This window comes from Bifidobacterium longum subsp. infantis ATCC 15697 = JCM 1222 = DSM 20088, assembly GCF_000269965.1.
Classification (GTDB): Bacteria; Actinomycetota; Actinomycetes; order Actinomycetales; family Bifidobacteriaceae; genus Bifidobacterium; species Bifidobacterium infantis.
The window spans coordinates 2,457,223-2,572,565 of sequence record NC_017219.1; the positions used below are offsets into that span (position 1 = coordinate 2,457,223).

Genomic DNA, 115,343 nt, shown 5'->3' on the forward strand with positions numbered 1-115,343 from the left:
CCGTTCTTGCCGTTGGTGCCGTAGCCGATCTCCCACAGCTGCGGCAGGAAGCCGGAGCAGATGGACATGAAGATCAGGATGGACATGCCCTGGCCGATGCCCTTGTCGGTCACGAGCTCGGCCATCCACATGATCAGACCGGTGCCGCCGGTCATGATGAGGACCATGACCACGAGGTTCCACACGGAGCCGTCCGGGATGACCTGGTCGCAGCGGTAGTTGAACAGGGCGCCGGAGCGGGCGGTCACCAGGATGGTGGTGGACTGGAGCACGGCCAGGCCGATGGTCAGGTAACGGGTGTACTGGGTGAGCTTGGCCTCGCCGGACTGGCCCTCCTTGTGCAGGGCCTCGAAGCGGGGGATGACCACGCGCAGCAGCTGCACCACGATGGACGCGGTGATGTACGGCATGACGCCCAGCGCGAAGATGGACAGCTGGAGCATGGCACCGCCGGAGAAGAGGTTCACCAGGCCGATGAAGTTCTCCTGGGAGGCGCTGCCGATGGTGGCCATGCACTTGTTCACCACGTTGTAGTCCACGCCCGGGGTCGGGATGAACGATCCGATGCGGTAGACGATGATGATGAACAGGACGAAGAGAATCTTCTTCCTCAACTCTTTGGTCTTCAGGGCCTGGATTAGTGTCCTCACCTGGATTTCCTCCCTATAGCGCGCCAATCACGCGAAATACACAAACTAACGAACGAGCATAGTCTACAGTGCCTACTTCGGCCACTTCATATCTCGCGGATGTTACCTGAATTATGCTCCGTCGTACTGAACGGGGGGAAGCATACTCAAAACGATCATTGTGTTGAGACTGCTTCTCTGCGCTCAGAACAACAATTCTTTAGAAAAGGGAACCCCCGTCCACCTATTGGCGGACGGGGGTTGTACAGCCTATTGCGCTCCCCGTAGGACTAATCAGTCCTCGGAAACGGAACCGCCGGCGGCCTCGATCTTGGACTTGGCGGAAGCCGAAGCCTTAACACCCTTGAGGGTAAAAGCCACGGTGGTCTCGCCGTCGCCCAGAACCTTCACCGGAGCGTTGTCACGAACAGCGCCCTTGGCGATCAGGTCGGCCACAGCAACCTCGCCACCCTCGGGGAAGAGCTCCACGAGACGAGCGATGTTGATGACCTGGAACTCGACCTTGAACGGGTTCTTGAAGCCACGAAGCTTCGGCAGGCGCATGTACAGCGGCAGCTGGCCGCCTTCAAAGCCCGGACGCACGTGGTTACGCTTCGTCTGGCCCTTGGCGCCACGACCGGAGGTCTTGCCCTTGGAGCCTTCACCGCGGCCCACACGGGTGCGGTCCTTCTTGGCACCCGGGGCGGGCTTCAGGTCGTGCATCTGCAGGATTTCGTTATCTGCCATAATCAGTCAACCTCCTCAACGGTGACCAGGTGACGCACGGCGTTCACCAGACCACGGTTGGCCGGGGTGTCCTCGCGGACAACGGTCTTACCGATCTTGTTGAGGCCGAGGGTCTTGACGGTGGCGCGCTGAGCCGGGGTACGGTTCACGATGCCGTGGTGCAGGGTAATCTTCAGGTTCTTAGCCATGAGTATCACTCACCATCCTTCTCTTCGGCGGCCTTAGCGGCAGCAGCCTCTTCGCGAGCCTTGCGAGCCTCGGCAATGCCGGCGGCACGGGCGCGCAGCAGAGCATCGGGAGCGACCTCGTCGAGCGCCAGGCCACGACGGGCGGCGATCTCCTCGGGCTCTTCGAGCTGCTTGAGGGCGTCGACGGTAGCGCGCACCACGTTGACAGCGGTGGCGGAGCCCATCGACTTGGTCAGGACGTCGGTGATGCCCGCGCATTCCATGACGGCGCGCACGGAGCCACCGGCGATTACACCGGTACCCGGGGCGGCCGGACGCAGCAGGACGGTGCCGGCAGCGTCGTGACCCTGAACCGGGTGGGTGATGGTGCCGCGGACGCGAGGCACAGAGAACATGTGCTTCTTGGCGTCCAGCTGGCCCTTGGCGATGGCGGCCGGGACTTCACGGGACTTGCCGTAACCGACACCCACGGTGCCGTTGCCGTCGCCGACCACAACCAGTGCGGCGAAGCTGAAGGTACGGCCACCCTTGTGGGTCTTGGACACACGGTTGATGGTCACCACGCGATCGAGCAGCTCGTCGCCGTGGTTTTCCTCACGACGGTTACGACGCTCGCCACGACGGCCTTCACCGCGCTGGCCACGACGACCCTTGCGGTCCTCGTTGTTGGATTCGGTCGCCACAGTGTTCTGAGTTTCTTCAGCCACTTGGGTTTCCTTCGTTTCGTTGTCGCTCACAGTGCAAGACCTCCCTCGCGGGCGCCATCAGCAACGGCTGCGACGCGACCGGTGTACTTGTTGCCACCGCGGTCGAACACGACTGCGGTGATGCCGGCAGCCTTGGCCTTCTCGGCGATCAGCTCGCCGACCTTCTTGGCGGCCTCAGTCTTGGTGCCTTCGAAGCCGGCGAAGTCGGCCTGAAGGGTGGAGGCGGACACCAGGGTAATGCCCTTGGTATCGTCGACCACCTGAGCAACCATGTGACGGTTGGAGCGGGTGACCACCAGGCGCGGACGCTCGGGGGTACCGGAGATGCGCTTGCGGATACGCGCGTGACGGCGCTTGAGAGCTACCTTCTTGCCTTTTCCGAGAATAGCAACGCTCATATCACTTACCAGCCTTTCCAGCCTTGCGCAGGATGCGTTCATCGGCATACTTGATGCCCTTGCCCTTGTAGGGTTCCGGAGCGCGCAGCTTGCGGATGTTGGCGGCAACCTGGCCCACGACCTGCTTGTCGGTGCCTTCGACAACCACGTGGTTGGCGTCGGTCACCTTCAGGGTGATGCCTTCGGGCGGGTTGACGGTGATGGTGTGGGAGTAGCCGAGGAAGAACTCGATGCCCTTGCCCTTGGCGACGGCGCGGTAACCGGTGCCGACGATCTCAAGAGTCTTGGAGTAGCCATCGTGAACACCCTTGACCATGCCGGCCATGATGGAGCGGGCCAGACCGTGCTTGGCACGGGTCGGACGCAGGTCATCAGCGGCGGTCAGGACGATCTCGTTGCCTTCAACGGCAGCGGTGATGCCTTCCGGAACCACGTAGGAGTCAGAACCCTTGGCGCCCTTGGCGGAGAAGTTCTGGCCTTCAATCTTGACTTCAACGCCAGCAGGGATGGCGATGGGGAGCTTACCAATATGCGATGCCATGTTTCAGCTCTCCTTTCTCACCACACGAAGGCGACAATTTCGCCGCCAATGCCTCGGTCGAGGCATTCCTTCTGAGTCAGCAGTCCCGAAGAAGTCGAGATGATGGCGATACCCAGGCCACCGAGCGGCATCGGCAGGGAGTCGGACTTCGCGTAACGACGAAGGCCCGGCTTGGAGATGCGCTTGATGCCCTGAATGGAACGCTCACCGTTCGGACCGTACTTGAGGGTGACCTCAAGAGTCTGGCCGACCTTGGCTTCCTTAGCGGTGAAGTCCTTGATGTAGCCTTCGCGCTTCAGGATCTCGGCGATGTTCGCCTTGAACTTGGAGTACGGCATATCCACGGTTTCGTGCTTGGCCGCGCTCGCATTACGCAGACGCGTAAGCATGTCTGCGATCGGATCTGTCATTGTCATTTGGGCTTGTTGCCCTTTCTCGCTATGGTTTCCGCCGCCCTCACGCTTCTTCTAGAAGCGTTCGGGCCGCGGACCTTCAGCGTCGATGTTTACCAACTGGACTTCGTAACGCCGGGCAGTTCACCGCGGTGAGCCTTCTCACGAAGGCAGATGCGGCACAGGCCGAACTTGCGGTAGACGGAGTGGGGACGACCGCAGACCTGGCAGCGCGTGTAAGCGCGGACCTTGAACTTCGGCTTGCCGGCCGCCTTGTTCTTAAGAGCGGTTTTTGCCATATCAGTTCTCCTTGAAGGGGAAGCCGAGGTGCTTCAGCAGCGCGTAAGCTTCCTTGTCGTCCTTGGTGGAGGTCACCACAGTGATGTCCATACCGCGCACGTGATCGATCGAATCAGGATCGATCTCGTGGAACATGGACTGCTCGGTGAGACCAAAGTTGTAGTTGCCCTGGCCATCGAACTGGTGGCCGTTGATGCCGCGGAAGTCGCGGATACGGGGCAGCGCGAGGGTCAGCAGACGGTCCAGGAACTCCCACATGCGGTCGCCACGCAGGGTGACGTACGCACCGATGGCCTGGCCCTCACGCAGGTGGAACTGCGCGACGGACTTCTTGGCCTTGGTGATCTTCGGCTTCTGGCCGGTGATCAGGGTGAGGTCCTTGACGGCACCTTCGATGAGCTTGGAGTCGCGGGCAGCGGCACCAACACCCATGGAGACGACGACCTTCTGGACACGGGCAACCTGCATCGGGTTGGAGTACTTGAACTCCTTCTCGAGCTCAGGAATGATCTGCTCGTTGTACTTGACCTTCAAGCGCGGGGTGGCCGGCGCTTCGACAGTAGTATCGGTCATGCCAGCTCCTTTCCGGACTTCTTGGCGACGCGCACGCGCACGGTCTTCACCTTGCCGTCACGCGCCTCTTCCTTAACGGTGATGCCAACGCGGGTCGGCTGCTTGGTCTCCGGGTCGATGACCATCACGTTGGAGCGATGGATCGGAGCCTCAGTGGAGACGATGCCAGCCTGCTGGCCCTGCTGCGTTGCACGCACGTGCTTCTTGACGATCTGCACGCCTTCGACGATCAGTCGATCGTTGGAGAGCACCTGCTTGACGGTGCCTTCCTTGCCGCGGTCCTTGCCGCGGATGACCTTGACCAGGTCGCCGCTCTTGATCTTGGCTGCCATGTCAGATCACCTCCGGGGCGAGGGACACGATCTTCATGAACTTGTGCTCGCGCAGTTCACGACCGACCGGTCCGAAGATACGAGTGCCCTTCGGTTCACGGCCGGAGCCGAGAATGACGGCGGCGTTCTCGTCGAACTTGATGTAGGAACCATCCGCACGGCGGGATTCCTTGACGGTACGGACGACAACGGCCTTAACCACGTCGCCCTTCTTGACCGACCCGCCAGGAATGGCGTCCTTGACGGAGGCGACGATCACGTCGCCGATGCCGGCATAGCGTCGCTTCGATCCGCCGAGCACGCGGATGGCGAGGAGTTCCTTCGCACCCGTGTTGTCGGCGACATGAAGCCGCGTTTCCTGCTGAATCATTGATTCTCCTTAGCCGAGCTGGTTCTCCCCATTTACCGGGGCATCGTGGTTGCCCATAATGCCCCGGTAAATGGCGAGCCTTGCCGAACTTTACTTACTTGGCGCGCTCGATAATGGATTCGAGACGCCAGCGCTTGGTCTTGCTCAGAGGCCGAGTTTCCATAATACTCACGAGGTCGCCAATGTGGGCGTCGTTGTGTTCATCATGGGCCTTGACCTTGCTGGTGGAACGAACGACCTTGCCGTACAGCGGGTGGGTCGAACGCTGCTCGAGCTCGACGGTAATCGTCTTGTCCATCTTGTCGGACACGACGTAGCCGCGGCGAACCTTACGGAAGTTACGCTCTTCAGCCATAATCACTTCTCCTTGGATTCGGTGGCGGCCGGCTCCTGGCTGATGCCAAGCTCACGCTCGCGAAGCACGGTGTACATGCGGGCGATGTCGCTCTTGACAGCCTTGAGACGGGCGGTGTTCTCGAGCTGACCGGTGGCGTGCTGGAAGCGCAGGTTGAACAGCTCTTCCTTGGACTTCTTCAAGAAGCCTTCGATTTCCGCGTTGGTCTTCTCGTTGAGATTCTTGATGGAGTAATCAGCGGTACCGACTGCCATCAGATATCACCACCTTCACGTGCGATAATGCGGCACTTCATCGGGAGCTTGTCGATAGCGCGGCGGAGGGCTTCCTTAGCGACGTCCTCGGACACACCACCGATTTCGAACATCACGCGACCAGGGCGCACGTTCGCAATCCAGAACTCCGGGGCACCCTTACCGGAACCCATTCGGGCACCGAGCGGGTGCTTGGTCAGCGGACGATCCGGGAAGATCGTGATCCACACGCGGCCACCACGCTTGATGTAGCGGGTCATGGCGATACGCGCGGCTTCGATCTGACGGTTGGTCACGTAGGCCGGGGCGAGGGACTGGATGCCGAAATCACCGAAGTTGATCTCGTTGCCACCCTTGGACATGCCAGAACGCACAGGGCGGTGCTGCTTGCGGTACTTAGTCCTCTTGGGGATAAGCATTCTTGCTCACTCCTTCGTTTCTGCAGCCGGAGCGGCCTCGGCGGGAGCCTCAGCCTTGGGGGCTTCGGCGGCCTGCGGGGCGGCGGAACGGTTGCCACGGCGCGGGCGGCGATCGCCACCACGACGGCCCGGACGGTTGTTCTGCTGAGCCTGCTGCTCTTCGAACTCGGATTCGGTCATGTCGCCCTTGTAGATCCAGACCTTGACGCCGATACGGCCGTACGTGGTCTTGGCCTCGAAGAAGCCGTAATCGATGAGGGCGCGGAGGGTCTGCAGCGGAACGCGGCCCTCACGGTAGAACTCGGAACGGCTTATTTCCGCACCGCCGAGGCGGCCGGAGAGCTTGATGCGGATACCCTTGGCACCGGCGCGCATGGCGTCCTGCTGGGCCTTACGCATGGCACGACGGAAGGTGACGCGGTTGGTCAGCTGCTCAGCGATGCCCTGAGCGACGAGCTGGGCGTCCAGCGCGGCGTTCTTGACTTCGAAGATGTTGAGCTGGACCTGCTTGCCGGTCAGCTTCTCGAGCTTGGCGCGGACGCGCTCAGCCTCGGCGCCACGACGACCGATCACGATGCCCGGACGGGCGGTGTGAATGTCGACGCGGACGCGGTCGCGGGTGCGCTCGATGACGATGCGGGACACGCCAGCGCGCTCGAGGTCCTTGCTCATCTCCTTGCGGATCTGATCATCCTCAAGCACGAAGTCGCGGTAGCGTTCGCCGGCCTTGTTGGAGTCGGAGAACCACTTGGAGCGGTGGTTCTCAGTGATGCCCAGACGGTAGCCAAACGGATTGATCTTCTGACCCATCTTTAGCGGGCTCCTTCCTTGTTAGCCACGACGACCGTGATGTGGGAGGTGCGCTTGTTGATACGAGCGGCGCGGCCCTGGGCACGAGCGCGGAAGCGCTTGAGGGTCACACCTTCGTCAACGTAGGTCTCCTTGATGTACAGGTCGTTCTCGCGGAACGGCTCGCCGGCCTTATCGGCCTTCACACGAGCGTTGGCGATGGCGCTCTCCAGGGTCTTGCGGACCGGCAGGGCCGCAGCCTGAGGGGCGAACTTCAAAATGGTGACGGCTTCGGTCGCCTTCTTGCCGCGGATGAGGTCGACCATGCGGCGAGCCTTGCGCGGCGTCACGCGGACGTGACGAGCGATTGCTTTAGCTTCCATGTTCTATTCCTTATCCTTAGCGACGGGCCTTCTTGTCGTCCTTCACGTGACCCTTGAAGGTCTTCGTGGGGGCGAACTCACCCAGCTTGTGACCAACCATGGCCTCGGTGACGAACACCGGGACATGCTTGCGACCATCATGAACGGCGAAGGTGTGTCCGATGAAATCAGGGGTGATCATCGAACGACGGGACCACGTCTTGATGACGTTCTTGGTGCCCTTCTCGTTCTGCTCGTCGACTTTCTTCTGCAAGTGGGCGTCGACGAAGGGGCCCTTCTTGATGCTACGAGTCATCTTCTCGATACTCCCTTACTTGCGGTTCTTGCCGGACGGACGGCGACGAACAATCATCTTGTTCGAAGCCTTCTTCGGACGACGAGTACGAACCTCGCCCTTGCCCCACGGGGAGACCGGCGGCTTACCACCGCGGGTACGACCGCCGTGCGGGTGGTCGACCGGGTTCATGGACTCACCACGGGTGATCGGACGGTGGCCGATCCAGCGGGCGCGGCCAGCCTTGCCGAGCTGAATGTTGGCGTGGTCCTCGTTGCCGACCTCGCCGACGGTAGCGCGGCAGCGCGCGTCGACGTTGCGGATTTCGCCGGACGGCATACGCAGCTGAGCGTAGGCGCCATCCTTGGCGACGAGCTGAACGGCGGCACCAGCGGAACGAGCGATCTTGGCGCCACCCAGCGGGCGGAGCTCGATGGCATGAACCACGGTACCGGTCGGGATGTTCTTCAGCGGCAGGTTGTTGCCCGGCTTGATATCAGCCTGAGCACCGGTCTCGATGACGTCGCCCTGCTTGATGCCCTTCGGCGCGATGATGTAGCGCTTCTCGCCATCTGCGAAGTGCAGGAGGGCGATACGGGCGGAGCGGTTCGGATCGTACTCGATCTCGGCAACCTTGGCGGGCACGCCGTCCTTGTCCCAACGCTTGAAATCGATGAGACGGTACTGACGCTTGTGGCCGCCGCCGCGATGACGGGAGGTGATACGGCCGTAAGAGTTACGACCGCCGGTCTTGGACTTCTTGCGAACCAGCGACTTCTCAGGCGTAGAACGAGTCAGCTCGGAGAAATCCGAGACGGACGCGTTGCGGCGGCCTGCGGTCGTCGGCTTATAAACGCGGATAGCCATAATGTAGTTCTTCCTTTAACTTTTCTCGGCTAGCCTTCAGTTACCAAAGATGTCGATCGTCTGGCCCTCGGCGACGGTCACGATCGCACGCTTCTGGGAAGCGCGCTGGCCGAAACCGGTGCGAGTGCGCTGCTTCTTGCCAGCGCGGTTGAGGGTGTTGACGTTCGTCACCTTGACCTTGAAGATCTCTTCGATTGCCTGCTTGATCTGCACCTTGTTCGCATCCGGAGCCACCACAAAAGTGTACTGGCCACGGTCGGAAGCGGCGTAGCTCTTCTCGGAGACGACGGGCTTAAGAATCACGTCGTGAGCGGGCTTGTGAATAGCGACCATCTAAATCAGGCCTCCTTCGGCTCGGTCTTGGCAGCCACGAAAGCCTCGAAGGCTTCCTTGGTGAAGACCACGTACTGCGAGGTAATCACGTCGTACGTGTTGAGCTGATCGACGAAAATCGGGTGAACGGTCGGGATGTTGCGCACGGAGAGCCACTCGTTGATGTTGTCGCGAGTGAAGACGACCGTGGTGAACTTGTCCGCGGTGATCGGGGCCAGGGCGGCGACAGCGGCCTTGGTGGACGGCTCGGTGATACCGAACTCCACCACGGCAACGCGACCGGCGTTGGCGCGATCGGACAGGGCGTAGCGCAGAGCTGCGGCCTTCATCTTCTTGGGGGTGCGCTGAGAGTAGTCACGCGGCTGCGGGCCGAACACGGTGCCGCCGTGGTACCACTGCGGTGCACGGATGGAGCCCTGACGAGCACGACCGGTGCCCTTCTGCTTCCACGGCTTCTTGCCGCCGCCGGAAACCATGCCACGAGTCTTGGTGGCGTGGGTGCCCTGACGAGCAGCAGCGAGCTGAGCGGTGACAACCTGGTGGATCAGCGGGATGTGAGCCTGGACATCCTCGGCGGAAACGCCGAAGAGAGCCTCAGGAGCTTCAACGGTGCCGGTGGCCTGGCCCTTGGCGTCGGTGACGTTCAGAGTAACGTTTGCCATGGTTTATCAGGCTCCCTTCACAGCCGAGCGGACGAGAACGATGCCGCCCTTGGGGCCAGGAATGGCGCCCTTGATGGCGAGGATGCCGTTCTCGACATCAGCGGAGACGATGATCAGGTTCTGGGTAGTGGCGGTCACATGACCCATGCGGCCGGCCATACGCTTGCCCTTGAGAATACGGCTCGGAGTGGCGCATGCGCCCACAGAACCGGGACGGCGCTCGTTCTTGTGAGAACCGTGAGTACGGCGGTAGGACTTGAAGCCCCAACGCTTGATGGTACCGGCGAAGCCCTTACCCTTGGTGGTGCCGGTCACGTCGACCTCAGCACCCTCTTCGAACAGGTCAGCGGCCAGTTCCTGGCCGGCCTCGAACTGATCGACGTCATCGGTGCGCACTTCGACGAGGTGGCGACGCGGGGTGACACCGGCCTTGGCAAAGTGGCCAGCCAGCGGCTTGGTCACCTTGGTGGGGTCGATGGCGCCGTAGCCGAGCTGGACAGCCTTGTAGCCGTCAGATTCCTCGGTCTTCACGGCGGTCACCACGTTGGTGGACACGTCGACAAGAGTGACGGGCACGAAGAAGCCGTTCTCGTCCCATACCTGGGACATGCCGAGTTTCTTGCCCAGCAGAGCCTTGCGATTAGACATAATGCTTCCTCCTCCCTTACAGCTTGATTTCGATGTTGACGTCCGCAGGCAGATCGATGTGCATCAGGGAGTCCACGGCCTTGGGGGTCGGGTCCACGATGTCGATGAGGCGCTTGTGAGTGCGCATCTCGAAGTGCTCGCGAGAATCCTTGTACATGTGAGGAGAACGGATAACACAGAAGACGTTCTTCTCGGTCGGCAGCGGAACGGGGCCAACAACAGTTGCGCCCGCGTTCGTCACCGTTTCGACGATCTTCTTCGCCGATTGGTCGATGACCTCGTGGTCATAGGACTTAAGCCTGATGCGGATTTTCTGTCCCGCCATTGCCGTCCGCCCTTTCTAGCGATGTTCGTTGTACTGTTTACCAACCTGCTTCTAGGGCACCGGCGCGCATGGCCTCCCTTGGACATACGTCCTCTGGCGGTCATCCGACATCAGTGCGCGGTTTCCGGCTGTCACTTCACTTGAAGTGGCTCCCGGCCCGCGCTCGCTTTTTTAATTCCAATTTGCGAGCCCAAATCAGGCAACTTGTTTATTCAAGCATTGAGGTGGGACAGCGCGGAGGAATTCGCGCGTGTCGCGCTCATGCCGTTCGTATTACCTCGCGGCATAGCCGCTCCGCGTGTCGCCTACCAACATCCTTCTGAGGCTTACCTATATATAGTGGTATAGCTCACGTTGGCGAATATGGATTGATTAATTGAGTTGGATGGTAACACGAATTACTCTTAAGGCTCGTGACACAATCACTGGCAAAGAACATCAAACCTATTCGTGAGCACGGCGCCAACGTGTTATATCAGCACGGCACTCTGGCCTTACTCGTGCCGGGGCTGCTGGAAGGTACCACCACCATCGGCGAATTGCTCAAGCATGGCGACACCGGCATCGGCACCGGCGAGGGCTTGGACGGCGAGCTCATCATCCTGGATGGCGTGGCATACAAGATAGGCCAATCCGGTGTGGCCGAACGCGTGCCGGACGACTTCACCATGCCATTCGCCAACAGCCATCGCGCGGCCTTCCAGTACCAGTGCGAGCGTCATGATATCGGCCTAGAAGAGCTCAACGATAAGATCGTCAAGGCGAACGGCCGCGCGAACACGTTCTTTTCGGTAATTGTGCGCGGCACGTTCAGCTTCATCAAGACGCGCGCGGTCATCAAGCAGCAGGCACCCTACCCCACGCTGGTGGAGGTGGCCGACCGGCAGGCCGTGTTCCTGCGCCACGACGTCAAGGGCACCATGCTCGGGTACTTCTCCCCCGTGATGTTCCACGGCGCGGCTGTGGCCGGATTCCACGAGCACTTCCTGTCCGACGACAAGACGTTCGGCGGCCATGTGCTCGATGCGGTGCTTGAGCGCGGCAAAATCTACAGTCAGGTGTTCGATACCTTGGTGCAGCATCTGCCGGTGGACGACCCTGATTATCGCAACCACGACTTCAGCCAAGATCCGATAGCCGAGGCCATTTCCAGCGCCGAGGGCGATACTCAACGAGATTAGTCTCGCATAAACACAATGTGAGCCAAATGAACATTTCCGAACAATCGCACATGTTGCATAATGGCGGAAGCACTGGCTTCTCGCACTTCCTATGTTCGATTGTCGCAATGCAGGTCTCACATCTTTCTTATTGAGAACCATTCGCTGCGATATCATGACAGATATGACTTCCCGCCGCAAGACTCTTAAACGCGATTGGTTCGACAACCAACCTGGCGCATGGGTAATGGTTATGCTACCCGCTGCGGCTGAGGAAGGAGCGCTCGCTGTGGGGCAATGCCGTGTCGGCCATGGCCACGGTGATCGCGTCGTTTGGCAGCGCTGTTGAGACGGCATGTGTTATGCCCATCAACGCAGCACATGCCTCGTGCGCAGCCGCTGATGTCACCGCCACACGCGCCGCCGGATTTGAGCCAGATATTCGACCTTCACGCCTGGTGGCCTGCGGGTTCATTGCCCGTGAACGGGCTGATTGCCACTGTGCTGTTTGCGCTGACGCAGTATGGGTCGGTTTTGGTGGTCAAAACCATGATCCGGGAACGCGGGGTGGCGGCTTCGTGGGTATGGCATGTGGCGCTATTGCTGCTAGCCGCCGTGCCGGCTGGACGCAGCCCGTATCTGATTGCGATGACTGTGCTGCTGTTGGCCCGCGCCGTTGCGTTGCCGGGTTACACGGCGCACAATCTTGAAGCCCGTGGTGACCGGCATTACCGAGGCGTTTGCCAGCTTTATTGCTTTTGGCTGCATTATTGCGGCGATTTAGCGACGCTTCAGCGATTCCATGGGGCGGTAATTCCCTCATGGGGCGGTAATTGGCCCATGGGGCGGACGGTAAAATTTTACCTTCCGCAGAATAGAGCCGTTTTCGTACACCGCCCCATGGGGTTTTCACCGCCCCATGAGTGGGTTACCGCCCCATGGAGGTACCTGCTGGCTGCAACACCGCGGTTGGTGGCTACTGCTGGTGCCAGCAGCCGCCAACCGCCTGCAATCAGCGCTCGGAGGCTTCCTCAGTGGCGGCCTCGCCCTCGCGCTCGATGCGCAGCTTGTGGCCTTCCGCCTGGGAGACGCCGTAGTAGGCACCGACGGCGATGTCCTTCATGTCGTTGATCAGCGGGATGCGCGGGTTGGCCGGGGTGCACTGGTCCTCGTAGGCGCGCATGCCGATCTGATCGAGCACGGACCAGAAGTAGTCCTCGTCCACGCCGCAATCCTGGAAGCTCTTGTTCATGCCGAGCTTGTTGTCGCGGTAGTCCTCGACGGCCTTCGCCAGGTTCTCCACGGCTTCGGCCGGGGTCTTGCCGGTGTCGATGCCGAGGTTGCGGGCGATGTCCTGGTAGCGCTCCGGGGCGATGTACTTGTTGTACTTCGGCCAAGAGGTGGGCTCCTCAGGAATCTGGCCGTTGTAGCGAATCACGTACGGCAGCAGGATGGAGTTGGTGCGGCCGTGGGCGATGTGGCATAGGGCACCGATGGTGTGGGCCATGCCGTGGCACATGCCGAGGAACGCGGAGCCGAATGCCATGCCGGCCATGGTGGCGGCGTTGTGCATCTTCTCCTGAGCGTCGGTCTTGGCCAGGCCGGGCTCGCCGTTGACGGACTCAGCCAGGTTGTCCCAGATGAGCTTGGCCGCGTGCAGGGCCATGCCGTCGGTGAAGTCGTTCGCGTACACGGACACGTAGGCTTCCATCGAGTGGGTCAGGGCGTCGAAGCCGGCGTCGGAGGCCAGCTTGCGCGGCTGGGTGCGAGCCAGCACCGGGTCCACGATGGCCACGGACGGGGTCAGCGCGTAGTCGGTGATCGGGTACTTGTAGCCGGTCTTGTGATCGGTGATCACGGCGAACGGGGTGACCTCGGAGCCGGTGCCGGAGGAGGTCGGGATGCACACGAGCTTGGCCTTCTTGCCCAGCGGCGGGATCTTGAACGCGCGCTTACGGATATCGAAGAACTTCTCGCGCACGTCGGAGAAGGCGATTTCCGGGTGCTCGTAGAGCAGCCACATGATCTTGGAGGCGTCCATCGGGGAGCCGCCGCCGACCGCGATGATCGTGTCCGGCTCGAACTCCTCGCGCATCATCTCAGCGCCCTTTTCGACGGTCTCGACGGAGGGCTCCGGCTCGACGTAGTCGATGATGCGGAAGGTCACACGGTTGGAGCGGGCGCGCAGCTGGTCGATGACCTTGTCGACAATGCCGAGCTGTTCCATGACCTTATCGCACACGATGACGGCCTTCTCGATGCCGTACATGTCGCGCAGGTACTTGATGGCGTTCGGCTCGAAGTATGTCTTGGCCGGGATCTTGAACCACTGCATGTTGTTGTTCCTCCGAGCAATGCGCTTGATATTAACGAGATTCACGGCCTGCACGTTGCCGGACACCGAGTTGCCGCCGTAGGAGCCGCAGCCCAGGGTCAGCGACGGGGCGATGGCGTTGTAGATGTCGCCGATGCCGCCAAGGGAGGAAGGCTGGTTCCAGATGATGCGGCAGGCGTGCATACGGACGCCGTACTCACGCACGAGCTCCTGGTTGTTGGTGTGGATGGCGGCGGTGTGGCCGGCACCCAGCTTGAGCATCTTCTCGCACATCTCGAAGGCCTGCTCCTTGTCGTCGGCCTTGAGCACGGCCTGCACCGGAGCGAGCTTCTCGTGGGTCAGCGGCTCGTCGTCGGAGACTTCCTTGCACTCGGCGGCCAGAATGGTGGCGTCGGCCGGAATCTCGAAGCCGGCGGCCTTGGCGATGAACTGCGGGGACTTGCCCGGCACCACGGAGTTCAGCACGGGCTTGACGCCGGAGCCGGCGGCGCAGCCGAACATGTACTGTTCCAGCTTGGCCTTCTCTTCGGCGTTGACGAAGTAGGCCTTACGGACCTTGAGCTCCTTGATGAGCTGGTCGTAGACGTCCTTGTGGGCGATGATGGCCTGCTCGGTGGCGCAGATCATGCCGTAATCGAAGTGCTTGGAGAGCACCAGATCGTTGGCGGCACGCACGATGTCCACATCGGAATCAACATAGGCCGGGGCGTTGCCGGCACCCACGCCGAGGGCGGGCTTGCCGGAGGAGTAAGCGGCCTTGACCATGCCCGGACCACCGGTGGCGAGGATCGTGGCCACGCCCGGGTGCTGCATCAGCGCGCCGGTGGCCTGGATGGACGGGTGCTCGATCCACTGGATACAGTTCTCGGGAGCACCGGCCTCAATGGCGGCGTCGCGCACAATCTTGGCGGCCTCGATGGAGCACTTCTGCGCGCCGGGGTGGAAGCCGAAGATGATCGGGCAGCGTGTCTTCAGGGCGATGAGGGACTTGAAGATGGCGGTGGAGGTCGGGTTGGTAACCGGAGTGACGCCGGCTACCACGCCGACGGGCTCGGCGACCTCATCGATGCCCATCACGTCGTCTTCACGGATGATGCCGACGGTCTTCTGGCCGGCCAAGTAGTTGGTGACGTGCTCACAGGCGAAGATGTTCTTGGTGGCCTTGTCTTCCACGAGACCACGGCCGGTCTCGTCGACAGCCATCTTGGCGAGAACGAGGTGCTTGTTCAGAGCGGCGATGGAGGCCTTGGCGACGATACGGTCAACTTGCTTCTGGTCGAGGTTCTCGAATTCGTCGAGAGCCTTCTTGGCACGGGCAACCAGCGCGTCAACCTCGGCCTCAGCTGCGGCCCGCTTCTCTTCCGGGGTCGGCTTGGCGGCTTCGACCTTCTTCTTTGCTTCTGCCACTTGGGGTCCTCCTCGATCTTCTTGGGGTATATGGCAAAGTTCTGGGCCATCGCCTCGTCACCTCAGTTGCACCAGCGGGATACCGCCTCAGTAACCGAAAATGACCGGTGATGCGTTGTCACACTGCATATGTGACCTGAGTCACAATATACCGAACGGTCCAGCGCGATGCATACGCACAAAATCGACGGCGTTTCACGTTTGATATTGAACAGTTTTTGTTAAGAGTTGTGCGAAATATCGAACAAATCCTCACTTTATTCGGCGATTTGGTACTTTTCGTTCACTTTTTGCCGAGAATCAAACGCCCGCGAACAACACAATACAAGAACTTTTTTAAAGTAAGTTTTCAAAAGCGCTCATTCTCTCCACATTTCTAGAAAATTGATTTAAAAAAGTACCCAAAATCGCCTACAAATATACGATTGTTACCTCATAACCTCCGCGTCGAGGCACATGAAAGCCACTTTCATAAAGTACACTTGCATATATCTCATCGCACAAAGGGGTAACTATGAGGGCAATGCCATCGACCGCAGTGAAAGCGCGCAACCGTAGTGCCATGACCCAGTATCTGTATGGCCATAGCCATGTCACCAAACAGGAACTGGAACGCGAACTCGGTCTCAGCCTGCCCACCATCACCCAAAATCTGCGCGCCCTAGAGGATGACGGACTCATCCGCAAAGGCGAACTGCAGGATTCCACCGGCGGGCGCAAGGCGCAAAGTTATGAGTTCAATCCCGATCATCGCACTGCCATCGGGGTAGTGATGCGGTCCAACGAACTGCGCCTGTGCGCGATTAACCTGTACGGCAACGTCATCGAAAAACGCAACGAGGCCCTGCCTTACCGCAACACCAACGTTTACTACCAGCGTATCGGCGACATCATCAACAACTTCGCCGCCGACGTCGAAAAGAAGCACGGCAAGGCGCTCGGCGTCTCGTTCGCCATCCAAGGCATCCTCTCCCCCGACGCCACCACCATCACCTTCGGCACCATTATGGGCAACACTGGGCTCACGCTCGAAACCATCAGCCAATCGGTCCATTACCCGTGCATGATGATCCACGATTCCGATGCCTCAGCCATGGCCGAACTCTGGTTCGACTCCACGCTCACCGATGCGGTGTGCGTCTATCTGGAGCGACGCCCGGGCGGCGCGGTGATCGTGGGAGGCAAGCTGTATCAGGGCCCGAACCAGTGCAACGGCGCCATCGAACACATGACGCTGGTGCCGGGCGGCCGCGAATGCTACTGCGGCCAGCGCGGTTGCATGGACACCTACTGCTCGCCGGAGACCTTGTCCGAGGATTACGAAAGCATTCCCGGCTTCTTCAGCGTGCTCGAGCAGGGCGAACGGCATCATCGCGAGCGCATGGATGAGTGGCTGGATTACGTGGCGCAGGCCATCGTCAACGCGCGATCCATCATCGCGGGCGACGTGATTGTCGGCGGTGAAGCAGCCCAGCATCTTGAAGACAGCGACATCGAGGATCTCAAGGCGCGCGTCATCAATCGTAGCCCGTTCGGCACCGACCATTTCAATCTGCGCAAAAGCTACCGCGCCGAAGATCAGAACATCATCGGTGCCGCGTTGCGGTTCGCCGAGAATTATCTCGACGATATCTGTGGTGCTGTGGAACGCGGCAGGAAATCAAGGGCTTCCACCAAAAGTGACAACACGTCTACAATGGAGGTATGAAAAACCCACCGTTGCATCGTTACGCCACTCGCCCAGGGCTGTACTTCACTGACGACGGTGGGGCTGACGCCGTTGTTCGTTCCGAAACCGCCGATCAGGTTTGGCTATGCGTACTGGAGCCCATTGATGAGCCCGGCGCTTTCTTCCAAGACGCCATCCGCCTGTTCGAGGACCCGAATATCTCCTTTATCCAGCAGATTCATGAGTTCCCGGTATGCACGCGCATTATCGAACATTTGTATCTGCGCGAGACCCTGTTCCGCATGACCGGGCCGAACTACGGCCTGTGGTACGTGCACCTGCCCAAAGCATGGGACGGCATGCGTTATGGCTACCGCGTGGACGGCGCATGGGACCCGAAACACGGCGTGCGCTTCAATCCATACAAATTCCTGCTTGACCCGTATGGCAAGGGCATCGACGGCTCCATGGAGCTCACCCCCGCCGCCTTCTCCTATGAATGCGATGTCGTGGACCGCAAGGTAATCGGCTCGGCATACGGTGCCATGAGCACCGTAGACTCGCTCGGCCATGCGCCGGTGTCCGTGGCCATCGACGATCGCGACATCCACAAGCACGAGGCCGATCCGCAGCACCCGCATGTGCCGTGGCGCAAAACCGTCATCTATGAGATGCACGTCAAAGGCTTCACCGCCAACGCACCGTGGCTGCCCGAATCATTGCGCGGCACATACGCCGGACTCGCCCACCCCACCACGCTCGCCTATCTGCAGGGTCTAGGCATCACATCCATCGAACTGCTGCCGATTATGGCCAAGCAGGACGAGCTCTTCCTGCAAGAACACGGCCGCAAGAACTACTGGGGCTACTCCACTCTCAGCTACTTCGCCCCCGAACCCTCCTACGCCACTAAAGCCGCCCAGGAGAAGGGCGCGGCCGCCGTGCGCCAAGAAGTCATAGACATGGTGCGCGCACTGCACGAGGCCGGCTTCGAAGTCATCATGGACGTGGTCTACAACCACACATGCGAAGGCGGCGTCGAAGGCCCGACGGTCTGCTGGCGCGGCCTCGACGACCTGGCCTACTATCGCCATCAAAAATCCAATACCGGTCGACTCGAAGACACCACTGGTTGCGGCAATACGCTGGATTTCACCAACACGCATGTGGCCACCTTTGCCATCGACTCATTACGATACTGGGCCAAGCGTATCGGCATAGACGGTTTCCGCTTCGACCTTGGCGTCTCGCTGGCCCGTCTGGAAGGCGAATTCACCCATCATCACCCGTTCCTCTACGCCCTGCGTTCCGATCTGCTGCTGGGCAACCTGAAGCTCATTATGGAGCCGTGGGATCTGGGCAACCTCGGCTGGCGCACCGGCCAATTCTCCGTGCCGTTCGCCGAATGGAATGACCGCTTCCGCGACACGGCCCGCACCTTCTGGCTTGAAGATGTGGACGGCGGCTCCGATTTCGGGCGTATCAGTTTGCAGGAGATGGCCACACGACTCTGCGGCTCGGCCGATCTGTTCGCCACCGAACCAGGGCGTGGCGCTCCGGCCTCCATCAATTTCGTGTCCTGCCACGACGGTTTCACGCTGACGGACCTCACCAGATACCGCTCCAAGCACAATGAAGCCAACGGCGAAAACAATAATGATGGCTCATCGGTGAACCATTCCGCCAATTTCGGCGTCGAAGGCGTCACCGATGATCCAGACGTCATCACGGCACGCGAACAGGCGGCCATGAACATGATCGGCATGCTGCTGCTCTCGCTGGGTACGCCGATGATGCTCGCCGGCGACGAATTCCGCAACACACAGGACGGCAACAACAACGCCTACTGCCAAGACAACGACATCACGTGGCTGAAGTGGGATTGGATGTATTCCACCAACAAGACACGCGAGATGCGCCGCTTGAAAACCGTGTCTCGACTGGTGGCGCTGCGTAAATCACTGGACCTGTATCACCACGAGGATTTCTTCACCCGACTGACGCAGCTCGGCCTGCTCAAGCCCTCAAGCCGCGTGCAGTGGTTCCTGCCCGACGGCACCACGCCGATGGAGCGTGACTGGTTCGATTTGGGCGTACGTAGCTTCACCATGCGATTGCTGTCCAACAGTGAGGTGGACGTGTGCATTGTGGTCAACGGCACCGCTGATGACCGCGCATTCCGCCTGCCGCCAGACACTCACTGGACGCCTAAATGGTGCTCGGCCGAAATCAACGGCCGCCGAGCCGGGCATGGCACTCAGGTCGAGGAATGCGATTTGAACGGTGACACCGCCGTCCGGACGCAGCATGTACCGAACGCCAGCGAGACAGTACGCAAGCTGGTCGAAGAAATGTCCATGCAGCGTACGGAATCCTCGACTGAGAATGAAGCGGATGCCATCGAATTCGCGATGCCAGTAACGGATCACGCCGCAAACGGCACCTCGTCCGCGCCTCGGGATGAGGTATCAGCTGATATGCCTGATGCCCCTGTGGATGACACGCCGGACACTCCCGTCGACGACAATGTCTGGACCATGCCGGCGCTGAGCATCACGCTGATGAAGCAGGTGTGAGTCACACTCAAAACGGCACGACATAAACACAAAGGCTCTCCGTGGAATTCCACGGAGAGCCTTTGTATGCTCGGTACAGGACAAGCGAAATTAACGCTTGGAGAACTGCGGGGCGCGACGTGCCTTGTGCAGACCAGCCTTCTTGCGCTCCACGACGCGAGCGTCGCGGGTCAGGAAGCCAGCCTTCTTCAGGGCGGCGCGGTTGGCATCACGATCGATGGCGTTCAGAGCGCGGGCAACGCCGAGGCGGATGGCGCCGGCCTGGCCGGTGGTGCCGCCGCCGTCAACGAGGACGATAGCGTCGAACTTGCCTTCGAGCTTGAGCAGAACAATCGGGGAGTTGACCTCACGCTGCAGCAGCTTGGAGGGGAAGTACTCCTCCAGAGTGCGGCCGTTGATGGTCCACTTGCCGTCACCCGGAACCAGACGGACACGGGCGACAGCCTCCTTGCGGCGACCGGTGCCGTAGCCCGGCTCGATCGCGGAGGTGCCGGTGCCAGCGCCAGCGTTGGTCTCGGTGGTGTAGTTGGTGAGCTCCTCTTCGGTCTCGACAACCTGGGAGTCGTTGGTGTTTTCAGCCATGATTCTTATCTCCTCTCAGGTTTCACTTGGCCTGCTGCGAGACCTGGGCGATCTCGAAGACCTGGGGCTTCTGCGGGGTGTGCGGGTGCTCGGCGCCACGGAAGACACGCAGGCGGTCGAGCTGCACCTTGGCCAAACGGTTCTTCGGCAGCATGCCCTTGACAGCGTTCTTGATGATGCGCTCGGGGTTCTTCTCGAGCAGCTCGGCGTAGGAGTCACGACGCAGACCACCGGGACGACCGGAGTGCGAGTAGAGTTCCTTGCCCATCTTGTTGCCAGTCAGAGCAATCTTGTCGGCATTGATGATGATCACGTGGTTGCCGGAATCGGCGTGCGGAGCGTAGGTCGGCTTGTTCTTGCCGCGCAGCAGAACTGCAGCCTGGGTGGCGAGACGGCCGAGCACCACGTCGGTGGCGTCGATGACGTACCAGTCATGAGTCAGATCAGCTGGCTTCGGAGTGAAAGTTTTCACTGGATTACCTTTTCTATATTGTGTTCCGGGTCTCAGCTGCTTGGCGTGGCTTGGTCAGGGCCGCATCCAAGAGGCATCGAACCTCATTATCCGTGGGCTCCCTGAAAGTCCTCGATGGCGAGTGGGATAGCGCTTTGAAGGACCCCTTAGGGAAACACAACAATCCACTAGTATATCGCCGGGCTTGACATAGGGCAACTGGGGACACTCCATTGGGTTTATGGCTTCTCTTCCCCTATTTATGGTCTCTCTCCCACCCACTTCGGCTAACCGACTCACCTACGGTGAGGCAATTCCCTGCCTTCTCTCAGCTATCGCTTCGTTCAGGCCTCGTCTTCGGACAGTCCACTGGACTGTCCGCTTAACGACTCGGCTCGTCAGAGGGAGGTAAAGCGGGTCAGGAATTGAAGATCTGGGCGAAGCGTTGGGCGCCGGGGGTGTCGAAGAGGGTTTCGAGCGGTACCACGTTGCCCTTGGCGTCGGCCAGCGGGATGCGCCAGTTCGGGTATTCGTTGTTAGTGCCCGGCTGGTTCTGCGCACGCTTCTCCCCCACCGCGTCGGTGATCGAGGCGGCGAGCAGCTTGCACGGCGAACCCTTCAGTGCGCGGTACAGCGCGTCGACGATATCCGCCTCGTGATCCTCACGATGTTCGGCGAAGTCGGCATCAAGATAGCCCTGCTCGACCAGCATGGCCAGCATCGCATCCTGCTCGGTCTTTGCGGAGGCTTCGAATTCCTCGACCGGGCCGGTCAGCAAGCCCAGACGCTCACGAATCTTGACGTGCTCGTATTCCAGGTAACCGGCGGTCGGCGGCAGATCGTGCGTATTCACGGAGGCCAATGCGTACGGACGCCACTGGGAGGGGGCGCGGAACACGCCGTCGCGCTGCTCGAACCATTCAACGGCGCAACCGAGAATACCGTGGCTCGACAGGGAATCGGCCACATGGTCCGGCACCACGCCGAGGTCCTCACCTACGACCACGCCGCCGGCACGAGAGGCCTCGATGGCCAGAACGCCCAGCATGATGTCTGAGTCGTAGTACACGTAAGCGCCATCCATAGCCGAACGGTTCTCGGGAATCCACCACAGGCGGAACAGGCCAAGGATGTGGTCGATGCGCACCGCACCGGCACGGGCGAACATGCCATGCACCATATTGCGGTAGGTCTCGTAGCCGGTGGCCTCCAGATTGATCGGGCTCAGCGGCGGCTGGCTCCAGTTCTGGCCTTGCTGGTTGAACATGTCCGGCGGTGCGCCGACCGTGGCTCCCTTGGCGAAGCGCTCGGGATTCCACCACACGTCAGCGCCGGAGGGGTGCACGCCGACGGCCATATCGGACATGATGCCGATATGCATGCCGGCGTCCTTGGCTGTCTGCTGGGCGGAGGACAGCTGCTCGGCGGCAATCCATTCCAGCCAGCGGTAGAAGTCCAAAGTGTCCGGGTACTGCTTGCGCAGATTGGCGATTTCCGGGGAGTTGCGGTTGAACTTGCGCTCCCAGTTGCTCTCCTCGCCGTTGGGCGCCCCCCACTTGTCGTAGCACAGGCACCACGTGGCATACGCCTCCAAGTCGGAACCGTAGTCCGCCTTGAATTGGTCGAACGCGCTTTGGCGTTCGGCGGTGCGGCCGGCCTTGAAGATAATCCACAGGGCGTGCATCTTGCTGCGCCACATGGCGTCACGGTCGATGAGCTGGGAATCACCGTTCAGCGGTTCGGTATCGGCATGCAGCCCGTCGACGGCGTTCTTGTCGCCCTCGCTGAGCGTGGCATATTCGACGATCGCCTCGGGGCGGATGTACGTGAAGTTGATCAGGCGACGGCTTACCGGCAGATACGGCGACGGGGTGAGCGGGGACACCGGCTCGGCGGCATGCACCGGATTGATGAGCACGAAGTCGGCACCGGTCTTCTGCTTGGCATCCACCAGCATGGTCTTCAGATCCTCGTAATCGCCCACGCCCCAGGAGTTGGATGAGCGAATCGAGTACAGCTGGGCCATCCAGCCCCACAGACTGCCGCCCTTCATCGGGTCAAGCAGATCGACGCGATCAGGCGCACTGATCAAAGTGGCGTCTTGCACACGGTCGGCGACCTTGACATGCAGTGTATGGTAACCGATCGGCAGATCGGCGGGAATGACCACAGCCGCATTCGAAATGAACGTGCCATCCAAGTCGTAGGCCTGGGATCCATCTCCAGGACCAACTTCAACGGTGCCCTGATATGGCTCGCCATTCTCCAGCGTGATGCTCGCCGAAGGCACGTCCAGAATACCGGTGTTCACCAGCACCCGGTCCTCGCTACCGGCGATATGCAGCACGGTGGGTGCCACCAATCGGGAGTAACGCTCGTTCAGAATGCGTCGGATGGCGATGAGTTGGGCGTTCTCGCTGGAGGCGTCGATGCCCAGCGCTGCCAGCACCTCGATCAGGACGTCATCGTCTATCTCGTGGTAGTCATGGCTCATGCCCACATAACTCGTGCCGACACCGACCAACTTGGCCAGTCGAATCAACGGACGGGCCAGACGCTCTTCACTCTCGGTAATCTCACTCATAGCCCCAGTCTAACGCCGTTTGATTGCGCCACACCGTAAGCAAAATGCCGTGATTCCGCCAAATTATGTACTTTTAGCCCTCACACAGTGAGATGTGAGCGCTCACAATGGTGGATATGGGGTGATTGCCGGCCAAATTTGCGCGGCAAAACACAGCAACAGTGTGCTTAGCGGCGGCTTTCCACGGCGTGCCGCACTTCGGCCGAGGGGTCGTTGGCCAACTTGGCAAGCATCGCTTCGGACGTATTGGGATTCAGCGCCACGGCACGGCGGACCATCGAGGAAAGCACCGCCGGTGCTCCCTCTTCGGATTCGGTGCCAAGTACGCCCAAGAAATCCAATGTCTCCGCATCCGCAGTGGGGTCCTGCGCGCCCTCAAGCCGCATCTTCCAGCTGGTGCGCTTGTTTTTCAACGCCGTATCCCGGACCTCGGGCACCGGGTCCTTGGTCAGGCGGCCGACCAGCCAATTCTTGTCGTCCCCGTTGGCGGCCACGGCTTGACGCACGGACGGTTCGGGGTCTTCGGAGAGTTTGACCAATACGTTCGGGAACGGCATGGTGTCGGCGAGGAACACGCGATCGGCCACCGGGGTGTGCGGGTTGCCGGCCACAGCCTCCAAAAGTGCGGTGGCGCGGGAGAACGCCGCCTGATCGGCACGGTCAGGCAACGGCCGACGGGCGAATTCGGACAGTTCGGCCGGGTCGTTGGAATGACGCAGACGCTCGTATGTAGCGGTCAGCGGTTCGAAATCCACCGGAGCGGCGGACTCGGCTGCGGCCTGCGCGCCTTGGTCCTGCTGCTGGGCGTCCGTGTCGGTTGCAGTCTCAGTTGCGGCCTCGGTGGGCTGGGTCTGCTGGCTGGTGGTGTTCTCGTCGGTCATGATGCCCAGCTTAGTCATACAGGCGTCACGCGAGCGGAACCGGAATGTTGACCACGTCAATCGGATCCGGCACCACCGCGGCATTGAACGCTTCCCGCACACGCTCCTCGAATCGCGCGCAATCATCCTGCGGCACCACCGCGGTCAACTCGACGTTCGCCGCATACGATTCATCCTCCTGACTGCCACCGAGCTGCGCCAGAATCTGCTGGAATCGGGCCAACTGCGGGTATTCGAGGCGAACCCGGTATCGCTTGGCGGTCATGATGCGGGCGGCGCGGGCGGCTTTCATCGCCAATGATGCGGCGGATGAGTACGCGCGGACCAGACCACCGGAGCCCAGCAGAATACCACCGAAATATCTGGTGACGGCAACCACGCAATCGGTGGTGCCGGACTGCTTGAGTACGTCGAGAATCGGCTTGCCGGCGGTACCGGACGGCTCGCCGTCATCGCTCATGCGTTCGGATAGTCGCCCATCCGCGCCTCCGCACACGGCGGCATACGCCACGTGTCGGGCTTTCGGATGCTGCTCACGGATCGCGGCCACGAACGCGAGCGCCTCGTCGAGCGTATCGACATGGGCGGCGTCGCCGATGAATTCGGACTTTTTTTCGACGAGCGAATCGTGGGCGGGATCGTCGGGCGTGTTGAGAATCGTCTGCATGAGCGTGTTCCGGTGGTCGACTGGCTGGGTGTTCGACTGAGCGCGAGGCCAAGCAGGGCTATCAGCGTTCGGAGACGACGACGTTATAGTCCTCGCCGGCGAAGTAGGCGGTCAGGCAGGCGATCATCTGGCGGGTGAGCTCCTTGAACGCGCCGTCGGTACGCCAGCCGACGTGCGGGGTCAGGACGATGCCGGGCACATGGCAGATGGCGTCGTCGGCAGTCAGCGGCTCGTGGTCGAACACGTCGAGTGCGGCGGGAACATCGCCCTTTTGCAGTCGGGCAAGCAGCGCACCGGATTCGATGACTTCGGAGCGGGCGGTATTGATGAACAGGGTGCCGGGCTTCACATGCGCAAGGTTCTCGGCGGTGACGATGCCGCACGTGGCGTTGTTCAGCGGCAGATGGACGGAGATGACGTCGCTGGTTTCGATGAGCTCGTTGAGATCGTCGACCGGAGTGGCGCCGGAGCGTTCGAAATGTTCGGGCGGCACATGCGAATTCCATGCGGCGACCTCCATGCCGAAGGCGCGGGCGATGCCGGACACGGTGGCGCCGATGCCGCCCAGTCCGATGATGCCCATGCGACGGCCGGCGAGTTGCAGTCCATCGCCGCCGGCCCACGCCCAGTTGCCGGCCTTGACGTCCTTATCGAGTTGGCCAACGCGGCGGATGAGCTCGAACAGAAGGGCGAAGGTGTGCTCGGCCACGGCGTGATCGCCATAATGTTCGGCGTTGCAGACGCGGATCTTCAGCTCGCGCGCCTTATCGAGATTGATGTAGCTGGCGACGCCGGTACCGCAGAACACGATGCACTTGACGTGCCCCTGCTCGCTGATGGCGTGCAGCAGATCATCCGAAATGTGGTAGCCGCCCACCAGCAGGGCGTCGGCATCCTTCAGACGCTCGGCTATGGTCGCCTCGTCGGACGTGAATTCCTCGAACATACGCACGCGGGCAACGTCGTGGAGCGCGGGGAACTGGGCCTTGATGGGCTCGATCATCGCGTCGAGCACGGACGGCATCACGACGAGGGGCAGATCGGTGCGTTCGCTCTGGGTTTCGTAGATCTCGGTCATACGCTCCACCTTAGAAGGGCGGCGGGAGATTGGAACGGAACGCACCGGACCGCGCATCGATCGGCGCAGCGGCCGACGCATCGGCCGACACACCGCCCTCAAGCACGAAAAAGCCGGAAACCGTTGGAAATCAGCGGTTCCGGCTCTGCTCGCGGAGTCAGAGGGATTCGAACCCTCGAGCCGTTTACACGACTAACACCTTAGCAGGGTGCCCCTATCGGCCACTCAGGCATGACTCCACGTTACGCAATAATGCGCAACAGCAAATTACTGTACCACGTCCTGCGGATACGGCGTGCCGAACGACACATTATTGGCCGTCCGCGGGCGCGGCATCGCCGGAGAACGTAACGATAACCGCGCAAATCACCAACACCACACCGATCACGATAAGCACCACGGGAACATGGTTGAGGATACCGACCACTGCCTTCTTCATGAGGTTTACGCTACTCGGAGAGCCGGGACAGCGCGCAGTGGCTTGGAAGGCGTTGCGGACAGTGACGCAATGTGGACGATTCCGTGGAATCGCACCCACCATGCGAAACAGCCGCACAGTGCGCAAACCCTTGGAATTCCGGTGATATTCGGCATTATGACAATGAGCGCCGCGCCATGCGCGCCACATAGTGAGCATGACCTCGTTCGGCATTCCTACAATGGTGGTATGAGCACCGCACCGAGACTTGAGGCCGCCAAACGCGATTGGGGTCACGACGAGACCGGATGCACCGTGCTGCATATCGACATGGATGCCTTCTATGCCTCATTGGAGGTGGCGCGCAACCCCGGGCTCAAAGGCAAGCCGGTGATCATCGGCACCGGGCCGCGCGCGGTGGTGTCCGCCGCGAGCTACGAAGCCCGGAGATACGGCATCAATTCGGCGATGCCGGCCGCGCGCGCCCATCAGTTGTGCCCGAACGGCGTCTTTCTGCCGGTGGATATGGCGTATTACCGCATGATGTCGCACCGAATCATGCACGAGGTGTTTTTGACCGTCACCGACCGGTTCGAGCAGGTTTCGGTGGACGAGGGCTATATGGATGTGTCCACCGCACTGCTGGAGTGGGGGCGACCGAGCGCGATCGGCGCGTGGATTCGCGCTCAGGTGGCCGAGCGCTTCCACGTGACGTGTTCAGTGGGTATCGCCTGTAACAAGCTGGTGGCCAAAATGGCCTCGACCAATGCCAAGCCGGACGGCATGCTGCTGATTCCGGCGGCCCGCTCGGCTGAGTTCGTGCAGATGATGCCATTGCGTGGCATTCCGGGCATCGGGCCGTCTTTGGAGAAGCGGCTTAATGCTTGGGGCGTGCATTCGGTGGCTGAATTGGCTCAGCTGGATGAGACTGCATTGACTCGTGCCACTGGCTCCCCGGCTGCGGCACGTGGATTATGGGCGGCCTCGCACGGGTTGGATTCCCGCAAAATTACCACGGTGCGCGAGGAGAAATCCATTGGGTCCGAGGAAACCTTGGCCGAGGATACACGCGATATGCGCGTGGTGTGTGGGCTACTGCGTTCGGCCTGCGACGAAGTAGCCAGCACGCTGCGGCGCAAGGGGCTGGTGGCGCGCACGCTGACGGTGAAGTTGCGGTTCGCCGACCTGAGCTATCAGACCCGGTCTTTTACGATGGAGCGGCCGACCGATACGGCCGGCGTGCTGTACCCGGAATGCGTGCGGCAGCTGAAAGTCATGCTGGGGCTACCGGCCTCGGCGGAGTCTGCCACTCCCCTGCCCAAAACTATTCGCTTGGCCGGTATGAGCACGTCTTCGCTCAGCGAGGCGGCGGCTACGGCCGTGCAGCCTTCACTGGATGACATGCTTGAAGAGGCCGCCAATGCCCGCGGCCAGACCTCACAGGCACGTTTGCATGATGCCGAGGCCGCACTGGACGCTGTGCGCCGCAAATTTGGCAGCAAGGCCGCCCAGTTTGGGGCGTGAACGGCTCAACGCCACTTGCGATCTCATTACGCCGTGAGACGTTCGCAGGCGGAGCGGATGGCCTCGTCGGTGGCGGTGGCGGAGAAACGCAGGTAGGCGGGAGCGCCGTAGAATTCGCCGGGGCTGGGGATGATGCCGATCTTGGCGAGCTCGGCCATATCGGCCCAGCAGTCGCCGGACTTGGCCTTGACCCATACGTACAGCGCGCCGGAGGGCATTTGTGCCGAATAGCCATATGCCTTCAGTGCGTCAACCAGCGCGGATAGGCGGCGACGGTAACGCCCCCATTGCTCGTGTACAGCGGCTGTGTCCTTCAGACCTGCGGCCATGGCGGCCTGCACCGGGCCGGGGATAATCTGGCCGATCTGCTTGCGGCATTCGGCCATTTCCTTGACTAGCCGGTAATCGCCGGCAATCAGAGCCGTACGGTAGCCGGCCATGTTGGACTGCTTGGACAGCGAGTAGAGCACCAGGATGCCAGCTGCCGAACCTTCACACACATGTGGATTCAGGGCACATGGCGTGGCGGAGAGACTGAATGCGGTATCGGAGGCGGGCTCGTTGGATTCGGCCACCGGTGCGGCAGGCACAGACGCGGCAGATGCAGACGCGGCAGGCGCATAGGACGCGGCTGTATTGCGGCGCGCCGAACGCCAGTCCATTAACGCATAGCATTCGTCGGAGAGCACCACGGCACCGATGCGACGGGCAGCAGCCACGATGTCGGTCAGCCAGTCAGCGGAGATGACCTCGCCGGAGGGATTACACGGCGAGTTGATCCAGATGGCCTTGACGTTCGGAATATTCACCCAGGAATCGACGTCGGTCACATCATCGACTTTGACCACGGTGGCGCCGGCAAGTTGGGTACCGATTTCGTAAGTCGGGTAGGAGACAGCCGGTTGGACGACCACATCGCCTTCGCCAAGGTGCAGCAGGCTGGCCATCAGCGCCACGGCCTCCTTGGAACCCACGGTGGGTACGGCGGCAGCGTTGATGGATTTCAGATCCACCCCGCGCAGTTCGCGGAACCATGTATCGATAGCGGCCTTAAGGTCGGCGGTGCCGGCGGTGACCGGGTATCCATGGGCGTTGGGGGCGTCTGCGCCGGCAACCAGCGCCTGCTGGACACTGCTCGGCACCGGGTCCACGGGTGAGCCTACGGACAGGTCGATCATGCCACCCGGCACGGTTTTGGCGGTGGTTTTGAAGCCGGCGATACGAGACCAGTCGTATGGCGACGAATATGCGTGGAAGCCCATGAGAACCCCTTTCTTGGACGGTATGTTCCTAAGATACGACGAACCCTCGGCCGTGATAGACCGAGGGTTCAATCCGAACTATGCGCTGTGTGCAGCGCTTATCCGCAAATCAGCTTACTGGTTCTGCGGCGGCAGCGCGGCGACCTGTTCCGGGTCTTTGCCGATTGGGCCATTGGCGGAAGCGCCGCCCAAATCGCCGACTTCAGCGAAGAAGTTGATAGCGGCATCCTTGTACCAAGCCCACTCGTCCGGCAGATCATCCTCATAGAAGATGGCCTCGGTGGGGCACACCGGTTCGCATGCACCGCAGTCGACGCACTCGTTGGGGTTGATGTACAGCGAGCGGGAACCCTCGTAGATGCAGTCGACGGGGCACTCGTCCACGCAAGCCTTGTCCTTGACATCCACGCAAGGCTGAGCGATCACATATGGCATGGAATCCTCCTTAACAGATACTGGTACGAGGGTACGCGCCCGTTGGGACGCTCCTCGCTCTCAGCCGTTAACGGCCTTATCGGTTTCGGCGGACAGCGTTTCGGTCAGGTCGCCCTTGCCGAGGCGCGCATGCCAGTAGCCGTAGCCGAAGTAGATGGCGACGCCGACCACGAGCCACACCACGAAACGAATCCAGGTGAGTACGGACAGGTTGAGCATCAACCAGAAGTTGGCCACGGCGATGAGGATCGGAATCCACGGGTTGCCGGGCATCTTGAAGGCACGCGGCAGGTCGGGGCGCTTCTTGCGCATAATCGGGATGGAGATGGCCACCAGCGTGAAGGCGGACAGGGTGCCGATGTTGACCATGTCGGAGAGCACGCCGATGTCGAAGAAGGCGGCCACGAGCGCCACCACCGCGCCGACGACGATCTGCAGAGCGGCCGGGGTGCCATGCTTGCCGGTCTTGGACAGACCGCGCGGCAGCAGACCATCGCGGCTCATGGCGAAGACGATACGGGTCAGGCCGAGCAACAGCACCATAACCACGGTGGCCAGGCCCAGCACGATGCCGAAGCTGATGATCTTGGCGGCCCAGTCGGCGCCCACCAGTTCGAAGGCGGTGGCCAGCGAGGGGCTGTCTTGCTTGGCGAGATCGGCATAGGAGACCATGCCGGTGGTCACCACGGCCACGAGCATGTACATGACGATGATGAGCAGCATGCCCACGCCGATGCCGAGCGGCACGTTCTTGTGCGGGTTCTTGGTCTCCTCGGAAGCGGTGGCCACCACGTCGAAGCCGATGAACGCGAAGAACACGAGTGCCGCGCCCGAGAGGATGCCGGGCACGCCGTACACGGATGGGGTCATGCCGGTGGCGAACTGCCACAGCGGCTGGGTCATCAAACCAGTGACGGCGGAGGAGCCTTCCACGGTGGAGGCCGGCTGGCTCGGCGGAATGAACGGGGTGAAGTTGGAGGCCTTGACGTAGAAGAAGCCGACGATCACCACAAAGAACACGATGGCGATCTTGAGCACGGTCATAGCACCGTCCACGCGGGCGCCGATCTTGGTGCCGAATACGAGCAGCGTGGTAAAGAACGCCACGATGATAATCGGGGCGATATCGATATGGAAGGAGCCGAACGTCAGGTTGGTGTTGGCGTTCCAGCCCATCAGGCGCATGAAATCGTTGAGGTATACGCCCCAATACTTGGAAATCACGGAGCCGGCCATCAGCATCTCCAGGATCAGATCCCAGCCGACGATCCAGGCCATGATCTCGCCGACCGTGGTGTAGGTGAAGGTGTAGGCGGAGCCGGCCACCGGAATCATCGAAGCGAATTCGGCGTAGCACATCACGGCTGCGCCGCACACGATGCCGGCGATCAGGAAGCTGATGATCACGGCCGGGCCGGCGTGGAAGGCGGCGGCCTGCGCGCCCACCGAGAAGATGCCGGCACCCACGGCTACGGCCACGCCCATGATTGACAGATCCCACCAAGTCAGGTTGCGCTTGAGCTTGCGGCCCTCTTCACCCGTTTCGGCAATGGTCTGTTCGACGGATTTCGTACGGAACAGTTGCATAGTGCTCTTCTTTTTCTCTGTTGTTTGCGCACCGAATGCGCACAATACCGACAATCGAGTATAGAAGAGCCCGTGTGTCTTGTATATTAATAAGACTTAGAGTCCGCAATATATGGGATTAATACCCCACTCCATCGATCAATAGCGCGATTACAGCACACCGACGCAGACCGGTTCGGGCACCAAGTCCACTCCGAACGCGCTCTTGACTGCCTGCTGAACCGCGCGCGCCAAAGCTGCGATATCGGCCGCGCTCGCTCCCCCACGATTGGTCAAGGCCAGCGTGTGCTGCGTGGATAGACTGGCCGGCGCGTCCGCATCGACCTTATATCCCTTATGGCAGCCGGCATGGTCGATGAGCCAGGCAGCGGACGTCTTGGTGCCGGGAGTGCCGTCGGGCAGAGTCGCGTCAAACCTCGGCGCATCTTCGGGCAGGGCCGCCGCTTGGTCGGCGGTCAGAATCGGATTCATAAAGAACGAGCCGCAGCTGTGGCGATTGTAGTCGGGAGCAGGCAGGCCGTCATCGCCAACGGGAATGCCGGCGGCCTCATTGAGGGAGGCCAGACGCTCCAGATCGGTCAGGATATTGGCCTCGTGCTTGGCGGTGGCCATGTCGGGCAAGGCGTAGCGAGTGGGGTCCTCAAGCATGCCTTTGGCGGCACGTACTGCGAGCACGGCTTTGCGGATGTCGGCGGTGGCCATACGGTCGCCCACTTCGACGCCGAGCGCTTTGGCGAGCTGTCCGTAACCTACCGTGCCTTCGGCCGAGTGGGTCAGGGCAAAGGTGACGGAGAGCACCACGTAACGTGGCGTCGGGAAGAATCGGTCGGCCGGCTGGCCGGGACCGGCGTACATGCTGGCCTTCAGTGCGGAGCATCGATAGCCGAATCGAAGATCGGCTGGCGTGAGGTCGCGCGTGGTTTTGGTGTCTCGATCCCAGACTTCCACCGATTCGACCGAAGTGGCGACTTCCTGCCCGTAGGCGCCAATGTTCTGCACCACGGAAGCGCCGACTGTGCCGGGAATGCCGGACAGTCCCTCGACGCCCTCGAGCCCGAGCTCTACGGTGAAGGCCACGAAATCATCCCAATTGGCACCGGCCTCGGCATTGACATGCACGGTGCGATCCTCGCCCTCTACCGGCGCGGCTTCGTCCGGCACGGTGATGAGGCGTCGGGCGTCTCGAACCACCACGCCGTCGAAAGGCCTATCGGAAACAAGCAGGTTGGACCCGCCACCGATGACGACCAGAGGCAGGCCTTTGGAATCGGCATCCTCCACGGCTTCGATGAGCCCCACGCGCGTGGTCGGCTCGATGAAATGGGCGATGGGTCCGCCCACGCCCATGGTGGTGATGTCTGCAAAGCTTGTCATGGCTTCCTATCTTAGTGGCGCAGGTGCGATATCGGGGCAATCATCAGCTGAAACGGCAGAACACCCGCGAGGGGTTCGTTCAGACGCGGGGTCTCTGCCGTTTCTCACGCGATGCGGATACTGATTCCGCACCCTGCCACTCGGCTCTGGAGTCAATACGCAAAAACCCGGCCGAATGGGCCGGGTTGTGTAAAGCTGTGATACTTGCGATCAACGAGTCTCGCGGTGCACGGTCTGCTTGCCGCAGCGCGGGCAGAACTTCTTGAGCTCAAGACGGTCGGGCGTGTTACGACGGTTCTTAGTCGTAATGTAGTTACGCTCCTTGCACTCGGTGCAGGCCAGCGTGATGCCCGGACGGATGTCGGCGCTCTTAGCCATTGTCATTCACCTCTGTGTTCTTAGGTATAGTGCGCGCCCACCGGTTAGCAGGCGCGATTTGTAGCGAGGAAGAGGCTCGAACTCTTGACCTTACGATTATGAGTCGTACGCTCTAGCCAGCTGAGCTACCCCGCCAGAGAGCCCCGAGTGAGAATTGGACTCACGACCTCTTCCTTACCAAGGAAGTGCTCTACCACTGAGCTATCGGGGCGTGGCGGATAGTGGATTCGAACCACTGAAGCACGAAGCGGCTGATTTACAGTCAGCTCCCTTTGACCGCTTGGGAAATCCGCCAGTCTGTTTCCCGCCGCGGTGTTTGACCTCAACAGGCAACTTGGCTATATAATCACAAATTTTCCAGGTACGCAAATCAGCCCCTACGAAAACCTTGTTTTACCGCGGAATTCTGCGGTTTTATCGGCGTGTCTCACAGCGTGTTTTCAGGGTCCGCTTCGGCCCTGCAAACAGCCCCGACCAAGGCTGCACCCCGCACTTCACCCAATCATTTTTCTTATATTGTGCTCCAGAACCTTGCAATGGCGCGGTTTTCGAGCGGTGTCGCCTGTTTGCGGCGGCACAGCGCATGCTGGCATGCTGGGTGCATGGCTTCTGATCTTGTACATCACGGACAATCATTCGACGACCAGCCGCTCGGATTCGGCACGCTGGCCATTCACCTCGGTAACGGGGTCGACGCCGAAACCGGCGCGATCCGTCGCCCCATCACGCTGGCGAACACCTACGCGCTGTGCCCTACGACCCCTCGGCCTTGGCGATTGACAAGCATCTCGAATCGCTGGATGTGGTGCGTTTCGTGGAGTACCCCGGTCTGGAATCGCACCCGCACCACGAGGTGGCGGTCAGCCAGCTGGTCCGCCCGGACTCCGGGTTCGGCGGCGTGCTGTCGTTCGGCCTCGACACCGATCATGACGGGCACAACCGGTTCGTTTCCAAGCTCAATGTGATTACGTCGGCCGTGTCGCTCAGCCATGACGAATCGCCGATCGTGTTCCTCGGCGAGGATGACGAGCGCCAATACCTGTGTACCCGTCTGAGTTCCACCGCGGCTTCTTCCGTCTGGCCGTGGGTCTGGAGGATACGGACGATTTGATTCGCGACATCGATCACGCGCTGGTGGAGGCCGGATTCGAGGTGTGAGACCGCATCGCGCGCACGATTTCGGCCTCTTCCGCCCTGCTGCCGCCGTCAGTGAGTCACAAGATGGCTCGGTGACGACGATGGCAGGGCTTTTACGTCGGCACAGGGACAATACCTGGCGGTCTGCCGACGATGACGGCACTTATCGTCGGCAGACCGCCAGTTTTTGGACCGTCGCCGACACAAAACGCCGATTTGCCGTTGGTAATGGTCCAAAAACTGGCCCGATAACGACACCAATGCGGCTCAGCATCGGCACATCGCCATTTCGTGGCCCACTGCCGACGCTGGCCTCATGCCACGGCACTCAGCGTCGGTAGAGAGACAACCATTGGCACAGCGCGACGACACCACGAACCTGCGACACGGAAAAAACAACATACCGTCGATCTACTGCCGTCTTGTGCAAAATGTCTTAAGCCGCTCGGCCAGATCGCCGACTAAGCCTCTTCCATAGGGACCCCAATCCGTTACCCAGTGCAGATGCGGTGCAACGCCGAACTCAACTACGTTGCACGCATGCACCTTTATGCATAGCAGGCATGGCTGGGCGTTTGGTGGGATCGGTTTTCGGCTCCCCTCTCTGAGGGGAGCCCCTTTCCGCCTGGCAAGAGAAAACCCCGACTGTCCGCGGGAACAGTCGGGGTTGTTGAAGTTCGCTAGGCGACTAATCAGCCGAGGATGGCGAGAATGTCGCGGGCGCCGACGATGAGGTAGTCCTCACCCTCGTAGTGGACTTCGGTGCCGCCGTACTTGGAGTACAGCACCTTGTCGCCGACCTTGACATCCATCGGGATGCGCTCGCCCTTGTCGTCACGACGGCCCGGGCCAACGGCCAGGACTTCACCCTGCTGCGGCTTCTCCTTGGCGTTGTCCGGAATATACAGACCGGAAGCGGTCTGGGTCTGGGCCTCGGCCTGCTTGACGATGATCTTGTCTTCCAACGGTGTGAGCTTAATCGACACTGTGGGTCACCTCGTATCTACTTGTAGTTCGATAATGCCGCGCCAGAACGCCTCAAGAGGCTGACGATCACTTGCGTTGTCCCTTTGCGCTAGGACACATCGTAGCGCGATTATTAGCACTCTGCCAACTCGAGTGCTAACGCTGTGAGAGAAAATCGGCGAATCGCAACGCTCAGTTGCCGCGGCGGGCAAGAATGGAGTCCAAGCCTGCGCCCAACGAATCGGTGGTCGCCGCTGGCGCTTCGACGTCGGCACGCTCCTCGGATTCGTGGAATGCAGCTCGCTGGGCGGCGTTTGCAGCCTCGTCACCGGCGTCCGTAGCGACGTTCGTATCGGCATCATCGCGCTGCTCCGACTCAGTGTCTACAGCGTTTCCGGCGCCGACAGCCTTGCCCGCATCGGCGGCCTTGGCATCGTCCGCGGCCTTGACGGCTCGGGCCTCGTCAATCAACTTCTCCGCCACTGCGGGTTCGACAGGTTCCGCCTTGGACACCTGACGGGTCGACTTGATCTCCAAGCTCTCCGGAGCGTTGTCGGCGTTATGCTCTCCACCCAAAGTGAAGGAAATGAGATCCTGCGAGGTGGCCATATCGAAGACATCCAGTGCCCGGGCGGGGCGTACGCTGGCCAGTTCCGACGTAGCATCGGCAGCGGCATCGTCGCGCTCATCACGCTCGTCACGCACCGTAAGCGATGGTTCAACTCGAGGGGCGACGGACTTATCCGACTTAGTCGACTTATCCGTGCGAGCGGAGGCATCGGGCGCGGCGGAAGATTCACTGGTTTCGGCAGCGGACTTACGGTCAGCGGATTCATCGACCATAGCAGACGGTTCGGCGGCAGGCTTATCGGCGGCGGACTGTGCAGTATCAGACTTCTCAGACTGTTTGGCGTGCTCCGCCGCGGCCTGATATGCGGCGGCGGACTGACGCAACGCCTTGGCCTTGGCCTGCTCAATCTCGGCATCACGTAATGCGCAGCGAATCTGCCGTTGTTCCATGACCTCGGTGACAGCATCCTCAATCTGCTCGGCAGGCGCAGTTACGGCCGCAACCGGTTCGGCCTTGTTCACGCGCTTGCTGTCCTTGGACTCGGCAGACGGTTTCTTGGACCAGCCCGTACCGCTATGGGTCCGCTCGTAGCGGACCACCTTGCGCTCCCATTGCCGGGCCTGGCGTGAGGCATTGGCTCCCAGCACCAGCAGCAGCAGCAACAGCACGAACGGAATAAGAGCAAGCAGCGGGCTGAAATGCAGGGGGAACGATACGGCAAACACCAACACGGTTATGGCAAGCAGGCATACGGCGAGAATCTGCCGGCGGCGGATGGCCGCGCGGCGCAGTTCCCGCACATGGGCGATGTGCTCAGGTGTCAGCCTCGCTGACGGTGTTGATGCTGGCATTGCTGCCCCTTTCGCCTTATACGGCTTGATGTCTCCGAATCGTCTGCCGTTCTCTGCATCAACGATATGCAGAGAAGGCGAATAACGATCCTGCCGATGCTCGTCCACACGTTTCATGCCGTTGGCCGTACGTACGGGCAGCCATACAACGATAATAATCGCCACAATCACCAGCACGACGACAGTGCTCAGTGACTCATAACCCATAGAGTCAAGGATAGGAGACGTACCGACGAACTGGGGCTTTCCGCCCGGGCGTGTCGGAGCGGAATTCTTCCGGTCGACGCTTATCTGGAACCGGCGGCGGCGAGTCTGGCGGCGAACCCTTGCCTCATATCTTCAGCCAACAGCGCAAACGTTACGTGATCGCGCCACTGGCCATTTACATACATATACCGCTCGCGCAGTCCCTCATGATGGGCTCCGACCTTACGCACCACAGCCAAAGAACGCGCATTATCCGGCAGAATGGCGATTTCCAGCCGATGCAACGCGGGCCCGAATGGGTCTCCGAGCGCCCAATCGGCAAGCATAGCCAGTGCCATCGGCGCGAATCCGTGGCCGGCGTACCGTTGATCGACCCAATAGCCAACCACGCCGGTACGCATGGCACCATACGCTATGGCGCCCAACGAAATCTGGCCGACGATACGCATCTGGTATTCGATGGCGAAGATCACGCCGACGCCATGCTGCTCGTTACGGCGCTGCCGCTGCACCCATTGATTGAATGTGATGGAGCCGCCACGCATCGGGTCACCGGATTCCCAAGGTGCCAGCCAGTCGTTGTTGCGCCAGCGCACTTCGTTCCAGCCGTCCTCATCATCCATGGTCAGGGGGCGCAGGACTATCGGAAAACCGGGATGGGTGAGACGTGGCGGGCGAATCTGGTGGTCCAGCTTGAACGCCTCTTTAATCGACTGGAAAACTGACACGGCCCTTATTGTAGCCATATGAAGGTCTTGCGCCGCTACCGTGGCCACTTTCGTTTTACGGTGGAAACACTAGACTGTGCGGTATGAGCGAAGTGGGCAGTGGCATGAATATCGGCAGCGACTACAGCGGCACAGAGAAAACAGAGAAGACGGATAAAGCGACGCTGCGCCACCATATACTGTCTCGGCGCAAGCGCATTCCAGCGGAAGAATGCGGAGCGGCCGGTGAATTGCTGGTGCGACGGTTCCCAGCACACATGATTCAGGATGGTCCCACAGTGGCGGCATATGTGTCGATGGGTTCGGAAATCGAAACCCGGCCACTGTTGCGATGGCTGCTGGCCCATGGCTGCCACGTGTTGGTGCCACGGTTGGGGTCTGGGTTGGAAATTGGCTGGAGTGTGCTGGATTCATTGGAATCCTTGCGCTCGATGGATGCAGTGGGTGGCGCGAACAATGCCGGTAGCTGCAGCTCTCCCAGCACCGTCCATCACGGACCCGATGAGCCATCCTCTAGCACCGTCCATCACAGACCGGACGAGCCAACTGGCGCAGTTCTACCGCCCGAAGCGTTGGAGAAGGCCGATCTGGTCATCGCTCCGGCTTTGGCAGTGGACCCGCAGGGCAATCGTCTGGGGCGTGGTGCCGGCTGGTATGACCGGGCCTTGGCTCGCCGCAAGCCCGCATGTCCCCTGATTGCGGTGTGCTGGCCGTGGGAGGTGTTGGACACCGATTTGCCGGCCGAACCACATGATGTGCCGGCCGACGGAGTGCTGACGCCGGAGGGATACCGGCGACTTAGCTCATCGGGCCGGTTGAGCTGACCGGCCGGCCAAGATGCTCGGCGCAAGCCAGACTGACCAACCAGCCACGCACACTGGCCGATGGAACCAGAGTGGCAACAGCAAGCTGGCTAGTAAGACCGTAACGCCAATGTGTCAGGGCGGCGACTAGGATATGAACGGTTGCATGGCATGGTGTTGCACGCCATGCGCGAGAAATATGACTTTGTTGGAGGAATCCGTTGCCTACCTATCATTACCGTTGCAAGAACTGCGACTATGACTTCACCGAACAGCAGTCGTTCAATGACGACCCGATTACCGTGTGCCCCAAGTGCTCGCAGGAGCAGGTGCACAAGGTGTATTCCGCCGTGCCGATTGAGTTCAAGGGTCACGGATTCTACCGCACCGACAAATCCGGCAAGTAAGGTCGGCTCCCCGTTTTCCCTCGGTAAAAGATGGTGTCGACGGCGGTATGCCGCGGATATTGGCACTACGGGCACTGTCTGTTGCACGGGTTTGAAGCGTTGTGGATAACTTGGCAAGCTAGAACCACATAGGTCGATTCAGCTTGCGCTTACGAAAAACTTCAGGTCATCATGGTTGCATGGTGACCTTTTCGTTTATTAAGCCGCCTGCGCGCGGTTCATTGCGGCGACGGCGCATGGCGGATGCCTTGCGCCGACTTACTGCTGCGTTGTGCGTGGGACTCGCAGTGTTGTTTGGGCTTGAAGCCGTATTGGCCGTGGTAGAGACCGAGCCGATGGTGGTGGCCGCTCGTTCGATTCGACGGGGTGACATTATTCTGGCCGTCGACGTTCAGTTGGCTGCTATGCCGGTATCTGCGATAGGCCCGTCTTGGGCGGGCAATATTGAGGATGTGGTGGGCAAGGTGGCGCAAATCGATATCGAAGCAGCCGATCCCATTTCCACGCATATGGCCAGAGATGCGCCCGTAACACCGACCGGCACTACGGTGATTGAAGTCCGCTTGGCCAGTAGCGTCGACGATGTATTGGCCGGCGATCGGGTGAGACTGGTTTCCGCCGTCGGTTGCGAAGGTGCCGATTGCACGCTGGCCGAGAATGCCACGGTGATGAATGTCGGCAAACCGGATACGACTGGCGCATTGGGAGTCAACGACCGACTGGTGTCGTTCGCAATGCCACCGGAGGCCGCGGCCAAGGTTATGGAGCTGCAACAGGCCGGAGCGATTATGGCCGTTGTGCGCTAGGAAGCGGAATCGGCCTTCGGCCGATGCTGTGTTTTCCTCAGCCGTAGGGCTGCGGAAAACACAGAGTTGGGGCGCACAGAGTGCGCCCCAACTTCTACTCGCGCTCGTTGAAAACAGCCCAGTGTGGCGGCAGTTCGCCGAGGATGCGTTTGTCGTCGTCGGATTGCCGTTGTTGGTTGGTCTGCATGTCTCCGGGCTCGAGTTTGACGCCGTCAGCGTCAAACTGCTCAGTGCCCTTCATCACCACGCGCTTGTGCTTGCGCGGTGTGCGCCGTGTAGCCGAGTATTCCGCCATGATTATTCAACCTCGCGGTAGATCTCGCCGATACGGCTGACGATACGGTCGACTTCCTTATCGGGGTTCACAAAGGCGGCGACACTCCAGACGGTCATCACATTCCAGCCCAAGGAAATGAGATCCTGTGCCGACAAACGATGACGCCTGCGCGTGGATTGCACGGACATAAAGTTCGCGTCATCGGTCTGCACGGCCAAGGCAAACGGCTTGTCCTTTAATCCCACCACGAGCGGAATCTTCACGCCCTTGTCGAATCCATAATCAACAGCAGCGTTCAGTCCTCGCGCGCGCAACCTGTCGGCGATATCGTCGAACAGCACGTTGCCGCCTGCCGCACCACGCAACGGAAGCACCGGACGGTCGTCAAGCTGTTCGGCCCACGTCAACATGGTCTTCAGGAACCGAGAACCGGACTGGTGCAGTCGTTCTTCATCCAAATCTTCGGAACCAAAGGCCGACACAATATCCAAGCTGTGGTCCGCCAATGCCAGGGCATCCAGCAACAGTCCGCGACCGCCTGTGCTTTCGAGCGGGCCGAACTGCTGAAGCAGACGTCCATGCGTGGTTTTCGCATAGCACATCGACAGAATCACGTCAGTGGCACGACCTCCGGCCACGTCACGCAAGGAAACCAGCCGCACATGGCGCAGGAATCGGCCCATCGCCTTGGATTTGCCTGCCAACGATTTCAATTCGGCACCCAAGCGTGTGCGGAATGCGTCGGTCAACGTCACGACCACAAGTCGATAGCTGGAAGGAACCACGGCAAAACCGGCGGCACGTTGTGTAATCAGACGCACCACTTCATCAATCTCCGGCTGGCTGGATTCCACCAGGCCAGAAGACATAACCGGCACACCGCTCGCTTCCACACGGTGGAATCGCACCTCACCGGCAGCCGGCTCGGTGGCCACATCATAGCGAACAGGACCATATCCCTCGGATTCAAGGAATGCGGACAGGCGCGGCGCACGGCGAGACGGGGCAGCATCCACCTCGATATGAGGCAACGTGTCGATCAGCTGCTTGACGCTTTCGCTGGTTACCGTCGCGCAGTGGGCGATCACCACCACCTGCTGCACGCGGCCGATGATGGACAGCAACTCGATAGCGGGAATGTGCGCGCACGCATCGAGAATCGCCACATCAGCCAGCACACCCGGCTCGGTGAGTGCGGCGAGCGTACCCGGTGCGGCCACCAGAATCGGCTTGGCCGCGGCCAGAATCTCCGGATGATCACGGCGAATCCTGCTCAGCGACACACTGGAGCGCCCTGCCAGCACGGTGTGCATCTGGTTGGCTTCCTGAGTGCGGGAGAACAGCATGTCGCACAGGCGGCGCATGGATTCCTGCGACACCATCGGTCCGATGGAGCGCACGTGCTCCACATCGACCTGTGCGAAGCGGTCGGATGCGGTCTGCAGCGCGGCACCATCCTGGTTGGAGATGATGGCGGACGAACGCACAATGTCCTCAAACACGGTGGTCCACCAGGCCAGCTGCACTTCGCCGCGCACCTGCTCCACGCTCACTCGGCGAGCGTTGAGATCGGCGACCAGTTCGTTCAGTCCGGCAGAGGCGAATTCCTGCTCCAGCAGGCAACGCTCCGGCAAGGTGTCCAGTGCCTTGCGATCATCCAGCAGTGCTTTCAGGCGTGCTTCCACCTTCTCGAAATCGGCGGTTTCCAGATTGCCACCAGCGGGTGTGGTGGAAAGCACGGTATCCAGCGCGGTCATATTGCTGACCAGCGCCTCTTGGGTGGAGATGATCTCGTCGAGCTTGCTGGGCAGCACCGGCCAACCGCCGTGAGGCACGAACTGATGCCACTGCTCCCCTTGCTTGGCGACTACCTTCAACGCTTCGTGCAAGTCCTCGACCTGCGCGCCGACGCGCAACAGATCCTTGGCTTCCTTGATGTGGCGGCGGCGCTCCCAGAATCCCATCGACGTGCCTTCGGCCTTGCGCTGGCTCTTCGGCTTGGTGGCCTCGATCATGGAGCTGATGTCTCGCTCGAAAATCTCCGGCTGGAACACGTCAAGCACTCGTCGCAGATTCTTCAAAACCGTAACCTGACGCTCCCACTCGCGGGTGGTGGGAGGAACCGGGAATCCGCAGGTCTGCACGGTGCGTGTCACCTGCTCACGGGTGGCGGGCAGGAAGCGACGCAGCAAATCGTCCACGCGCTGGTAGTCGGTTACTGCCTGTTCTTCAGTGGTGATGGACGCCTTGTACCATGCGGTGTCTTCCGGGCCGATGGTGTATTCGCCGAGCTCGCCGGCGCGTTCCATCTTGCCGATCCATGTGTCAATATCGTTGGCGATGCTCAGGGCACTTGACTCGTCAAGTCGAACGTGGGTGGCAGGGTGCGTCGGGAGCACGGAGATACGGGCCAGATTCTGAATGGTCTCGTATGCGGACACATTCCACTTATCGTTGCCCCCGTGCAGGTCGCCCAAGTAGCGGGTCAAGCGCGAGCGCACGCCCACGAGTTCGTCGGCCAGCTGGTCGAATCGCTGGGTGGCGACTCCGGGCTGGAATCCGACTGCGGCAATCAGCTGCTTATCAAGCGCGGCGTTGGCGTGTTCATCGGATACATCCAGTACCTGCGCCTTCATCTCATTGGCGGAGGCCGTCTGGATGAACAGACGCTTCTGCTCGGCCACGCCGGGCACGTACAGCACGGAACGACCATTCATCAGGCAGCGCGATGCGATGGCCACAGCCTGCTCCGCGGTGCCCTTCGGGAAGGTGCCGTCGACCACGATGCTATGGCCGTTGGCGGCAAGCGACGCGGCATATCGCACCGTATTGTCCACATCGCCGACTTCGTACTCGGCATGCGGGTCTACGTCGAAAGGACTGTATTGCGGAATATTGGCGTCTTTGAGCGCGGTGCGGGCGGATTCGTCGCCGGCAAGCGCGTCCAACAGCACATTGCCGGTGGGGCCGTTCTCCAGCTGGTCGATAAACTGTCGGCTTTCGCTGATCATCTGCGACGAGGGGTCCATGAAGCATCCGAGCACAATCTGGCGCTCGATGGCGAAGTCGGAAATACGCTCCGATGCTTCGGACGAAATACGGGCGAACATCGCGGAAGTTTCAGGAGTGCCACTGTCATAGCTGGCACCGTCAAACAGGGAATCCTCATCCAGGAACACCCCCTGCTCACGCAATGCATTGACGAACGCGGCGTTCAGGGTCACGCGACCGGTGAATCGAATGGTGGTCGACAAGCCATCATCCGCGATCGTGACGCTCACCGGGTACAACAGTACCGGCAGCGCGTTGCCCTTCCACGTGGCCACGCCGACCACGAGCGACAACTCCGCCACGCCGGAAATCCTGCGTTTGGCGGCCTGGTCATCCAGTACGCGCCCGATATGGCGTTCGGCGGCCTTAAGCACACCCGTGTCACGGAACAACGAATCCAACCGGACATGGCCGGAAGCGAACAGCTGGGCGATGCCGGAGGGATGGGCATGGGTCATCTCCAGCTTCGCGGCCAGCTGATTCACATCCTCGAGCGGCGATGGCGGCTGCATGCTGCGGTATTGGTCACGCCAGCGACGGATGCGATTCAGACCTTCCGTGAGATTCTGGTTCTGAGTCTGGCTCTGGGTCATCTCTCGACTCACTTTCCAACCGCTTCGCGGTATTCCTGATAGCCCTTGTTGTGAGACAGGGCTTCGTCAATATCGGCCTCGCCACGGGCGGCGAGCCAAGAATACATGTCATCGTACAGGTACGGATTCATGGCGAGGAACGCCAGCAATTCAGGATGACGGGCGACTTCGAACTGAACATTGAAATCTTGCGTGGTTTTTGCCTCGTCAGAGGTCAGGCCATCGACTTCGACTGCCGGCTCCTGTGCTTTCAGCTCGCCCTTGGCCACACGCTCGAACACCGAGCCGGGCTCGAAGACTGGGGTGTGTACGCCCGTGGAGTAGATATCAGACGCTTCGGAGACCGACTGCTGAGCGGTTTCGGTTTCGGCAGACGGCTGCTGGTCTGCTACGCCTGCTGCGGTGGATTCTTGATATGCTTCGGCTGCGGTCCGCTGCTGATCGTCCGGTACGTCAGCTGCCGGCTGGTCGGTTTCAGACTGGGCGGTTGCCGGCTGAGCGATCTCAGGCTGGGTGTCTTCAGACTGGACGTTTTCGGCTGACTTGCTTGCGCCAGCCGCTGCATCGGATTCAACAACCGCCGCCGATGCCACTGCCGGCTCGCTTGTGCTGGGAGAGTGCTTAACGACAGCATGGGCGATGGCATCTACCGGGACAATACCGGAGATTCTGCTGTGCTTGGACGCGGGCGCTACGGTCGACGACTCAGGCTCAGTTTGCTGCTTCGGCAGTACCACGGAGTCCATGGCCTGCTGGGTTTTGCGTTCGGTCTCCTGCTCGGCATGCTGGGCCAGCGCATCCGCGAACAGGTCACGGGGTATGGCCGGCTCATCGTTTTTCGTCACGGGCTGCGTGATATTCAGTGAGCCAAGTTCAAGTTCGTCAACCTTGCGTCGCACATTATCCGCGCTGAAGATGGCGGTCGGCTCGCCGGCCCGCAAATCAAGAATATCGTCGACGGACATATCCGCCGCATCCGGCTCCTGCGGTGCTTCGTGAACCGCATAGCCAAACAAATCAGGCACCTTGAGGTCGAGCGGCTTTGCCACTGGATCGTCGAGACGAATGAAGTCCGCAGGCACATCACCGAACTGCATGCGCATGGGAGACGCCGGCAATAGGAACTCGGTATTGGCCGGCAAGCGCAACAAATCGCCATTTTCCCGCACCACATACGATCCATTGGTCGATCCAAGATCGCGGACCGAGGCCGTACCGTTGCTTTTTACCGTGAACATGGCGTGCCGTTTGGACATCGATTTGGTTTGATCGGCGACGTCAAGGCGGGTGTTGCCATCATCGGCAAGGGGGCGTAACGGCTTACGGCCGATTTCCACGCACTCCCCCGGCTTGACGCTGATCCGGTCGACACCGTTGATCTTCACCGTCCACTCGCTCACCGTGACCGCCTTCCTGGACACACTATTTGAACACACTACGTGCCATTGTGTCATCTTTTACCGGCTTTTGGCGGATTACTGGGCACAGAATTGACAACTTTCGCTCATTGCCAGCTTTGTGATTCCACGCCGGATCGCGTTCTCCGCCTCGCCCTCGTCAACTAGTCTACTCAGTATGCGGAAACCCCGCAGCCTGAAACACAGGTGCGGGGTTCCTCGAAAAGCTGTGATTGCGGCTTATGCCGCACAAATCACTTGAGCTCGACGGAGGCACCAGCCTCTTCCAGCTGAGCCTTGGCCTTCTCGGCGTCTTCCTTCTTGGCCTTCTCGAGGACGGCCTTCGGAGCGCCGTCGACAAGAGCCTTGGCCTCGGCCAGGCCGAGGGAGGTGATGGCGCGGACAGCCTTGATGACCTGGATCTTCTTGTCGCCGACGGCGGAGAGGATGACGTCGAACTCATCCTTCTCTTCCTCGGCCGGAGCGGCGGCACCGGCAACAGCGGCGACGGCGGCGACCGGAGCGGCGGCCTCGACGTCGAACTTCTCCTCGAAGGCCTTCACGAACTCGGAGAGCTCGACCAGGGTCATCTCGCCGAAGGCTTCCAGCAGCTCATCGTTGGTGTACTTAGCCATTATGGCTTCCTTTCAATCTTGGCGGCGGACGAAGTGGTAGATCCGCTGCCTAATAAACCTTATTGTTTAAATTATCGAAGCGACTGATTCATGCCGTGAGGGCGTAAATCAGGCAGCCTTCTCCTGCTTTTCGCGCAGGGCGTCGATCGTGCGCACAGCCTTGGTAGGCAGGGCGTTGAACAGGTACGCGGCCTTGGCCATCGATGCCTTGATGTCGCCGGCGAATTCGGCAAGCAGCTGCGGGCGGGACTTGAGGTCTGCCAGCTTCTTGGCGCCCTCGGCATCGTAGACAGTGCCGTCAGCGGCGGCACCCTTGATGACAAGAGCCTTATTGTCCTTGGCGAAGTCACGGATGACCTTCGCAGCCTCGATGAAGTCGCCCTTCACGAAGGTGATGGCGGTCGGGCCGGAGAGAATCTCGTCGAGACCCTCAATGCCCGCTTCCTTGGCGGCGATGCGTGCCAGCGTGTTCTTTGCCACGGTGTAGGAAGTATCGCGGCCTAGCTTTTCACGCAGATCGGAAATCTGCGGAACGGTAAGCCCGCGGTACTCGGTCAGGTAGACGGCGTCAGCGTTACGGAATTCTTCCGTAAGCTGAGCGACTACCGCTTCCTTTTCGGGCCTCTTCATGGCGTTCCTTCCTAAGTCGGCCGTTGACTTGGAGTTCGGAACTTTCGGCCGGGCAACAAAAAAGCCCTGCACACAGGCAGAGCAATACAATCTCGCGAAGCGACCTTCGCCGGCCCTTGACGGGCTTATATCTCTCAACCTGCGCTGGCTTGGCGAACCAAACTTCGGAAATGCACTCGCGCGCACTTCAACCAACGGTCTGTGGTTTACAGATGATTAGACTACGGATGGTCAGCGACATTGCAGAATTCGGGCGTGTCGCGGGGCGTTACAGCGCGGCGGCGTACTGGGCTACGGACGCGGTGACTTCCTTCAGATAGTCGAGCGAGCGACGCCAGTGGCCGGGCACCTCGATCGAATGGTTGGCATCCGGGCATTCGTGCACGTGCGGGGTGAGCGCGTTGGCGCGGGCTCGATCGTAGAACGGATCGGCGGTGCCGGCGCAGATCAGCGGTGCCGGGCCGGAGTATCGGGAGCTGGCGGCGTGCGACTGGCCGGCCGGTTCTGCGCGGATGATCGCCCTTGCTTCGGCCACGCTCGGGGCCTCGGCTTCGGCGACGATATCATCGCCGACAGCCGGCACCGGAATCACCCGGGCGGATGGATCGAAATCGGCGTGATGCAGCACCGGGGTCAGCAGCACGAACGGCAGACCGTAGTGTGAGGCCACATGTGGGTAGGTCATCGTCGTCAGCGACTTGCCGATCAGCAACAGGCGAGGGCCGGACGGGGTGTCGGAATCACGGTTCGGCGAGCCCGCTGCGCCATCGGCCAGCACGGTAGCAGAATCATCGGCGGCAACGCCATCCCCGGAATCACCGGCTTTACCCGCGCCGGACTCGCGCGCGGCGGCCACCCAGCCGTCAATCGCCTGATTGAGGACCGGAATCACCGTGGACAGGTCGTCGGAAGCGTTGCGTACGTTCATGCGGTCGATTCGCCAGCCGGCCTCGACCAGAGCCTGGGCCGACCAGTAGAGCAGCGGGCGGTCGCAGTTGTAGCCGGTGCCGGGCATCAGCAGTACGCGGCCGTACTCCTGGCCGGGTTTGACGACGTTCTTCTTCCAAGAGGTGATGCTGACTTCGACGGCCGGTTTCATCGCGCGCCTTCCTTCCACGGGTGTGCCCTGCGTGTCCCCTGAGTTGTTCCGAATTATTCTGGCAGTCAGTCTACTCCCGGACCCGTTCACGTTACCTTCACAAGCTATAATCGGCCACGGTTCTGATTGGGTGCGCAACACCTGACGCGCGTTGGGCAGGCCGATCAGGGCGAGTCGCAATTCTCGCCGGGGCCAGCCGCAGCATTATGCGCGCGGTGCGCAGCCCCGCATAAACCCAAGGAAGTAGAGAGTAGATGGAGAAATTCTTCCATTTGAAGGAAAACGGCACGACCGTCTCGACTGAGATTCTGGCCGGCCTGACCACGTTCTTCGCGATGGCCTACGTCATCGTCGTCAACCCGCAGATCCTGTCGCAGACGGGCATGCCGTGGGGCGGCGTGTTCCTGGCCACCATCATCGCCGCCATCATCGGCACCCTGGTCATGGGCCTGTTCGCCAACGTGCCGTACGCCCAGGCCGCCGGCATGGGCCTCAACGCGTTCTTCACCTACACCGTATGCTTCGGCCTCGGCTTCACCTGGCAGCAGACCATGTGCATGGTGTTCCTGTGCGGCCTGATCAACATCCTCATCACCGTCACCAGAATCCGCAAGATGATCATCCTGGCCATCCCCGAGCCTCTGCAGCGCGCCATCGGCGGCGGCATCGGCCTGTTCGTGGCCTATGTGGGCATGCTGAACGTCGGACTGATCAAGTTCACCCCCGGCGACCCGAAAGCCGCGGCCAAGGGAGGCGCCGTGGCGGCGACCCCGGGTCTGGCCGACTTCAACGACAAGGTGCTGTGGGTCTTCCTGATCGGCCTCGTACTGGCCATTGTGTTCACCGTGATGAAGGTTAAGGGCGGCATGCTGCTGGCCATCGCCATCACCACCGTGATCGGCATCCCGTTCGGCGTTACCACCTGGTCCAACTCGCAGTCCATCAGCGAAACCTTCTCCCAGCTGCCGCAGACCTTCGGCGCGATCTTCTCCGCTGAGGGCTTCCCGGCGCTGTTCTCCGACGTCTCCAAGCTGCCTCTGGTCATCGTGACCATCTTCGCCTTCTCCATGTCCGATACGTTCGACACCCTGGGCACTTTCATCGGCACCGGCCGCCGCACCGGCATCTTCTCCGCCGAGGATGAGAAGGCTCTGGAGAACGGTCACGGCTTCTCCTCCAAGATGGACAAGGCCCTGTTCGCCGACTCCATCGCCACCTCCATTGGCGCTATCTGCGGCACCTCGAACACCACCACCTACGTCGAGTCTTCCGCCGGCATCGCCGCAGGCGGCCGCACCGGCCTGACCTCCGTGGTTGTGGCGATCTGCTTCGCCCTGTCCGCGTTCCTGGCCCCGGTCGTCTCTGCCGTGCCGTCCGCCGCAACCGCCGGCGTGCTGGTGATCGTCGGCTGCATGATGGCCGCCTCCCTGAAGGAAGTCAGGTGGGACGACATCGCCGAAGCCATCCCGGCGTTCTTCGCAGCCGTGTTCATGGCCTTCTCCTACTCCATCTCCTACGGCATCGCCGGCGGCTTCATCATGTACTGCATCGTGAAGACCTGCAAGGGCAAGGCCAAGGAGGTTCACCCGATCATCTGGATTGTGGCCGCGCTGTTCATTCTGGACTTCGTGTGCATGGCGATTCTGTGACGCTGATTGACGACAGATTAGCCTTTAAGGATTAATCCGCCGCCATACGGCATAAAGGCCGGGCTCTCACAAGGGCCCGGCCTTTGTTGTTGCCACAGTGATCAACGCCCATGAGTACCTTCGATGATCATCCGCCATTCAATCAACGGCTGGCCATGACTCGGACATGGCGCGGCACGGCAAGCGGATTTTGCTGTTGGGCATAACAACAGACGAGAGAATAGATCCGGTCGTGAGCAACAGGATAGGTGCCATGCGGTGCCGTGTACAAACTGTTGTCAGTTGTCAACGCTTTTTAGCGTGGCTCCAATCATCTTAATGGCTGTTTTCCGCCATTCTTGATGCATGAGAATAGTTGTCAACTGACAACTGAATGTACATGGCAGCAGCACGAGTGCCCTATTCAACATCGAAATATGTAGCGCGAAGAAGCCGAAAAACCAAAAGGCTTCTATACCGAATGAAACGGTATAGAAGCCTTTTGGTTTGCGATTAAGCTCTTCTCACCCGAGAGAAGCTAGAGAACGATCAGTCCTCGAATGCCGAACCGTTAAGCGGGAAGCCCGGTGGGCTTCCCGTAGGTGAGGGGAGCGGCTATGCCGCGACCGATCCGTGAGAGGGCTTTAGTCCTCGAACGGATCAAAGTCGCGACGGACGCGGCGACGCGGGCGCTCAGTACGCTCTTCGCGGTCGGCGCGGTAGTCGTCGTAGTTGTCGTCAGTGGCATAGCGCGGGTTGCGGTCCGAGCCACGGCCACGGCCGCCACGGAAACCGCCACGGCGGTCATCACGATCGCCACGGTCATCACGATCGGCAGAACGACGGCGACGCGGACGATCATCATCACGGGAGTCGCGAGCATCACGGTCATCACGATCATCGAAGTCACGGTCGGCAGAACGACGGCGACGCGGACGATCATCATCGCGATCATCGCGATCGAAGTCACGGTCATCGGAGCGACGGCGACGCGGACGGTCGTCGTAATCATCCTCGAAGTCATCGGAGCGACGGCGACGCGGACGGTCGTCACGATCGTCGAAGTCACGGTCATCGCGATCGGAGCGACGGCCACGGCCGCCACGGCGATCGTCACGATCACCACGGCCACGGCCGCCACGGCGGTCATCGCGATCGCCACGGCTCGGTCGGGCGTTGTTCTCCTGATCCTCGAAACCAGGGATGGCCAGGGAGATCTTGCCGCGATCATCGACACCCTGAACGATCACCTCAACGGTGTCGCCTTCCCTGAGCACGTCTTCGACGGCGTCAATACGCTCGCCGTTGGCCAGGTTGCGGATCTGGGAGATGTGCAGCAGGCCGTCGGTGCCGGGGGTGAGGTTCACGAAAGCGCCGAACGACGTGGTCTTGACGACCTTGCCGTTGTAGGTTTCGCCGGCCTCGGGCACGTGCGGGTTGGCGATGGAATCGATGATGGACTTGGCCTTCTTAGCGGCCTCGCCACCCTCGGAGGAGATGAAGACGGTACCGTCATCCTCGATGGCGATTTCAGCGCCGGTATCTTCCTGAATCTGGTTGATCATCTTGCCCTTCGGGCCGATGACTTCGCCGATCTTCTCAACCGGGACGGAGGTGGTGATGATGCGCGGAGCGAACTCGCTCATCTCGGCCGGGCCGTCGATGCACTCGTTGATGACCTCGAGAATCGTGGCGCGGGCTTCCTTGGCCTGCTGCAAAGCGGCGGCCAGGATGTCGGCGGGGATGCCGTCGAGCTTGGTGTCGAGCTGCAGGGCAGTGATGAACTCGGAAGTACCGGCCACCTTGAAGTCCATGTCGCCGAAGGCATCCTCGGCACCCAGGATATCGGTGAGGGTCTTGAAGATGTGCTGGCCATCAACATCGCCGGACACAAGGCCCATGGCGATGCCGGCAACCGGAGCCTTCAGCGGCACGCCGGCAGCCAAAAGGCTCAGCGTGGAGGCGCAGACGGAACCCATGGAAGTGGAACCGTTGGAGCCGATGGCCTCGGAGACCTGGCGGATGGCGTAGGGGAACTCTTCGCGGCTCGGCAGCACCGGCACGAGAGCCTTCTCGGCGAGGGCACCATGGCCGATTTCGCGGCGCTTCGGGGAGCCGACGCGGCCGGTCTCACCAGTGGAGTACGGCGGCATCTCGTAGTTGTGCATGTAGCGCTTGGACTGCGGACCGGACAGAGCGTCGATCTGCTGCTCCATCTTGAGCATGTTCAGGGTGGTGACGCCCAGAATCTGGGTCTCGCCACGCTGGAACAGGGCGGAACCGTGCACGCGAGGCACAATGTCCACCTCGGCGGACAGGGTGCGGATGTCGCGCAGGCCACGGCCGTCGATGCGGTAGTCCTCGGTCAGGATGCGGCGACGCACGATCTGGCGCTGCAGTTCCTTGAAGGCGTTGCCCAGCTCCTTGTCCTTCTCGGCGTCGTCCATATCGGTGAACTCGTCCGCGAGCACCTCGCGCACGTGCTCCTTGATCTCGTGGATGCGGTCCTGGCGCGGCAGCTTCTCGGCGATGGAGAGGGCCTCGTCCAGATCCTTGTGAGCGATCTCGTCGATGCGGGCATACAGCTCGTCGGTGTACTCCGGGAAGAGCTGGAATTCCTTGGTCTCCTTGGCGGCGATCTTCTTGAGCTCATCCTGAGCCTCGCAGATCACCTTGATGAACGGCTTGGCGGCTTCAAGACCACCGGCCACGACCTCCTCATCGGGCTTGGTCTGACCCTCGTCATAGATGAGGTGCCAGGCGTTCTTGCCGGCACCCGCCTCGATCATGGCGATGGCAACATCACCGTTCTCGACCACACGGCCGGCGACCACGATCTCGAACACGGCGCGCTCACGCTCGCTCCAACGCGGGAAGGCGACCCACTGGCCGTCGATCAGCGCCAGACGCACACCGGAGACCGGGCCTTCGAACGGCAGGCCGGAAATCATGGTGGAGGCGGAAGCGGCGTTCAGGGCGATGACATCGTAAGCGTCATCAGGGTTCACGGCGAGCACGGTCTCGACGACCTGCACTTCGTTGCGCAGGGTGTGCGGGAACAGCGGGCGCAGCGGGCGGTCGATGATGCGGCAGGCGAGGATGGCCTCGGAGCTCGGGCGGCCTTCACGGCGGAAGAACGAGCCCGGAATCTTGCCGGCAGCGTACATCTTCTCTTCAACATCGACGGTCAGCGGGAAGAAGTCGTAGTTCTCCTTCGGGCTGGAACCGGCGGTGGTGGTGGACAGAATCATGGAATCGTCGTCGAGGTAGGCGGCCACAGCGCCATCGGCCTGCTGGGCGAGGCGGCCGGTCTCGAAGCGCAGCGTGCGCTTGCCAAACGATCCATTGTCGATTACGGCCTCAACGGCCTTGATTTCGGGACCCTCCATAGGGTTCCTCCTTCTTTAATTTTCTAATTATTCCTACATACTGTGCTGCGGTTTGGCGACTCGCTTGAACCGCAACTGTCCTCTTCAGCGGACGTCACATACCTTGTTTCGACTGACCCCTTGGCCGTCGTTCCTCGTGTCAACCCCTTCATTCGGGTTCTCTTGTCGGCCTTACCTGCTGGCCTATCCTCTAACCCTCTTGCCGTTGTTGCCGTTGGCTGGCGATATGTAAAACGCCCGAGCACCATCCTAGGTACTCGGGCGGAAGTCTTCAATTATCGACGCAGACCCAGACGCTCGATGAGGGAACGGTAACGGTTGATGTCGACGCGCTTGAGGTAGTCAAGCAGGCGACGACGGTCACCGATCATCAGCTGCATACCACGACGGGAGTGATGGTCGTGCTTGTGCTCCTTGAGGTGCTCGGTCAGGTCGGCGATACGCTTGGACAGCAGAGCCACCTGGACCTCGGGGGAACCGGTGTCACCTTCGTGCGTCGCGTACTCGTTGATAATTTGGGTCTTCTCGTCAGCCGTCAGTGCCACGGCGTCCTCCTTATTGTGTCGTTGCGCGGTGTTTCGTGCAGGTTCGCTCGAAACGCTCTCTATCCGCGGGCGAAATTACGCCAAATGAAAACTATACGGCAGGGGCCGGACTGGGGCCTCATGAGCCGAGGGTGTAAGGGATAAGTTGTAAAGGGTAAGGGTTTAAAGGCGTAAGGGTGTAAGGGGACACTCACTCCTGCCGGTACAGCCGCGAATACAATCCGCCGGCCTGCAGCAGTTCGTCATGCGTACCGGATTCGACGATCTGCCCATGATCCATGACATGGATGCGGTCGAAATCCCGAATCGATGCGAGTCTGTGCGCCACGACGATGCACGCATTGTCGGAGTCGAGCAACGCCGTCATGACATGTCGCTCGGTATCGTTGTCCAGAGCACTGGTGGGTTCGTCCATAAGTAGGAAGTCCGGTCTTCCGACGACCGGATCCATCATCCCCTCGTTGATGCCGGCAACCTCGCACGCCCTGACGATGTCGTCATCCGTCAGCCACGGACGGTGCAGCGTGATATTGTCGCGCAAGGTTTCGTTGAACACCGTGGATTCCTGATGCACATACGCCAGCCTGCCGGCCTTCCATCGGCTGTCCGCGTCGTAAATCCGGCATCCGCCGTCGTTGATGGTCACCGTGCCACAGACGGGTTCGATGAGTCCGGCGAGCAGTTTCAGCAGCGAGGCAAGCAGCATCGTCGCGACCAACGGCGGGAAACCGCTTTGGGCGGCGAGCGACCCATGGTCGACCATATAGCCGGTGCCTGCGGGCACGATCAATGTCAGTCCCTGGACGACGAGCGAGGACAGCAGGCTCAGACCGATGGCGGGCATGTTCCGGCGGAGGAACCCGGTCAGGATGGAGACGGTTCCGCTGCGAGGCCGTATGGGAATGGTTGCGCAGCCGTCGTTTGTCGGTTGCGGAATCAGCACCGCGCCAGAACAGTGGGCCGCGAGTTCGCCGGGCGTATAGGCATGGCGCCCGTTCGCCGGGTCAGCGATGCGCCTTGTTCGATAAACGGGACACGGTGGCGACGCCATGATCTCATGCTTGCCGTCCGCGCGCGGGAAGGCCGAAGTCGACGTGCGTGCGGTCACGCCCGAGCGTGGACGCCTTGGTGAACGCCTCATAGTCGTCGAATTCGGCGAGCATCATATCCTTGACGAGGTGTTTGTCGTCAAGGATGATGATCCGGTCGGCCACATTCCAACAGTATTCGAGGTCATGGGTGACGGTGAGCAAAGTACGCTCGTCGGCGCGAAGCTGGTTGACGTAATCGACGAGCAGCGAGCGGGTGATCGGATCGATGGCGTTGCTTGGCTCGTCGAGCATGATGACATGCGGGTCGAACAGCATGCCGGCGACGATGCCGACCCGTTTGCGCAGACCGGTCGAGAGTTCCGCCACCTTCTTGTCGAGATGCCCCTCCAATTCGAAGGCACGGACGAGCGGCTCATCCTCCAGCCGTTTCGAGTCGACGGTATGGCCGCCGTCCGCGATTCCCTTGCCGGACCGGAACAGCAGTTGCCGGAAGTGGATGTTGTCACGCACGGTCATCGTGCCGACGAGATTGCCGTTCTCGGTCATCTGGAACACGTCGCGCATCGACGGCACCCGACGCCTATCGATCACGCATCGCCCTTCACGGGGGCGCAACAGTCCGACGATGAGTCTGAACAGCGTGGTCTTGCCGACGCCGTTGTATCCGAGGATCGCCAGCGACTGGCCTTGCGGCACGGTGAAGTCGATGTCCTCCAACACGGTCTGTCTCTTCTTGTAGCCGAAGGTGACGTGTTCGACGGCGATGATGGCATGTTCGCCGTTGTCGGTGCGGTCGGCGTGGTTGATGTGGTCGGCGGTCATATTGTCTTTCCTTGTCGTCGATTCGGTTGTGTTCGTATCCGTCATGTCCGGATGTCACAGCTCGATATTGGTGTTGATAAAATATCGAGAGAATAATCTGGTTGAAATACCGATGGCGACCACTACCAATACGACATAACCAACCGAGAACAGGCACAGCGGCATCACGTTGACGACCACAAGCATATATGCCAATTGGAGCAGGATCGCAATCAACACCAAAACCAGTTGTGCCATTGTCGGATCGCTGTTCCGGGAGACATAAACCATCGGCATTGCGCCCAAAGAACAGACGATTGTTCCTAAGACTGATACGATAAGAGCACCAATTGCATCATCTGCTCCAGCGGTTATCTGAAAGCCTGATGACAAAACACGCATAAAAGCCAGATTCAAAAGCACGGAAATCACTGTCAGGATAACAGGAAACAGGCATTTACACCAGCAGTAGCTCCAATAGGAACGACCAGACTGTGTATAGAGCTCAAACAGTCCATCTCGGAAATCCTGATACAGGATGGAGACCATCACCGAGCATGACGAACAGATGAAAAACGGTCCAAACAAGACAGCCCAAGTAAATGGGTCTAGAATGCCTGCGCCACTGACACCCATCTCCACGAATATTGCCGTGACCATAAGGATAAGAACCATACCCCAGTTCTTGAATGACTGGAAACATGCCTTGCAGTCACGAAACAGAATCGCCTTCATGCCACTTCTCCTTAACGATAACAAGTGTCAGGTATGGGTCGGATGTTTTACGCAATCCATACCTGACCCATGTAAAGCAACGTTCACTTGCAGTTCCCACAGGATGCAAGTCGGGTGACGACCGTTACCGAACATGCCGAGAAAGACACGCTCAGAACGGAAACCGCGAACGACAGCGACGCCGGCGCGACGCCATCATCGTTGCGATCGGTCAGCATCGCCATATCGGCCGCCGACAGATCCTCGAAGGATTCACCGACAATGGACTTCTCATTGATGCTCATATAGTCATCCTTAACTAATTCCTGCCCTTCAGGCGAAGAGCTGCTGTAAGCATGACGCGCTTTCTCCCGCTTCGCAATGACTTGTATGCCATTAGGGGACAAGGACTTTTATATGAATCCATGTTGTGCAATGATCGTTGACACACCTCGACGCAAAGGAACCCTCATGAGAGCTTTCAATACTTACGGTACTTGGTTTGACATTCGGAGCGTCAGCCAGCACTCTAAGCAACAGTTCAACGGAGGAAGAAATATCAACATATTCACTATGCCCTGTATGGTTGCCATTATGCCATATCAGAAATTAGGTCAGTAGCGGTAACATGCAATAGAAAGACCATTCTTCGCCGTCTTTTTCATATCTGATGAATCCTCCTTGTCCAGATATCAAACGGGAATATATACTTAGCCCTTTTCTTGCTCCCAAAGTCACACATCGCCGACTCTTTTGTCGACATTTATTCACCTGAACAATATCAACAGCATTATTTGAAAATGTGACAATGACGGAATATTCACTTTTGTCAGCATAGCGTTCAATATTCGTGTAAATTTCACGCAACAGGTTAACGATTATTTGATTCCACGAGTTCGACATTGCGCTGGATACACCGCGAAGAGATGAATGACCGCAAAACCCTTTGTCATGCAACCGACGGTCACTTTCACTCAATGTAGCTTGAATATGTTCGGCAAGACTTACATGAAATACCTCATCTTGTTTATGGTCATCATCCGATAGATAATTCATAACCGAATGCAGATCTTGGAATATCTTATTGATACCGTTCTGCAATTTTCTCCATCGCTTAAGCTCTTCTTCCTTCGATGCATCAATACCTTCCTGCACTATGACCAACATTCGTGTCAACTCACCAGACATGGCATCATGCATCCCCTCAGCAAGCTGTAAGTTATATCGAACAATTTCAGCTTTCTTTTCTAACTCTTTTTTCTTTTCAAGTCCGTTCCTTTGCCGTAGCCAAACCCCTAAAAGAAACACAAACCAAAGCAACACCACCAAATTAATGGAACCATCGAACGAACCAAATTCACTATTCTCCCGATATATCGCATAATTCAGCAAAGCGCTAATAGACAACAGTACCGTTGCCGTCACACCATTCCACCAAACAGCAGCATAGCCTTGAATCGCAAGAGATACCAGAACACCCCATGACTCATCGCATTGCGATAAGCAAGGCATCAATTCATTCAGGAATGCGATGACGATAATCCCCCATGTTGCCGGTACCGGATATAACGGCAACATACTCACAGCAAGCATGTACACGATGCGAATAAACCCATCATTCAAACTCTCAGGAGAATCAAGAATCCATTCGGCGATACATGCGGCAAGACACGTCATGGCCACTATCGATAGAACAAGATTTTTTTTCGATACTCCCAAGCATTTCTTGCGAACCACAAGTATCGTTTTCATTGCCAATCGTCTCAGCATCGTTCCCGCCTCCACCAATAGGCAATCAGTTCGGCTCTGGAAGTAAGATGGAGTTTGTTCTGAGCACGGTCAAGATAGGTTTTCACCGTCCCTGCCGAAACATCCATCATCCGGGCAATCTGAGTGGGCTTATACGACTGTGAATATAGTTCCATGGCATATTTTTCCCGTTCCGACAATCTTTCGATTCTATTCACGGGAAGTCGAACCAGACGATGATATGCAGCATCTACATCCTCGAATCCAATAGTCTCCCCTCCTACTCGAACACAGAGAGTATGACCATCGCTGACGAGCTTGACCGCTTTACACAGTACTGGAAAATCAGCTTTTGACACAATGCCTTGAGCACCACCCTCAGCAGCACGTCGCGCATAGCGAGTTAAACTGAACGATGTCACCGCCAGCAACGGCAACATCCTGTTACGACTTCTGATTTCCCGGCACACCATGTCTCCGGGCATGTCCTCCAGACTCATGTCAACCAGCAGAATGTCCGCTTCATTTGCGGGATCCGTCGCATATTCCAGAGCATCGGTTCCGGTATTCGCCTTCCAAGCTAACCGAACATTCGGCAGATGACGCGACAAGAACGCTGCCAAACCCATCAGCACGAAGTCGTCGTTATCGACTATCGCCAGTCTGATTTCATTTGGGTTCCCCATAGTGCACATGATAGACGTTTTTCGTACGGACATGCCCGCCCCGTTGTCTAATTGAAAGTGCAACACCCGTTGGATTGGAGATTGTCCGGATAACCAGTCCGAAGGGATGTTGCACCTATGGGGGAAACATGTTCGCACCTGTCGGAAGAGGAACGCCAGGTCATCCGGATCGAGATCGGCAACGGCACCAGCATCCGCAGGATCGGTCTGATGCTCGGCCGCAACGCCTCGACGGTCGGCAGGGAGATCGAACGCGACACGTGGTTCCCGTCCAACGAGAACGAGTCCTGACGGCCGTACCGGCCGAAACGGCTGAAGACGGGCCCGTGGACGGGCGGATGCTACATCGCCGGCCCCGCGCGGCGCAAGGCCGACCGCAGGCGCGCCGAACCGCGCAGGCGCTACCGCCTGTCACGCGAACGCCTGTGGGCGCGGGTGGCCGAATGGCTGCGTCGCGGCTGGTCGCCGCTGCTCATCAGCGGCAGGCTGCGCGTCCTGTTCCCCGACGACTCCGCCATGCGCGTGTGCCCGGAGACCGTCTACCGTTGGATCCACGCCGACCGCCATCGCCGTGAACGCTGGGCGCGCCGCCTTCCACGCGGCCACGGGAGGCGGCGCAGGCGTGGCGGCAGGAGGACGTCGCGTTTCCCGATTCCCGGACGGGTTCCCATCTCCGAGCGTCCGCCGGAGGCCGGCGACCGCAGCGGTTTCGGCCATCGGGAGGCCGACGGCGTGATCGGCGCCGGATGCAACCCGCACACCGAGGTCGAGAGGAAGACCAGGTTCCTCATGGCCGGGATCGTGCCCGGCAAGACCGCCGGGGAAAGCGTCGGGGCGCGGCTGGCGATGTTCTCGCCGCTGCCGGCCGGCGCGCGCGGCGGCGTCACGCACGACAACGGCACCGAATTCGCCCGCCACACGCGCCTGCGCGACGGGCCGGGCATGGACACGTGCTTCGCCGACCCGTACTCCAGCCGGCGGCGGGGAAGCAACGAGAACAGGAACGGCATGATCCGCCGGTATCCGCCCAAACGCAGCGAAATCCGGATGGACATGGCCGGGGAACTGCGGGAGATTGTCGACGAGGCCGACAACCGTCCCATGCGCGTGCCGGACTACCGGACGCCCGCCGAGGCATTCGCCGACGAACTGCTGGAATTACAGGACCAACAGGGGTGTTGCACCTCTAAATAGACATCGGGCACACGGTTTGCGCGGTGGTGAGCAGTGAGTGGTGAGTATTGAGCAACGTACGGCGACTCACGTACGCTCACACAGTGGTGAGCAATCCGCCAAACAACACCACGAGCAGGGCGATGGTTTCAATCACGAAGTACAGAATGAAACTCGCCCAGCTTTTGGTCAGCACGTTCAGCGGCGAGGTCTTCCGGATAATCACCAGCAGACCAACAAACACCAGGGCATATACGGCGATGCCGATCGCCGCACCCATAATGCCCAGGTTCGCGGCATTCGCCAGGCCGGCCTGCTTGCCGTAGACCACGTACGTGGAATACCAGAAATTGAGATTGAGCATGCTGAGTCCCGCGATGAACTGCTCGCCGGCCAACCCGATCACAAATACAATCAGCCACGGCCAGGACGGCGAGACGACCACCGCCATCGCCAATCCGACGTACGCAATCACCACGGCCACCCAACCGACCAGCGCGATGCCTTGCGGAGACACTCCCCCGAGCACGGCCACAATGGAGTCAGTATTATTTACCGCCAACGAGCGACCGAACCAGTACGGCGCGATGATGGCGCACAGTACGGCAAGAATAATCAGCGCCCAACGCAACGGATGCGAACGACGGCGCTCGATATCCGCCAGAGACAAATCGGTCTCGGGTATGGAAGCCTCGGGGTGCTTGGAAACCTCGACGGTCTCTAGTTTGCCGCCCACGATTTCCGTCGCCTCGTTAGGTTCTTGCTCGTTGGATTCCTGCTCCATGCACCGCCTCGCCGATTACCTGCTCATTGCCGATTATTGCGATGCCCATCTTAGCGTGCGTGTTGGGCAAGTCTCCGATACGATCGATTACTCGCCCTGGTCCTCACTATGATCCTCGCTACGATTCTCCTTATCCGAATCCGTGGGAGCAACGTCATTATTGCCCGCAGACAAGCCGCTGTTGGCTAATTCGTGCTACTGCCCTATATCCTGATTTTCGGTGTTTTCAGGGTATAGAAAAATCCCCGTAGAGCATACTATGCTCTGCTTTCGATGATTATCGAGGTATAGAACGCGCTTCGGCCCAACAACCATATGCCCCCAAAGGCGGCAACAATTACAAGTTATCCCGCACCATCGCGACGACATCATGATTGATTTTGTTGATGACAGGGTCGGCAAGCATCTCATCAAGAGTCATCCAGCGGCAGTCCTTGGCACCAACATGGAACTCAGTGGAACGCCAGGCGTCAGGCATTACCGTTACGCTAGCGCGGTATAGCGTGTATTCGTAATAACGAACCTCTCCATCATGCTCCGTGGATGGCTTCTCAGAATCCTTCACACAAATGTGAGACAGAGTAAAGTCTTTAGCAGGAATTCCGAATTCATCGGCAAAATACGTCGTCAGCTGACGAACATCCTCATCAGTACTGCTTGCGGTTGCATGATTAGGGAAAAAGTCGCATCCCCAACCTAAATCACGATACAGAAGATATCGGTTAGCATCTTTCACCGCAATGATCGAGCTTCTTCGTTCGGTTCTATCCATGTTGACGATATCCTCATACAGTGTTATGGCATCATACTTATTTCTGCAAGCAGTAATCAAACTCCATACTCCATAGAATATGAAGATAATGCTCAATGCAAGGAGCAATCCTTGAAACATTTGGTCGAGTCCAGATGTGAGAGCAGCAGGAATGTAAAACAATCCTTCGATGATGATGACGACCCATTGGCAATCGGCCCGAAACCAATCTGCTCTTTGTGCTCAAAGAGCTTGGCACGCAGTTCAGCTTCGTCGATTCTCAACACCATGAGTACTAATACTACTCGGGGTAGCTCACCCTTCCGGTATTCCCAATTAGATACACCAACATATAAATAGTGGAGCGGATGACGGGAATCGAACCCGCGTAATCAGTTTGGAAGACTGAGGCTCTACCATTGAGCTACATCCGCGTTAAACGTCGCTTTTGGCGACTTGAGTTATTATACATATTTCTTCGGGAATGGCAAACGCGTGTGGCTGCAGCAGGACCAGCCAATCTAGTTGATGGATTGTGGCTTTGCCGAGGACTCCCCTCAGCCGCCTACGGCGACAGCTCCCTTCAAAGAGGGGCGCTAGAAACCGTCGAAATCACAAATGGATGAGCTGGGACTCGTATGGTTGGAGGTCGGCGCCCATCGCATTCAGAATCACGAACCAGCAGTTTTCGGGCAGCGAGTCGAGCTTGTCGATCTGGTTCTTGAGCAGGCGCACGTCGCGGCTGGTGAGCGCGCTCCACAGGTTAACCATGATGGAGACGTTGTACAGCATGTAGCACTCGGGGGCCTCGGGCGCTATTCCACAGAAATCGTCACCACCGCGGAGGCAATCGGGCCATCGTGGCTCAGGGAAATATGGATATGCGGCATCGACCCCGCACCGAGAGTCGAGCGCTGCGCCGAACGCGCATTCCGTCGCTCCTGCATCACTGTATAAGGCCCGTTATCGGAAGCAGGGGAATAAGCAGAGGAATAGCGAGCGCCGTCAGCCGAATTCGCGTAATCAGTTTGGAAGACTGACGCCGCCCCCTTACCCAGAGACACATGCGGCACACCACGGGAATCGTCCAAGATCTCGATTTCAGGCCACGGGAAATTATCAAGCGTGAACGGATAGGGGGCATCGCCAAGATAATCGCACCAGGCTTTGAGGAACGCCTCCTTGCCCGCCCATTTGGCGGCCAGGTGGACGGCCTCCCCGTCATTCTTCTGGCGCGCGCGGTCGGATGCCTGCCGCACCTCACGCACGGAGAACAGCGCACGCATGCGAGACCCCGGCTCCGCCAACTGTTCGGCGAATGCGGCCACATCCACCACGTCATGCCCCAAACCACAAGTATTCATGCTTCCTATTGTGTACCGCTTCGCGCGTAATCTCTACACCTCATCAGAATTGGGGCCTGATTTCCATTTCAAGGGGGAAAAGATTCACTATGCTGGATGACCTCGCACAATACCGCAAACATCTTGGGCTGGCTGCCTAGCCGTCCAAAAAACATCCGCGCCCCGCCCCGGAGGTCTATCTCCGTTTCGAGGGGCGGATTTTGACCGTTCCGGAGGTCTACTTCCGTTTCAAGGGGCTGGTCATCCTCCATACCACGAGTATCCGCAGCATAACGCCAACGCCATTCCGCCGTTTTTACGCCTTGTCTACTTGGGTAACAGCCCCTTGAAACGGAAGTAGACCTCCGGCGAATGCCAAATCAGCCCCTTGAAACGCAGAAAGCCCACTCCGAGGGAGGGGCTTTCGTATGTTCTGCATATTTCTCTCACTGAGTTTGTGCCAGCGAGAAAGCTCCAGGAGAAACTCCCCTCACCCGCTTCGCGGGAGCTCCCCTCAAAGAGGGGAGCCGAGATCCGGTGCGCTACTGGCTCCCCTCAACCGAGGGGAGCCAGAGGAATCAGGCCTCGTAGTAGCCGTCGGCACCGAGGCGGGCGTCCGGGTTGAGGAGCATCGCCTTTTCGACCTCGTGGTGGTCGTAGCCACGGTGATCCTCGCGGAAGCGACGGTTGTCGATCGGCTCGTAGAGCGCGGCGCGACCCATCATGCCTTCCTCGAGGTGACGCTGGCCGGCGGCCAGGCGGGCGTTGGCACGCTCACGCCAGGCTTCCAGCGCGGCCTCGCCATCGGCCTTGGCCACGGCCGCTTCGAAGGCACCCGGATGAACCAGGGCCACGAAGCCGGAAACATGTCCGAAGCCGAGCGAGGTGGCCAGACCGGCCTTGACCGGGCGACCAGCGGTCTCGCGACCGAACTCGTCCTCGCCACCGCCGATGCGCAGGGGCTTCCTAACCCAGACCATGTGGTCGTCGCGCTGGAGCTTCGGATCCACGCAATCGAGCGCCGCGTTCGCCGGAATCACGCCGGACTTGAACAGCTGCGTCAGACCGTTGACCTGGAAGATGCAGGCACCACCCTTGGCGTGGCCGGTAAGCGTCTTCTGCGAGATCACGAACAGCGGGTTGCCGTCGGTGCGGCCGATGGCGTGGGCCAGCGTGTTGTGCAGCTCGGATTCGTTCGGGTCGTTGGCGTTGGTGGACGTGTCGTGCTTGGAGACCACGGCGATGTCGTCGGCTGAGACGCCGAGCTTAGCCAGGTCGTGCACGAGCTTGGAGTCCTTGCCACCGAGGCCGGCAGCCAGGGCACCGAGGCCCGGAGCCGGGATCGAGGTGTGGGCACCATCCGCGTAGGAGTGGATGAAGCCGACCACGGCCGCGACCGGCAGGCCGAGCTTTTCGGCGATGTCACCGCGGGTCACGAGGATCGTGCCGCCGCCCTGGGATTCCAGGAAGCCGCCACGGCGACGATCGTTCGCGCGGCTGAAGAAGCGCGCGTCGATGCCCTTGCCGTACATTTCCTCCGAGTTGGCGGTGGCGTTCATGTTGCCGAAGCCGATCACGGATTCCACGCCGATGTCGTCGATCGCACCGGTGACCACGAAGTCGGCCTTGCCGAGGGCGATCTTGTCGACGCCTTCTTCAAGGGAGACGGCCGCGGTGGCGCAGGCGGAGACGGGCTGGATCATGTTGCCGTAACCGCCGATGTAGGACTGCATCACGTGAGCCGCGACCACGTTCGGCAGGGCTTCCTGCAGGATGTCGGTCGGGATCTCGTGGTTGAGGAAGCGGTCGAGGTACAGCTTGCGCATCGACATCATGCCGCCGAAGCCGGTGCCCTGGGTCGAAGCCACCAGCGAGGGGTGGATGGACTCGAGGATTTCGGCCGGGGTGAAGCCGGCGCCCAGGTAGGCGTCCACAGTGGTGACGATGTTCCACAGGGCGATCTTGTCGACGTCGCCGACCATCGAGGCGGGAATGCCCCATCGGGTCGGATCGAAGCCCTTCGGGAACTGGCCGCCGACTGTGCGGGTCATGGTGGCGCGGCGCGGCACGCGGATCATCGAGCCGGCGTGGCGGGTCACGTTCCATTCGCCGGATTCCTCATCCGGGGCGATGGTGGTGTGAGCCTCGTCCAACTTGACGTATTCGGCGGCGACTTCGCGGGTGGGCACAGAGAAGGTGACGTCGTGGTCGAGGAAGACCTCAGCTTCTTCTTCGTCAGCACCGTCCTTGTAGTCGTTGCCCATGCCTTCCTCGAACGGGCGGATGCCGGAGCGGGCCACGACCTCGTCGTGGTAGCGCTCGGCGATGTCCTCTTCGGGCACGAGGTTGCCGTCGGTGTCGTACCAGCCGGGCTTCGGGCTGTCGGCCCAAGTCAGCAGACCCATGTTCCACGCAAGTTCGAGCACTGCGCCGGCGCTCAGGTCGACAGTGCCGTCCGAGTGGATGCCGAGCTCGGCCTGGGTGCGCGTACGACCGGAGCCCCACGGGCCCAGCTCACCGACGGAAACGATGACGATTTCGTCTTCCGGCTTGGCGGTGACGTTGGTCCAGTCGTTGAGGTCGACCGAAGCCTGCTTGGTGATGATCGGGGTGGGCAGCGCCTTGATTTGCTGCCCACGCGAGGAGTCGGACAGTCCAGTGGACTGTCCGGCGACGGAGCCATCCGTTTCCTGAGACGAGGCCGCAGCAGCTTCCTTCTCCGCATCGGCCATGGCCTCCGCGCGCAACGCCTTGATGTCGATGGGCTCGGAGCCGAGGCCACCGGTCAGGTCCACATCGAGCGGGGCCTTGAGGGCCTGCTCGCGCGATTCGGCAGTGCACAGGTCGAGCAGCTTGGCCGCAATCTGTGCGGTGGAGTAGGTGTGGATGCCGTGACGCTCAACGACGGCGACCAGCGGGTCGTTACCGCCCATCAGGCCGGTGCCACGCACCCAGCCGATCTTCGGGTGAGCGAAGGTGACGCGGCTCGACCACACCTTTTCAGCGCGGGCACGGTTGACGATGGCGTCAAAGGCGCTCTTGACTTCGCCGTAGGCACCGTCGCCGCCGAATACGCCGCGGTTCGGGGAGCCGGGCAGCACCACATGGAGCTTGTGCTGCACGTTGGTGTCGGCACCGATGTGGCTGAAGCCGGCGATGGCGCGTTCCACGCCCCACAGCATCAGTCGGGCCTGCGATTCGAACAGGTCGCCGGAGTCGGCGAGCGTGCCATGGACCGGCGGTGCGGCGAACGGGAAGAACAGGGTCGGCTCCCACGCGGGCTTCAGAATCGTGGTGGTGGCACCGGAGGTCTTCTTCTGCTCGTGGCCCACCCAGTCGACCAGAGCGTCGACGTCGCGGTAGCTGGAGAGGTTGGCCGGAACCAGCCACAGCTTGGCGTTGCCAGTGGCGTGCTCGCGGTAGGCCTGCTTGGCCCAAGCCTTGATGGACAGCTTGAAGCTATGCGAAGTGGCCACCACGGTGGCGCCGCCTGCGAGCAGGCCTTCGACCACCTGAGCGGCAATCGAGTTCGGGCTCACGCCGGTGACGATGGCGATATCATTCGCGTAACGGGAGGCGTTCTTGTTGGAAGCGACCTGTTCGAGGGCCTCGGAGCCGGCCTTCTGGAAGGCGGCCTTAAGCTCCTCGCTCTCCGACTCGTTGGCGAACCACTGGGCTTCGGCGGCGATGGTCTTGCCAAGGCCGATGAAGCTGCCGTTCAGGGCGGCGGGGTCGTTGCCGTAGTAGGCGCGGGCGAGGTCTTCACGGGCGGAGGCCCACCGATCATCGAAGAGGATGGCCTTGTTGGCGTCGAAGCGCGGAGCGACCTGCTTGGGCCAGTCGGAGCCAAGTTCGGCTTCGACCGCGGACACGACGGCGGCGTTCTCGTCCTCGGATTCTTCCGGAGCCGGAGCGGCCACGCCGAGCTCGTTCAGCACGAAGCGGGCGGTGGCGGCGAGCACGCCGTTGGAACCGGTGACCTTCTCGGCGAAGGCGTCGAGCGCGGCGGAATCGACCACAGCGCCACCAGCGGCACCACCGGCGGACGGCAGGGCCACGGCAACACCCTTGAGCTGGGCGACGACCTCAACGGCCGCATCGATCAGCTTGTCGGCTTCCGGCTTGTTCTGCACGGCGGCGGTGGGCAGCTTGGCCAGGTCGCCGCCACGGGAGCTGGCACCCTCGCGAGTGTCGAGCAGCAGTGCGGCGAGCACGCTGGCCACCCAGCCTTCACCGAGCTGCCATACGTTGGCCACACGGTCGCGGATGTACTGCTGTTTGACGCCGGCAGCACCGAACAGCGAGCGCAGGCGGTCGCGCAGCGCCTCGGAGAGCACGGCACCGAACGGCTTGTAGTTCGGGGCGGCCTTGTTGACGATTTGGGCGAGCTTGTCGAGCGTCGCTTCAGCAGCACCGTCCACGCTGGCGACTCCCAGCTCGGAGCTGATGTCCATGAGCAGCTGGTTGCGGCGAGAAGAGACACCGTTGGTCAGGGTGTCGGTGGTGTCGTTGCTGCCGATCTGGTCGAGGCGCACCTTGGCGGAGTAGGCCATGAGTACGCCGATGGCATCGGAAGCCTTGAAGGGCAGGTCGGCGACGGCGGCACCAGACGGTGCGCCAGCAGCGGCCTGCCCTGATTGCAGGCCGCGCGAGGAGGCGGACAGTCCAGTGGACTGTCCGGCGACAGAGCCATCCGTTGTCTGAGCAGCCTCAGTCACGGCATTTGCCGGAGCAGCACCCGAGCCAAGCTTGGCGACGGCGGAACCACCGGCAGGAGCGGTTTCGACCGGGGCCGAGGCCGCAGCCTCTTCCGGCTCGTCGTCGGGAACCAGCGAATCGGTGTCGGTCATGTAGACGCGGCCTTCATCGCGGCCGACGTTGTAGACGACCGTATCGTTGCCGGCGAACTCGGGCAGACGTAGGGTCTTGGTACCGAGGTTGGCCAGGGTCGGGGCGTTGCCGAGGCCGACTTCGACGTATTCTTCCACGCCGAGGCCGCCCTGTTCGCGCTGACCGAAGAGCAGCGCCTGGGTTTCAATCCAACGCACCGGGGAGGCGAACTGCCAGGAGAGCAGTTCGGTCAAGAGCAGACGGCCGAGCTTCTGGTCGTCGGCGGCGTAGGAATCCCACACGGCCGGGTCGTCGAGCACGGCCTTGATGCGTTCGGACGGCACGACTTCGAGGATCTTGGCGGCGAATTCCTTGGTCATCTCGAACGGCGAAGCCACGAGGTTCGGGATGTAGCGGTCCACCAGACGGCCACGGTAGTCGATGTAAGCGGGAAGCAGCGCGTCGAGCTTGTCACGGAATTCCGGCACGCCCTTCCTGAGCAGCGTGGAGTGGAACGGCACATCGATGCCGGGCACCAGCATGAACGCGGGCTTGCCTCCGAATGCGGCCACGCGGCGGGCGGAATCGGCCTTCAGGGCCTTGAGTCCGGCGATCGTACCGGCGATGGCGTACTGCTGGCCGGCGAGGTTGTAGTTCACGATCTCCAGGAATTCGCCGGACGCCTTGGCCACGGATTCCACGTATTCCTTGACGTGCGCGTCGTCCACACCGAACTGGTTCGGACGAAGGGCACCCATGCGGTAGTTGGAGCGGCCCTGTGCGTCACGCTCGATGAGGTGGTGCATGGTGGAACCACGGTGGAACACGAGCTCCAGCACGGTTTCCAGCGGAATCACGTCGGCGAATGCGGACAGCGCGTTGTATTCGCCGAGCGAGTGGCCGGCGAAATAGGCGGGCCAGATGTCGGCGCCGGCTTCGCGCAGACGGGCGGTCTGGGCAAAAGCAACCGTCGCGAGCGCCACCTGCGTGAACTGCGTCAGGTTGAGCAGGCCTTCGGGGTGACGGTAGGTCACGCCGTTGGCGGTGAGCTCCTTCGGGTTATCGCGCACGAGGCCCAGGATCGAGAAGCCGAGCTTGGAGCGGGTAAGCTTGTCGGCGCGCTCCCACACATCGCGGGCGGCGGCGGACTTGGCACGCTCGTCCAGAACCATGCCCTGCTTCTGGATGCCCTGGCCGGGGTAGACGAAGGCGGCGCGCGGTGCGCGGACCAGTGCGGTGCCGCGGGAGACGAGCTGGCCGTCGATACGGCAGGTGACTTCGAGGGTCATGCCGCCGTGGCGCACTTTGCCGACGCGCTCGACGGAGATTTCGACGGTGTCGTCAAGCTGGACCATGCCGTACATGTTGTAGGTCCAGCCGGCAATCTCGTAGTGGGCACCCTTCTCGTCGGTCGCCTGCACGGCGTGCTGGGCGGTGGCGGACAGCCACATGCCGTGCACGAGCGGGGCGGCCAGGCCGGAGATGCGAGCGCCACGAGTGGAGGTGTGGATCGGGTTGAAGTCGCCGGAAGTGCGGGCGAAGGCGGTCATGTCATGTGGGGCGACGACCTTCACGCGGCGCAGCAGACGGCGCGGAGTGGCCTGCACTACTTGCAGGCCGCGCGAGGAGGCGGACAGTCCAGTGGACTGTCCGGCGACGGAGCCATCCGCTTCCTTATTCAGGAGGGCACCACCATACTCGGGGGCGTCTGCCGGCAAAGCATCGGAGTAGACGCGGCCGCGGATCGCGAAACGCTCGGTTTCGCGGGCAAGCGGCGTGCCGTCGGCGGCGGTGTGGGTCACGTGGATGGTGACCACGCGGCCGGAGGCGGACTCGAAGTAATCCTCGGCCCAAGACTTCAGGGTGATGGTTTCGCCGGTGTGCTTGAGCAGGTCCTCCTCGTTCACCTCAAGTTCGATGAGGTGGTCGAGGTGGACGGCGTTGAGCAGGCCTTCAATCACCGGGTAGCCCTTGACGTACACGGAGCCGAGCGCCGTGTAGATTGCCGGCCAGGCAGGGCCGACCAGCGCATCGGGGGCGATGCGGCTGGGCTGCAGGGTGGTCGGCAGAGCGGCGCCAGTGGCCGCTTCGTGGTCGAAGCCGAGGTTGGCGGACAGGGTGTAGGTTGCGGTTGCGGTACCGAACGGACGCTCGTCAGAGGTCTTGCCGTCAAGCTGCGGCATCTCGGTGAGCTTGTCGCCGGTGATGGCGGTGTTGCCGATGCCTGCGGTGGCGGCAAGCATCGCGTAGACGTCCGGAATCAGGCGTTCGCGGTCCACGACCGGCACACGGCCGGGCTCGGCGCCTTCCACGATGAGCGGGATGACGATATCGCGCACGGCGTGCTTGGAGGTGCCGCCGTCCGGGTCGTTGTCCCAGTAGGTGTCGAGGTGGATGTCCAGATCGTACTTGCCGGCCGCGGCGTCAAACGCGCGGATCTCGTAGTACTGGTCGCCCAGGGCGGTGCCGTAGGCCGGGTTGTCGGTGATGTGGCCGACCCAGGAGATGTTCGGGGACTTGCGGATGAAGTCTTCGGCGCTGGTGGCCTCGCCAAGTGCGGCGAAATCGTCGTTCTCAGCGGCATCGGCGGCCTGCTGTTCGTCCTGCACGCGCTTGATGGCGGCGGTTTCGAAGCGGCCGAGGATGTCGGCGATCGGCTCGTCGATGGTGGTGATGCCGGCAACGGAGATCGGGCCGGGGATGGCACGCACGGAATCGGCGGAGTAGCGCTGGTCTTCGGACTGCCAGAGCTGGTCCTGACCCCACCAACGCAGCAGGTCGTTGTCGATGACGGGTACGAACGGCATGGGCTTGGGGTATTCGCGCACGAGCACCGGGAACCAAGCCACGTCGGTCGGGACCACCTTGAGTTCGGCGGTCTGCGGGTAGGCCAGTGCGAGCTTTTCGAGCGCGGGGGCCGGGTCGGCGAGAATGTCGTCGTGGGTCAGCAGGCCAGTGGCAGCTGCCTCTTCAGCAGAAACGCCATCAGCGGCGAACAACTTGGAGGTGAATTCGCCGGAGTCCGTGTCGTTCACACGGGCTTCGATGCGCTGCAGCAGGTGCTGGAAGCGGTCGGCGTAAGTCGGGTCGACCCACGGGAAGGCGAGTTCGGCGAAGCGCTGCGCCCACTCAAGGTAGGTCATGGAGGCCAGGTCGCCGAAGTAAGGCTTGGCGGTCTTGTTCAGGGCTTCGATGATTTCCTTGCGGCGGGAGTCGAGCTCTTCGGGGTGCTTCATGACGCGCACGAGCAGACGGCCGCATTCGGCGGAGTCGTTCTCGAGCTCGTAAATGTCGGCGTGCAGGTGGCTCAGGCCGGAGGACATGCCACCGATGGACTTGCCGGACGGCACCCAGTGGGCGGCCTGCGGAGCGAACACGTCGTCGGACTTGGCGTCGGCCGGAATACCGGGCGTCTTGACGAGCAGCTGCTTGACTTCGGGGCTGGTGTGAGCCTCCTTGGCGGTCATCGCGGCGGTACCGATAAGCACGCCGTCGACCGGCATGTCGGGCAGGCCGTAGGCGTGGGCCCACTGGCCGGAAATGTAGTCGGCCGCGCGTTCGGGGGTGCCGATGCCGCCGCCGGCGACCAGCACGAGGTTGTCGCAGGCGCGCACTTCGGCGTAGGTGGCGGCAAGCAGGTCGTCCAGCGCTTCCCAGCTGTGGTGGCCGCCGGCTTCACCGCCCTCGACCTGAACCATGATGGTGGTGGGGGACACGGCCTTGGCGATGCGCACGACCTGGCGAATCTGGTCCACGGTGCCGGGCTTGAAACTCACGTACGGCAGACCGTCCGCCTGCAGCGACTCGATCAGGGCCACGGCTTCGTCCAGCTCGGGGATGCCGGCGGAGACGACCACGCCGTCGATCGGCGCGCCGGAAGCACGCTTCTTGGGCACGATGCGGGAGGAGCCGAACTGCAGGTTCCACAGGTAACGGTCCATGAACATCGCGTTGAATTCGACCGTGCGGCCTTCCTCCAGCTCGTCTTCGAGGGCGGCGATGTGGCGGTCGAACACTTCGGCGGTCACCTGGCCGCCGCCGGCGAGCTCGGCCCAGTAGCCGGCGTTGGCCGCGGCGGCCACGATTTCCGGTTCCACGGTGGTGGGGGTCATGCCGGGCAGCAATACCGGCGGCTTGCCGGTGAGCTTGGAGAACTTTGTGACCAGCTTGGCGCCGGCCGGGGTGTTGATGACGCGCGGGGCGAATGCCTTCCAGTTCTGGGTGCGCTCAGGCTCGCTTTCCAGCGTGGAGAGCGTGGAGCGCTCGGCCAGCGTGGTGGCTTCGACCACGCCGATGCCGGTGCCTTGCACCACATTGCCGATCAGCTTGCCGAGCGTGTTGCCGGGGCCGAGGTCCACAATCCACAGCTTGGACGGGTCGGCGGCGTCGAACAGCGCCTTGACGCGGGCGTTCCAGTCCACATGGTTGAGCAGCACTTCCTCGGCAAGCGCACGGGTGCGCTTCTGGTCGAAGCCGCAGGCGCCAGCCCAGGCCACGGTCCGCTCAACAGCTTCGGCCATGAGCGGCGAGTGGAAGGGCAGGGTGACTTCGAGGTATTCGAGGGTCGGGTTGAACACAGTGCCGCCGTGGAGCTTCTGTTCACGCAGCTTGGCCTGGTGCTTGTGCTCGCGCTCGGCTTCGAGGGCGAGTGCTGCCAGGTCTTCCGGGTAGCCGGAAAGCACGTGGTGGTTGTCGGAGTTGGTGACGGCGATGGAGATCGGGCCTCGGGCGTTGTTCACGCGCTTGACCAGAGCCTCAACCTGTTCGCGGGTGGCGCCCTTGACGGAGAGCATCGGGCTGGCCTCGCCGTACTTGGGGTTCAGGCCCAGTTCGCGCACGCGGCGGGTTCCGGCGGCGCCGATCAGGGCGGCCACGGCCAGAATCTCGTCGAGGGTCTTGCCGGCGGCCTCGATGGAGCCGGCGGCCTCGATGGCGCGGGCCATGTGCACGGCGAGCACGCCCTGGGAGTGGCCGAGCACGGCAACCGGCTTGGTGGCGGCCACACTGTAGCCAAGGTGTTCGAGGTCGAGCAGGGCGCCGAGCTGGGTCAGGGCCACGCCTTCCACGGATGCGGTGGCGTCGGCTGCGGCGCCGAGGCGGGCCGGGTTCGGAGTGAAGCCGAACAGGTCGACCGGACGACCGGTGGTGGCCAGCAGGTCGGCGGCGACCGGGGCGAGCAGTCGGTTGGCTGCGGCGACGTGGCCACGCAGGGCCTCGTCAAGGCTGGGATCGGTGGTCTGGTCTGCCAGGGCTACCGGCCACGGGGTGGACTGGCCGGCGAAGGCGAGCGCATGGGGCTCGGTGGCCAGGCGATTGAGGAAGAAGGTGGTCATTGCTTTCCTTACTTGTGTTTGGTTGATGTCTTCAGAAATCAGAGGGGCTGGTTGCCGTGGTGTTTGGTGGTGCGCTTGACGCGCCGCTTGGTGGCGAGCGTGGCCAGCGATTCGACGATCACCTCACGGGTCTGTTCGGGGTCGATCATGCCGTCGATCTGCCCGATTTCCAGCGACAGGTTCGCGTTGACGGTGCTGGTCTCGTACTCCTTGATGTACTTGGCCCGCAGCGCATCGACGTCCTGCCCGGAGGCTTTGGCCTTGGCCAGGTCGTGGCGGTGGATGATGTTCACCGCGCCGGCCGCGCCGAGCACCGCGATCTGGGAGGAGGGCCACGCGAAGTTCAGGTCCGCGCCGATGGCTTTGGAGCCCATCACGATGTACGCGCCGCCGAACGCCTTGCGCAACACCACGGTCACCATCGGCACTTGCGCGTTGGCGTAGGCGTAGATCACCTTGGCGCCGCGGCGGATGATGCCGGCGTGTTCCTGGTCGGAGCCGGGCTTGTAGCCGGGCACATCCACGAGGGTGACCACGGGCAGGTTGAACGCGTCGCACAGGCGTACGAATCGGGCGACCTTCTCGGACGAGTCGACGTCCAGGATGCCGGCGAGCACGTTCGGCTGGTTCGCCACGATGCCGACCGGCTTGCCGTCGATGCAGGCGAAGCCGACGAGCGCGGAGGCGCCGAACAGTTCCTGCACCTGCACGAATTCGCCGTAATCGACGATGCAACGAATCACTTCGAGCATGTCGTAGGGCTGACGTTCGTTGGCGGGCACGATGGTGGCGAGTCGCTTGGCGGTCTCGCGTTCGGCGCGGGTGACGGCGTAGGCGTAGACCGGCGGCTTGCTTTCGCTGTTGGACGGCAGGTAGGCGAGCACGGTGCGCGCATAGTCGATGGCGTCGGATTCGTCCTCGCCGAGGTAGTGGGCCACGCCGGACACCCGGTTATGCACTTCGCCGCCGCCAAGGTCGGCCATGGAGATGGTCTCGCCGGTCGAGGCCTTGACCACGTCCGGCCCGGTGACGAACATGTTCGAGTTCTCACGGGTCATGATGATGAGGTCCGTCAGAGCCGGGCAGTAGACGGCACCGCCGGCGCAGGGGCCGAGAATCAGGCTCAGCTGGGGCACGAAGCCGCTGGCCTCGCAAGTCTTGCGGAAGATGCGGCCGTACTGGGTCAGAGCGGCCACGCCCTCCTGTATGCGGGCGCCGCCGGAGTCCACGATGGCCACGATCGGCACTTTGAGGTCGATGGCCATGTCCATCAGTCGGCAGATCTTCTCGCCTTCGGCGGTGCCGAGGGTGCCGCCCTTGACGGAGAAGTCCTGGGCGTAGACGGCCACTTTGCGGCCGTAGACCTGGCCGAAGCCGGTGATGACAGCTGCACCGGCGTTGCCGCCGGCGATGTTGCCGCCCTGGAAGCGGCCGATCTCCTCGAACGTGCCGGTGTCGAAGAGCAGGTCGAGGCGTTCGCGCGCGGTTTTCTTGCCTTTGGCGTGCTGCTTGTCGCGGGCGCGCTCTTCGGCGGCGCGGGCCAGTTCGGCGGCCTTGACCACGGCGGTGCGCAGCGGCTGGTGGGCCGAGGGCTGGGCGGCGTTGGCGGCCGAGGCCGCAGCCGCGGCCTTCACGGCCGGCGAATCCATGATGTCAGTCATTGCCGCCCTCCTTCTTGGCGTCGGCGGCCTTGGCCTTGCCGGCGTTCACGTCCAGCGTGACCAGCGTGTCGCCGGCCTCCACGCCATCGGCCGGGCCAACGAAAATCTTCTTCACTTCGCCGGCGGCCGGCGCGTACACGTAGTTCTCCATCTTCATGGATTCGAGCACCACCAGAAGGTCGCCCTTGGCCACTTGCTGGCCTTCGGACACGTTGATGCGCGTGACCACGGCCTGCATCGGGGAGGCGATGACGCCGGATTTGGCACCGTCGTTGGCCGTGGCGGCACCGGAGGCCACGTTGTGCAAGCCTGCGCCGCGCAACGGCTGGGTGGGGCGCTTGGCACCGCGGGCGCGGGCCGAGCCGGTGATGTTCTCCACGATGTCGAGCGGCACGGTGAGCTTGACGCGGCGGTTGTTCATCTCGATGACGAACGTCTCCGACTTGGACTTGTCGGGCGCGGCCGGGGCAGCGGCACCCGGGGCGGCGGCCAAGGAAGCCGGCTGGCCGGAGGCGGCGGAAGCCGGTGTGCGGTTCAGGTACGTGCGCTCCAGCCACTTGGTGGACACGGCGAACGGATGGCCATGCTCGGCGGTGAAGTCGTCGTTGCGGAAGATCTCCTTGAACAACGGAATCGGCGTGGGCACGCCTTCGATCACAAGCTCATCGAGCACGCGACGCACACGGGCCACGGCATCGAGACGGTTCTGGGCGGTGACGATGACCTTGCCCATCATCGAATCGAACTTCGGGGAGATGGTGTCGCCCTGTTCCACACCGGTATCGATGCGCACGCCGGGGCCGGCCGGCCACTGGATCTTCTCCAAGGTGCCGGAGCCGGGGGTCAGGTTGGTGGCCGGGTCTTCGCTGGTGATGCGCAGTTCGAAGCTGTGGCCGCGCGGTTCGGGGGCACGGGTGAGCTCGCCGCCGGCGGCGATATTGAGCTGTTCGCGCACCAGGTCGAGGCCGCTGACCTCTTCGGAGACGGTGTGCTCCACCTGCAGACGCGGGTTGACTTCCAGGAAGTACACCTTGCCGTTCGGGGTCACCATGAATTCGCAGGTCCCGAGGCCCACGTAGCCGACCGTGGTGAACAGGCGGCGGGAGTATTCCTCGAGCGTGCTGATGATTTCCTCGGGCAGGAAGGGCGCGGGCGCCTCTTCCACAAGTTTCTGGTTGCGACGCTGCAACGAGCAGTCACGGGTGGAGTACACGGTGAAGTTGCCGTGCGAGTCGCGCCCGGACTGGGTCTCGACGTGGCGTGCCTTGTCCACGAACTTCTCGATGAAGTATTCCTTCAGATCGCCGCCTTGCAGCGCGTCGTGGTTCATGTAGAAGCGGCGCAGCTCCTCGTCGTCATGCACCACGGTGATGCCGTGGCCGCCACCGCCATCAGTGCGCTTCATCATGATCGGGTAGCCGTGGGTGTGTGCGAAGTCGAGCAGCGTTCGCACGTCGGTCACCGGTTCGGACAGGCCAGGCACCGGCGGCACTTTGGCGCGCAAGGCCACTCGGCGGGCGGTGATCTTGTCTCCCAAATCCACCAGCGCGGTGTGATGCGGACCCACCCAGATGGCACCGGCGTCCTCGACCTTCTGCGCGAAGCTCGGCACTTCGGAAAGGAATCCATAGCCAGGATGCACGGCGTCCGCACCGGTCTTGCGCAGGATGTCGATCAGCAGATCCTCGTTGAGGTACGTGTCCTTGTAGGTGTCGCCGGAGAGCAGGTATGCCTCGTCGGCCATGTCCACATAGCGGCTATTGCGGTCCTGTTCGGAGTAGACGGCCACGGTGGAGATACCCATCTCCTTGGCCGTGCGCACCACGCGAAGCGCAATCTCGCCTCGGTTCGCAATCAGCAGTTTTTTGACAGTATGAGCCATAGTGTCAAATTCTGCTTCTTATATAGGGGATAAGGCAATCCACGTTCTCACAAAAGCGTTCACGCCCTTTTGTAGGCATTAAACAAACGCGCACGTAGGTTTCAGCATCGTAACCGTTGGCAAAAATCGCCATCAAGACCGATGTTGCAACGTTTGCAGCCATCAGAATCGACGTTACATAAGTTGACGCTACTACCCCATTCGTCAACTTACGACAAATCAAAATCGATAATTTTGTAACTTGATACGAAACCGCACGAAATCGAACACCTCTACGATGGCAACCGTAAGTTCAGGGGAAGGCTCACAGCAAGCGGGCGCAATGCGGCCGGCCAAGGCCGATTCGGCACAGGTCAGTTCGCATCGTATCCGCTTGATTTCGCATCATATGCAGTTTGCATGCGGTGTGGAGCGTCCGCAATATGGACAATCCGCACCGCCATCATGCCGCGAAACGACCGATCCCCTTCATTCATCGCATACCGTCCGCCATTCACGGCGATATCACGCAAACATAGGGGCGTACGCCTTCGGCTTCGTCATCCAGTCCGCGTTGACCGGTGCACCGCTCGCCGCCGTGGCTCTGGCCTCCATGGGCTTCGTTGTCGACGACGCCATCAAGGCCGTGGTGGCCTCTCTGGCCACCGCCGGCCTGTCCAAGCTCGGTCGCTGACCTGAGCTACTAGCTAGCTACTGGCCGGCTATTACAGCACTCCCACATCGGCGGTGCGGACCGTATGGTCCGTGCCGTCTTGTGTTCTCAGGATCAGTGAGGCGTCTTCGTTGAGGCCGATGGCTTCGCCGGTCAGCGTGGTGCCGTCCGTGAAGTGCGCCTCGACCTGACGGCCGCGCGCCCAGCACACCGCCTTCATTTCCTCGCGCAACGACTCGGCCTGGCCCTTCGGGTCGGCGATGAACTTCGCCAACCGCTCGCGGAAGCCCTCGACCTGACGTTCGGCCACCGCATCGCGCATCTCGCCGAACGACGGCAGCCCGGAGACATGCAGCTGCAGCGAGGTCGATTGCGGCGTGGGCAGCCGGCAGGCGCCCAAGGCCAAGTTCAGGCCGACGCCGAACACGATGACGACGTCGTCATCGGCATCAGCATCAGCATCAGCATCAGTACCGGTACCGGACGACGGCGGAATCACCAGCTCCGAGAGCAGCCCGCCCAGCTTGAGCCCGTGGCAGAACACATCATTCGGCCATTTGAGCTCAAGAAAGCAGTACGACTGGTTTGGCGCAGCACCATACTCCTCGATCATGCCGTTCAGCGCATCCAGCGTGACCAGTCCGGCGATCATCTGCAACCAGCCGTTGACGGATTCGTCGGTGGCGATCGCGCGCGGAATGCGCACGGCATAGGACATCGTCGAGCAACGGCCAGGCTGACTGACCCACTTGTGACCATTGCGGCCACGGCCGGCGGTCTGCCGGTCGGCGGCCACCACGACCACCGCCAGTTCGCCATCCTGGTGGTCGGGCAGCGTCAACGACCCGTCGCCGATCATCTGTGCGGCCAGCGTGTTGGTCGAATCGGTTTCGTCCACGGCGACCACATGATCAGCGACGGCTGTAGTTCTGGGTAGCTGCGGCGTTGCAGCTTTCAATGCAATCATCATGGACACTACGTTACCTCGGTTGCGCCGTTTTTTACCCGCGATATTCCACGGAAATCGCAAAAAATCAACCACTTTCACCCACATAGCCCGTGTTAACGTTCACAACTTCGAAAATTCCGCATTCGCCGAACCCACGCATGCACCCGGCCGTCGTATTGGCTTGCGAACAATGGCAATGCCCGGCAGACATCGAATATCAACCGTTGACCTGTGCGGCTACCATATACTGTCATGACGTCACCAGCCACCGCGAAGCTTGCCGCCGTATCCAGCCGCCAGTCCCACCCGCATCTTGCGCGCGTGGGCGCTGCCGCGCGCTGGACACTGGCCGCGCTGGCCTGCTTGTGGCTTGCACTGTGCACGGCGGTCGGCCCGCTGTACTGGGACGAGGAGAACGGCACCCTCGCCCATTGGAACTGGGCCAATACCGCAATATTCGTCGTGTCATTCCTGATATATCTTGGAATCATCACGCTGATGGTGCGATTCGCAGCAGGCCAGCGCATACTGCCGAGGGCTATCGGCGAGCGCCTACGCCACCATCAGCAGAATAGCGAAACATCACGGACCGCCGCCGATCAGCAGACCAGCCAACCAGCCAAGACCCGTCGTACCGTTCGCGCTATCGTCACGTCCACCGTCACTGTTCTGGACCGCTGGATCACATGCGGCACGAACCGGTTCTGGAAGCTTATGCTGGTGTTTTTTGTCGGCTGGCTCTGGGTGCCTACCACGCTGCTTGCCGCATTCGGCGCTGATGTTCGTTCACAGATCCGTGAATTCAGCTGGGCCTGGAACCAGTGGACCGGCCTGAAACAGCCCTATATCGGCTTCTTCTCCTTCGTGCCGATGGACATCTACCCCACTGCGCACTACATGTGGCCGTCCGATCCCACGTATCTGACCGACCAGCACAATGTGGTACTCACTGTGTTCTATGGCGCGATAGTCACGTTTGCGAGGCATCTGACCGGCGCAAACGATGCCGGCATCGTGACGTTGGCTGCCCTGCAGACGCTGTTCGCCGTGTTCTGCTGCGCTGCCGCCGCCAATCGATTCCTGAACCGGCCTTGGATAGGAAAAACAGCAACGGATTCCGCCGTTCCCCCACAGGCCGGAGGATTGGCTCGATTCCTGATTCTGCTGTTCTTCATGGTCTGCCCGCTGGCCGTGTTTTCCACTATCTCCATCACCAAATCGCCGCTGTTCGCGTTCTCGTTCGTCTGGTGGTTCAGCGTCTGGTATGAACTCGTCCAGACCTGGCACCCCGTCGGCACCCGCAAACATCCTCAGGCCACTGCCATCGCCACGCCCGTCCACTTGCCGCGCCACAGTTTCATCGCCTTTATCCTGGCCACATCGGTGATGCTGATTTCCGCGAAATATGCGTGGTACATCATCGCCCTACAAATCGTGCTGGCTCTGATCGCCGACCGCAAGCGCTGGGCGACTTACGTCGTGGCGCTGCTCATCCCCACCGTACTGATTCACGGCGGCATCTCCTTCGCCATCTCCTCTGGCGCAATCATCGGCGGCGACCCAATCGAAAGCCGCGGCGTACAGCTGCAAATGATCGCCCGCGTGGCCCAGCGCAATCCGGACGGCATTTCAGACGAAGCCAAAAAGAACCTCGCGCCCGTCTTCAATCTCGATCAGATGGCCGATGCTTACTCCCAGCAGGATGCCGACCCGGTGAAATCCTCCGGTATTCAGGCCAAGAAGGTCAGCTACAAGTGGCGCACGGTGACGCCCGAGGATATGACCAATTTCAACAAGGCATGGTTCGAAATCGTCAAGGACAATCCGATCATCGCGTTGGATGCGCTGCTGTCCAAATGCTTCGGATACTTCAATGTGAACGATCAGCCGTACGTATCGATGGATTATTACGTGACCAGCGATTACGTGCAAAAAAACTCCACATGGATCAAGGATTACAACCATGACTGGCGTGAGCACATCGCCGGCTTCACTCGCGTATGGGGCAGCATTCCCGTACTCGGCTGGCCCACGCACGGCAATTTCTACGTGGTGATGACATTGCTGATCGGCGCGGCCGAGGTGATTCGTCGACGTTGGCCCACCCTCATGACCCATATTCCGCTGCTACTGCTGATGGGCGTGATGATTACCGCGCCGGCCAATAATTTCGAGCGGCACATGTTGCCGGTTGCGTTTGTATTCGGATTCGTGGTGCTGACGTATTGGCGAGAGTCTTTGGCTGAAAGGCAACGCCAATCAGCGACGCTACACTAGTGACTATGTCAGATTTTCTCGAACTTCTCGCTGCCGACGTTGCCGATTCGTCCGGTGCATCCGGTACGCCCAGTGCGCCCGATTCATCCGGTTCGACCGCACCCGGCATCGCCGCGACCAACCGCGTACGCACCGTGCTGTTCGAGTGCCTGTTCAATCATCTGGCCGACGAACGAGTGGAGTCCTTGTTCACCATCCTCGGCTTCGAGCATGACTTCGATTGTTACGCCATCGCCGGATACCCTGCCCGGTCCGCCGCACGTACGGCCAAGGAAATCGAGAAAATCGTGGCCGATTTCGGCGGTGTGTGTCTGACCGCCAAGCGCCCGATCGGCAACAGCACCGCCGTAGTGGCGTTGATTCGTCCGGTCGGTGCGGCCACGCCAGAAATCATCTGCAATACCATAGCCCCGTCGTTCGCCGCCGATCGGCCAATCGCCTTGGGCCCGCAGCGCACCGGTGCCGATGGCGCGATGCGTTCGATTCAGGCCACGCTCTACTGTCTTCAGGCCGCGCCGGCTCTGGCCGCCACCGTGCAGCCATTGCCGCGCCCGTTACGCACCGACGACGCCCTGCCCGAACGCGCGTTGATCGGCGACGCGGACGCCCGTGACGAACTGGTCCGCGTGGTCTACGGAAGCCTGACCGCAGCGGGCCCGGACGATCCGACGCTGCTCACCGTCTCCACATTCTTGAAGTTCGGTGGTTCGCTCGAAACCACGGCCAAGGAACTCAACGTACATCCCAATACGATTCGCTACCGTTTGAAGCGCGCCGCCGAATCCACCGGCTGGGATGCCACCGACCCGCGCGAGGCGTACGTGCTGATCACCGCCATCGCGCTGGGTCGTGTGGCCGAAGCGTAGTCGGGCAGAAGCATAACCAGCAGAACCGTAGCCGGCAAAGGCCATAGCTGACCGGACATAACCGTCCAGCCCGACAGCCTAGCGGGCCGAATCAGGCTGCCTGAATTTCGCGTACGCCATCGCGCAGTAACGCGGCCAAGGATTCTTGAGTGGCTAACACTTCGTCCACGACTCCACCGGCGGACAGGCTGGCGATCACGCGACCGGACTCGTTGTCCACAATCGGTACACCAACGGCACCGACACCCAACGTCACATCCTCATCCGACAGTGCATATCCACGTTCGCGAGTCAAGCGAATATCCTCGCGCAACTGTTCCACACTGACCAGCGTGTTCTCGTTATATGCCGGGAACGGCGCTCCTGCAAGATAGCGTTCGACATCGGCATCCTCGAAATACGCCAAGGCCACGCGGCCGGCCGCGCCAGCATGCAGAGGCAGCACGCGGCCCGGGCGCAGGATCAGCGAATCGATGGCATGACCTTGCGCACATTCCACGCATACCAATTCAGTGCCGGAGACCACACTGAGGAATGAGGTCATGCCGGTTTGCGCGGTGATGGCATGCATGACCGCAATCGCAGGCTGCCATTCGGTACGAGACGTGCGAGCGGCATCAGCCAATCGCAGCCAGTCCAGTGATAATGAGTAGTTACCATCCGTATCCGTTACGGCCCACCCCACATCGACCAGTCCATCCAGCACGCGGTATACGGAGGATCGCGGGATATCACAGGCGTCGGCGATATCGGCCGGCGACAGGCCATTCTCCGCCGCCAATGCGTCCATCACACGACTCGCCTTGTCTAAAGCGCGGGTCGGTTCACGTTTGTCTTCCGCCATCGTCGACGTTCCTTCCCCTGACTTATCCCTGACTCATCATATTCAACTGTTCAGGCCAAGATGATCACCACTGTATCCAAGGCCTTGCGACACCTCACGGCCGGCAGTCTGCACCAATCGCACCATGTCTTGAGCCGATGCCGTTGCCGGTTGCCCATCTACCAGACAGGCCAGCTCAGGTTCCAAGGAGCGGGAAAGGCCACTCAGGGCGATTGCCGCTTGAATCTCTCCGGCGTGATTGAATACCGGTACGCTGATAGTCACGGAGCCGGCCATGGTCTGGCCGACGTCATAGGTGAAGCCGCATTCGCGTATATGACGAGCCTGTCCCATTGCTGTGGCACGCATCGTGGAGAATGTGCCGCCGAGCTCGTTGGTATAGGCATAGTGTTCCAACAGCTGCTCGTAGCGAGCCGGGGGAAGCCAGGCCGTCAGTACATGAGAGGGAGCGCTCATGCTCAGAGGCAAGCTATTGCCCACCAGCTGTGCATAGCTTTGCAATGTCTCACGGGTGCGTGTCTCGATGCACACCGTGCGCAATCGCCTCCGAACGAACAGACCCCAGATGCCGAACTGGCCGTGATGGGCGCGGAAGGTACGGCGAGCGATCTGCTGAATGTCCAGTCTGCTTTCGATTTGGCCGCCGATACGTACGCAATCGATGCCAAGCCGATACTCGCCACGATTGATGCCCCGTTCCACCCAACCGACTGCGACGAGATTATCCAGCAAACGATACGTTGAGCTTACGGGTTCACCAGTACGTTCGCTTATGGTTTTTGCGGTGCTTGGTCCCAGTTCCGCCAATACATCAAGTACTGCCTTGGATTTCACCAATGCATCTACGCTACGGTCATCACGGCTTGGCGCCACCATGCGCGTCACCTCCTGACCTGTTTGTTGATACCTCAGACATCTTACCGGGTATTCAGCGGGTTGCCGCCCAAAACGCACTGGGCCTCGACGGGATACTCCTGCCGGGGCCCAAGAGGTTTCTGGCTTTCCTCTTTGAGGGGAGTCGTCCGCGCGGCGGACCAGGGTGAGGCCCAAGATGCTGAGGCCCAAGGACGCGAGATACCCCCCCCCACGCGCGCGAGTGTCCCGATATGCGGGAAGCCCCGGTACCTTCAAGGTACCGGGGCTTCCTGTACGTGTGATGCGGCGGCGTGCTACTCTCCCACACCCTGTCGAGTGCAGTACCATCGCCGTGCCAGGCCTTAGCTTCCGGGTTCGGAATGGGACCGGGCGTCTCACCTGGGCCATGACCGCCGCAAATCTTCTCTTGTACGGTCAGACGCTGGGGTCTGCCGGCCTGTGGCGGCCTGGGAACCGGATAGGGGACGCGATTGCCGTTGATGTTTCGTCTTGTGGCCAGACAATGCTCATCGTCGTCTGGTGTCGTTTGCAGGAGGATGATGCGGTCCCCGAACGGATCGGGGAATGATAGTGTTGCCTTTCGTCCGTTAGTACCGGTCGGCTCCACCCCTCGCGGGGCTTCCACGTCCGGCCTATCGACCACGTGTTCTGCATGGGGACTACAGCAGCCCGAGGCTGCACGGAATGCTTATCTTGGAGCAGGCTTCCCGCTTAGATGCTTTCAGCGGTTATCCCTTCCGAACGTAGCCAACCGGCCGTGCCACTGGCGTGACAACCGGCATACCAGAGGTTCGTCCACCCAGGTCCTCTCGTACTATGGGCAGGCCTCCTCAACATTCCAACGAGCGCAGAGGATAGAGACCAAACTGTCTCACGACGTTCTGAACCCAGCTCGCGTGCCGCTTTAATCGGCGAACAGCCGAACCCTTGGGACCTGCTCCAGCCCCAGGATGCGACGAGCCGACATCGAGGTGCCAAACCATCCCGTCGATATGGACTCTTGGGAATGATCAGCCTGTTATCCCCGGGGTACCTTTTATCCGTTGAGCGATGCCGCGTCCGTACACCGGCACCGGATCACTAGTCCCGACTTTCGTCCCTGCTCGGACCGTCGTCCTCGCAGTCAAGCCCGCTTGTGCACTTGCACTCGCCACCCGATTGCCAACCGGGCTGAGCGGACCTTTGGGCGCCTCCGTTACTCTTTGGGAGGCAACCGCCCCAGTTAAACTACCCGCCAGGCACTGTCCCTGAACAGGATCACTGTTCGAGGTTAGACATCCAATGCGAACAGAGCGGTATTTCACCTTGCGGCTCCGCACGATCTGGCGACCATGCCTCTCGGCCTCCCGCCTATGCTACACAATCCACACCGAATGCCAATACCAAGGTATAGTAAAGGTCCCGGGGTCTTTTCGTCCTTCTGCGCTTAACGAGCATCTTTACTCGTACTGCAATTTCGCCGAGCTCCTGGTCGAGACAGTGGGGAAGTCGTTACGCCATTCGTGCAGGTCGGAACTTACCCGACAAGGAATTTCGCTACCTTAGGATGGTTATAGTTACCACCGCCGTTTACCGGGGCTTGAATTCACCGCTTCACCCGAAGGCTGACGGATCCTCTTAACCTTCCGGCACCGGGCAGGCGTCAGTGCATATACAGCGGCTTGCGCCTTCGCATGCACCTGTGTTTTTGGTAAACAGTCGCTACCCCCTGGTCTGTGCCACCCCCAAAAGCTCCCCGCGCGAGGCGGCTCACCATCGGGGGTCTCCCTTAAACCGAAGGAACGGGAGTGATTTGCCGAGTTCCTTGACCAGGATTCGCTCGATCGCTTTGGTATTCTCTACCTGACCACCAGTGTCGGTTTGGGGTACGGGCGGCTTCGAGCCTCACGCCGAAGCTTTTCTCGGCAGCCGGGATCACCGGATATCGGGCCACAAGGCCCCCACCATCGCACCTCGCCCACACGCCCCGCGGATTTGCCTACGGGACGGGCTGCGTGCTTGACCACGGAAAACCACCTCCGCGGCCGGCTACCCTTCTGCGTCACTCCTGCGCTGACCTACTACAAGGATCGGTCCCAACAGGCCCAGGCATCCCACCCCCGAAGGGGAAGCAAGCCCGGACCCGGAGGTTAGTACTCCAAGCCTCGGTTCTGGCGGCTGAAAGCCGGTACGGGAATATCGACCCGTTCATCCATTCGACTACGCCTGTCGGCCTCGCCTTAGGACCCGACTCACCCAGGGACGATGAACGTGGCCCTGGAACCCTTGGTCATCCAGCGGACGGGATCTTCACCCGTCTTTCGCTACTCATGTCTGCATTCTCACTCCCATGAAGTCCACGGCGCGTTCACACGGCCGCTTCGCCCCTCATGGGACGCTCTCCTACCCAGTACAAAATACTGCCGCGTCTTCGGTGGTGTGCTTGAGCCCCGCTACATTGTCGGCGCGGAACCACTAGACCAGTGAGCTGTTACGCACTCTTTCAAGGATGGCTGCTTCTGAGCCAACCTCCTGGCTGTCTATGCGACTCCACATCCTTTCCCACTTAGCACACGCTTCGGGACCTTAGACGACGGTCTGGGCTGTTTCCCTTTCGACGACGAAGCTTATCCCCCGCCGACTCACTGCCGGGATACACGTCACCGGTATTCGGAGTTTGGTTGCTGTTGGTACCCGATACGGGCCCGCAAGCATCCAGTAGCTCTACCCCCGGGACGCAATGACCCGACGCTGCACCCAAATGCATTTCGGAGAGAACCAGCTATCACGGAATTTGATTGGCCTTTCACCCCTAACCCCAAGTCATCCCCCCGGTTTTCAACCCAGGTGGGTTCGGTCCTCCACACGGTCTTACCCGCGCTTCAACCTGCTCAGGGCTAGATCATCCCGCTTCGGGTCCAGGACACGCGACTTTAAACGCCTTTTAAGACTCGCCTTCGCTACGCATACCCCACACGGGTTATGCTCGCCACATGCCACTGACTCGCAGACTCATTTTTCGATAGGCACGCCGTCACCCCACAAAGAGGCTCCGACGGATTGTAGGCGCACGGTTTCAGAGACTGTTTCACTCCCCTCCCGGGGTACTTTTCACCTTTCCCTCACGGTACTCGTTCGCTATCGGTCAGACAGGAATATTCAGGCTTACCCGACGGTCCGGGCGGATTCGCACGGGGTTCCACGGGACCCGTGCTACTTGGGAGACGCGATCGGCAGACCATGCGCGTTCAGGTACGGGGCCCTCACCCTCTGCGGCCCGGTATTCAACCCGGTTCCCCTGACACATGGTTTTCTACAACTGCCGGCCGGCCCGTCGGAGCCGGCACACGCGATCCCGCAACACCCCACACGCAACCCCCGACGGGTATCACACGCGCAAGGTTTGGCCATCATCCGCTTTCGCTCGCCACTACTCACGGAATATCCTTTCCTGCAGGTACTGAGATGTTTCACTTCCCTGCGTACCCCCCGGCCGAAGCCGGTACCGACCCATGACGGCCGGTGGGTTCCCCCATTCGGAAATCCTCGGATCAAAGCCCTGTAGGCGGCTCCCCGAGGCTTATCGCAGCCTCAAACGTCCTTCATCGGTCCTGTCTGCCAAGGCATCCACCATACGCCCTTGCAAGCAACACACACCATGAAGGTGCATGGCCGCAAGATTCCTCTAGCAAATTCCCAGACGACAAATCATCACACTAAAAATGATCACAAAACGATCGAAACGAACAATAGAGTTCGATTCGAAATCAACAGCAAAACAAAGATTCAAAACCATTGTTTTGCTCGCGTCCACTATCCAGTTCTCAAGCCACCACGCACCGCCACGCCAACCAGACCGGCACACGGCCGGCCCGCAGGCACGACGGGCATCGAATCGCGCCAGGCAAAAGCCTGGGGTGGCGATCCGGGAGCCCAAAAGCGCATCCGCACCACCCCCGCGGAACATCCCACGACGGACGAACCGAAAGCCCATGATCTCTTCCACACCAGCAACCCGTCCACACGCGACCATCGCGCGGGAGGGTCCGCACCGGACGCCGAACGGCATCCTGTATTCTCCGTAGAAAGGAGGTGATCCAGCCGCACCTTCCGGTACGGCTACCTTGTTACGACTTAGTCCCAATCACGAGCCTCACCTTAGACGGCTCCATCCCACAAGGGGTTAGGCCACCGGCTTCGGGTGCTGCCCACTTTCATGACTTGACGGGCGGTGTGTACAAGGCCCGGGAACGCATTCACCGCGACGTTGCTGATTCGCGATTACTAGCGACTCCGCCTTCACGCAGTCGAGTTGCAGACTGCGATCCGAACTGAGACCGGTTTTCAGGGATCCGCTCCGCGTCGCCGCGTCGCATCCCGTTGTACCGGCCATTGTAGCATGCGTGAAGCCCTGGACGTAAGGGGCATGATGATCTGACGTCATCCCCACCTTCCTCCGAGTTAACCCCGGCGGTCCCCCGTGAGTTCCCGGCACAATCCGCTGGCAACACGGGGCGAGGGTTGCGCTCGTTGCGGGACTTAACCCAACATCTCACGACACGAGCTGACGACGACCATGCACCACCTGTGAACCCGCCCCGAAGGGAAACCCCATCTCTGGGATCGTCGGGAACATGTCAAGCCCAGGTAAGGTTCTTCGCGTTGCATCGAATTAATCCGCATGCTCCGCCGCTTGTGCGGGCCCCCGTCAATTTCTTTGAGTTTTAGCCTTGCGGCCGTACTCCCCAGGCGGGATGCTTAACGCGTTAGCTCCGACACGGAACCCGTGGAACGGGCCCCACATCCAGCATCCACCGTTTACGGCGTGGACTACCAGGGTATCTAATCCTGTTCGCTCCCCACGCTTTCGCTCCTCAGCGTCAGTAACGGCCCAGAGACCTGCCTTCGCCATTGGTGTTCTTCCCGATATCTACACATTCCACCGTTACACCGGGAATTCCAGTCTCCCCTACCGCACTCAAGCCCGCCCGTACCCGGCGCGGATCCACCGTTAAGCGATGGACTTTCACACCGGACGCGACGAACCGCCTACGAGCCCTTTACGCCCAATAATTCCGGATAACGCTTGCACCCTACGTATTACCGCGGCTGCTGGCACGTAGTTAGCCGGTGCTTATTCAACGGGTAAACTCACTCACGCTTGCTCCCCGATAAAAGAGGTTTACAACCCGAAGGCCTCCATCCCTCACGCGGCGTCGCTGCATCAGGCTTGCGCCCATTGTGCAATATTCCCCACTGCTGCCTCCCGTAGGAGTCTGGGCCGTATCTCAGTCCCAATGTGGCCGGTCGCCCTCTCAGGCCGGCTACCCGTCGAAGCCACGGTGGGCCGTTACCCCGCCGTCAAGCTGATAGGACGCGACCCCATCCCATACCGCGAAAGCTTTCCCAGAAGACCATGCGATCAACTGGAACATCCGGCATTACCACCCGTTTCCAGGAGCTATTCCGGTGTATGGGGCAGGTCGGTCACGCATTACTCACCCGTTCGCCACTCTCACCACCAAGCAAAGCCCGATGGATCCCGTTCGACTTGCATGTGTTAAGCACGCCGCCAGCGTTCATCCTGAGCCAGAATCGAACCCTCCACAAAAAAAAACTTCATGAAAAGCATCCGAATAGATGACTCTCAAAACAAAAATTGACGAGCACGTCCTTAAGGAAGGACGCCCTCAAAAAACCTCACCCCTCATCAAACCCTCCCGGGTACCCGACCACCACGACAGGCGATCAGGCGAGGAATGAACTGGCAATCATTGACTATAAAGAAGTAGTACAAACACGCTCTTGAGTTCTCAAACCACCACCACTCACCCAACTCACAGCTCTCCAGGAAGAGAACCACTCGCCGAGCGGCAGCAAGGAAATAACTTACACGCATGTTTGGATTCGCGCAAATCGAGGCGCGCAAAAGCCTCAGGAATCGTTGCAATCACACGGTTCCTTCGGCGTGTCGCAAACAGCCTATTTGCACTGTTCTGATACCAGAATAATCCGTCTTTGCATTGCCGATGCGTAACAAATTCATGTGTTCACCGGCGTGTTGCAAGAATTCGATTGCGTGACCATCCAGGTTCACCTTCTCGCAACCGGTCATCGCATATGCAAAAAGGGACTTCCCTTTACGGGAAGTCCCTTTCAGTAGCTATTGAAGCTCGCTAGCCTCAGGCCAGGGTGTTCGGGTCAACCGGAACGCCCGGGTTCATCGTGGAGGTGATGGTTGCCTTGGTCAGGTAACGGCCCTTCACGGTGGCGGGCTTCAGACGCTTGACTTCGTCGGCCACAGCCTTGAAGTTCTCATCCAGAGCGGACTCATCGAAGCTCATCTTGCCGATGAGGAAGCTCAGGTTGCCGTTCTTGTCGACACGGAACTCGATCTTGCCGCCCTTGATGTCCTTGACAGCCTTGGTGACATCCATGGTCACGGTGCCGGTCTTGGGGTTCGGCATCAGGCCACGCGGACCGAGCACACGGCCCAGACGGCCGACCTTGCCCATCATGTCCGGAGTAGCAACCACGGCGTCGAAGTCGAGGAAGCCGCCCTGAACCTTTGCGATCAGGTCGTCATCACCGACGATGTCGGCGCCAGCCTCGGTGGCCTCGGTAGCTTTCGGGCCACGGGCGAACACGAGGACCTTGGCGGTCTTACCAGTGCCGTGAGGCAGGTTGACGGTGCCGCGCACGAGCTGGTCGGCCTTACGCGGGTCGACGCTCAGACGGAACACGGCCTCGACGGTCTGGTCGAAGTTGTAGGCAGGCATGCTCTTGAGCAGAGCGATGGCCTCGTTGGCGGTGTAGAGGTTGTTGCGATCGACGCGCTCAGCGGCTTCGCGGTACTTCTTGGAACGCTTTACCATCTGTCCTTCTCCTTATCAGTCCGTAACCGTGATGCCCATCGAGCGAGCGGTACCCTCGATGATCTTCATGCCGGCCTCGATATCGCGAGCAGACAGGTCTTCCATCTTGGTCTCGGCGATTTCGCGAACCTGCGCCTTGGTGACAGAGCCGACCTTGTGGGTCAGCGGGTTCTCGGTACCCTTCTCAATGCCAGCAGCCTTCTTCAGCAGAGCTGCAGCCGGCGGGGTCTTGAGAACGAAGGTGAAGGAACGATCTTCGTAAACGGTGATCTCGACAGGGATGACCTGACCCATCTTGTCCTGCGTCTGGGCATTGTATGCCTTGCAGAAGTCCATGATGTTCACGCCATGCGAACCCAGAGCCGGGCCCAGCGGCGGGGCCGGGTTGGCCTTGCCAGCCTGGATCTGGAGCTTGATCAGCGCCGAGACTTTCTTCTTGGGAGCCATATTATGGTTCTTCTTTCTATAACGCGGTTCGAATGGTCGCCGTCCTCAGGTTCGTCTGTCTGCCATCATGCTCGGTCTTGACTCATTATTTATCCGTGCATGCTGTAGGCAATCGGCCTGTGGTCGGTCTCCTCCCGCAACTTATATTGCTGTGCTGTGCTAGCGGGTCTTCCCTCCAGACACAAGCTTTCCTATTATGCAAATCCACCCGGACAACACAAAAGCCCGACCACGATGGTCGGGCTCTGCAAAGTTTGGGGTTAATCTAGCTTCTGAACCTGGTGGAAGCCAAGCTCCACCGGCGTATCACGGCCGAAAATGGACACGAGCACGGTGAGCTTCTGAGTGGTGGGTTCCACGTCGGAAACAACGGCGGCCATGGTGGCGAAAGGCCCATCGGTGACGGTGACCTGATCGCCAACGGCGTAGGAGACTTCGACCTTGCGCTTCTTGGCGGCGGCGGGCTTGTCGCCGGCGGCCTTGAGTGCCTCGGAAGCGATCATCGGAGCCATCATCGCCACGACCTCCTTGCGGGAGAGCGGCGCCGGATCCTTGGTCGGGCCAACGAAGCCGGTCACGCCTTCGGTTTCGCGAACGATACGGCGGGCGTTCTCATCCGGCCACATACGAATCAGCACGTAGCCTGGAACACGCACGCGGGTGATGACCTTCTTGCCCTTTTCGGTGTGCTTCTCGACTTCTTCCATCGGCACCTCGACCTGGAAGATCTGGTCTTCCATGCCGAAGGAGGCGACGCGGGACTCGATATTGGTCTTCACGCGCTTCTCGTAGCCGGAGTAGGTGTGCAGCACGTACCACTTGCCATCAAGGGAACGCAGGGACTTGGAGAATTCGTCAACGGCCTGCTGACCGGCATCGGTTTCCTCGGCCTGCTCGGATTCGTTGACTTCTTCCTCGTCCTCATCCAGAGAAACGGTCTCGTTCTGAGTGGAAGCAACAGGAGCGGATTCAGTCACGGCCGGAGCGGCGGACTCAACATCTGCATTGTCGACGGATGCGTCAGATTCTGCGGAAAGGTCAGCAACCGGTTCAGCCGGGGCAACTGCCTCATCGGCAGCAGCTTCGGAAGCCTCGACAAGAGGCTCCTCAGCCGGCACGGCGTCGAGGTTCTCGAGATTCAGTTCATCACTCATGCGTTGTTATTCACCTTAGGTTGTGCGGATCAGCCGAACACCCACAGCACGAGCTTGCCCAGACCGAAGTCCATGCCCGTGACGAGGGCCATCAGCAGCAGCACGAAGATAAACACAGCCAGAGACCAGAAGAACAGTTCCTTGGCAGTAGGGGTTACGACCTTGCGAAGCTCGTCGATGATCTGCTTGATAAACAGACCGATACGCATGAAGACATTCGGCTTGACTACCTTTTCGCTGTTGTTCGTCTTAGCCATTCCGTACCTCGCGTCAGCTGCTTGATTATTGAAAACTTGGCAGGGAAGGCGGGACTCGAACCCACAACCTACGGTTTTGGAGACCGTTGCGCTACCAATTGCGCCACTTCCCTAGGTGAAAATCCACCTCGGCGTGCATTCCGTAGAGAACGCTTCGCCACGGCGAAACCGCCAAATCGTTATAGTAACGGCTCCGGTGGATTATCGCAAATCGCGTGTCGCGCGCGTGGCATGTGCGGGGCATGTGCGTGGCACGCGACTCTTCTCAGTTGGCCCATTCCTTGAATCGACGCATGCCTTCGGCTAGGTCTTCGTCGGCCAATGCGTAGGAGAAACGCAGGTAACCGGGAGCGCCGAAGGCCTCGCCGGGGACGGCGGCCACGTGGGCCTCATCCAACAGTGCGGCGGCAAAGTCAGCGGACGTATCGGACACTGTACCCTTGGGACCCAGCGGCTTGCCAAGCAAAGCGGTGATGTCCGCAAAAGCGTAGAACGCGCCGGTCGGAGTCGGGCAGTTGACGCCCTCGATATCGTTCAAGGCGGTCACAATCGCACGGCGGCGCGCGTCAAAGGCCTTACGCATCTCATGCACCTCATCCAGCGGACCGGCCACAGCAGCCAAAGCAGCACGCTGGGAGATGTTGGCCACATTGGAGGTCATATGCCCCTGCAGCTTGGTGGCGGCCTTGGCCACCTCAAGCGGAGCGACCATCCAGCCGACACGCCAGCCCGGCATCGCATAGGTCTTGGCCACGCCGTTGAGCACCAGCAACTGCCTGCGGCATTCCGGCACGGCGGCACCGATGTAGGTGGTGTGCACATCGTCATAGTTCAGGTGCTCGTAGATCTCGTCGGAGATAACCCAAATGTGGTGCTCGACGGCCCAACGACCGATCGCTTCCACGGTTTCCGGCTTCCAGACGGCTCCGGTCGGGTTGTTCGGGGAGTTGACGATGATTGCCTTCGTATGCTCGGTACGGGCCGCTTCCAGAGCCTCAAGCGAGGGCTCGAAGTTCACGTCGGCACCGGCGAATACTTCGACCGGCACACCACCGGCAATCTTCACAGCCTCGGGGTAGCTGGTCCAGTACGGAGCGGGAATGATGACCTCATCGCCATCGTTGAGCAAGATCTGGAAGGATTCATACACGGCCTGCTTGCCGCCGTTGGTCACCACAACCTGATCGGCATTGACCTCGTAGCCGGAATCGCGCAGCACCTTAGCCGCAATCGCTTCGCGCAGCTCGGGCAGGCCCGGCGTAGGCGTGTACTTGTAATTCTTCGGGTCAAGGCAGGCATCTGCCGCAGCCTTGACCACGTTTGCGGGGGTCGGGAAATTCGGTTCACCTGCGCCGAAGCCGATAACGTCAAGTCCGGCGGCCTTCATGGCCTTGGCCTTGGAATCGACGGCGAGCGTAGCGCTCGGTGCCACAGTGTTGATACGGTCGGAAAGAGTCTGCCATTGCGCCATAGTCATGGCTCCCATGCTAAACCTACAGCACGAAAAATCGCCAGAGCCGCACTATGGTGATGAAACCTGTCGTGTGACAGATTCCATCAGTCACACGAGCACGAGATTGTCGCGATGAATCAGTGGGTGGGCATACTGGGGGCCGAGGAAACGCTTGAGTTGGGCGGTGTTACGCCCGAGCATCTGCGGAATTTCTTCGGAATCGAAGCCGGCGAGGCCTCGGGCCAGGTGTTCGCCGCTTTCGGCATCGATCCAGACCGGATCGCCGGCGGAAAAATCGCCATGCACTTCGAGCGCGCCAGTAGCCAGCAGCGAGGCACGCCCGCCGCGAATCGCCTGGCCGGCACCCGCATCGACCACAATCGCGCCGCGCGGGTCGGCGGCAAAACCAATCCACAGACGGCGTGATGAGCCGCGGGCCTTAACCGGTGCGAACACGGTGCCCACCGGATCGCCCATCATCGCCGGGCCCGCGTTCGAGGCGCAGGTGAGTACCGTGGGGATGCCCGAGACGGCCGCCACGCGCGCGGCCTCGAGTTTGGTGACCATGCCGCCGGTGCCGACCTTGGAGCCGGAGCCGGAGACTTGGATGTCGCCAAGTGCATCGATAACGTTCGGCACATATTCCACACGGCGGGAGCCGGGCTGCGAGGGCGGTGCAGTGTACAGCGCGTCCACGTCGGTCAGTAGCACCAAGGCTTCGGCCCGCACCAGATTGGCTACCAAGGCGGAGAGTCGATCGTTATCGCCGAAACGAATCTCGTTCGAGGCCAACGAATCGTTTTCGTTGATAATCGGCACCACGCCGAGGTCGAGCAGACGGTCCAGCGTGCGTTCCACATTGCGGTACTGGGTGGCACGAATCGTGTCTTCAGCGGTAATCAGAATCTGGCCTACGCGAATACCGAAACGGCCAAAAGCAGTCTCGTAGCGAGCCATGAGCAAACCTTGGCCGACCGCTGCGGTGGCCTGCTGAGTAGCCACGTCGGCCGGGCGTTCGTCAAAGCCCAGCGGGCCGAAGCCGGCCGCAATAGCACCAGAGGAAACCAGTACTACACGCCCGCCCATCAGTCGTATTTGGGCAAGGGCGGCAGCCAGAGCGTCGAGCTTGTCCGGGTCGAGGTGACCGCTCGGCTGGGTCAGTGAGCTGGAGCCGACTTTCACGACAATGGTTCCGGCTGCGGCGACCATGCGCCGCACCTCGGCCTGACTGGGAGTGCTCATTTATTCCTCGGTTTCACCATCTTCGCTGGACTCACCGTGGCCGAAGAGGCTGTTCTCATCATGGCGATCGTCGTCAACGGTCGGGTCGGCCCAGTGGCCGGCCTTGCGTTCGGCCATCATCGCGTCGCGCACGGCGGCACGGGCGTCCATCATCTCGTGGTATTGGGCACGACGTTCGGCGTTGGAGCGGCGGTGCGTGCGCGGGTCCTGCTCTTCGAGACGCAGATCCTTGCCTCGGGCACCGAGGTTGGAGCCGTCGAGCATTTCAGCACCGGCGGAGATGGTCGGATCCCAATCGAATTCGACCATACGGGCACCACGACCGATGCGCACTTCGTCGCCGGGGTGAGCACCCTTGCGGCGCAGCTCGTCCTCCACGCCCAGCTTGGCCAAGCGGTCAGCCAGGTAGCCCACGGCCTCGTCATTGTCGAAGTTGGTCTGCATGACCCAGCGCTCCGGCTTGACGCCACGCACCTCGAAGAACACTTCGCCATTGCCGAGCTCGCGGCGCTCGACCGTGAACTCAAGCGCGCTGCCGCCCTCGTCAGCGCGACGCGGACGGCGGCCCTTGGTCTCCAATGGCTTGATGACCACGCGAGCCTCCTCTTCGGCCTGCTCGCGGTTGGCCACTTCCTCACGCATCTCGTGCACCAGCGCAGACAACGCGAAGTTGAGCTCCTTTAGACCCTCGTGTGAGGCAGTGGAGATCTCAAAGACCTTCAGCCCGAGTCTCTCGAACTCCGGACGCACGAACTCGGCCAATTCCTTGGCCTCGGGCACATCGATCTTGTTCAGGATCACGATGCGCGGGCGTTCGGGAATCGGGATGGCACCCAACGGCAGCTCGAGCTTGTCGGCGTAGAGCGCCAACTCGTTTTCCAGCGCGTGGTAGTCGGACATCGGGTCGCGGTCCGGTTCAAGCGTGGCGCAATCGATCACATGGGCGATGATTTCGGTACGTTCGATGTGGCGCAGGAACTCCAGTCCCAGGCCCTTGCCTTCGGAGGCGCCCGGAATCAGTCCCGGCACATCGGCGATGGTGTATCGAGAGTCGCCGGCGATAACGACGCCGAGATTCGGCACCAGCGTGGTGAATGGGTAGTCGGCGATCTTCGGCTTGGCGGAGCTCATCGCCGCAATCAGGGACGACTTTCCGGCCGAGGGGAAACCGACCAGCGCCACGTCGGCGATGGACTTCAGTTCCAGAATCACGTCGCGCTCTTCACCGAGTTCGCCGAGCAGGGCGAAGCCGGGGGCACGGCGGGTCTTGTTGGCCAGGGCGATGTTGCCGAGGCCGCCGGCACCGCCCTGGGCGACAACGCAGCGGTCGCCCTCGTGGCGCAAGTCGGCGAGCTGTGCGCCGGGATGCTTGGCTTTGCCCTGTTCGCCGCGCGCCTCAAAGACGACGGTGCCGCAGGGCACGGGCAGAATCAGATCCTCGCCCTTGGAGCCGTCCTTATTATCGCCCAGGCCCATGGTGCCGCTGCCGGCGACACGATGCGGCATGAAACGATAGTCGAGCAAGCTGGTGGCGTTACGGTCGGCCACGAACACCACGGAACCGCCGTCGCCGCCATTGCCGCCGTTCGGACCGGCCAACGGCTTGTATTTCTCACGACGGATGCCGGCCGAACCGTTGCCCCCATCGCCGCCCTTGACATGGACGGTTACTCGATCCACAAAATCACTCATATTGATTACCTTACAAAAAAGCCGCGTCCTTACGGGCGCGGCTTGGAAAAAACTTGACGCTATATCGCTCAGGCGATGACGTCGACAACCTTGCGGTCGCGGCGCACACCGAACTTCACGGAGCCATCGGTGAGGGCGAACAGCGTGTGATCCTTGCCCATGCCGACGTTGTGGCCCGGGTGGAAGTTGGTGCCACGCTGGCGAACGATGATGTTGCCGGCCACGACGGCTTCGCCGCCGAACTTCTTCACGCCGAGGTATTGCGGGTTAGAATCGCGACCGTTGCGAGAGCTGGACGCACCCTTCTTATGTGCCATGATTCATGGTCCTTTCTATAACTCAGGCAATCGCCGTGATCTTGACGATAGTCAGCTTCTGGCGGTGACCCTTACGGCGAGCAACACCAGTCTTGTTCTTGTACTTCTGGATGTCAATCTTCGGGCCCTTGGCTTCGTCGTTCACGACCTCAGCCTTGACGGACACCTTGGCCAGATCGGCGGCGGCAAGGGTGACCTTGTCACCATCGACAACGAGGGAGACCGGGAATTCCACGGTATCGCCCTTCTTGGCGTCGAGACGGTTCACGAGGATGACGTCGCCAACCTCGACCTTTTCCTGATGGCCACCGGCCTTCACAATCGCGTACATTATCGTTCCTTTTATGTTTTGGAAAGCTACCTTGCCTAACACGCACCGAGCCTGCGGTCAGACACCGAGTTTCGAATCTACACCACCATACGGACTAAATCAAATGATTTTTGCCCGCGTGTCAAGCACGACACACCTGTTACTCTTCCGCTTACTCTTCCGCCGTGTTGTTGGCAGCGACGGCAGCGGCGGCAATCTGAGCCAGTTTGGCTTTGACGTCAGCGCTGGAACCAGCCGGTTCGGGAGCGGGAGCGGTGCCGCGACCGTGCTTGTTGGTTTTGACGAACGGGTCGCCACCGCGAAGCGCGTAGGGATCGTCGTAGTCGGCCGAAACGGTCGGCTGATCATGCAGGATGAAACCACGGCCCTTGCAGGTCGGGCATTCCTCGGAGAACGCCTCGACCAGACCCTGGCCGATGCGCTTGCGGGTCATCTGCACCAAACCAAGCGAGGTGACTTCGGCCACCTGATGCTTGGTGCGGTCGCGTGCCAGGCATTCGACCAAGCGGCGCAGCACCAAATCGCGGTTGGCGGGCATGACCATGTCGACGTAATCGATCATCACCATGCCACCGATATCGCGCAGGCGCAGCTGGCGGGCGATCTCTTCGGACGCCTCCAGGTTGCAGCGCGTCACCGTTTCCTCCAAGGACTTGCCCTTGCCGATAAAGCGTCCGGTGTTCACGTCGATGGTGGTCATGGCTTCGGTGCGGTCGATGACGATCGAGCCGCCGGACGGCAGGTAAACCTGACGCTCCATGCCCTTACGCAGCTGGGAGTCGATGGACCACTTGTCGAACACGTCCTTGCCTTCATGCTCGGCCGGGTCCCACTTCTCCAGCTTGTCCTTCAAGTCGGGGGCCATGGTGTCCAGGTATTCCTCGATGCGGCCGTAGACCTTGTCACCTTCCACGATGAGCTTGCTGAAGTCGTCGTTGAAGATGTCGCGCACCACGCGGATGGCCACGTCGGGCTCGCCCTGCAGGAGCTTCGGGCGCTTGCCGTGCCAGAATTCCTCGCGCTTGGCGTTGATGCGCTCCCACTGGCGGACCAGTGATTCGAGATCCTTGACGATGGCGTCTTCGGATGCGCCCTCGGCTGCGGTGCGGATGATCACGCCCATGTCTTTCGGGGCGATCTTGGAGACGATGTTCTTCAGACGGCTGCGTTCGCGCTCCGAAAGCTTGCGACTCACGCCGGTCATGCCGCCGGATGGCACGAGCACCAGGAAGCGGCCGGCGAGCGTGACCTGAGAGGTCAGGCGGGCACCCTTGTGGCCGATCGGGTCCTTAGTGACCTGCACGAGCACCGGGTCGCCGGACTTGAACGCCAGCTCGATGCGGCGCGGCTGGCCTTCGAGACGAGCGGCATCCCAGTTGACCTCGCCGGCGTAGAGCACGCCGTTGCGGGCCTGGCCGATATCCACGAATGCGGCCTCCATGCTGGGCAGCACGTTCTGCACGCGGCCAAGATAGATGTTGCCGACGGTCTGTACTTCCTGAATGTCGGAGACGTAATGCTCGACCAAAACATTGTCTTCCACCACGGAAATCTGGGTGTGCTGTTCCTTCTCACGCACCACCATCAGGCGGTCCACGTTCTCGCGGCGTGCGAGGAAGTCCTGCTCCATGAGCTGGCTCTGGCGGCTGCGCTCACGACGGTTGTCACGGCGGCGTTGCTTCTTGGCCTCGAGACGAGTGGAGCCCTCCACATCAGTGATCTCGTCGATGTACTGCTGCTTGCGGGAGCGGCGGACCAGCGGCTGTTCGCTGTTCTGACTCTGGTCGTCGGTGCCCTCGCCGTTCTTGCCGCCACGACGGCGGCGGCGACGGCGAGTGACGGTCTGCTCCTCATCGTCCTCATCGCGATCACGGTCATGATCATCGCGATCGTCACGACGGCGGGAACGCGTATCCTCGGCATCGTTCTCGGCGGTATCGTGCTCGCCGTTGGCACCGGTTTCGCCGCGTGAGCCGCGACGGCGGCGACGGCGCGAACGGGTGCGGATGGCGTCGGATTCTTCGTCGCCCTCCTCTTCGGCAATCGGCGAGTAGGCGATATCGTCCAGCTCGAGGTCTTCCTCAATCTGCTCGACTTCGGCGGCTGCACGGCGCTCCTGGGCGTTCAGGCGGCGGGAGCGACGGGAACGGCGAGAGTCGGAAGCGTCATTGGAATCGAAATCATCATGGTCCGCGTTGGCGCTGGCATTGGCGTCACCGGCGGCAGCGTTGCGGCCACGATCGTCACGGTCGTCACGGCGGCGGCTGCGCGGCTGCGCGTCGTCATCATCGTGGCTGCGCGAGCGGCGGGAGCGACGAGACGGACGTTCGTCGGCGTCAACATCGTCATCACGAGTGTCAGCGGTATCGTGCGCATCCACAGCGGCGGGCAGTACCGGTTCCTGGAAGAGCAGGGACGTCATCGGCTTGCCGCGGCGCATGGTCTCGTGGCCAGAGGGCAGGGATTCGACCGCATCGAACAGGCGCTCATCCGGGGTGTCCTCGTGCGTATCCGCAACTGCACGGCGAGAGCGGGAGCGAACCGGGCGGTCCTCGTCATCATCATCCATATCCATAGATGCACGGCGAGAGCGGCGGCGAACCGGGCGGTCCTCGTCGTAATCGTTATCGTCCGCAACCGAACGGCGACGGGAACGTGGGGCGTCATCGTCATCGAAATCATCGACACTGACAGTGCGGCGCGAACGACGAGGACGATCATCCTCGCTATACGAGTCGACCACTGTGGAAGCGGCGCGGCGCGTACGGCGACGGGTTGGGCGTTCGGCGGAATCCTTGGAATCGCTGGATTCATCGGAATCGCTGGAATCGGCCGCAGTGCCGGCATCGGGAAGCGCGGGGGCTTCGAACAGCGGGGTGCGTTCCTGCACTTGCAGTTCCAGAGAAGCGCCGGCAGCACCGGTGCCGCGAACCACGCGACGGCCGCCGCGACGACGGCGAACAGGTTCGGCGGGCTGGGAGGCGGCGGCAGGCGCAGCGTTCACGGCTGCAGCCGAATCGGCATTGGATACGGTTGAATTATCGGTTCCGTCGTTGACGAAACCTTCACGGTTATCAGTGGGCACAATGCTCCTCGCGGCGCGCTGCATCACGACGCCTATTTCCAGGCCTATACGCTTGGCTCACACCACGCTCTCACCGTGGCCGCGCGAAAACGCGCCGCGTAAAGGCAACTTCGTCTCAAGTCTGTCCTGCGGGTGGCGGACACCGGCGCTTGCGTTGTCTCATTCTCGAGAGCCGCAAGGGGATCGACGCCATCTCACACGCTGATGGTTATGCAGAACCACCATCCTTTAGTATGCCACATATTTTGTGCGGGCGTGGCCCGGCGAGGCTGACGTTCTCTCGGCTCCCCTCCCTGCGGTGACAGCTCCCCTCAGCGAGGGGAGCTAGAGAGGTGTCAGACCAGCCAGTCGGTAAGGATTGCGGCCATGGCGGTCAGATCGGATTCGGGCACCTGCTCGTCGTGCTTGTGAGCCAGCAGCGGATCGCCGGCACCGAGGTTGACGGCCGGGATACCGAGCTGAGAGAAGCGTGCCACGTCGGTCCAGCCGAGCTTGGCCAGTGGGTCGCGGCCAGTGCGCTCCTTAACCAGTCGGACCAGATCCTGGGCGAGCGGGGCGTTCAGACCCGGGCGCGCGGAAGGGCTTTCGTCCTTCATTTCGATGCCGTAGTCCTCGAACACGCCGCCGGTGGCCACATGCTCGCCATTGCCGAGTTCGGCACCGGCGTCCGCGCCCATCATCAGGGCTTTGGCCTCGGCCAGCGACTTGTCCGGGGCGAAGCGGTAGTTGACGTGCACGCGGCATTCATCCGGAATGACGTTCGTGCCTTTGCCGCCGGAGATCAGAGTGGCGTTGAGGCCCTCGCGATAGTCGAGCCCGTCCACGTTCACGGTGGCCGGCTCGTAGGTGTTGAGTCGGTTCAGAATGTCGGCCGCCTTGTGGATGGCGTTCTCCCCCATCCACGCGCGGGCGGAGTGGGCGGCCACGCCGTGGGTCACGACGTCGAAGCGAATCGTGCCGTTGCAGCCGCCCTCGATGCCGCTGTTGGTGGGTTCGCCGATGATGGCGAAATCGCCGGTGATCCAATCGGGATGGGCCTCGACGACTTTGCGTAGGCCATTCTTTTCGGCGACGACTTCCTCATGGTCGTAGAAGACGTAGGTGAGGTCGACTTTCGGGGTGGTTTCCGGCGTGAGGCCGTCGAGCGTGGCGGCAAGGTAGAGCATCACTGCGTCGGAGGCCTTCATATCGGTGGCACCGCGGCCCCACAGCACGCGGTCTTCGGGATGAGCGTGGGCGATTTCTTCGCGAATCAGCGAATCGCCGGGCTCCAGCCACTTTGGTGGGAAATTGTCGATGACCGGCACAGTATCGAGGTGCCCGGCCAAGATCACACGGCTCGGCTTGCCGAAGTCGGTGCTGGCCACCACTGTGTCACCGTGACGACGGACGGTCAGGTGTTCCTGCCCGCCCAGGAAGGCCTCAGCCTCGTCGGTGAGGGGGCCCTCGTGGTCGGACACGGAGAAGTTCTCCATGATCTGGGTGAGCAGGCTGTTCAGCTGCTCGGCAGTGGATGCGGTGCGGTTCAATTCAAGCGTCATGTGACCAGCGTACCGCGTGGGCGGCGGGCCCAGCACACCCACTACATGAGATTTTGCGGCCGAATACATTTTTATGTGCCACACTGGGGTGGCGAAAGGGAGGATTATGTCAGGTCTAATCAGCGCCATGCAAGGCTTCTGCGTTATCGGCATCGTGATTGCGGTGGGATATGTCGCCGCACGAATGCGAATCGGCGGGCCGTCCGCTCAGATGGTGCTCAACCGTTTCTCCTTCTTCGTATCAAGCCCGTGCCTGATGTTCGCGATTCTCTCCAAGGAGCCGATCTTCGACATCTTCCACCCCTCGATTATCGTGGCGTTCTTCTCCGCCGTGCTGGTGGGCGTGGTGTTCTTGGTGCTCAACCGCATGTTCTTCCACCTGAACGCCCCGGACGCCACCATCGGCGCCCTGAATTCGCTGTACCTTAATTCCAATAACATCGGCCTGCCAATCGCCACCTACATTCTGGGCAACCCGGCGCTGGTGGCACCGATTCTGGTCATGCAGCAGGCCATCTTCACACCGGTGGGCCTGACAGTGCTGGACGTGACCACCAAGGGCAAGGTCTCCATCAAGGAAATCGCCAAGCAGCCACTGCATCAACCGCTGCTTATCGGCTCGCTGCTGGGCATTGTGGTCTCTGCGATTTCCGCTAAAAGCGGCTGGTTCCCGGTGCCGAAATTCATTTTCGACCCAATCGACATGATCGGCGATTCGGCTGTGCCGATGATCCTGATGGCGTTCGGCATGTCCCTGCACGGCACCAAGCCGCTGCAGCAGAAGGGCGATCGACCGGCCATCTTCACGGTCGCGGTCCTCAAGAACATCATCATGCCGATCATCGCGTTCCTGCTCGCCTACTTCGTGATGGGCTTCCGCGGCTCCGAGCTGTACGCCTGCGTGGTGCTCGCCGCTCTGCCCACCGGCCAGAACGTGTACAACTACGCGGCCCGCTACAACGTGGGCCTCACCTTCGCGCGCGACGGCATTCTGATGAGCACCATGACCAGCCCGGTGTTTATCGCGATCATCGCGGCGCTGCTGAGCTGATCTCAGTCATCGGCATGGTAATCGGCGAGGTTCACACCGGCGGCCATGAGAATGCCCATGATCTCGCGACCGCTTGAAGCGAATCCCCATGAAATCGAAGATGTGTTTGGAAAAATTACCATCTGACATGGAATTTTTCGCTTACGCGAGGTAAACTAGTAGCACATCGACGGTTGCGGGAATGCCCTGCGGCCACGATTGACGCCGTGGCGGGGTTGCCGCGGCGTCAAGGCAACGAGCAAGGAGGCTTCATGCTCAAAGGTATTCCGAAAATCATCCCGCCGGAGCTGCTGAAAGTGCTGTGCGAGATGGGTCATGGCGATCAGCTGGTCATCGCGGACGGCAACTTCCCAGCCGAATCAATCGGCAAGAACGCAATCGTGGTTCGTATGGACGGCCACGGTGGCGGCGAGATCCTCAAAGCGATTCTGACGGTGTTCCCGCTTGACACGTATGTGGACAAGCCGGCGACGCTGATGGAAAAAGTGCCGGGCGATACGGTTGCGACGCCGATCTGGGATGTGTACGCGGGCCTCATCAAGGAGCATGACGAACGCGGTGCGGATGCGATTGGATCGCTTGAGCGCTTCGCGTTCTATGAGCAGGCGAAGAACGCCTACTGTGTGATTGCCAGCGGCGAGTCGGCGCAGTACGCGAACCTAATCCTGCAGAAGGGAGTCGTCTTCAACGCGGAATAACGCAAGATAACGCTTGACGGCGCTGACGGCACCGGAATATCAGCCGTCAGCCGCAGTACCTTTTACCAACACATACCGATACGGCGAGAAAAGGGAGACCTCGCAGTTGCGGACGAATGATTCCGTCCGCAACTGCGAGGTCTCCCTTTCCTCGTGCTTGCCTCCTCGTACTCGTCTGTTTGTGTACCGCACGAAATAGTTTGCGCTATTCGGCAAAGCACCCCCCTCATCAGAGGGGGCTTGGGTTTAGTCGATGTTGTAAGCGCGACGGGCGTTGTTTTCGAAGAAGTCCTCGTCCTCGCCGAACGTGTCCAGCATGAGTTGGAAGTGCGTGGCAAAGGTCGAGTTGAGTTCCACGACCGGCCAGTTGGAGCTGTACAGCACCTTCTTCGGGCCGAATGTGTCCCGCACGTATTTCACGATGTCCGGGCCCACCGGGTTGTCGCCGGAAACCTTGATATACGAATTCGGCAGTTCGGCCAACGCTGCGAGCGCGGCGCACGATTCCTCATCAAGCCCGGGCACGTTGCCGAGATGATCGATGATGACCGTCACTTCGGGAACCTGCGCGAACGCCTTGGCCATGTCGCCCAGTTCCGGGCCACGGTTGCACAGCTCGAATGGCAATCCCTTGGCGGCCATCGCGCGTAGACCGGCGATGAATTCGGGTTCGAGCGCACGGCCCCGCGGCTCGGAATCCACATGCAGCGGTTCCCTGATGCCATCGGCATTAATCGGGACACGCATCCAAGGGCTTACCCGTCCTTGCAACATGCGCTTCAAGATCAGAGGACTTGCATTCTCGTACAGCAGCCGGTCCTCAAGCTCATGGTCGGCCGCGTCAACCTCCACGTATACGCCGCCGAGGAAATTCACGCCAAATTTGGCGTATTCCGCGGCGAGGTCGTCAACCGTGTACCGGTGCTGCAGTGAGGGCAACCCTGCTAGCCATGGCAGATCCTGCGCATCCGGATCCCAGATATGGAAGTGGGAATCGATTACGTTGAGTGTCATGTCAGGCCTCCTTCAGACCGATCTTGGAACCCCAGAATGCGTACCAAACCAGGAAGAGGAACAACGGAACGGTCGCCCAGAGCATCACGTTCATGCCGGCCGCATCGGTGATCGCACCGTAGACGAGCGGGATAATCGCGCCGCCGACGATAGACATCGTGATCAGACTGGAGCCGGTTTTGGCCGCGGCGCCCTTCAGATGAGTCAGAGCGAGGGCGAAAATCGTGCCGTAGGCGATGGACATGAAGAAGTACAGAGCGATAAACGTGATGACCGATATCTTACCCAATCCCATGGCGGTGAGAATCATGAGGATCGTGGCACCGATCATGTAGAAACCGAGGATCTTGCCTGGCTCGAACTTGGCCATGAACGGGGTGGTGACGAATCGGCCAATCGTGTACATCAGTGTAAGGACGGCGAGGAACGTGGCGGCCATGCCGGCGCTCATACCCTCCCACTGCTGCTGCGCGAACGTGGAGAACGTGGAGAAGCCGATGGTCTGCAGACCGACGTACACGAACTCGGCGATGACGCCGAGGACGACCCACGGCTTCTTGACGAGCGCGCCGATTGAGCTGTCCTGAGCAACGCCGCCGGCCGCTTCCTCCTCGTCGCCCGGGGGCGAAGGGAGCTTGGCGATGACGAACACGGCGATGACGATTGCGAGAATCACGCCGATGACGATGTAGAACATACGGGTCTGGCTCATGAAGGCGACCTTGGACTCCTCGAAGCCGGGGTCACCGGGCTTGGCGGAGGCGGTGTTGCCGAGAATCATGCCAAGAATCAGCGGGCTGACGACCGAGCCGACCGCATTGAAGCTCTGTGCGAGGTTCAGGCGGAAGGATTCGCCCTTCTCGTCGCCGAGCTTGATGATATAGGGATTGCAGTTCGCCTCGAGCGAGGCGGCGCCGAGCGCGATAACGAACATGGCGAGCAGGAATAGGCCGTAGCTCAGAGACGTGGTGGCGGGTATGGTCAGGAACGAGCCGATCACGAAGAAGATCAGGCCGCAGATCATACCGCCCTTATAGCCGAAGCGCTTGGCGACCATTGTCGCCGGAATGGCCATTACGAAGTAGGCGCCGAAGTAGGCGACCTGCAGCAGCGAGGATTCGGTGCTGTTGAGGTTGAGGTAAACGGCGAACGGATCGCGGATGGCGCTGACGAGGTTCATCGTCAGGCCCCAGGTGAAGAACAGTAGCGTGACCAGAGCGAATGCGATGATCCAGCTCTTGCCCCTGGTGGACTTCGACGTCGTCGTCGGAGTGTTGGATGCCATGGTTTCTCTCCTCCTTGAGAGTCACGCGCCGCATGGAGCATTCGGACGCGGCGCGCGATTCGGTGCTGCATTGTAAGGCTCCCCATAGAGGCGGAGCCGACGGTTCGGATGTGACCGGTACGAGTTTACCCTCCCCCGATCACACCCCATGAAAATGGCCTATCAGGCCATATATGCCCCGTTTCGGTCCATTTCGTATCTCTCGTAGGATGTGCGCCGGACCTCGAAGTCAGGCGAGCGCACGGTCAAGGTGGACGTAGCCGCCGTCGACGAACACCCACTGGCCGGTGGTGTGGCTGGAGCGGTCGGAGAGCAGGAATGCCGCTTCATTACCGATCTCTTCGGTGGTGGTCATGCGGTGCTCCAGCGGGATCTTGTCGGTGATCACCGACAGGCGCGCCTTCTGTGCGGCCTCGTCACCGAAGGTCTTGATCCAGTCGGCGTACAGCGGGGTCCAGCATTCGGAGACAACGATGGCGTTGACACGCACCCGGTCCTTGACGAGAGCGGCGGCCCATTCGCGTGTGAGTCCCAGGATCGCGCCCTTGGCGGCCGCGTAGGCGCTAGTCTTGCCTTGGCCGGTAAGCGCGGTCTTCGAGGAGATGTTCACGACGGCGCCATGGCTTTCCTTGAGATACGGCACGGCCGCGTGGACCAGCTCGTAATAGTGAGTCAGGTTGCCGTGGATCGATTCCTCGAATTCGCGCCAGGTGGTGGTTTCGAGATCCTTGTTGTCGTTCTTGCCGGCGTTGTTCACGATGCCGTCGATATGGCCGTACTTCTTGTAGGTCTCCTCGACGATGCCGGCGATCTTGTCGGTGTCGTTCAGATCAAGCAGATGCACGTCGTATTCGGTCGTGTACTGCTCGATATCCTTCTTGAACTCCTCGAGCGCGCTGTCCGAGCGGTTGATCACCACCGGGATCGCGCCTTCCTGGGCCAGTTGCAGCGTGATGCCTTTGCCAATGCCCTTGAAGCCGCCGGTGATGATGATGACTTTGCCTTCGAGATGCAGATCCATGGGAACTCCTTCGTCCATCCTTATTCTGCGTTTCATGGGTGTTCCATGTCACGCCCGGCCGGGGCTTCGGCACCCCAGCCGGAGTGGTTGTGTGTTGTTGTGTTAAGTTGTGTTGTTCAGTTATGAATTTCCAGTTGCGGTCAGCCGCGATACAGGTACTTCTCGGCCGTCTCCAGCGTCATTTCGGTACCGTTGCCCGGAGCGGTCGGAGCGACGTAGTTGCCGTCCTTGATCTCGGTCGGGTGGACGAAATGTTCATGCTGGTTATCGACGTATTCGATCATGCGGCCGTCCATCGTGCCGGACACGGCCACGTAATCGAACATCGCGAAGTGGCATACGGCCTCGCACAGGCCCACGCCGCCGGCGTGCGGGCAGACGGGCTTGTTGAACTTCTTCGCGAGCAGGTATTCGAGCACGATCTCCTGCGGACCGGCCACGCGGGTGGCGTCGATCTGCATGATGCCGAAGGCGTTCGCCTGCAGATACTGCTTGTACAGGATGCGGCTCTGCATCTGCTCGCCGGTGGCCACCTTGATGGGGTTGATGGCGCGGGCGATGGTGGCGTGGCCGATCACGTCGTCGGGGCTGGTCGGCTCCTCCACCCAAGCCAGATCGAAGTCGTGGAACTTGTTGATCCAGTCGATGGCGGTGGGAACATCCCACACCTGGTTGGCGTCCACGGCAAGACGCACGTCGGGGCCGATGGCTTCGCGGGCCTTGGCCAGGCGACGCAGATCGTCGTCGATGTTCTGGCCGACCTTGAGCTTGATCTGCTTGAATCCCTTGACCTGCGTCTCCTCCTTGGCGAGCGCGACCATCTTCTCGTCGGAGTAGCCAAGCCAGCCGGGGGCGGTGGAGTAGCCGGGGTAGCCGACCTCGAGCAGGTGCTTGATACGCTCGGCCTTGCCCTTCTGCCCTTCCCGAAGAATCTCAACGGCTTCGGCGGGCGTGAGCGCGTCGGTCATGTAGCGGAAGTCGAGCGTGGAGACGAGTTCCTCGGGTTCCATCTCGCCCAACAGCAGCCACAACGGCTTGCCGGCACGCTTGGCCTTGATGTCCCACAGCGCGGAAAGCACGGCGCCGATGGCCATATGCTCCACGCCCTTCTCAGGGCCGAGCCAGCGCAATTGGGAATCATGCACGAACAGATCCCATGCAATGCGCATGTTGTCGAGCAGTTCCTCGGTGTTGCGCCCAATCAGCACCTGCGACATCGATTCGATGGCCTTGCAAACCACATCGTTGCCGCGGCCGATGGTGAACACGAAGCCGACGCCCTTGATACCGTCATCCGCGCTGGTGGAGATCTCCACGTATGCGGAGGAGTAGTCGGGATCGGGGTTCATCGCGTCCGAACCGGACAGCGTCTGAGAGGTGGGGAATCGGAAGTCATACGTCTTGACTTGGGTGATGGTACTCATGTGTTCGGGCTCCTTCGCCTTGGTGAACCATTGCCTTCAGCATACCCCTTGATTTAGAAATTTACAAACCCGATTACGAAAATTTTTCTCCCAGAACACGCGAAGTAAGGAAAACTACGAAAAAATGCGGCGTTATGGGCCATAATGGTGAACAGAGGCAATGGCAGAGAGGAGCGGTGATGGCCAACGACAATCCCACGCATAAGCTCAAGGTCGGTGATCTGGCGAAGATCGCCGGTGTCTCCCCCTCGACCGTCTCCAAGGTGATCAACGGCCGGCCCGGCATCTCCGACGAGACGCGACGTCAGGTCGAACAGGTGCTGCGCGAGCATGGTTACTCGCGCCCGCTGGTGAGTACCAAGCTCTCCCCCACCATCGAACTCGTCGTCGAGTACATCGCGCACAACGGCACGATGGAACTCATCAAATATGCCTCGCACTGGGCGCAGCAGGCGGGCCTCGCCATCACGGTCACCCAGACCAACCATGGCGATGCCACGGAAGACTGTTTCCGCGGCATCATCGATAGGAATCCCCAAGGCGTGATTATGCAGCAGATGGGCGGTCTGACCACTCAAGCGAAGTCTTTGTTGAAATCACGCAGTATTCCCGTGGTCATCATCGACCCAATCGATACCGTCGATTCGGATGTGATGAGCGTGTCCATCGATAACTGGACCGCAGGATACCAGGCCGGCAAACACCTGCTGTCGCTCGGCCATCGACGCATCGCCGTCATCCGGGGGCCGGCGAACCTACAGACCAGCATCGCGCGCTATAGCGGATTCACCGTCGCTCTGCAACAGGCCGGGGTGGATCTGCCGGAGTCCTATATCGAACAGGGCGACTACTTTCCCGCCGAAACAAGCTATGAAGCAGCCTGCCGGCTGCTGGAACTCCCCGACCGACCCACCGCGATTTTCTGCTGCAACGACTTGTCGGCGGTAAGCACGTATCGCGCGGCACGTGAACATAAGATTCCGTTACCCAAACAGTTGTCCGTAATGGGGTTTGACGACATTTTCCCCGCTGATCAGCTCATGCCTTCCCTGACCAGCGTGCACCAGCCGTTCAGCGAAATCGCACAACGTGCCGTGCAGATGATCATCGACAACCGCAATGACAATCCGGGCGATATGCACGTCATCCTTCCCACCAGCGTCGTCATCCGGGAAAGTACCGTACCGCCTCAGTCATCAGCCCGATAATCGGCCAGATTCAAGCTGGCCGCCACCCGATTGGACGCGAACGCGCCGATGGAGACCAGCGCATAGCACAGCACAAGCCCGCCGAAGAAGCTGGCCAGCGTGGCCGGTTCGGTCATCGAAGCGGCGAACAGAGGGGCCATAAGCAGCATGGAACAGCCGCCGGCCACGATCACCACGATGTTGAGCGGGGTGAGTACCTCGATGAATCGCGCACGGTTCAAGGTCTTGACATCAGTGCCTTCCAGCACCAGCATGCGGTATTCGCCGGCTTGATCGTAGACGCTGCCAGCCTGCATCACGCCGGAACTGACCGCCGCAAGCACTGCGGCGAATACGAGGGTCAGGATGCCGCCCGTGCCGATATCGCGAATGAACACGGTGGATGGATCATTGGGGTCGCCCACCACAGCGGCCGAGCCAAGGAAGCCACAGATTGACGTGATGCCGGCGATGAACACGGCCAACGCAATACCGGACACATTGCGCCACGCACGCTTCGGATTGTCGAGAATCCTGCGCATGGCAATCATCGTGGCCGCATCCTTGGGCCGCTTGGCCTTGGCTTTGGCGCGAGCGGTGACCACCCAGGAGCCCACGAGGTTCACCAGCGCGAAGCACAGCAGCATGAAGCCGATGATCACGCCGTACATCACTACTTCACCGGCCTGAGCCAGCACCATCGGATTCTTGAACAGAAGAACGGCAATCACCATGATGACGGCGAACACCACCACACGCCAGCCGGACGGCAGCGTAGTCGCAACGCGTGAAGTGACGCCGAGTGGCGTGATGGCCACGCGCCGAAGCGTGACCAGCGAAGAGATCAGCGCCAACACGGTCACGCCAACAAGCGTAATGATCAAGGCAATCGGCCCCACCCACAGTTGCTCGAACGTAAACGTCTGATTCTGGAAATGCAGCAACATGATTAGGGGGATCAACACGCAGTACCCCGCGATGCCAATCAGCGCCCCCACCAAGGCCTGCCCAGCCGCATCAAGCGCCGTAAGGCGAATAACTTGCCCCGTGGTCGCGCCTGCCAAGCGCAGGGATGCGAGCCGAGCGTCACGACGGGACGCAGCCAATCGCGCGGCGGAACCGGCAAGCGCCACGAACGGCACAATCAGCAGCAGGCAGGCAAAGAACGCCAGCACGACATATGCCGTGGCGTATTGATCCAGGCTGTGGGGATTGGCGATACGCTGCTTCCAGATTTCCGCTGTTCCGGGTTTGCAAGCGTCGAGATTGATTGCGCATCCAATGGTGTGGTCGGCGGAGGCGCGCCACATGAACCCATGCACGCCGCCCAAAACGGTGAGAAAGATAGTGGTGGCTGCGGCAAAAGCAATGATGGCCAACACCGAAGTATGACCCGCACTGCCACGCGAGCCGGGGCGATGGAACAATCGCCACAATGCGAAAGTGCTCATCGTACGCCTCCCAGCTGGCCGTCCTGCATGGTCACGGTGCGCGAGCAGAACGAAGCGACGTTGGGGTCGTGGGTGACGACGACCACGGCGGAACCGTTGTCCCGCGCGGCGGCCATGAGGATGCCCATGACCTCGCGGCCGGTGGCCTGATCGAGGGCACCGGTCGGTTCGTCGGCGAAGACCACGGCAGGTTTGACGGCGAGCGCACGGGCGATGGCGATGCGCTGCATCTGTCCGCCGCTCATCTCCCCCGGCCGGTGCGTGGCGAGCGCGCGCAATCCCATGCGTTCCAGCCACAGGATCGCCGTGTCGGTGGCGGTGCGGTAGGGCATGCCGTCAAGCATCATCGGCAGGGCGATGTTTTCGACCGCCGGCAGTTCGGGCAGCAGCTGGCCGGATTGGAAGACGAAGCCGAAGGCGTTGCGGCGCAGTTTGGTGCGCTCGGCGTCGCTCATGCGGCTCAGGTCGGCACCACGGAAGATGACGGTGCCGGCGGTCGGCTTAATGATGCCGGCGAGCGCGTGCAGCAAAGTGGATTTGCCGGAGCCGGACGGGCCCATCACTGCAACCGTCTCGCCCTCGCCCAGCACAAAGTTCACGTGGTTCAAGGCAAGCGTGTGCATGGTGGGCATGACGAAGCCCGGTTGGATGGGCTGATTCGGTTGCCCAGCACCGGGTATTCCTGCGGTGCCTTGGGCGGCGGGGTTTGCGGGAGCCGGTGCGTAGCCGGCACCTGCGCCGGCGGGAACCACACCGGTGACGCCGTGCCCGGCTTGCGCGCGGGCCATGCTGGCGGTGTAGTCCATGACCAGGTCGTGGGCCTCGATGACCGGGGACCACTGCTGGGTGTGCGATGCCGGCTGCTGGAACTGTTGGGGTTGCTGAGGCTGAGCCGCCGGTCCCGGCGCCGGCTGAGTCTGCTGCAATTGCGATGCTGCTGTATTCATACTCCCGAGCGTACGGAGCGAACGCCCAGCCGACCATCGGGCTGCGGTATGAACCTTTCTGGATTACCGGCCCGCTCCTCATCCGCAAGGATTAGAGATACGCAGTCGACGCGACAATACATATATCAGATGTTCATTGCTCGAGAAGACGAGGAACAGTGGAAGACCGGTTCGGAAGCTGGAACCACATAGGCCGGTTCGGCTGGATATGCGAATCGCACGCACGGTATGTTCAGGGAACCAGCGCGCTGCGCGCCTGTACATCGAACAGACCAAGCAAAGGAGCCCACATGGCCATCGCAATCGACATCCCGCACACACCAATCGTGTCCGTACAAAAGTCGTACAACAGGAGTATGACTACAGAGAATAACAAGAACAGTCGTTTTGAAATGAGACTCACCTAAGAGCAACGTTCCAGAATCGACCAAGCGGCCGAGTCCAAAGGCATGACTTCGTTGCAATGGGCATTATCGAATCTGCTCGCCGCCGCAGATCGGGACATCCATGAAGTTCATATCATTCGGCTCAACAGTAAAGCGTGGAATGATTTCACCGCAGCATTAAACGAACCTATGGGCCTACGTCTGAATGAATTGTTGGAGCGTGATCCCATATGGACGTGACCAACTTCACTGAGCCTCGGCACCTGACTGCGAGAGGATATTTCTGGTTTCGACTGCGGCCTGCCATTGGCCAATGATTGGCTGGTTTCCACACACTAAGTGCATACAGCATTGAGCATTCGGAAGCTCCCGGTTGGCCGAACCCCATTCCCGTAATTTTGCTAGGCATGATGGGCGTGGATATCAGATTTCAAACCATGCACGTCGACAGTCAGTTACTCCGAGATGCGGTATTTCATTCTCTGAACGATATGATTTTCGGCATATCCCTGAATCATCTAGAATGTTTACTCCGCTCAATGTCCACAATCACCAATGATTAATGGCTGGAGACCGCTATTTGACGCCGACCATTGTCTGAATCGCATTCAGACACAACACTCCTCATTGCGCGCAGACCAGCGAGTTCCGCCGAGTCGGCGATGTGTCTCTTCGGCGGTTGATTTAGGATTTTCCGCATGCGACAGCTGACCACACCGCTAAAAATGCCATTTTCGCACTGACTTGGGGCGGAGGTCGTGGCGAAACGCACGGGGGAACGTGTGTCATCCGATATGGTCATGCCCGCCAGACATTGAAGCGTCCTGTCTATGCGCGGTTGATGTCCCGGTGGCGGGGTCAATCGATCGACATACGAACCGGGACAGATTCGGCTGTCCCGGTTCGGGATTTCGGCCTCTTTTGGCGAACCGGGACAGGCCCTTCCATGAACACCCGATATATGCAAATCCAAAACCCCGGAATTCCGCCATTCCCCGACGGCGACCATCGCACGATAGGGCGTCAGGTGAATGAGATTCTGTCCCGGTTGTCCCAAAAGAGACGAAATGACGAACCGGGACAGCAGAATCCGTCCCGGTCCACACGCGGTTCACACGGCATTACCCAAGTAAACTCATCGGCAAAACATTGGCCCAGCCAACACCACTACCGATGTCCAGCACAGGCCAGCTCGTCCAGGCGGGCGGCGAAGCGGGGCCAGTCGGTCTTCATGGCGGTGAGGAGCTTGCGGTTGGGCACGTCGTCAATCGGGACCCAGCAGATTTCCATGCTTTCGTCGTCGTTTGCCTTGGGCTCGACGGTGTGGCCGGGCTTTTCGAAGGCAAACACGGTGGTGTAGGCCCACGGGCCGTGGTCCTCGCAGTAGGAGCCGACCACCTCGATGTCTTCGGGAGTGATGTTGGCTTCCTCATAGCTTTCGCGCAGCGCGCCCTCGATGGGCGATTCGCCGTCCGCAGTGGCACCGCCGGGGATACCCCACGTGCCGCCTTCGGCGCTCCACGCGGCGCGATGTTGCATGACCACGTGGGTCACCTTGCCACTCACCGGGTCGCGGCGAGCCAGCAGGATACCGGAAGCACCGTTGGCGCCCCAATGCTTGCGGCCGCAGGCGCAGTCCACCCAGCCATCGCCGGGCTGGTGTACGTTTTCGACCGGCGGCAGAATGCCAGCGTGCTGGTTGCCCGATGCCTTGCTTTCCGGTTCCAGTTCACCACGGCCGACATTCCACAGGTCGGTCCACGTGATGCCCAGTTCGCCGGCCAGATGCCGGGCCAACGGCAGGCTGAGGCCGATGATGCCGTGCGGATCGCCCTCAATGCTGTCGATGAACGCACCACCGAAGCCTTCCAGCGTGAACGATCCGGCGACTTCCAGCGGCTCGCCAGTGGCAATGTACCGTTCGATGTCGGCATCGGTGAATTCGCCGAAATGGACTTTGGCGTGGCTTGCGCCGCGCACGGTACGTCCGGTCGCGAAATCGATCAGGCAGTGGCCGGTCCACAGTTCGCCGGTCGCGCCGCTCATGCGCTTCAGTCGTTCTCGGGCCACGGCTTCGCTGTGCGGCTTGCCGTAGCATTCGCCGTCCAAGAGGAACATCGAATCACAGCCGAGAATCAGCGGGCCGACTGTCGCCTCGGTCAGTCCCGGCTGTCCGGCAATAGCGGTGGCGATGGGTTCGGTGACGGTCGGCATATCGATGCCGGAGAAGTCGCGCGTGGTGGCGATTTCCGCCTTGGAATAGTCAATAGGCTTGCCGGCGGCGGCTTCACGCAGGTCTTCGCCGGCAGCTTCGCGTTCCGAATCCTTGATCTCCTTGGCCTTGAGCGGGTAGGCGATCACGCGGTCACCGGTCGCGGCGGCGGCAGTATCGGCCACATCACGATACGCACGATGAACGGCCTCGGCCTTGGCCACGGCCAGAATCATCACGCGCTGCTTGATGCTCAGATCGTCGACGGTGACGCCTTCTTCACGGGCGGCCGCTTCCAGCGCAGCAGGCTCATCCACGTGCGAGACGCGAATTGTGGGGCAGATACCCGCCGAATACAGCACGTCACGGCGAGGCTTGGACTTGGAAGCAAGAATTAGCGGAATGGACATGACTTAATTCCTTATGCTCCCGCTGGCGGGAGCTGTCGAACGAAGTGAGACTGAGGGTGGTCTCTGCCGGTATGGCGGACCACCCTCAGACCGCCTGCGGCGGCCAGCTCCCGCCAGCGGGAGCCTTCTCCTCGACTTAGCGACGCTCGATTTCGACGCCGGCGGTGTTGATGGGCAGGTGAAGCACACGCCAATGGCCGGAAGCAAGCTGCTCCGATGCGATCTGGTCGATGGCTTCGCGGGCGTTGCCGTAATGCAGCACGAGCACGCAGGGGCCGGCACCGGAGACTGCGGCGGCATAGCCCTTGGAGCGGAAGAGCGCAATGAGCTCGGTGGACGGCGGCATCAGGGCACCGCGATACGGCTGGTGCAGTTTGTCCTGCGTGGCGGTGAACAGTAGCGCGTTGGACTGGGCCTGGGCGGCCGCAAGCTCGTCGGCGAATGCCGATTCACGGGTTCCGTCAGCGCAAGCGCACGTATCGGTATCCTGAGCCGGGGCAGCGGCGACGCCGGACTTGCCCTGCTGGGCGGCCTGGGCCAGCACCACGGGATTCATCGCAGCGGGCAGCAGACCCACGCGAGACACGTTGTAGACGGCGTCCTTGTATGGCAGTTCCCTAGGCAGCGCCTGACGGGCCTTCTCAGTGGACAGCTCATAGTCGGGCACGAACACGGCGGCGGTGATGGACGGGTCCACCGGGTAGTTGACGGCGTGGAATCCGCCGTGCAGCGGTTCACCACCAGGAACGGCGACCGAGCCGACGCCTTCCGCGGTTTCGAAGTCCCAAGAGACGGTCAGGCCACCGAACACAGCCGGGGCCACATTGTCCGGGTGTCCTTCAATCTGGGCGGCCATATCGAAGATGGCCGGACGGTTGAGGTCACCGGTCTGGGCGAAGGCCGCGGCGGCGGCGATGCCGGCCACGATGGCCTCGGCGGAAGAGCCCATGCCACGAGCCTGAGGGATGTTGTTGGTCACTTCCAGCGTGAAGCCGAGTCGGCCGAGGCCGAACGTGGCACAGGCACGGCGGAAGGTGGAGACCACGAGATGGGTTTCGTCGCGTGGGAGGGTGTCGGCGCCCTCGCCGTGGATGATCACGTGGGCAATGCCGTCGTTCGGGTCGTCGTTGAGCGTGAAAGTGAGCTCGTCATAGTAGTCGAGCGCCAGACCCACGGTATCGAAGCCGGAGCCGAGGTTGGCGGACGTGGCGGGCACGCGCACGTGAACGCTATTGCAGATTGGATTCATGGTTGTTCCTTAAAAAGGAGCTCCCCTTGTCAGGGGAGCTTGGGTATTCAGCTTTCACCGTTCGACCGCCTCATCAGAGGGAGCTTAGGTTTGTCAGTCCAGCACGCGCAGGATGGACGGGTCGCCGGTGACGAAGTCGAGCGCCTGCACGGCCTTGACGGTGTTGCGCAGGGTTTCCTCGTCGGTCAGGTGGGTCACGACGCGCAGCTGCTGGATCTCGCCGTCGTAGCCGGGGTCGGTCATGGTGGGCTTCAAGTCCTGGTTCACACCGTTGATGGAGACGCCGTTCTTGGCGAACTCGGCGGCGATGGCGGCCAGCACGCCCGGCTTGTCGTGAATCAGGAAGCGCACGGCGAATGCAGCCTTGGAGGCGGTAATCGGAGCCTTCGGCAAATTCTTGTACAGCGGGATGGCCGGGCCGGTGCAGCCGGCGGTGATGTGACGGGCTTCGGTCACCACGTCGCCCACAACGGCGGAGGCGGTCGGAGCGCCACCGGCACCACGTCCGTAGAACATGAGGTCGTCGGCGGCATCGGCCTTGACGAACACGGCGTTGAAGGAGCCGTGCACGGAGGCCAGCGGGTGGTTCTCGTCGATCAGGGCCGGGTAGACTCGGGCGGAAACGCCAGCCTCGCCGTTCTCGACCACGGCGAGCAGCTTGATGACCTTGTGTTCGGCGGTAGCTGCGGCGATATCGTCGGCGGTGATCTTGGTGATGCCTTCAACGGACACGTCGTCGATGGTCACGGAGGTGTGGAAGCCGAGGGTGGCCATGATGGCGGCCTTGTTGGCGGCATCGTAGCCTTCGATGTCGCCGGTCGGGTCGGCTTCGGCATAG

96 protein-coding genes, 6 tRNA genes, 3 rRNA genes and 5 pseudogenes (2 of these 110 only partly in view) are annotated in these 115,343 nt (G+C 60.9%); 17 read left to right on the forward strand and 93 right to left on the reverse strand.

Annotated elements, in window-relative coordinates; all coding sequences use genetic code 11:
* The 22 genes from secY to rpsJ all read right to left on the reverse strand — a co-directional run.
* Nucleotides 1-650, reverse strand: partial view of a preprotein translocase subunit SecY gene (gene secY, locus BLIJ_RS11455; RefSeq protein ID WP_012578468.1) — the start only. 688 nt of this gene lie to the left of the window's left edge; the window shows 650 of its 1,338 coding nt (coding positions 1-650); its start codon is at nt 648-650; its stop codon lies off the left edge, out of view.
* Nucleotides 651-923: 273 nt separating this feature from the next.
* The gene (gene rplO, locus BLIJ_RS11460) at nt 924-1,376 is read right to left on the reverse strand and encodes a 50S ribosomal protein L15 (protein ID WP_008783622.1); all 453 of its coding nucleotides are present in this window, start codon (nt 1,374-1,376) and stop codon (nt 924-926) included.
* 2 nt (nt 1,377-1,378) lie between these two features.
* Nucleotides 1,379-1,564, reverse strand: coding sequence for a 50S ribosomal protein L30 (gene rpmD, locus BLIJ_RS11465; RefSeq protein WP_007053043.1), 186 nt, complete (start codon nt 1,562-1,564; stop codon nt 1,379-1,381).
* A gap of 5 nt (nt 1,565-1,569) precedes the next feature.
* Complete coding sequence (rpsE, locus tag BLIJ_RS11470; protein ID WP_007053804.1) at nt 1,570-2,301, reverse strand: 30S ribosomal protein S5; 732 nt, start codon at nt 2,299-2,301, stop codon at nt 1,570-1,572.
* Nucleotides 2,298-2,669 carry a 50S ribosomal protein L18 gene (gene rplR / locus BLIJ_RS11475; protein WP_007053041.1) on the reverse strand — a complete coding sequence of 124 codons (372 nt, stop codon included), beginning with the start codon at nt 2,667-2,669 and terminating at the stop codon, nt 2,298-2,300. Before rplR ends, rpsE begins: the two co-directional genes overlap by 4 nt.
* A 1-nt stretch (nt 2,670) precedes the next feature.
* Complete coding sequence (rplF, locus tag BLIJ_RS11480) at nt 2,671-3,210, reverse strand: 50S ribosomal protein L6 (RefSeq protein WP_012578469.1); 540 nt, start codon at nt 3,208-3,210, stop codon at nt 2,671-2,673.
* Between the two features lie 17 nt (nt 3,211-3,227).
* Nucleotides 3,228-3,626 (reverse strand): 30S ribosomal protein S8, encoded by a 399-nt coding sequence (gene rpsH, locus BLIJ_RS11485; protein ID WP_003829896.1) that lies wholly within the window; start codon nt 3,624-3,626, stop codon nt 3,228-3,230.
* Nucleotides 3,627-3,715: 89 nt separating this feature from the next.
* Complete coding sequence (locus BLIJ_RS11490; RefSeq protein ID WP_003814530.1) at nt 3,716-3,901, reverse strand: type Z 30S ribosomal protein S14; 186 nt, start codon at nt 3,899-3,901, stop codon at nt 3,716-3,718.
* A gap of 1 nt (nt 3,902) precedes the next feature.
* On the reverse strand, nt 3,903-4,475 hold the full coding sequence (rplE, locus tag BLIJ_RS11495) for a 50S ribosomal protein L5 (protein WP_007053039.1): 573 nt from the start codon (nt 4,473-4,475) through the stop codon (nt 3,903-3,905).
* Complete coding sequence (rplX, locus tag BLIJ_RS11500; protein WP_007053803.1) at nt 4,472-4,807, reverse strand: 50S ribosomal protein L24; 336 nt, start codon at nt 4,805-4,807, stop codon at nt 4,472-4,474. The genes rplE and rplX overlap by 4 nt, the downstream gene beginning before the upstream one ends.
* Before the next feature lies 1 nt (nt 4,808).
* Nucleotides 4,809-5,177 carry a 50S ribosomal protein L14 gene (rplN, locus tag BLIJ_RS11505; RefSeq protein WP_003829893.1) on the reverse strand — a complete coding sequence of 123 codons (369 nt, stop codon included), beginning with the start codon at nt 5,175-5,177 and terminating at the stop codon, nt 4,809-4,811.
* Nucleotides 5,178-5,271: 94 nt separating this feature from the next.
* Nucleotides 5,272-5,532, reverse strand: coding sequence for a 30S ribosomal protein S17 (gene rpsQ / locus BLIJ_RS11510; protein ID WP_007055338.1), 261 nt, complete (start codon nt 5,530-5,532; stop codon nt 5,272-5,274).
* A 2-nt stretch (nt 5,533-5,534) separates the two neighbouring features.
* Nucleotides 5,535-5,786: a 50S ribosomal protein L29 gene (gene rpmC, locus BLIJ_RS11515; protein ID WP_003829891.1), complete on the reverse strand. Its 252-nt coding sequence runs from the start codon at nt 5,784-5,786 to the stop codon at nt 5,535-5,537.
* Complete coding sequence (gene rplP / locus BLIJ_RS11520) at nt 5,786-6,205, reverse strand: 50S ribosomal protein L16 (RefSeq protein ID WP_012578470.1); 420 nt, start codon at nt 6,203-6,205, stop codon at nt 5,786-5,788. The genes rpmC and rplP overlap by 1 nt, the downstream gene beginning before the upstream one ends.
* A 6-nt stretch (nt 6,206-6,211) precedes the next feature.
* Nucleotides 6,212-7,015: a 30S ribosomal protein S3 gene (gene rpsC, locus BLIJ_RS11525; protein ID WP_012578471.1), complete on the reverse strand. Its 804-nt coding sequence runs from the start codon at nt 7,013-7,015 to the stop codon at nt 6,212-6,214.
* Between the two features lie 2 nt (nt 7,016-7,017).
* Nucleotides 7,018-7,377 (reverse strand): 50S ribosomal protein L22, encoded by a 360-nt coding sequence (gene rplV / locus BLIJ_RS11530; RefSeq protein ID WP_007053035.1) that lies wholly within the window; start codon nt 7,375-7,377, stop codon nt 7,018-7,020.
* Between the two features lie 16 nt (nt 7,378-7,393).
* The gene (gene rpsS, locus BLIJ_RS11535; RefSeq protein ID WP_003814508.1) at nt 7,394-7,672 is read right to left on the reverse strand and encodes a 30S ribosomal protein S19; all 279 of its coding nucleotides are present in this window, start codon (nt 7,670-7,672) and stop codon (nt 7,394-7,396) included.
* A 15-nt stretch (nt 7,673-7,687) separates the two neighbouring features.
* Nucleotides 7,688-8,518: a 50S ribosomal protein L2 gene (gene rplB / locus BLIJ_RS11540; protein WP_012578472.1), complete on the reverse strand. Its 831-nt coding sequence runs from the start codon at nt 8,516-8,518 to the stop codon at nt 7,688-7,690.
* Between the two features lie 36 nt (nt 8,519-8,554).
* Nucleotides 8,555-8,851 (reverse strand): 50S ribosomal protein L23, encoded by a 297-nt coding sequence (gene rplW, locus BLIJ_RS11545; protein WP_007053033.1) that lies wholly within the window; start codon nt 8,849-8,851, stop codon nt 8,555-8,557.
* Between the two features lie 5 nt (nt 8,852-8,856).
* The gene (gene rplD / locus BLIJ_RS11550; protein ID WP_007053032.1) at nt 8,857-9,513 is read right to left on the reverse strand and encodes a 50S ribosomal protein L4; all 657 of its coding nucleotides are present in this window, start codon (nt 9,511-9,513) and stop codon (nt 8,857-8,859) included.
* Nucleotides 9,514-9,519: 6 nt separating this feature from the next.
* A complete protein-coding gene (gene rplC / locus BLIJ_RS11555; RefSeq protein WP_012578473.1) occupies nt 9,520-10,161 on the reverse strand; it encodes a 50S ribosomal protein L3 in 642 nt (213 codons plus the stop codon).
* A 16-nt stretch (nt 10,162-10,177) separates the two neighbouring features.
* Nucleotides 10,178-10,486, reverse strand: coding sequence for a 30S ribosomal protein S10 (gene rpsJ, locus BLIJ_RS11560; protein ID WP_012578474.1), 309 nt, complete (start codon nt 10,484-10,486; stop codon nt 10,178-10,180).
* Between the two features lie 413 nt (nt 10,487-10,899).
* Between rpsJ and budA the strand changes: the two genes are divergently transcribed.
* Both budA and BLIJ_RS15125 read left to right on the forward strand, forming a co-directional pair.
* The gene (gene budA / locus BLIJ_RS11565) at nt 10,900-11,667 is read left to right on the forward strand and encodes an acetolactate decarboxylase (RefSeq protein ID WP_012578475.1); all 768 of its coding nucleotides are present in this window, start codon (nt 10,900-10,902) and stop codon (nt 11,665-11,667) included.
* A gap of 91 nt (nt 11,668-11,758) precedes the next feature.
* Nucleotides 11,759-12,430: pseudogene (locus tag BLIJ_RS15125) on the forward strand (hypothetical protein).
* A gap of 228 nt (nt 12,431-12,658) precedes the next feature.
* Here BLIJ_RS15125 and adhE read toward each other — a convergent pair.
* Nucleotides 12,659-15,388, reverse strand: coding sequence for a bifunctional acetaldehyde-CoA/alcohol dehydrogenase (gene adhE / locus BLIJ_RS11575; protein WP_012578477.1), 2,730 nt, complete (start codon nt 15,386-15,388; stop codon nt 12,659-12,661).
* A 514-nt stretch (nt 15,389-15,902) separates the two neighbouring features.
* Here adhE and BLIJ_RS11580 point away from each other — a divergent pair.
* Nucleotides 15,903-17,096 (forward strand): ROK family transcriptional regulator, encoded by a 1,194-nt coding sequence (locus BLIJ_RS11580; RefSeq protein ID WP_012578478.1) that lies wholly within the window; start codon nt 15,903-15,905, stop codon nt 17,094-17,096.
* Complete coding sequence (glgX, locus tag BLIJ_RS11585; RefSeq protein ID WP_012578479.1) at nt 17,093-19,633, forward strand: glycogen debranching protein GlgX; 2,541 nt, start codon at nt 17,093-17,095, stop codon at nt 19,631-19,633. The genes BLIJ_RS11580 and glgX overlap by 4 nt, the downstream gene beginning before the upstream one ends.
* Before the next feature lie 90 nt (nt 19,634-19,723).
* Here glgX and rpsI read toward each other — a convergent pair whose 3' ends face one another.
* From rpsI to BLIJ_RS15220, 8 genes are all read right to left on the reverse strand, one after another.
* Complete coding sequence (gene rpsI / locus BLIJ_RS11590; protein ID WP_003829868.1) at nt 19,724-20,215, reverse strand: 30S ribosomal protein S9; 492 nt, start codon at nt 20,213-20,215, stop codon at nt 19,724-19,726.
* 22 nt (nt 20,216-20,237) lie between these two features.
* Nucleotides 20,238-20,687, reverse strand: a complete 450-nt coding sequence (gene rplM / locus BLIJ_RS11595; RefSeq protein WP_012578480.1) for a 50S ribosomal protein L13 — start codon at nt 20,685-20,687, stop codon at nt 20,238-20,240.
* Between the two features lie 397 nt (nt 20,688-21,084).
* Nucleotides 21,085-23,250, reverse strand: coding sequence for a 4-alpha-glucanotransferase (gene malQ, locus BLIJ_RS11600; RefSeq protein ID WP_012578481.1), 2,166 nt, complete (start codon nt 23,248-23,250; stop codon nt 21,085-21,087).
* A 167-nt stretch (nt 23,251-23,417) separates the two neighbouring features.
* Nucleotides 23,418-24,149 (reverse strand): AbrB family transcriptional regulator, encoded by a 732-nt coding sequence (locus tag BLIJ_RS11605; RefSeq protein ID WP_012578482.1) that lies wholly within the window; start codon nt 24,147-24,149, stop codon nt 23,418-23,420.
* Between the two features lie 7 nt (nt 24,150-24,156).
* A complete protein-coding gene (locus BLIJ_RS11610) occupies nt 24,157-24,798 on the reverse strand; it encodes an IMPACT family protein (RefSeq protein ID WP_012578483.1) in 642 nt (213 codons plus the stop codon).
* Nucleotides 24,799-24,859: 61 nt separating this feature from the next.
* Complete coding sequence (locus BLIJ_RS11615) at nt 24,860-25,876, reverse strand: D-2-hydroxyacid dehydrogenase family protein (RefSeq protein ID WP_014485161.1); 1,017 nt, start codon at nt 25,874-25,876, stop codon at nt 24,860-24,862.
* Nucleotides 25,877-26,028: 152 nt separating this feature from the next.
* Nucleotides 26,029-26,115, reverse strand: a tRNA-Ser gene (locus BLIJ_RS11620).
* Between the two features lie 71 nt (nt 26,116-26,186).
* Entirely contained in the window at nt 26,187-26,315 is a 129-nt protein-coding gene (locus BLIJ_RS15220; protein ID WP_256756146.1) for a hypothetical protein, read from the reverse strand.
* Nucleotides 26,316-26,543: 228 nt separating this feature from the next.
* Here BLIJ_RS15220 and dinB point away from each other — a divergent pair, with 228 nt between their 5' ends.
* Nucleotides 26,544-27,818, forward strand: a complete 1,275-nt coding sequence (dinB, locus tag BLIJ_RS11625) for a DNA polymerase IV (protein ID WP_041982141.1) — start codon at nt 26,544-26,546, stop codon at nt 27,816-27,818.
* A gap of 26 nt (nt 27,819-27,844) precedes the next feature.
* Here the strand turns inward: dinB and dapC are convergent, their stop codons facing one another.
* From dapC to BLIJ_RS11665, 8 genes are all read right to left on the reverse strand, one after another.
* On the reverse strand, nt 27,845-29,080 hold the full coding sequence (gene dapC, locus BLIJ_RS11630; protein ID WP_012578486.1) for a succinyldiaminopimelate transaminase: 1,236 nt from the start codon (nt 29,078-29,080) through the stop codon (nt 27,845-27,847).
* 114 nt (nt 29,081-29,194) lie between these two features.
* Nucleotides 29,195-29,515: a ferredoxin gene (gene fdxA / locus BLIJ_RS11635; protein ID WP_012578487.1), complete on the reverse strand. Its 321-nt coding sequence runs from the start codon at nt 29,513-29,515 to the stop codon at nt 29,195-29,197.
* Between the two features lie 60 nt (nt 29,516-29,575).
* Complete coding sequence (locus BLIJ_RS11640) at nt 29,576-31,102, reverse strand: amino acid permease (RefSeq protein ID WP_012578488.1); 1,527 nt, start codon at nt 31,100-31,102, stop codon at nt 29,576-29,578.
* 150 nt (nt 31,103-31,252) lie between these two features.
* Nucleotides 31,253-32,476, reverse strand: a complete 1,224-nt coding sequence (locus BLIJ_RS11645) for a UDP-N-acetylmuramate dehydrogenase (protein ID WP_012578489.1) — start codon at nt 32,474-32,476, stop codon at nt 31,253-31,255.
* A gap of 210 nt (nt 32,477-32,686) precedes the next feature.
* Nucleotides 32,687-32,854 carry a 50S ribosomal protein L33 gene (gene rpmG, locus BLIJ_RS11650; RefSeq protein WP_007053013.1) on the reverse strand — a complete coding sequence of 56 codons (168 nt, stop codon included), beginning with the start codon at nt 32,852-32,854 and terminating at the stop codon, nt 32,687-32,689.
* Between the two features lie 61 nt (nt 32,855-32,915).
* A tRNA-Met gene (locus tag BLIJ_RS11655) sits at nt 32,916-32,989 on the reverse strand.
* Nucleotides 32,990-32,993: 4 nt separating this feature from the next.
* Nucleotides 32,994-33,065 (reverse strand) — tRNA-Thr (locus BLIJ_RS11660).
* A gap of 1 nt (nt 33,066) precedes the next feature.
* Nucleotides 33,067-33,148, reverse strand: a tRNA-Tyr gene (locus BLIJ_RS11665).
* A gap of 454 nt (nt 33,149-33,602) precedes the next feature.
* Between BLIJ_RS11665 and BLIJ_RS11670 the strand changes: the two genes are divergently transcribed.
* The gene (locus BLIJ_RS11670) at nt 33,603-33,965 is read left to right on the forward strand and encodes a PLP-dependent transferase (protein ID WP_014485163.1); all 363 of its coding nucleotides are present in this window, start codon (nt 33,603-33,605) and stop codon (nt 33,963-33,965) included.
* A 718-nt stretch (nt 33,966-34,683) separates the two neighbouring features.
* On the opposite strand, the gene groES is transcribed toward BLIJ_RS11670, so the two are convergent.
* The 3 genes from groES to BLIJ_RS11685 form a co-directional block, all read right to left on the reverse strand.
* Nucleotides 34,684-34,977: a co-chaperone GroES gene (groES, locus tag BLIJ_RS11675; RefSeq protein ID WP_007053011.1), complete on the reverse strand. Its 294-nt coding sequence runs from the start codon at nt 34,975-34,977 to the stop codon at nt 34,684-34,686.
* 172 nt (nt 34,978-35,149) lie between these two features.
* A complete protein-coding gene (locus BLIJ_RS11680) occupies nt 35,150-36,586 on the reverse strand; it encodes a hypothetical protein (RefSeq protein WP_012578490.1) in 1,437 nt (478 codons plus the stop codon).
* 80 nt (nt 36,587-36,666) lie between these two features.
* Nucleotides 36,667-37,332 (reverse strand): GNAT family N-acetyltransferase, encoded by a 666-nt coding sequence (locus tag BLIJ_RS11685; RefSeq protein WP_012578491.1) that lies wholly within the window; start codon nt 37,330-37,332, stop codon nt 36,667-36,669.
* 65 nt (nt 37,333-37,397) lie between these two features.
* Between BLIJ_RS11685 and BLIJ_RS11690 the strand changes: the two genes are divergently transcribed.
* From BLIJ_RS11690 to BLIJ_RS11700, 3 genes are all read left to right on the forward strand, one after another.
* Nucleotides 37,398-38,138, forward strand: a complete 741-nt coding sequence (locus tag BLIJ_RS11690) for a 5-formyltetrahydrofolate cyclo-ligase (RefSeq protein WP_172620082.1) — start codon at nt 37,398-37,400, stop codon at nt 38,136-38,138.
* Nucleotides 38,139-38,338: 200 nt separating this feature from the next.
* The gene (locus BLIJ_RS11695) at nt 38,339-38,524 is read left to right on the forward strand and encodes an FmdB family zinc ribbon protein (protein ID WP_012578493.1); all 186 of its coding nucleotides are present in this window, start codon (nt 38,339-38,341) and stop codon (nt 38,522-38,524) included.
* 236 nt (nt 38,525-38,760) lie between these two features.
* Complete coding sequence (locus tag BLIJ_RS11700; RefSeq protein WP_032743512.1) at nt 38,761-39,330, forward strand: SAF domain-containing protein; 570 nt, start codon at nt 38,761-38,763, stop codon at nt 39,328-39,330.
* A gap of 94 nt (nt 39,331-39,424) precedes the next feature.
* Here BLIJ_RS11700 and BLIJ_RS11705 read toward each other — a convergent pair whose 3' ends face one another.
* The 6 genes from BLIJ_RS11705 to BLIJ_RS11730 form a co-directional block, all read right to left on the reverse strand.
* A complete protein-coding gene (locus BLIJ_RS11705) occupies nt 39,425-39,625 on the reverse strand; it encodes a hypothetical protein (protein WP_012578495.1) in 201 nt (66 codons plus the stop codon).
* A 2-nt stretch (nt 39,626-39,627) separates the two neighbouring features.
* Nucleotides 39,628-43,251 (reverse strand): PDDEXK-like endonuclease domain-containing protein, encoded by a 3,624-nt coding sequence (locus BLIJ_RS11710; protein WP_012578496.1) that lies wholly within the window; start codon nt 43,249-43,251, stop codon nt 39,628-39,630.
* An 8-nt stretch (nt 43,252-43,259) separates the two neighbouring features.
* Entirely contained in the window at nt 43,260-44,651 is a 1,392-nt protein-coding gene (locus tag BLIJ_RS11715; protein WP_014485168.1) for an FHA domain-containing protein, read from the reverse strand.
* A 251-nt stretch (nt 44,652-44,902) separates the two neighbouring features.
* A complete protein-coding gene (rplL, locus tag BLIJ_RS11720; protein ID WP_012578498.1) occupies nt 44,903-45,283 on the reverse strand; it encodes a 50S ribosomal protein L7/L12 in 381 nt (126 codons plus the stop codon).
* 108 nt (nt 45,284-45,391) lie between these two features.
* A complete protein-coding gene (gene rplJ, locus BLIJ_RS11725; protein WP_007053001.1) occupies nt 45,392-45,913 on the reverse strand; it encodes a 50S ribosomal protein L10 in 522 nt (173 codons plus the stop codon).
* Between the two features lie 268 nt (nt 45,914-46,181).
* Nucleotides 46,182-47,012, reverse strand: a complete 831-nt coding sequence (locus BLIJ_RS11730; RefSeq protein ID WP_012578499.1) for a hypothetical protein — start codon at nt 47,010-47,012, stop codon at nt 46,182-46,184.
* A 254-nt stretch (nt 47,013-47,266) separates the two neighbouring features.
* On the opposite strand from BLIJ_RS11730, the gene BLIJ_RS11735 reads away from it, so the two are divergent.
* The gene (locus BLIJ_RS11735; protein WP_012578500.1) at nt 47,267-48,661 is read left to right on the forward strand and encodes an NCS2 family permease; all 1,395 of its coding nucleotides are present in this window, start codon (nt 47,267-47,269) and stop codon (nt 48,659-48,661) included.
* 623 nt (nt 48,662-49,284) lie between these two features.
* On the opposite strand, the gene BLIJ_RS11740 is transcribed toward BLIJ_RS11735, so the two are convergent.
* The 8 genes from BLIJ_RS11740 to BLIJ_RS11775 all read right to left on the reverse strand — a co-directional run bounded on the left by BLIJ_RS11740 (nt 49,285) and on the right by BLIJ_RS11775 (nt 57,609).
* Nucleotides 49,285-52,029 carry a polyribonucleotide nucleotidyltransferase gene (locus tag BLIJ_RS11740; protein ID WP_012578501.1) on the reverse strand — a complete coding sequence of 915 codons (2,745 nt, stop codon included), beginning with the start codon at nt 52,027-52,029 and terminating at the stop codon, nt 49,285-49,287.
* Between the two features lie 275 nt (nt 52,030-52,304).
* Nucleotides 52,305-52,574: a 30S ribosomal protein S15 gene (gene rpsO / locus BLIJ_RS11745; protein WP_007053775.1), complete on the reverse strand. Its 270-nt coding sequence runs from the start codon at nt 52,572-52,574 to the stop codon at nt 52,305-52,307.
* Nucleotides 52,575-52,764: 190 nt separating this feature from the next.
* Nucleotides 52,765-53,715 (reverse strand): ATP-binding cassette domain-containing protein, encoded by a 951-nt coding sequence (locus tag BLIJ_RS11750; protein ID WP_041982147.1) that lies wholly within the window; start codon nt 53,713-53,715, stop codon nt 52,765-52,767.
* Nucleotides 53,630-54,448 (reverse strand): ATP-binding cassette domain-containing protein, encoded by an 819-nt coding sequence (locus BLIJ_RS11755; protein ID WP_013141334.1) that lies wholly within the window; start codon nt 54,446-54,448, stop codon nt 53,630-53,632. Before BLIJ_RS11755 ends, BLIJ_RS11750 begins: the two co-directional genes overlap by 86 nt.
* A 54-nt stretch (nt 54,449-54,502) precedes the next feature.
* Nucleotides 54,503-55,162 carry a hypothetical protein gene (locus tag BLIJ_RS11760; RefSeq protein WP_012578504.1) on the reverse strand — a complete coding sequence of 220 codons (660 nt, stop codon included), beginning with the start codon at nt 55,160-55,162 and terminating at the stop codon, nt 54,503-54,505.
* Between the two features lie 83 nt (nt 55,163-55,245).
* The gene (locus BLIJ_RS11765; protein ID WP_012578505.1) at nt 55,246-55,446 is read right to left on the reverse strand and encodes a lichenicidin A2 family type 2 lantibiotic; all 201 of its coding nucleotides are present in this window, start codon (nt 55,444-55,446) and stop codon (nt 55,246-55,248) included.
* A 304-nt stretch (nt 55,447-55,750) separates the two neighbouring features.
* Nucleotides 55,751-56,911 carry a hypothetical protein gene (locus BLIJ_RS11770; protein WP_014485170.1) on the reverse strand — a complete coding sequence of 387 codons (1,161 nt, stop codon included), beginning with the start codon at nt 56,909-56,911 and terminating at the stop codon, nt 55,751-55,753.
* Nucleotides 56,905-57,609: a response regulator transcription factor gene (locus tag BLIJ_RS11775; RefSeq protein WP_231837836.1), complete on the reverse strand. Its 705-nt coding sequence runs from the start codon at nt 57,607-57,609 to the stop codon at nt 56,905-56,907. The genes BLIJ_RS11770 and BLIJ_RS11775 overlap by 7 nt, the downstream gene beginning before the upstream one ends.
* Nucleotides 57,610-57,693: 84 nt before the next feature.
* Here BLIJ_RS11775 and BLIJ_RS11785 point away from each other — a divergent pair.
* A pseudogene (locus BLIJ_RS11785) lies at nt 57,694-58,770 on the forward strand (IS30 family transposase).
* A 76-nt stretch (nt 58,771-58,846) separates the two neighbouring features.
* Here the strand turns inward: BLIJ_RS11785 and BLIJ_RS14725 are convergent.
* The 10 genes and pseudogenes from BLIJ_RS14725 to BLIJ_RS11840 form a co-directional block, all read right to left on the reverse strand.
* Nucleotides 58,847-59,533 carry a teichoic acid transporter gene (locus tag BLIJ_RS14725; RefSeq protein WP_012578510.1) on the reverse strand — a complete coding sequence of 229 codons (687 nt, stop codon included), beginning with the start codon at nt 59,531-59,533 and terminating at the stop codon, nt 58,847-58,849.
* 337 nt (nt 59,534-59,870) lie between these two features.
* Nucleotides 59,871-60,401, reverse strand: coding sequence for a hypothetical protein (locus BLIJ_RS11795; protein ID WP_014485171.1), 531 nt, complete (start codon nt 60,399-60,401; stop codon nt 59,871-59,873).
* Nucleotides 60,402-60,644: 243 nt separating this feature from the next.
* A tRNA-Gly gene (locus BLIJ_RS11800) sits at nt 60,645-60,718 on the reverse strand.
* A 178-nt stretch (nt 60,719-60,896) separates the two neighbouring features.
* Entirely contained in the window at nt 60,897-61,076 is a 180-nt protein-coding gene (locus BLIJ_RS11805; RefSeq protein WP_012578512.1) for a hypothetical protein, read from the reverse strand.
* Nucleotides 61,077-61,099: 23 nt separating this feature from the next.
* Complete coding sequence (locus BLIJ_RS11810) at nt 61,100-61,648, reverse strand: holo-ACP synthase (protein WP_012578513.1); 549 nt, start codon at nt 61,646-61,648, stop codon at nt 61,100-61,102.
* A 557-nt stretch (nt 61,649-62,205) separates the two neighbouring features.
* A pseudogene (locus tag BLIJ_RS15410) lies at nt 62,206-66,255 on the reverse strand (beta-ketoacyl synthase N-terminal-like domain-containing protein); the annotation flags it as partial.
* Nucleotides 66,256-66,402: 147 nt separating this feature from the next.
* A pseudogene (locus BLIJ_RS15415) lies at nt 66,403-71,790 on the reverse strand (fatty acid synthase subunit beta domain-containing protein); the annotation flags it as partial.
* A gap of 38 nt (nt 71,791-71,828) precedes the next feature.
* A complete protein-coding gene (locus BLIJ_RS11825) occupies nt 71,829-73,451 on the reverse strand; it encodes an acyl-CoA carboxylase subunit beta (RefSeq protein WP_012578515.1) in 1,623 nt (540 codons plus the stop codon).
* Nucleotides 73,444-75,333: an ATP-binding protein gene (locus tag BLIJ_RS11830; RefSeq protein ID WP_012578516.1), complete on the reverse strand. Its 1,890-nt coding sequence runs from the start codon at nt 75,331-75,333 to the stop codon at nt 73,444-73,446. The genes BLIJ_RS11825 and BLIJ_RS11830 overlap by 8 nt, the downstream gene beginning before the upstream one ends.
* 704 nt (nt 75,334-76,037) lie before the next feature.
* Entirely contained in the window at nt 76,038-76,955 is a 918-nt protein-coding gene (locus tag BLIJ_RS11840) for a biotin--[acetyl-CoA-carboxylase] ligase (RefSeq protein WP_012578518.1), read from the reverse strand.
* 231 nt (nt 76,956-77,186) lie between these two features.
* Between BLIJ_RS11840 and BLIJ_RS11845 the strand changes: the two genes are divergently transcribed.
* Together BLIJ_RS11845 and BLIJ_RS11850 are read left to right on the forward strand one after the other, a co-directional pair.
* The gene (locus BLIJ_RS11845; protein ID WP_012578519.1) at nt 77,187-79,211 is read left to right on the forward strand and encodes a DUF6020 family protein; all 2,025 of its coding nucleotides are present in this window, start codon (nt 77,187-77,189) and stop codon (nt 79,209-79,211) included.
* A 5-nt stretch (nt 79,212-79,216) separates the two neighbouring features.
* Nucleotides 79,217-80,077 (forward strand): helix-turn-helix domain-containing protein, encoded by an 861-nt coding sequence (locus BLIJ_RS11850; protein ID WP_012578520.1) that lies wholly within the window; start codon nt 79,217-79,219, stop codon nt 80,075-80,077.
* 91 nt (nt 80,078-80,168) lie between these two features.
* Here BLIJ_RS11850 and BLIJ_RS11855 read toward each other — a convergent pair whose 3' ends face one another.
* From BLIJ_RS11855 to dapE, 18 genes are all read right to left on the reverse strand, one after another.
* Nucleotides 80,169-80,921: an IclR family transcriptional regulator gene (locus BLIJ_RS11855; RefSeq protein ID WP_012578521.1), complete on the reverse strand. Its 753-nt coding sequence runs from the start codon at nt 80,919-80,921 to the stop codon at nt 80,169-80,171.
* A 42-nt stretch (nt 80,922-80,963) separates the two neighbouring features.
* Nucleotides 80,964-81,797 carry an IclR family transcriptional regulator gene (locus BLIJ_RS11860; protein ID WP_012578522.1) on the reverse strand — a complete coding sequence of 278 codons (834 nt, stop codon included), beginning with the start codon at nt 81,795-81,797 and terminating at the stop codon, nt 80,964-80,966.
* A gap of 280 nt (nt 81,798-82,077) precedes the next feature.
* Nucleotides 82,078-82,194, reverse strand: a 5S ribosomal RNA gene (gene rrf / locus BLIJ_RS11865).
* Nucleotides 82,195-82,364: 170 nt separating this feature from the next.
* Nucleotides 82,365-85,430, reverse strand: a 23S ribosomal RNA gene (locus tag BLIJ_RS11870).
* A gap of 31 nt (nt 85,431-85,461) precedes the next feature.
* The gene (locus tag BLIJ_RS14505) at nt 85,462-85,782 is read right to left on the reverse strand and encodes a hypothetical protein (protein ID WP_126386297.1); all 321 of its coding nucleotides are present in this window, start codon (nt 85,780-85,782) and stop codon (nt 85,462-85,464) included.
* 79 nt (nt 85,783-85,861) lie between these two features.
* Nucleotides 85,862-87,387, reverse strand: a 16S ribosomal RNA gene (locus tag BLIJ_RS11880).
* Together the 16S, 23S and 5S rRNA genes form the textbook arrangement of a ribosomal RNA operon.
* Nucleotides 87,388-87,958: 571 nt before the next feature.
* The gene (gene rplA, locus BLIJ_RS11885) at nt 87,959-88,651 is read right to left on the reverse strand and encodes a 50S ribosomal protein L1 (protein ID WP_012578523.1); all 693 of its coding nucleotides are present in this window, start codon (nt 88,649-88,651) and stop codon (nt 87,959-87,961) included.
* Nucleotides 88,652-88,666: 15 nt separating this feature from the next.
* A complete protein-coding gene (gene rplK, locus BLIJ_RS11890) occupies nt 88,667-89,098 on the reverse strand; it encodes a 50S ribosomal protein L11 (protein WP_003829785.1) in 432 nt (143 codons plus the stop codon).
* Nucleotides 89,099-89,358: 260 nt separating this feature from the next.
* On the reverse strand, nt 89,359-90,252 hold the full coding sequence (gene nusG / locus BLIJ_RS11895) for a transcription termination/antitermination protein NusG (RefSeq protein ID WP_012578524.1): 894 nt from the start codon (nt 90,250-90,252) through the stop codon (nt 89,359-89,361).
* 29 nt (nt 90,253-90,281) lie between these two features.
* Nucleotides 90,282-90,509, reverse strand: coding sequence for a preprotein translocase subunit SecE (secE, locus tag BLIJ_RS11900; protein WP_012578525.1), 228 nt, complete (start codon nt 90,507-90,509; stop codon nt 90,282-90,284).
* A gap of 37 nt (nt 90,510-90,546) precedes the next feature.
* Nucleotides 90,547-90,622: transfer RNA gene (locus tag BLIJ_RS11905), tRNA-Trp, on the reverse strand.
* A 152-nt stretch (nt 90,623-90,774) separates the two neighbouring features.
* Nucleotides 90,775-91,980, reverse strand: coding sequence for a pyridoxal phosphate-dependent aminotransferase (locus BLIJ_RS11910; RefSeq protein WP_012578526.1), 1,206 nt, complete (start codon nt 91,978-91,980; stop codon nt 90,775-90,777).
* Nucleotides 91,981-92,070: 90 nt separating this feature from the next.
* Nucleotides 92,071-93,204 (reverse strand): glutamate 5-kinase, encoded by a 1,134-nt coding sequence (gene proB, locus BLIJ_RS11915; RefSeq protein WP_012578527.1) that lies wholly within the window; start codon nt 93,202-93,204, stop codon nt 92,071-92,073.
* On the reverse strand, nt 93,205-94,896 hold the full coding sequence (gene obgE, locus BLIJ_RS11920) for a GTPase ObgE (RefSeq protein WP_012578528.1): 1,692 nt from the start codon (nt 94,894-94,896) through the stop codon (nt 93,205-93,207).
* Between the two features lie 68 nt (nt 94,897-94,964).
* Complete coding sequence (gene rpmA / locus BLIJ_RS11925; protein WP_007053061.1) at nt 94,965-95,213, reverse strand: 50S ribosomal protein L27; 249 nt, start codon at nt 95,211-95,213, stop codon at nt 94,965-94,967.
* A gap of 22 nt (nt 95,214-95,235) precedes the next feature.
* Nucleotides 95,236-95,544, reverse strand: coding sequence for a 50S ribosomal protein L21 (rplU, locus tag BLIJ_RS11930; protein WP_012578529.1), 309 nt, complete (start codon nt 95,542-95,544; stop codon nt 95,236-95,238).
* Between the two features lie 151 nt (nt 95,545-95,695).
* Entirely contained in the window at nt 95,696-98,653 is a 2,958-nt protein-coding gene (locus BLIJ_RS11935; RefSeq protein WP_041982157.1) for an Rne/Rng family ribonuclease, read from the reverse strand.
* 311 nt (nt 98,654-98,964) lie between these two features.
* A complete protein-coding gene (dapE, locus tag BLIJ_RS11940; protein WP_012578531.1) occupies nt 98,965-100,170 on the reverse strand; it encodes a succinyl-diaminopimelate desuccinylase in 1,206 nt (401 codons plus the stop codon).
* Between the two features lie 106 nt (nt 100,171-100,276).
* Here dapE and BLIJ_RS11945 point away from each other — a divergent pair, with 106 nt between their 5' ends.
* Together BLIJ_RS11945 and BLIJ_RS11950 are read left to right on the forward strand one after the other, a co-directional pair.
* Complete coding sequence (locus BLIJ_RS11945; protein ID WP_013141357.1) at nt 100,277-101,221, forward strand: AEC family transporter; 945 nt, start codon at nt 100,277-100,279, stop codon at nt 101,219-101,221.
* 251 nt (nt 101,222-101,472) lie between these two features.
* Nucleotides 101,473-101,919, forward strand: coding sequence for an RbsD/FucU family protein (locus tag BLIJ_RS11950; RefSeq protein WP_012578533.1), 447 nt, complete (start codon nt 101,473-101,475; stop codon nt 101,917-101,919).
* A 246-nt stretch (nt 101,920-102,165) separates the two neighbouring features.
* Here BLIJ_RS11950 and BLIJ_RS11955 read toward each other — a convergent pair whose 3' ends face one another.
* The 4 genes from BLIJ_RS11955 to BLIJ_RS11970 all read right to left on the reverse strand — a co-directional run bounded on the left by BLIJ_RS11955 (nt 102,166) and on the right by BLIJ_RS11970 (nt 106,663).
* Nucleotides 102,166-102,933: an amidohydrolase family protein gene (locus BLIJ_RS11955; RefSeq protein ID WP_012578534.1), complete on the reverse strand. Its 768-nt coding sequence runs from the start codon at nt 102,931-102,933 to the stop codon at nt 102,166-102,168.
* Nucleotide 102,934: 1 nt separating this feature from the next.
* Nucleotides 102,935-104,218 carry an MFS transporter gene (locus BLIJ_RS11960; RefSeq protein ID WP_012578535.1) on the reverse strand — a complete coding sequence of 428 codons (1,284 nt, stop codon included), beginning with the start codon at nt 104,216-104,218 and terminating at the stop codon, nt 102,935-102,937.
* 229 nt (nt 104,219-104,447) lie between these two features.
* Nucleotides 104,448-105,239, reverse strand: coding sequence for an SDR family oxidoreductase (locus BLIJ_RS11965; RefSeq protein WP_012578536.1), 792 nt, complete (start codon nt 105,237-105,239; stop codon nt 104,448-104,450).
* A gap of 140 nt (nt 105,240-105,379) precedes the next feature.
* Complete coding sequence (locus BLIJ_RS11970; RefSeq protein WP_012578537.1) at nt 105,380-106,663, reverse strand: enolase C-terminal domain-like protein; 1,284 nt, start codon at nt 106,661-106,663, stop codon at nt 105,380-105,382.
* Between the two features lie 179 nt (nt 106,664-106,842).
* Here BLIJ_RS11970 and BLIJ_RS11975 point away from each other — a divergent pair, with 179 nt between their 5' ends.
* Nucleotides 106,843-107,871 (forward strand): LacI family DNA-binding transcriptional regulator, encoded by a 1,029-nt coding sequence (locus BLIJ_RS11975; protein ID WP_032743891.1) that lies wholly within the window; start codon nt 106,843-106,845, stop codon nt 107,869-107,871.
* Here BLIJ_RS11975 and BLIJ_RS11980 read toward each other — a convergent pair.
* A complete protein-coding gene (locus tag BLIJ_RS11980) occupies nt 107,853-109,301 on the reverse strand; it encodes an FtsX-like permease family protein (RefSeq protein WP_012578539.1) in 1,449 nt (482 codons plus the stop codon). The two genes, BLIJ_RS11975 and BLIJ_RS11980, sit on opposite strands and share 19 nt — an antisense overlap.
* Nucleotides 109,298-110,248, reverse strand: coding sequence for an ABC transporter ATP-binding protein (locus BLIJ_RS11985; protein WP_041982159.1), 951 nt, complete (start codon nt 110,246-110,248; stop codon nt 109,298-109,300). The genes BLIJ_RS11980 and BLIJ_RS11985 overlap by 4 nt, the downstream gene beginning before the upstream one ends.
* Before the next feature lie 419 nt (nt 110,249-110,667).
* On the opposite strand from BLIJ_RS11985, the pseudogene BLIJ_RS14510 reads away from it, so the two are divergent.
* Nucleotides 110,668-110,874 (forward strand): annotated as a pseudogene (locus BLIJ_RS14510) (type II toxin -antitoxin system TacA 1-like antitoxin); the annotation flags it as partial.
* A 927-nt stretch (nt 110,875-111,801) separates the two neighbouring features.
* Here BLIJ_RS14510 and BLIJ_RS11990 read toward each other — a convergent pair.
* The 3 genes from BLIJ_RS11990 to BLIJ_RS12000 form a co-directional block, all read right to left on the reverse strand.
* Entirely contained in the window at nt 111,802-113,256 is a 1,455-nt protein-coding gene (locus BLIJ_RS11990; RefSeq protein ID WP_012578542.1) for a Maf family nucleotide pyrophosphatase, read from the reverse strand.
* 136 nt (nt 113,257-113,392) lie between these two features.
* Complete coding sequence (thrB, locus tag BLIJ_RS11995; protein WP_012578543.1) at nt 113,393-114,505, reverse strand: homoserine kinase; 1,113 nt, start codon at nt 114,503-114,505, stop codon at nt 113,393-113,395.
* Nucleotides 114,506-114,598: 93 nt separating this feature from the next.
* Nucleotides 114,599-115,343: the 3' portion of a homoserine dehydrogenase gene (locus BLIJ_RS12000; RefSeq protein WP_012578544.1), read on the reverse strand. The gene runs 572 nt beyond the window's last position; the window shows 745 of its 1,317 coding nt (coding positions 573-1,317); its start codon lies beyond the right edge, outside the window; its stop codon occupies nt 114,599-114,601.

Excerpts from the sequence above, each read along its gene's own strand:
- rplO (WP_008783622.1), bottom strand. The coding sequence starts at position 1,376 with ATGGCAGATAACGAAATCCTGCAGATGCACGACCTGAAGCCCGCCCCG.
- rpmD (WP_007053043.1), bottom strand. The coding sequence starts at position 1,564 with ATGGCTAAGAACCTGAAGATTACCCTGCACCACGGCATCGTGAACCGT.
- rplR (WP_007053041.1), bottom strand. The coding sequence starts at position 2,669 with ATGAGCGTTGCTATTCTCGGAAAAGGCAAGAAGGTAGCTCTCAAGCGC.
- rplF (WP_012578469.1), bottom strand. The coding sequence starts at position 3,210 with ATGGCATCGCATATTGGTAAGCTCCCCATCGCCATCCCTGCTGGCGTT.
- rpsH (WP_003829896.1), bottom strand. The coding sequence starts at position 3,626 with ATGACAATGACAGATCCGATCGCAGACATGCTTACGCGTCTGCGTAAT.
- BLIJ_RS11490 (WP_003814530.1), bottom strand. The coding sequence starts at position 3,901 with ATGGCAAAAACCGCTCTTAAGAACAAGGCGGCCGGCAAGCCGAAGTTC.
- rplE (WP_007053039.1), bottom strand. The coding sequence starts at position 4,475 with ATGACCGATACTACTGTCGAAGCGCCGGCCACCCCGCGCTTGAAGGTC.
- rplX (WP_007053803.1), bottom strand. The coding sequence starts at position 4,807 with ATGGCAGCCAAGATCAAGAGCGGCGACCTGGTCAAGGTCATCCGCGGC.
- rplN (WP_003829893.1), bottom strand. The coding sequence starts at position 5,177 with ATGATTCAGCAGGAAACGCGGCTTCATGTCGCCGACAACACGGGTGCG.
- rpsQ (WP_007055338.1), bottom strand. The coding sequence starts at position 5,532 with ATGGCTGAAGAGCGTAACTTCCGTAAGGTTCGCCGCGGCTACGTCGTG.
- rpmC (WP_003829891.1), bottom strand. The coding sequence starts at position 5,786 with ATGGCAGTCGGTACCGCTGATTACTCCATCAAGAATCTCAACGAGAAG.
- rplP (WP_012578470.1), bottom strand. The coding sequence starts at position 6,205 with ATGCTTATCCCCAAGAGGACTAAGTACCGCAAGCAGCACCGCCCTGTG.
- rpsC (WP_012578471.1), bottom strand. The coding sequence starts at position 7,015 with ATGGGTCAGAAGATCAATCCGTTTGGCTACCGTCTGGGCATCACTGAG.
- rplV (WP_007053035.1), bottom strand. The coding sequence starts at position 7,377 with ATGGAAGCTAAAGCAATCGCTCGTCACGTCCGCGTGACGCCGCGCAAG.
- rpsS (WP_003814508.1), bottom strand. The coding sequence starts at position 7,672 with ATGACTCGTAGCATCAAGAAGGGCCCCTTCGTCGACGCCCACTTGCAG.
- rplB (WP_012578472.1), bottom strand. The coding sequence starts at position 8,518 with ATGGCTATCCGCGTTTATAAGCCGACGACCGCAGGCCGCCGCAACGCG.
- rplW (WP_007053033.1), bottom strand. The coding sequence starts at position 8,851 with ATGGTCGCTATTCACAAGCCCGCTCACGACGTGATTCTTAAGCCCGTC.
- rplD (WP_007053032.1), bottom strand. The coding sequence starts at position 9,513 with ATGGCAAACGTTACTCTGAACGTCACCGACGCCAAGGGCCAGGCCACC.
- rplC (WP_012578473.1), bottom strand. The coding sequence starts at position 10,161 with ATGTCTAATCGCAAGGCTCTGCTGGGCAAGAAACTCGGCATGTCCCAG.
- rpsJ (WP_012578474.1), bottom strand. The coding sequence starts at position 10,486 with ATGGCGGGACAGAAAATCCGCATCAGGCTTAAGTCCTATGACCACGAG.
- BLIJ_RS11580 (WP_012578478.1), top strand. The coding sequence starts at position 15,903 with ATGAGGGCAATGCCATCGACCGCAGTGAAAGCGCGCAACCGTAGTGCC.
- glgX (WP_012578479.1), top strand. The coding sequence starts at position 17,093 with ATGAAAAACCCACCGTTGCATCGTTACGCCACTCGCCCAGGGCTGTAC.
- rpsI (WP_003829868.1), bottom strand. The coding sequence starts at position 20,215 with ATGGCTGAAAACACCAACGACTCCCAGGTTGTCGAGACCGAAGAGGAG.
- malQ (WP_012578481.1), bottom strand. The coding sequence starts at position 23,250 with ATGAGTGAGATTACCGAGAGTGAAGAGCGTCTGGCCCGTCCGTTGATT.
- BLIJ_RS11605 (WP_012578482.1), bottom strand. The coding sequence starts at position 24,149 with ATGACTAAGCTGGGCATCATGACCGACGAGAACACCACCAGCCAGCAG.
- BLIJ_RS11610 (WP_012578483.1), bottom strand. The coding sequence starts at position 24,798 with ATGCAGACGATTCTCAACACGCCCGACGATCCCGCCCACGATTCGCTC.
- BLIJ_RS11615 (WP_014485161.1), bottom strand. The coding sequence starts at position 25,876 with ATGACCGAGATCTACGAAACCCAGAGCGAACGCACCGATCTGCCCCTC.
- BLIJ_RS15220 (WP_256756146.1), bottom strand. The coding sequence starts at position 26,315 with ATGAAGAAGGCAGTGGTCGGTATCCTCAACCATGTTCCCGTGGTGCTT.
- dinB (WP_041982141.1), top strand. The coding sequence starts at position 26,544 with ATGAGCACCGCACCGAGACTTGAGGCCGCCAAACGCGATTGGGGTCAC.
- dapC (WP_012578486.1), bottom strand. The coding sequence starts at position 29,080 with ATGGGCTTCCACGCATATTCGTCGCCATACGACTGGTCTCGTATCGCC.
- fdxA (WP_012578487.1), bottom strand. The coding sequence starts at position 29,515 with ATGCCATATGTGATCGCTCAGCCTTGCGTGGATGTCAAGGACAAGGCT.
- BLIJ_RS11640 (WP_012578488.1), bottom strand. The coding sequence starts at position 31,102 with ATGCAACTGTTCCGTACGAAATCCGTCGAACAGACCATTGCCGAAACG.
- BLIJ_RS11645 (WP_012578489.1), bottom strand. The coding sequence starts at position 32,476 with ATGACAAGCTTTGCAGACATCACCACCATGGGCGTGGGCGGACCCATC.
- rpmG (WP_007053013.1), bottom strand. The coding sequence starts at position 32,854 with ATGGCTAAGAGCGCCGACATCCGTCCGGGCATCACGCTGGCCTGCACC.
- BLIJ_RS11680 (WP_012578490.1), bottom strand. The coding sequence starts at position 36,586 with ATGGGTTATGAGTCACTGAGCACTGTCGTCGTGCTGGTGATTGTGGCG.
- BLIJ_RS11685 (WP_012578491.1), bottom strand. The coding sequence starts at position 37,332 with ATGGCTACAATAAGGGCCGTGTCAGTTTTCCAGTCGATTAAAGAGGCG.
- BLIJ_RS11690 (WP_172620082.1), top strand. The coding sequence starts at position 37,398 with ATGAGCGAAGTGGGCAGTGGCATGAATATCGGCAGCGACTACAGCGGC.
- BLIJ_RS11700 (WP_032743512.1), top strand. The coding sequence starts at position 38,761 with ATGGCGGATGCCTTGCGCCGACTTACTGCTGCGTTGTGCGTGGGACTC.
- BLIJ_RS11705 (WP_012578495.1), bottom strand. The coding sequence starts at position 39,625 with ATGGCGGAATACTCGGCTACACGGCGCACACCGCGCAAGCACAAGCGC.
- BLIJ_RS11710 (WP_012578496.1), bottom strand. The coding sequence starts at position 43,251 with ATGACCCAGAGCCAGACTCAGAACCAGAATCTCACGGAAGGTCTGAAT.
- rplL (WP_012578498.1), bottom strand. The coding sequence starts at position 45,283 with ATGGCTAAGTACACCAACGATGAGCTGCTGGAAGCCTTCGGCGAGATG.
- rplJ (WP_007053001.1), bottom strand. The coding sequence starts at position 45,913 with ATGAAGAGGCCCGAAAAGGAAGCGGTAGTCGCTCAGCTTACGGAAGAA.
- BLIJ_RS11730 (WP_012578499.1), bottom strand. The coding sequence starts at position 47,012 with ATGAAACCGGCCGTCGAAGTCAGCATCACCTCTTGGAAGAAGAACGTC.
- BLIJ_RS11735 (WP_012578500.1), top strand. The coding sequence starts at position 47,267 with ATGGAGAAATTCTTCCATTTGAAGGAAAACGGCACGACCGTCTCGACT.
- BLIJ_RS11740 (WP_012578501.1), bottom strand. The coding sequence starts at position 52,029 with ATGGAGGGTCCCGAAATCAAGGCCGTTGAGGCCGTAATCGACAATGGA.
- BLIJ_RS11750 (WP_041982147.1), bottom strand. The coding sequence starts at position 53,715 with ATGAGGCGTTCACCAAGGCGTCCACGCTCGGGCGTGACCGCACGCACG.
- BLIJ_RS11755 (WP_013141334.1), bottom strand. The coding sequence starts at position 54,448 with ATGACCGCCGACCACATCAACCACGCCGACCGCACCGACAACGGCGAA.
- BLIJ_RS11760 (WP_012578504.1), bottom strand. The coding sequence starts at position 55,162 with ATGAAGGCGATTCTGTTTCGTGACTGCAAGGCATGTTTCCAGTCATTC.
- BLIJ_RS11765 (WP_012578505.1), bottom strand. The coding sequence starts at position 55,446 with ATGAGCATCAATGAGAAGTCCATTGTCGGTGAATCCTTCGAGGATCTG.
- BLIJ_RS11770 (WP_014485170.1), bottom strand. The coding sequence starts at position 56,911 with ATGCTGAGACGATTGGCAATGAAAACGATACTTGTGGTTCGCAAGAAA.
- BLIJ_RS11775 (WP_231837836.1), bottom strand. The coding sequence starts at position 57,609 with ATGTCCGTACGAAAAACGTCTATCATGTGCACTATGGGGAACCCAAAT.
- BLIJ_RS14725 (WP_012578510.1), bottom strand. The coding sequence starts at position 59,533 with ATGGAGCAGGAATCCAACGAGCAAGAACCTAACGAGGCGACGGAAATC.
- BLIJ_RS11805 (WP_012578512.1), bottom strand. The coding sequence starts at position 61,076 with ATGCTGTACAACGTCTCCATCATGGTTAACCTGTGGAGCGCGCTCACC.
- BLIJ_RS11810 (WP_012578513.1), bottom strand. The coding sequence starts at position 61,648 with ATGAATACTTGTGGTTTGGGGCATGACGTGGTGGATGTGGCCGCATTC.
- BLIJ_RS11825 (WP_012578515.1), bottom strand. The coding sequence starts at position 73,451 with ATGACTGACATCATGGATTCGCCGGCCGTGAAGGCCGCGGCTGCGGCC.
- BLIJ_RS11830 (WP_012578516.1), bottom strand. The coding sequence starts at position 75,333 with ATGGCTCATACTGTCAAAAAACTGCTGATTGCGAACCGAGGCGAGATT.
- BLIJ_RS11840 (WP_012578518.1), bottom strand. The coding sequence starts at position 76,955 with ATGATGATTGCATTGAAAGCTGCAACGCCGCAGCTACCCAGAACTACA.
- BLIJ_RS11845 (WP_012578519.1), top strand. The coding sequence starts at position 77,187 with ATGACGTCACCAGCCACCGCGAAGCTTGCCGCCGTATCCAGCCGCCAG.
- BLIJ_RS11850 (WP_012578520.1), top strand. The coding sequence starts at position 79,217 with ATGTCAGATTTTCTCGAACTTCTCGCTGCCGACGTTGCCGATTCGTCC.
- BLIJ_RS11855 (WP_012578521.1), bottom strand. The coding sequence starts at position 80,921 with ATGGCGGAAGACAAACGTGAACCGACCCGCGCTTTAGACAAGGCGAGT.
- BLIJ_RS11860 (WP_012578522.1), bottom strand. The coding sequence starts at position 81,797 with ATGGTGGCGCCAAGCCGTGATGACCGTAGCGTAGATGCATTGGTGAAA.
- rplA (WP_012578523.1), bottom strand. The coding sequence starts at position 88,651 with ATGGTAAAGCGTTCCAAGAAGTACCGCGAAGCCGCTGAGCGCGTCGAT.
- rplK (WP_003829785.1), bottom strand. The coding sequence starts at position 89,098 with ATGGCTCCCAAGAAGAAAGTCTCGGCGCTGATCAAGCTCCAGATCCAG.
- nusG (WP_012578524.1), bottom strand. The coding sequence starts at position 90,252 with ATGAGTGATGAACTGAATCTCGAGAACCTCGACGCCGTGCCGGCTGAG.
- secE (WP_012578525.1), bottom strand. The coding sequence starts at position 90,509 with ATGGCTAAGACGAACAACAGCGAAAAGGTAGTCAAGCCGAATGTCTTC.
- BLIJ_RS11910 (WP_012578526.1), bottom strand. The coding sequence starts at position 91,980 with ATGGCGCAATGGCAGACTCTTTCCGACCGTATCAACACTGTGGCACCG.
- proB (WP_012578527.1), bottom strand. The coding sequence starts at position 93,204 with ATGAGCACTCCCAGTCAGGCCGAGGTGCGGCGCATGGTCGCCGCAGCC.
- obgE (WP_012578528.1), bottom strand. The coding sequence starts at position 94,896 with ATGAGTGATTTTGTGGATCGAGTAACCGTCCATGTCAAGGGCGGCGAT.
- rpmA (WP_007053061.1), bottom strand. The coding sequence starts at position 95,213 with ATGGCACATAAGAAGGGTGCGTCCAGCTCTCGCAACGGTCGCGATTCT.
- rplU (WP_012578529.1), bottom strand. The coding sequence starts at position 95,544 with ATGTACGCGATTGTGAAGGCCGGTGGCCATCAGGAAAAGGTCGAGGTT.
- BLIJ_RS11935 (WP_041982157.1), bottom strand. The coding sequence starts at position 98,653 with ATGCAGCGCGCCGCGAGGAGCATTGTGCCCACTGATAACCGTGAAGGT.
- dapE (WP_012578531.1), bottom strand. The coding sequence starts at position 100,170 with ATGACGCTTGAATTGAACCGCACCGCATCCACTGCCGAGCAGCTGAAC.
- BLIJ_RS11945 (WP_013141357.1), top strand. The coding sequence starts at position 100,277 with ATGTCAGGTCTAATCAGCGCCATGCAAGGCTTCTGCGTTATCGGCATC.
- BLIJ_RS11950 (WP_012578533.1), top strand. The coding sequence starts at position 101,473 with ATGCTCAAAGGTATTCCGAAAATCATCCCGCCGGAGCTGCTGAAAGTG.
- BLIJ_RS11955 (WP_012578534.1), bottom strand. The coding sequence starts at position 102,933 with ATGACACTCAACGTAATCGATTCCCACTTCCATATCTGGGATCCGGAT.
- BLIJ_RS11960 (WP_012578535.1), bottom strand. The coding sequence starts at position 104,218 with ATGGCATCCAACACTCCGACGACGACGTCGAAGTCCACCAGGGGCAAG.
- BLIJ_RS11965 (WP_012578536.1), bottom strand. The coding sequence starts at position 105,239 with ATGGATCTGCATCTCGAAGGCAAAGTCATCATCATCACCGGCGGCTTC.
- BLIJ_RS11970 (WP_012578537.1), bottom strand. The coding sequence starts at position 106,663 with ATGAGTACCATCACCCAAGTCAAGACGTATGACTTCCGATTCCCCACC.
- BLIJ_RS11975 (WP_032743891.1), top strand. The coding sequence starts at position 106,843 with ATGGCCAACGACAATCCCACGCATAAGCTCAAGGTCGGTGATCTGGCG.
- BLIJ_RS11980 (WP_012578539.1), bottom strand. The coding sequence starts at position 109,301 with ATGAGCACTTTCGCATTGTGGCGATTGTTCCATCGCCCCGGCTCGCGT.
- BLIJ_RS11985 (WP_041982159.1), bottom strand. The coding sequence starts at position 110,248 with ATGAATACAGCAGCATCGCAATTGCAGCAGACTCAGCCGGCGCCGGGA.
- BLIJ_RS11990 (WP_012578542.1), bottom strand. The coding sequence starts at position 113,256 with ATGTCCATTCCGCTAATTCTTGCTTCCAAGTCCAAGCCTCGCCGTGAC.
- thrB (WP_012578543.1), bottom strand. The coding sequence starts at position 114,505 with ATGAATCCAATCTGCAATAGCGTTCACGTGCGCGTGCCCGCCACGTCC.